We start from the raw sequence: 84,124 nt of genomic DNA, 5'->3' as shown, positions 1-84,124 counted from the left end.
GCGCTCAGGGCACGCAAGGGTTCCAGGGCACTCAGGGCACCGCCGGGGCTCAAGGCACACAAGGGTTCCAAGGCAACCAAGGCACCACGGGTGCTCAAGGCACGCAAGGGTTCCAAGGCACCACCGGCGCCCAAGGCACCCAGGGCGACACAGGCGCCCAGGGCACACAGGGGTTCCAGGGCAACCAAGGCAACCAAGGCACCACCGGCGCTCAGGGCACGCAAGGGTTCCAGGGCACTCAGGGCACCGCCGGGGCTCAAGGCACACAGGGGTTCCAGGGCAACCAAGGCACCACCGGCGCCCAAGGCACGCAAGGGTTCCAAGGCAACCAGGGCACACAAGGGTTCCAAGGCACCCAGGGCACACAGGGGTTCCAGGGGTTCCAAGGCAACCAGGGGTTCCAGGGCGCGAGCCCCGGGGCGCAGAGCACGGTCGTCACCAGCAGCGGCACAGGCCAAGCCACTGTCTTTTGTTCCGGCGGTACATTCGCCATCGGCGGCGGCTACCAGACCACGTCGGTACTCGGCCTCCAGATGCTCAACAGCCGTCCTGTCGGGGGTCCCCCGGCTACTGGCTGGCAGGCCGTCTCCAACGGCGTGGGCTCAGTCACCGTCTACGCCGTATGCGCGCCGTGAACCCCCGGGCCGTGACGCCTCATGCTCGGCCGGGCTGCGGTCACCGGCCGCACCGGGCGACGGCCACCGCGAGCATCGTCCGCACAGCCAACGGTGCTTGCCCCTGCCGCCTCAGTCGCGTTACCAGATCGGCGAGGTAGACCCCGGTGAAAACGCGGATCGTCCTGTGGACCGGGCTCGCCGCAACAGTCGTGGTCGCCAATGTGTTCACCGGTTGGGTCCAACTGCTCACAGGGGACCCCAAGATCACACCTTCGACCGGGTCCAGGCCCGCAGCACCTGCGGCCCAGCTCGTCTCGGAGGCGGAGGGACTGCTCCAAGCAGGTATCAAGCAGGGCGAGAACAAGGACTTCTCCGGGGCGACGCGTAGATTCCGACAGGTCCTGGACCTGAACCGCGCCAACAAATTCGCTTGGTACAACCTCGGCGTCATCGCCCAGCACGACAACAGGACGGCCGACGCGCGCGCGGCTTACGACAACGCCCTCAAGATCGATCGGAATTTCGAATCGGCCCTTTACAACAAGGCGATCCTGATCGAGTCGAGCGACACCGATCAGGCGATCGTGATCCTGCACCGGATCGTGGGCGCCAACCCCAAGGCCGCCACGGCCTATCTGCACCTCGGACAGGCCCTGGGGAAGGCGGGCCGTGACGGCGAGGCCGAGGACGCATTCGGCCTCGCCGTCCGCGCCGACCCGTCCCTCCAACAGCTCGTCCCGGAACAGTTCCGGGATTCCGCGAGCGCAGCACCGACAGCCACTCAGGCAGGAACCAAGAGATGACTTCTTCCCCCACCCCGAAGTTCTCTGTCTTCACCCCCAGCCACCGACCGCGTTTCCTGGACGAATGCCTCACCACCCTGCAAGCGCAGACCCGCTCCGATTGGGAGTGGATCGTCCTTCTCAACAACGGCGCGCGATGGCGACCGGAACACCCCGACGACCGTGTCCGGCTGGAGGTCGCGGACGGTGTCCGGGGGGTCGGAGCTGCCAAGCGCCGCGCCTGCGAGTTGGCACGCGGGGAGATCCTCGTCGAGCTCGACCACGACGACCTGCTGGCAACGGACTGCCTGGCGGAACTGGCGAAGGCCTTCGACGAGCATCCCGACATCGTCTTCGCCTACAGCCATACCGCTCAGATCACCGAGGACGGGAACCGGGACGACACGCGCTTCAACGAGGCACACGGCTGGCAGTACGAGGAGGTGGACGTCGACGGTCGCCGGCTGTTGCAGGCCATCGCCATGGCACCGACGCCGCACAACGTGTCGTACATCTGGTACGCCCCCAACCACGTGCGGGCGTTCCGCAAGAACATCTATGAGCAGGTCGGCGGGTACGACGCCACGCGAACGGTGCTGGACGACCAGGACTTGATGTGCCGTCTCTTCCAGGCCGGCGACTTCCACCGGATCCCTCGCTGCCTGTACCTCCAGCGGATGCATCCCGACAACACCCAGCGCGACACCGAGGTCAACGCACACATCCAGCGCGAGACCGTAGCCCTGTACGACAAATACATCGAGGCCAGCACGCTCGCCTGGACCAGGCGGCGCGGGCTGCTTGCGCTGGACCTCGGCGCCGCGCACCGCAAGCCGCTCGGCTACCTGGGAGTGGACCAACGCCCAAGGGACGGCGTCGACATCGTTGCGACGCTGCCCGAGCCCCTGGACCTCCCTGACAACTCGGTCGGCCTGCTCCGGGCGGTGGACTTCCTGGAGCATGTGCCCGCGAAGATTCCCCTGATCAACGAGCTGTACCGCCTACTGGCACCGGGAGGCATGCTCCTCAGCCAGACTCCCAGCTCCGACGGCCGGGGAGCGTACCAGGACCCGACGCACGTCGCCTACTACAACGAGAACTCGTTCTGGTACTACACCGACAACCAATACCGCGCCTTCGTACCGGAGATCCAGGCAAGGTTCCAGAGTTCACGGCTGGTCACCTACTACCCGACTGACTGGCACTCCAGAAACCACATCTCCTATGTGCAGGCCAACTTGATCGCGGTGAAGGACGGCGCCGAACGGTGCGGTGGCCCCCTGCTGGTGTGATGCCCTGAGCGAGGGTCACCGTGGACAAGGCGACCTCGCGATCCGCCCATACCTGCCGAGTGAACCAACCTGGGGCGGAACTGTGTCCCGCTGCCCCACCTTCAGGCCTCACCGCCACCGGCCGGGGCGCCGCCAGGCCCGCCCGGCCGCGGAGACTGCGTGGACGCCGTCGGCGCCGGCCGGCCGGAGCGTCGTGCCGCCCGGGCCGGTCTCTGCCACGCCGGTCAGGTCCGCGCCCTCGGTCGTGAGGATCCGGGTGACCGAGCCGTCCGGCGAGGCTCGGTTTTCGATGACCGCCTTGGCGTTGCGAGCCTGGGGGCCGAGCAACCAGCTCTGGCGGCAGTCGCCGCGGCGCTGGTTGCTCAGCTCGCCGGAGACGAGATCCCAAACCTTTCTCAAGAAGGACTCGAAGCACGCAGGAGAGCATCGGGGGGCGCGGCAGCGCCGACCGGGCCCGGGTGCGGGACGGGCGTCGGCGCTGCCGCGCACCGATCCCTTTTGCTCTAGGAGTATCCGTGAAGGCACTTGTCCTGTCTGGGGGCGCCGGGACCCGGTTGCGTCCCATCACGCACACGTCGGCCAAGCAGTTGGTACCCGTCGCCAACAAGCCCGTGCTGTTCTACGGGCTGGAGTCGATCGCGGCGGCGGGCATCACCGAGGTGGGCGTCATCACCGGGGACACGGACCCGGAGGTGCGGGCGGCCATCGGGGACGGGTCGGCGTTCGGGATCTCGGTGACGTATCTGCGGCAGGAGCGTCCGCTCGGGCTGGCGCACGCGGTGCTGACGGCCCGGGAGTGGCTCGGCGACGACGACTTCGTGATGTTCCTCGGGGACAACTTCCTCATCGACGGGATCACGCCGATCGTCGAGGAGTTCTCCATGACGCGGCCCGACGCCCAGATCCTGCTGACCAAGGTGACCGACCCGTCGTCGTTCGGCGTGGCGGAGGTGGACGGCGCGGGCAAGGTCGTGCGGCTGGAGGAGAAGCCCCTCGCGCCCAAGAGCGATCTGGCGCTGGTCGGCATCTATCTGTTCACGTCCGCGATCCACACCGCCGTGGCCGCCATCACCCCGTCGCGGCGCGGCGAGCTGGAGATCACCGATGCGATCCAGTGGCTGATCGAGCGGGACTTCGATGTACGTTCCATGCTCATCGACGGCTACTGGAAGGACACGGGCACGGTGGATGACCTGCTGGAGGTGAACCGGATCGTCCTGGAGCGGCTGCGCGCGCGACGCGAGGGCAGTGTGGACGCGGACAGCGAGATCGTCGGCCGGGTCTCGGTCGGGCCGAACACGGAGATCCGCAACTCGCGGATCATCGGCCCGGTCGTCATCGGCAGCGGCGCCCGCATCCACGGTTCGACGATCGGGCCGTTCACGTCGGTGGCGGACGACTGCCAGATCATCGACAGCGGCATCGAGTACTCGATCGTCCTGAATGACTCCCGTATCGAGGGGGTGCACGGCGTCGAGGCGTCGCTCATCGGCCGCAACGCGCAGGTGACCGCGGTGCCGAGGGCGCCCCAGGCGCACCGGCTGGTCCTCGGCGACCACAGCACGGCCCGGATCAGCGCATGAAGATCATGGTCACCGGTGCGGCCGGATTCATCGGGTCCCACTTCGTGCGCATGCTGCTCGATCCGCGGCGCACCGATGAGCAGCACCTCGTCACCGCGGTGGACAGCCTTTCGTACGCGGGCAACCTGGAGAACCTCGCCCCGGTCCGCGGCCTCGCGGGCCTGCGCTTCGCACGCGCGGACGTGACGGACGCGGCGGCGATGGAGCGGCTCGCCGCGGGGCAGGACGCGGTGGTGCATTTCGCGGCGGAGTCGCATGTGGACCGCTCCATCGACGGGGGGCGCGACTTCGTGCTCACCAACGTCCTGGGCACCCAGACCGTTCTGGACGCGGCGCTGCGCGGCGGGGTGGGACGGGTGCTGCATGTGTCGACGGACGAGGTGTACGGGTCGATTCCGTCGGGTTCCTGGCCGGAGGAGCATCCGCTGGCGCCCAACTCCCCGTACGCGGCGTCGAAGGCGGCCAGTGACCTGGTCGCGCTGGCGTTCCACCGCACGCACGGCCTGGACGTGCGGGTGACGCGCTGCTCGAACAACTACGGCCCGTACCAGTTCCCCGAGAAGATCGTTCCGCTGTTCGTGACCAACCTCCTGCGCGGGCGGAAGGTCCCGCTGTACGGGGACGGGCTGAGCGTGCGCGACTGGCTGCACGTCGACGACCACTGCCGGGGCGTCCTGCTCGCCCTGGAGCACGGGCGGGCGGGCGAGGTGTACAACATCGGCGGCGGCACGGAGCTGACGAACCGTGAGCTGACCGGGCTGCTGCTCGACGCGTGCGGAGCGGGGCCGGACCGGATCGAGTACGTCGCCGACCGCAAGGGCCACGACCGGCGCTATTCGGTCGACTGGGGCAAGGCCCGGCGCGAGCTGGGCTACGAGCCGCGCTTCGACTTCACGCGGGGCCTGGCCGAGACGGTGGCCTGGTACCGGGAGAACCGGTCCTGGTGGGAGCCGCTGCTGCGCCGCGCGGGCTGAGCCGGCGGCGCGCCCGGCGGGGCGGCTCCCGCCGGCGCCGGGCGCGCCCGCCTAGACCGCGTGCTGCAGGCACGCCAGGAGGCTGCGGGCCTCCACGTTGAGGTAGCCGCTGTGCCGGACGAGGGTGTGCAGCTGGCGCAGGGCGGTCCAGCGGAATCCCGGCGGCGGGGCGGCCGACCGCTGGTGCTCGTCCACCTCGACGGCGAGGTAGCGGTTCTCCGCCTGGTAGAACCGGCCCCCCTCCTCGGAGAGCAGTGTGTCGTAGAGGATGTCCTCGGGCGCCGCGTCGCGGACCAGGTCCAGGTAGCGGGGCTGCTGGTGGGCGGGGCGGCCCTGGAAGTTGGCCGGTACGCACTGGACGGTCGGTCCCAGCTCGACGACGTCCGCGGTGCCGCCCTCGGCGCGCGCCTGGACGAGGACCTCGACGGTGCCGCGCACGCGGGAGACGAGGAAGGCGACCACGCCCCGGTCCTGCGGTGCGATCAGCGGCTGGCCCCAGGAGCCGACCTCCCGGTTGGTGGCGCGCACGGCCGTTCCGATCACCCGGAAGTACCGGTTCTCCTCATGTCCGATGGCTGCCTCGGTACGCCGCCACCGGTCCACCGAGGCGAGCGGGATGAGCCGGGAGGTGAGCGAGGAGCGGCTCTTGGCGTTGTTGAGCCAGCTCTGGATCTCGGCGGTCTCGTACGGCGCCGTGTCGTCGCGGGCGGCCGCCGGCCCGGTCGGGGGCAGGCACGACAGCACGGTGCGGGCATCCATGTTGACCATGTTGTCCTCGCGCAGCAGCGCGTGGAGCTGGCCGACCGTCAGCCACCGGTAGTCGTCGTGGACCTCCACGTCCTCGTCGGTCTCGACGATGACGTTGCGGTTGCGCTTGCGGTAGAAGCTGCCGCCCTGCTCCGAGTGCAGGACGTCGGCGAGCACCCGGCCGCGGCCGGGCTCGGTGAAGAACTCCAGGTAGCGGGTGGAGGCGCCGCCGTGCAGGCGCAGGAAGTTGCTGCGGGTGGCCTGGACCGTGGGCGACAGCTGCAGCATGTTGATGTTGCCGGGCTCCATCTTGGCCTGCACCAGCAGGCACAGCACGCCGTCGATCCTCTTGGCGAGCATCCCGAGGACGCCGATCTCGGGCTGGTCGATGATCGGCTGGGACCACTGGGGCACCGCCCCTTCGGCACCGGACACCCGCAGGCCCCGGATGCGGAAGAAGCCGCCGCTGCGGTGCACCAGGTCACCGGTGTCCTCGGCGAAGCTCCAGCCGTCGAGCTGGGCGAAGGGCACCGGGGTGGTGGTGAATTCGTTGGCGCGGGCCCGGTCCCTGAGCCACTGGTGTATCTCCGGCAGGCCGCCGGTGCTCAAGGTGGCCAGGGTGCGGGCCGATTCCTGGCAGCGCTCTGCCGTCCCCTGACTGGTGTGCGGTTGGTGCACCGCGGGAGGGAGAACCACTGTTGCTGCACCTCTCATCATCGTGATGGGAGGCCCAGCCTGCGCGGTGCGGTTCGAAGTGCGGCGGGGAACCGATCCACTGCGACGCGGACACCCTCTAACCACGGGCCTCGAAGACGTCGGTGAGCAGGCGGCGCTGCATGGCGACGGTGACCGCCGCGGTCCGGTCGTCGACGTCCAGCTTGGCGAACACGCGCACCAGGTGGGTCTTGACGGTGGTCTCGCTGATGTTCAGCTGCCGGCCGATGGCGGCGTTGGTCAGGCCGCGCGCCACCAGGCGCAGGACGTCGAGTTCGCGGGCGGTCGGTGTCTCCTGGACGGGTGCCCGCATGTGGTGGACGAGCTTCGCGGCGATGAGCGGCGGCAGGACCGTCTCGCCCTCGGCGGTGGCGCGGATGGCCGCGGCCAGGGCGTCGGGCGTGGCGTCCTTGAGGAGGTAGCCGGCGGCTCCGGCCTCCACGGCGCGCACGATGTTGGAGTCCGTGTCGTACGTGGTCAGGATCAGCACCCGTACGTCGGGGCACTCGGCGGCGAGCCGCGCGGTGGCGGCGACGCCGTCGAGTTCGGGCATGCGCAGGTCCATCAGGACGACGTCGGGCCGCAGTTCGGCGGCGAGGCGCACGGCCGCGGTGCCGCTGTCCGCCTCACCGACGACCTCCAGGCCGCTCTCGCACGCCAGCAGTCCGACCAGTCCGGCCCGTACCACCGGGTGATCGTCGGCGATCAGCACTCGGATGTTCACGGCCCCGTGCCCCCCTCGATTCGTGTTCCCCGCCGCGCCGTCGGCGCGTCAGCGCTCCCACGCCACCTCGACGGTGACGCGGGTCCCTTCTCCCGGGCGGCTGTCCACGGTCACCGACCCGTTGACCTGCTCCGCGCGCGAGCGCATCCCCCGCAGACCGAAGCCCCGCGCCTGCACGGCGTCGAAGCCCCTGCCGTCGTCGGCTATCTCCAGCAGGACCGATTTCGGATGGTAGCTCAGCCGGACGCGCACACCGTCGGCCGCGGCGTGCTTGCGTACGTTGGCGAGGGCCTCCTGGGCGCACCGCAGCAGGACGACCTGGACGGAGGCGTCGAGTGGCAGCGGTGTTCCGGCGATGTGGGCTTCGGCACGGATGCCGAGCTCCTCGCCCAGGCGCGCGGTGATGTTCTCGATCGCGGTGTCCAGCGGGGCGCTGCGCAGGTGCAGCGGTCCGGTGGCGGTGACCACCGCGCGGACCTCGGCGAGGTTCTCGCTGACGGTCTGCTGGGCGAGACCGAGGCGCTCGCGCACCCGCCCGGGGTCGGTGAACGCGGCGGCGTCGGCGGCACGGATGAGCATGAGGGTGCTGGTGAGGCCCTGCCCGACGGTGTCGTGGATCTCCTGGGCGAGGCGGTGGCGTTCGGCCATCACCCCCGCCTCGTGGTACGCGGAGGTGAGCAGCGCCCGGCTCTCCTCCAGCTCTCTGATCAGTTCGCCGCGGCGGCGGTTCTCGGTCAGCAGCTGGGTGACGAAGAATCCCACGAGCAGGGCGAACAGCCAGGTGGTGGCGGACTGCAGGGCGGCCTCGCCGACCGCCTCGGCACGGAAGTCGTGGTGGCGCAGATAGAGCAGGTCGCTCAGGAGCGTCAGGGCCGCGCAGCAGGCGACGGCCAGGCCGATCGGCGGGAGCAGCGAGAAGGTGGTGGGCAGGACCAGGTAGAGGGCGATGGAGGTGCGGTCGTCGACGGCGGTGAGCAGCACGGTTCCCGCGTAGGCGCTCGCGAGGAAGAGCCGGCCGGCCCGCGGGGTCCTCGCGCCCGACAGCGCGGGGGCGCCCAGGACTATGTAGGAGGCGGCGAGCCCGTACAGCACGAGGTGGGCGTAGAGGGGCGCGCGGTCGGCCCACAGCAGCACCTCCAGGACGATGCCCATCAGGGCGAAGGAGGCGTGCCAGCCCAGCAGGATGCGCAGCAGCCACCCCTGGCCGCTGTCCTCCTCGGGAGCGCGGGCGACGGCGGGCGGGGGTGTGCCGGGCGGGGGCGCGGTGGGGGCGCCGGACCCGTCGCGCGCGGTGGGGGCGCCGGACCCGTCGGCCGCGCACTGCGCGGTGGCGGGAGCGCTCAGCCGTCGTTGCGGCCCTTCCAGCGGAACGTCTTCAGACATACGGCCAATCCCACTACGGCGAAGGCGGTCAGCGCCAACGCGGTCTGTCCGTGACCCCAGCTGTGACCGGGCTCGTACGGCTGGAAGGCATCCGGCAGGAACACCGACCGCATGCCCTGGCAGATCCATTTCATGGGGAAGAAGGAGGCGACGATCCGCAGCGGGTGCGGCAGGTCGTTGAAGGGGACGAACACGCCGGAGACGAACTGCAGCACTATCACGGGCAGGAAGACCATGGCACCGGCGCTCTGCGGCGGCACGTAGCTGCTGTAGGCGAGGCCGAGCAGGGTGCAGCTGACGATGCCCAGCAGGAAGACCCAGGCGAAGGTGGCCCAGCGGCCGGGGTCGGTGGGCAGTTCCAGGCCGAAGAACACGGTGCCCAGGCCCAGCAGGACGATGGCCTGCCCGATGCTGGAGACCAGTACGGCGGCGACCTTCCCGGTGAAGTAGGCGCTCTTGGGCATGGGCGTGGTGCGCAGGCGCTTGAGGGTGCCGTTGGCCCGCTCGCCGATGACCTGGAGGACCATGCTCTGGAAGCTGGTCGACATGATGCCGACGCCGAGCATGCCGGTGACGTAGATCTGCTGGGCGTCCACCCCGCTGTCGCCGATGCGCTGCTTGAAGATCGACGCGAGCAGCACCAGCATGAGGAGGGGCATCGCGAACGTGAAGATCACTTGCCCTTTCTCGCGGAAGAACTGCTTGATCTCCAGGGCGCTGCGCGCCGCCGCGACCTTCCACAGCGGCAGTGCCGGGCGCGGGGTGAGGGTGCGTTGGGGGGCCGTTCCCGCGCTCACGCGTTCTCTCCGATCATGTGCAGGTAGATGTCTTCCAGGGTGGGGCGCGCCACCGTGAGGTGGGGGACGCTGCCGCCGTAGCGGCCGGCGAGGTGGAGCACGGCGGCGGTGGGGTCCTCGGTCTCCATCCGGTGCGGACCCTCCTCGTCGCTCCAGCCGACGACGGCCTTGGCCAGGTGCCGCCCGCCCAGGCGCTGCGGGGTGTCCACGTCGACGATCCGTCCGGCGGAGACGACCGCCACCCGGTCGGCGAGGTGCTCGGCCTCCTCCAGGTAGTGGGTGGTGAGCACGACGGTGGTGCCCTCGCGGCGCAGGTCCGCGATCAACTCCCAGAACTGGCGGCGCACTTCGGGGTCGAAGCCGGTGGTGGGCTCGTCCAGGAACAGCAGCTCGGGACGGCCGACGAGGCCCAGTGCCACGTCCAGGCGGCGGCGCTGGCCGCCGGAGAGCCGGCGCGCGAGCCTGCTGTGCTGCTCGTGCAGGCCGACCGCGGCCATCAGCTCCTCCACGTCGCGGGCGTCCGCGTACAGGGAGGCGAAGTGCGTGAGTATCTCGCGGACGGTCAACTGCGCGTAGTCCTGCGAGTCCTGCAGCACCACACCCACCCGGGTGCGCCAGGCGGCGCCGGCGGTGCGCGGGTCCTCGCCGAGCACGGCGACCTCGCCGCTGTCGTGCTCGCGCAGCCCTTCGAGGATCTCCGTGAACGTGGTCTTGCCCGCGCCGTTGGGACCGAGCAGCGCGAAGACCTCGCCCTTGTCCACGCTGAGCTCGCCCACATCGAGGACCAGCCGCTCGTCATAGCTCTTGCGCACGTCGCGTGCGTGAATCACTCGGTCTGTCAACACGTCAATGGACCCTAGTTCTCGTTTCCTTGCGGCACAGCGTGCTGACGAAGGAGCGTCCGCGTCCTTCGATCGATGGACCCGGGGCGCGCCTCCCGGCAGGCGGACGGCCCGCCGCGCGGCCCCGCCGCCGCCGCGCGTCCCAACCGGCTTGGACACGGCTTCGAGCGCGGCCGACAAGCATGCGGCTCAGCGCATGCCGCGCGGCGACGCCATCCCCGGATGGGCCGCGCGGCGTCGCGGGCGGCCGCAGGGCCGCCTCGGTGCCCGGGGGCGACGTCCGCGCCCGCAGCACCCTGGCTCGTCGGGCTGAGACAGTAAGGAGCGGATCGTGGAGATCATCGGCCGGGGTTTCGTCGCCCAGAACTTTCGCGCCATCGCACACCGGCACCCGGACGCGGTGGTGTACGCCACCGGAGTCGCGTCCACGACCGCGACCTCGTCGGCCGACTTCGACCGCGACGCCGCGCAGCTGTACGACACCATCCGCGCGTGCCGGCGCGGCGGACGGCGGCTTGTGTACCTGTCCACCGCCTCGGCCGCCATGTACGGCCCGTCCGACGGCACGGCCATGGAGGAGGACGGCCCGGTCTTCCCCTCGCTGCCCTACGGCCGGCACAAGCTGGCGATGGAGGTGGCCGTGGCCCGCTCCGGCGTGGACTTCCTGATCTGCCGGATGACGAACCTGGTGGGCGGCTCGCAGCGGCCGCATCAGCTGCTGCCGTCCCTGGTCGCCCAGGTCCGCTCGGGCCGCGTGCGGGTGCACCGCGGGGCGCACCGCGACCTGCTCGACGTCGCCCACGCCCGTGCGGCCATGGACAGCCTGCTGGAGGCGGGGGTCGGCAACGAGGTCGTCAATCTCGCCTCCGGCTTCTCGGTTCCCGTGGAGCAGGTCATCGCGTGCATCGAGGAGCGGCTGGGGGTGCGGGCCGAGCGGGAGACGGTGGCACCGGCGGGCCGGGGTTCGGCCGCACCGGTGTCGATCGCCAAGCTGTCGCGCCTGGTGCCGGGCATCGAGCAGCGTTTCGGGCTGGGCCCGCGGTATTTCGAGAGCGTCGTCGGCCGGTACCTCGCCGCTCCCGTCGCCGCTCCCCTCGCCGTCTGACCGCCGCCCGGCCCCGCGCGGCGCGCCTCACCAGTGCGGCGCGCGCGGCATCCACCGCGGGATGCCGCCCTCGGCGTTGACGCCCTTCTCCAGGAACGCGATGTTGTGGTAGACGTGCATGCCGGTCAGGAACGCCTCGGTCTGCGTGGGGGCGCGGCCCGGTTCGCGCTCGCGCTCCTCGTGGTGCAGGTCGTCGATGAGGGACTTCAGCAGCCCGGTCATGGTGTGCGGCGCGTTCAGGTCCTGGTCGTCGCCGCCGTAGCCGGGCAGGTACGAGGTCCACAGGTCCTCGATGACGTAGAAGCCGCCCGGCCGCAGATGCGGGAACAGCGCCGTGAACGACGTGCGCACATGTTCGTTGATGTGACTGCCGTCGTCGATGATGATGTCGAAGGGGCCGTGCTCCCGGGCCAGGGCGTCCAGACCGGCGGGGTCGTTCTGGTCGCCGCGCAGGATCTGCAGGCGCGGCCCGTTCAGCGCGGACTTGTCGAAGTAGTCGAGGCCGAAAACGGTGCCGCGGTGGAAGTAGCGCCGCCACATCTTCAGCGAGCCGCCGCCGGACGCCGCGTCCGCGTAGCCGCCGACGCCGATCTCCAGCACGCGCACGGGGGCGTTGCGCAGCGGGGCGAAGTGCCGCTCGTAGTGCGGGGTGAACCAGTGCGTCTGGCCCCACTTGTCGGAGCCGTAGCGCAGCGCGAGCGCGCCCAGGTCCGGGGTGCGCGGCGACAGGGCCTCGATCACCAGGGAGGTGGCGGCGGCGATCGAGGGCTGGAGCTCGCGGGGCGGGAACCGCGTGTCGTGCGCGGTGGCGAGCTCGATGCGCCGGGTTCCGGCGGTACGGGCCAGATCGGGCCCCCACAGCTCGCGCACCAGGTCCTTGAGCCGGTAGACGATGCGTACCGCGCAGTCCGCGTGCAGGCCCTCCTCCACGCGGACGGCCCGGCCCGCCACGAGGACCAGGGTGCGGTCGGTGGCCGTGTCGTACCCGTCGTGGTCGATGCGCAGGCCGATGCGGATCTCGTGGGGGTTGGCCGGCGTGTCCATGCGCGTGCGGAGCTCTTCGACGGCGAGCTCGGCGGCGCGGGCCGGCCCCACGGCGTCGACGGCCCTGCGCAGCGACCGGGCGGTGTCCCCGGCGGCGGCGATGAGCTCCTGTATGTCGGCGGTCGGCGAAACCGTCACCGCTCCTCCTCTGATTGGGTGTTGCTGGTCAACTGGGGTTCGTGGAGCCGTAGTTCGCGGCAGATCCGCCGGACCTCCCCGGGCAGGCGCGCGGCCAGCGCGGCCGCGTCCGCCGCGGGGACCGCGTCCTCGCGGTAGCGGAGGATCCCGCCGTGCGCGGGGGGCTGCCACAGTTCGACGGTGAGTTCCGGCAGCGCCCGCGTCTGCGCCAGGTGCAGGTACTCGGCGCGCTCCTCGCCCAGGGCGAGCCGCGCGGGCGGCAGTTCGACCTGCAGGAGGTGTGCCTGGAGCAGGGGGTGCCGGTGGCAGCCCTCGGGCAGCTCGGGCATGATCGCCTCAAGCGGTACGAGCGGCGGACGCATCGCCTCGCGCAGCTGCGCGGCGGCGCTCAGGACGAGTTCGTGGGCGGTGGACGCCTCCGCAGGGGCGCGCAGCGGCAGCATGCTGGCGAAGCAGCCGACCACGGCGGCGGTCTCCTCGGTGAAGCGGCCCGTGGACGGCACCGCTACCACGGGGTCCACCGCGCCGGTGTACGAGCGCAGCAGCCGCACGTACGCGGCGTGGAAGACCGCCATGCCCGTGACGCCCGCGGCGGCCGCCGCCCGGTCGGCGCGCCGGCGCAGCTCCTCGGGGATCTCCAGCGGGATCTCGGCCGCGGGCCCGCTCCAGGGGCGCCGCTCGCCGAGCGGGAAGCGCAGCTCGCGCGCCCCGCGGGCGCGGTTCATCCAGGACCACACCGCCTCCCCGTAGCCCGCGCGGTAGCGGTCCCACTGGTCGGCGGAGGCGCGGTAGTACGACGGCGGGGTGTCGGTGAAGGCGGGCGCGCCCGCGGCGAGCGCGGCGTAGGCCCGCTCCAGGTCGCGCAGGAACAGCCCGCAGGACCAGCCGTCGAACGCGATGTGGTGGACCGCGACGCCGAGCAGGCGCGTGCCGTCCGCGACCGGGAGGAGGGCCGCGCGCACGGGGAGGTCCGCGGTGAGGTCGAAGGGCCGCAGCGCCCACGCGCGGACGGCCTCCCGCGCCTCCTGCGGGGTCGTCGCCGGGGCCTGCGTGGCCAGCACCGCGCCGACTTGGGCGGCGGGCAGGATGCTCACCTCGGGCAGGCGCGGCCCGTCGCGGAAGCGGGCGCGCAGCACCTCGTGGCGGGCGACGACCGCGTCGAGCGCGGCGGCGAGCAGGGCTGTGTCGACGCCGCCCGGCAGGCGGTACACCATCGCGATGACGTCCTCGTCAAGGTGGACCGCGTCACGGGACGCGGCCCAGAAACCCCCCTGCACCAGGGGGACGCGCGCCGGCCGGTGCGCCTGCTCATCGCCGCGGGGCGCTGCCGGGGCGCCGGCGGGCGGGGCCGCGTCGAGCAGGTCGGCGATGTCCTGCGGAGTACGGGCCGTGAGCACGTCGGACGCCTCGACACGGCGGGCCAGGCGCGAGCCGAGCCGGGTGGCCAGACGGATGGCGGTCAGGGACGTCGCGCCCTGGTGGAAGATGTCCTCATGCGGCGCGACGGGGCGCCCGAGCAGTTCGGCCAGGGTGTCCAGGACGAGGCGGGCAACGGCGCCCCGGCCGCCGAACTCAGTGCTCTGCGGGGAGGCCTGGCCGTTCTCGGCGAGCGCCGCCAGCGCCTTCTGGTCGACCTTGCCGTTCGTGGACAGCGGGAGCTCGGCCAGGGGGATGAGCAGGTCCGGCACGAACGCCGCGGGCAGGCGGGCGCCGAGCGAGCCGCGCACGGTGTCGGCGGGCACGGTCGCGGACGCACAGGAGTAGAACGCGGCGAGCTGCGTCTTGGCGGGTGCGTCCAGGGGGAGGGCGAGCGCGCACGCACGGGTGACGCCGGGCACGGACTCGATCAGCCGCTCGATCTCCTCGGCCTCGATGCGCAGGCCGCGGACCTTGAACTGGCGGTCGCGGCGGCCGAGGAACAGCAGCCGTCCGTGCTCGTCCATGCGGGCGATGTCACCGGTGAGGTAGACGCGGCGCGGCCCGTCCGGCAGGGCGATCACGGGGAAGCACCGCCGGGTCTCCGCGTCGTCGCCGAGGTATCCCAGACTCAGCCCGTCACCGGCGACCGCGAGCTGCCCCCTTTCGCCTCGGGGGACGACGCGGTGCTCCTCGTCGAGGAGGTAGACGGCGGTGTTCGCCACCGGGGTGCCGATGGGGACCTCGTCGGGTACCTCCGCGTCGGCGGTCCAGGCCGCGCTGCTGATGGTGTTCTCCACCGGCCCGTAGTCGTTGACCACCCGCAGCCCGGGGTGCGCCGTACGGCAGCTCCTGATGTGCCGCGCGGAGGCGCGTGCCCCGCCGGTGAGCAGCAGCTCCAGCCCGTCGAATGCGCCGGGGTCGTCCTCGACCAGCGCGTTGAACAAGGTGGCGGGCAGCGCGAGGGTGTTGACCCCGCCGCGCACATGGGCGCGTAGGGCGGCACCGGTGAGGTGGCCGCCGTCGTGGATGACGCAGGTGCCGCCTCTCAGCAGCGGCACCCACAGCTCCAGCGCGAAGACGTCCCAGGCGGGCGAGGCGACTTGGAGCGTCGTCATGGGCCCGGCCAGTACGTGGGCGGGGTCGAGTGCGGTGCGCACGATGCCGCGGTGCGGGGCGAGGGCGGCCTTGGGTTCGCCGGTGGTGCCGGAGGTGAAGAACACGCAGCACGCCTCGTCGAAGGGCCCGGTGGGTGCGGGGTCCGCCGCCCCGGGGGCGAGGAGGTCCGCGATGCGCGCCGTGGGCACGCCCCCTGGCGCCGCGTCCGGGTCGTCGGTCAGGCACAGCACCGCGCCGGTGCGGCGCAGCAGCGCGTGGCAGCGGTGCCGGGGCCAGTCCGCGGGGACACACGCGTAGGCCGCGCCCGTCATCAGGACGCCGAGCAGCACGCTCACCATCCCCGGCGAGGGGGCGGTCCGCACGGCCACCACGTCATGGGGCCCGGCGCCGAGCGCGCCGAGGCGGGCTGCGACGGTGCGTGCGGCGGCGACGAGTTCGCCGTAGGTGACGGTGGTGTCGTGCGTCCGCAGGGCCACCGCGTCGGGCCGCTCGGCGGCGCGGCGCTCGATGATCTGCTCGACACGGTCGCCGTCCGGATAGGCGACGCGCGGGCCGTGGGACGCCGAAAGGGGGCGGTTGCCCGTCAGCATCTGGCTCCTCTCGATGGGGGCGCGCCCTCGGGTGGGGGCCGTGGTGACCGCGTCGGCCTGGCCGGCCGCGCTGGAGCCGATGTTCGTGCGATCGCTTCAAGTTCCGTTCGAAACGCGGTCTCGCAGCCCGGGGCCGACACCGGCGGACCGGTCGACGGACACGGCGTCCTCCGGTCGAAGGACGCCGCAATTCGATCTTTGGAACCTCATGGAGCTCCTGGGCCGCGGGACAGACTCGTGCCGTACCCACCCACTCCCCCAGGACGAGGAGTCCTTCCCATGAAGCTCCAGCACACCGCCCGCAAGGGTCTCGCTCTGGCCGGCCTCGGGCTCGCCGCGACCCTGGCCCTGAGCACCTCGGCGTCCGCAGCGCCCTCCCTGTCCGTCAGCCCGAGCTCGGCGCTGTCCGACGGCCAGAAGGTCACGGTCTCGGGCAGCGGTTACACGCCCGGCTCGACGATCGTGCTGCTGCAGTGCGACGCGGACAAGCCGCAGGGCACGGCCTGTGACAAGCCCGGCCTGGTCGCGGCGACCGCTGACGCCCAGGGCGGCATCAAGGTCACCTTCACCGTGCACAAGAAGTTCACCGGCAGCGACCTGAGCGGTGGCGGCGCCACCTCCAAGGTCGACTGCTCCTCGGGCCACTGCACCATCGGCGCCACCGACGCCTCCAAGCCCGGCTCCCAGGGTGCCGGTGTGGTGCTCACCTTCGCCTGAGCCCGGCCGGCCCGTCCGAAAAGCCCGCTTCGCCGCCCCGGCCCCCGCGGGGCGGCGAAGCGTTTCTTGAGGGTGCCGACGGCCGCACTCATCGAATCCCAAAGGATTTTCGAGTCGGCGTCCTCAGGATGGACGCGATGACAGTTGGCGGTACGGCCGCGGCCCGCGCGGTTCTCCCCGGCGTGTCAAAGAGTCCACACCACTTCGCAGAACGAGGACCACCATGCTCGCCGAGATGCTCGCCAGGACCGGTAAGTCACTGCTCAAGGATGTTCCGCCGGACGGCCGCCGTTACTGGGCGGCCCGGTTCTGGGACCGGGCGGCCGCGGAACAGCACCCGCTGCTGCGCGACCACTTCCTGGAGCAGAAGGACACCATCGCCGGCTACCTCAAGCACCACGGGGCGCAGACCGAGAAGGTCCTGGAGTTCGCCTGCGGCACGGGCGAGTTCACCGCTCTGGCCGCCGAGCACACTCCCGCCGGGACCATCACCGCGCTGGACATCTCGGCGCAGGGCCTGGAGATCGTCCGCAAGCGCGTCACGCACGACGGCCTCAACCTCGTCTACGGCGACTTCTGGGCAGAGAACAAGGTCGGCACCGCGGACCTGGTGATGTGCATCGACGCCATCCACCACCTCGGCGACGTGCGCCAGGTACTGGAGCGCATGAAGACCTTCGTGGCCCCCGGCGGCGTCCTGGTCGGCAACCTGTGGACCGGCGACCACTTCCACGACTTCGAGCGCCAGCGGTACGGCACGCTGAACCACCTGGGCCGCACGGCCGGCTTCTTCGGCACCGCCGCCGCGATCCGCCTGTCCGGCGGCAAGCTGCGCACCGGCGCCTACCGCACGCAGCTCCTGCCGAGCTGGGAGAGCGCGGCGATCCTGCGCGAGGTGTTCGGCGAGGTGCTGGAGCTCGACGTGCACCGGTACTTCATGTCGTTCGTCGTCAAGCCGTAGCACGAACGCCGCATGCGCGGGCCGCCCCGGTCGGGGCGGCCCGCGCATGTGTGTACCCCGCGCGAGGGAGGGTCACGCCGAACGTACGGTGTGCGCCTCGCGGGCGACGGCGTCCAGGAGGACCGCCTGGCGTACGAGCTGCTCGTGCTCGCGGGCGTGCTCGGCGGGGTTCGCCGTCAGCTCGGCGAAGCGGCGGACGGTGTTGGTCCACTGGTCGTCGGCGGGCAGGACGCGCTCCTCGACGTGGTCCTGGCGCTCCATGCGCAGCACCGGGCGCGTCGTGGCGGGCGGGGTGAAGGCCCAGCTGAGCGAGATGCGCCCGGACTCGCCCCAGATCGCGTAGGTGTTGCGGTAGGCGTGCACGAAGCCGAAGGAGCACTGGGCCGCCACGCCGCGGGCGTCGCTCAGCAGCGCGGTGCCCGCGACGTCCACGCCGGCCTCGGCGTCGACGGTGAGCGTCGAGCCGAGGACCGAGGGCGTCTCGCCGAGGAAGAGCTGGGCGGCGCGCACCGGGTAGCAGCCGGCGTCGAGCAGGGAGCCGCCGCCGAGTTCGGGGTGGTGGCGGATTGTGGAGCGGTCGGCGAGGGGGAAGCCGAACTCTCCGGTGAACAGGCGTGGCCGGCCGATCGCGCCTTCCGCGACGAGCTGTTGGACCACGGTGTGCTGGGTGTGCTGGAGGAAGGTGAAGTTCTCCATGAGCAGCAGGCCCCGGTCGGCGGCGAGGCCGGTCAGGCGGCGCGCGGCCCGCGGGCACGCCGTCGCCGCCTTCTCCACCAGCACGTGCTTGCCGGCCTCCAGCGCCGCCGTCGCCCACCGCTCGTGCATGCTGATGGGCAGGGGGATGTAGACCGCGTCGATGTCGTCGCGCTCAAGCAGCCGCTCGTATCCGGTGAGGGCCACGCCGCCGAAGCGGTCGGTGAAGGTCCGGGCCTTCTCGCCGGTGCGGCTCGCCACGGCGGCCAGACGCATCCCGCCGGCCAGCAGGGCGGGGATCGTGCGGCGTGCCGCGATGTCGGCGCAGCCGAGCACGCCGAAGCTGATGCCGTCCCCGCTCACCAGCGGACAGCCAGGCGCTCGGGCCGCGGGAAGGCGGTGGCCAGGTGCCAGGTGAGGTCTGCGGCCGGGTGGGCCAGGCGCAGGGCGACGCCGCGGCGGACGAGCGCCTCCAGGAGGACGTGCAGCTCGATGCGCGCGAGCGGCGCGCCGAGGCAGAAGTGGATGCCCGCGCCGAAGGCGAGGTGCTGGTTGTGCTCCCGGTCCAGGTGCATGCGGTCGGGGTCGGGGAAGACGGAGGCGTCGCGGTTGGCGGCGTTCATCAGCGGGATCACGGCTTCCCCGGCGCGCACGGTCACCTCGCCCAGGGTCACGTCGCTGGTGGCGATGCGCAGCGAGCCGAAGCCGGACGCGACCTGGCTGTAGCGCAGGGCTTCTTCGACCGCCGCCGGGATCGCCTCGGGGTTCTCCAGCAGCGTCTCGTAGCGGCGCGGGTCGTCCAGCAGGTGCAGGAGCAGGTGGGAGATCGCGGCGGTGGTGGTGTGGTAGCCCGCCACCAGCAGCGTCATCGCGAAGGTCAGGAGCTCCTCGGTGCTGAGGGCGTCGTCCTCCTCCTGGGCGCGCAGCAGCCGGGTCAGCAGGTCGTCGCCGGGGGCTGCGCGCTTCGCCGCGATGAGCCTGCCCAGGTAGCCCATGAGGTTGCGGGCCGCCTCCTGCGTGGCGGCGGCATCGGCCCCCGCCGCGGGGCTGCCCGCGGCCACTGTCAGGATGCGGTCGCTCCACTGGCGGAACTGGTCCTGTTCGTGCGCGGGGATGCCGAGCAGCTCGCAGATGACCCGCACGGGCAGCGGCAGGGCGAGCGCGGTGAGGGCGTCGGCCTCACGGTCCTCGGCGCTCAGCATGGCGTCGACGAGCTCGTCGGCGATCTCCTTCACGCGCGGGCGCAGCGGGTTCATACGGCGCTGGGTGAACTCCCCCGACACCAGGCGGCGCAGCCGGGTGTGGTCCGGCGGGTCCATGGTGACCAGGGAGGTGGACCCGCGGTGGATGGGGAGCAGGCGGGGGGCGTCGGGCGCGGTGGCGGCCTGCTTGCTGAAGCGGGGGTCGGTCAGGGCGGTGCGCACGTCCTCGTAGCGGGTGAGCAGCCAGCCGCTGTGACCGCCGGGCAGCTGGACGCGGGCGACGGGCTCCTCGGCCCGCAGCCGTGCGTAGATCTCCAGTGCCTCGCCGGGCGAGGTCACGGCGAAGGGGAACGTGCGGGCGGGGTCGGCTGCGGCCATGGGGACTCCGTAGGTTGGGGGCGGGCGGCCCGGTCGAAGGGCCGGCGACGGCTCATCGTGGGGGCGGCCGATCCGGATCCGTTGGAGAGCGGCTGTGGCGGCCGCCCCGCCTCACCAGTCGGTGCGTCGGCGGGCGCGCAGGAAGGCGCCGTGGGGGCCGGCGTCGGGGAGGGTGGCCGCCCAGACGATGTCGGCGGCCGCCTCGTCGGGCTCGACGGTGGCGCCGGGCATCATGCGGGTGCGGACGCGCCCGGGGTTGACGGCGTTGACGAGGACGCCGCTGTCGCGGGTCGCGGTGGCCAGCAGCACGGTCACCGCGTTGAGCGCGGCCTTGGACACCGCGTAGGCGGGGGTGCCCGCGTGCAGGCCGTGGCTGAACGCGCCGGTGCCGCTGGAGAGCATGACGACGCGCCCCCAGCCGCGTTCGAGCATGCCCGGCAGGAATGCCTGCGACACCCGCAGCGCGCCGAGGGTGTTGACGGCGAGGGTGTCGGCGACGAGCTGCGGAGGCACCTGGTGGGGTGGCGTGCCGTCGTCGAGGAGGACGCCCGCGTTGTTGACGAGGATGTCGACGGGCCCGACGCGCTCGTGCGCGGCTCGTACGGAGGCGTCGTCGGTGACGTCGAGGACGACGGGGACGGCGCCGGGGCCGAGGCGGCGCGCGGTCTCCTCGGCGGCGGCGCGCGAGCGTGCCGCCGTGATGACGTGGTGGCCCTCGGCGAGCAGGCGGGCGCTGACGGCGAGGCCGAGGCCGCGGTTGGCGCCGGTGACCAGGGCGGTGCGCCGCGTCACGCTTGCGCCAGCCGTTCGCGCAGCGCGTCGGCGAGGAGGGTGAGCTGGCGCGGGTCGGCGTCGCAGGGCAGGAGGACGAGTTCGTCGCAGCCCGCTTCGGCGTACGCGGCCGCGGCGTCGGCCAGCGCCTGGGGGGTGGTGAGGGCTTCGCCGATGACGCGGCGTGTGTAGGGGCCCATGCCCTGGTAGCAGCCGCCGAGGTAGCGCTCCACGGAGGCGGCGGCGCCCTCGCCGAGGGCGAAGTAGGCCAGGGCCACCACCCGCGGGCGGTCGGTGCGCCCGGCCTCGCGCCAGGCGTGGCCGAGGCGGGCGAGGCGGTCGGGGAACGGCTCGGCCGATCCGCTTCCGGAGATCCAGCCCTGGGCGTGGCGGGCGGCGCGGCGCATGGCCGCGTCGGAGTGCCCGCCGATCAGCAGCGGCGGTGCGCCGTCGGGCAGCGGGGGGCCGACGGGCCCGGCTCCGTGGCTGGCGCCGCCCTCCCAGATGTCGCGCACGGACGTGAGGAGGGCGTCCAGGTCCCGGCCGCGGGTGCGGTACGGGGCGCCGGTCGCCGTGTAGTCGTCCTCGCGTCCGCCCACGGCGAGCCCCAGCGTGAGCCGTCCGCCGGCGATGCGGTGCAGCGAGGCGGTCTGCTTGGCCAGCACCGCGCTCCCGCCTCGGGCGGCGGCGAGCAGGACCGTGGTGGTGAGGCGGATACGGCCGGTCACGGCCGCGGCGGCGGCGAGCGTGATGAGCGGGTCGTAGTTCTCGTAGACGATCCGGTCGAGCACTCCCAGGCTCGCGAAGCCGTGTTCCTCGGCCCGCACGGCCCAGCCGGTGAGTTGCTCCGGGCCCGTCCCGGGGATCATCGCGGGCAGGCCGACACCGATTTGCATACCGAAGCTCCCGGCATTCGACGACAACGTCCCGGCATCGTGTCCCGCGCCCTTCGAGGGCGCGTCGGATGCGGATCGCGGTCGCGCCCGCTGTGCGGGCGGCCGGGGCGGCGGCGGCTTGAGCCAGCGTGGAAGCGTCCTCCAAGGCGGCCCGCGACGCTGGGCCGGGCGCTGTGCGCCCCTCAACGCCGCCGCACCCGTGCCGTCGTACGCGTGCGGCGGACCGCCTTGTTCTGACGTGTTCGGAAGGAAGAGCAGTCTTCTGATGAGGAACAGTACTGCGCCGTTCTTGAGGCGCGCCGTCGCCTCCGGTGCCGCCCTCGCCGCCCTGGCGGGCGGACTCGCCCTGGGGGCCGCTCCGGCCTCGGCCCAGCCCCGGGCCCCGTTCGCCGCCGCCGCGCCCGCCCGCGTGGCGCTCTCCGGCGTCCAGGCCGTCCGCGACGCGGACGGCACCTACCACCTGACGTGGACCACGAGCGCCCCCGCGCGGGCCACCCGGGTCTACGCCTCCACCAGCCCGGCGCTGCGGCCCGGCCACCGCAGCCTGGTCGCACGGGCGAACGGCACCACCGCCGCCGTGCACGGACTCGACCCGGTCGCCCGCTGGTACTTCGCCCTGGTACCCGACGGCGGCACGGCGACGACGACAGCCGTGCGCGCCGTGACGCTGGACGGGGTCACCAACTCCCGTGACCTGGGCGGCTATCCGGCACAGACCGGACTGCGCACCAGGTGGGGCTCCGTCTTCCGCTCCGCCCGGCTGACGCCCGCCACCGATGCGGGCAAGGCGCAGCTGGCCGCGCTCGGCCTCACCGAGGTCGTCGACTTCCGCAGTACGGCCGAGACGGCCCGCGAAGGCATGGACCCGCTGCCGCCCGAGGTCGTGCAGGTCCATGACCCGGTCGGCGACCCGGACCAGGCCGTGCCACCGGCCACGGAGCCCTCGGGCGACCCGATCGCCGACAACTACCGCCTGTTCGTCTCCAACCCCAACCTGCGCAAGCAGTTCGCCGACGGCCTCACCCGCGCCGCGGACGACGGCCAGCGGCCCCTGATGTTCCACTGCACCGGCGGCAACCACCGCACCGGCTGGATGTCGGTCGTCCTGCTCAAGGCCCTCGGTGTGCCCGACTCCGTGGTCCGCCAGGACTACCTGCTCTCCCTGGGCACCTCCGACGCCTACCTGAACGCCGCGTACGACCAGGTGAGCCGCGACTACGGCTCGTTCTCCGACTACCTGGCCAAGGGACTGGGCATCACGCCCCGGACGCTGTCCGCACTGCGTGCCGCGCTGCTTGAGCGCGGATGAGGCGGGCCTCATGAGCATCGTGACGACACCCGCGCCGAAGAGCGGGCACGACACCGAAGTCCTCGTGGTCGGCGGGGGGCTGACGGGATTGTCGGCCGCCGTGTTCCTCGCCTGGCACGGGGTCGCGGTCACCGTGTTGGAACGCCACCCCGGGGCGCTGGTGCACCCTCGCGCGCGCAGCATCAACCCGCGCACCGCGGAACTGCTGCGCCAGGTGGGCCTGGGCGAGGCGATAGCGCGCGAGCACGGGTACGAGAGCCAGCTCCCCTCGGTGCACATGCTGCGCGCCGAGACCCTCGCGGGGCGCGAGATCGGCCGGACGGAGCAGCGGCCGCCCGCCGCCGCCCGCGACGGGCAGCGGGTCAGTCCCGCCGCCTGGGGCGTGATCGACCAGGACAGGCTGGAGGGGGCGCTGCGCGCCCACGCCGAACGCCTGGGCGCGCAGGTCCGCTTCGGCCATGAGCTGACCGCCCTCGACCAGGACGCCGAGGGCGTCACCGCCCAAGTGCGGGGCCGCGACGGAGGCGCGTACACGCTGCGCGCCGCCTATCTGTGCGGCGCGGACGGGCATGCGAGCGTCGTCCGCGAGGCGGCGGCCATCGCGCTGCGCGGGCCGGGCGCGCTGAGCCACATCGTCAGCATGGTCTTCGACGCCGACCTGTCCGGGCCGCTGCGCGGGCGCCACGACCCCGGACGCGGCACCTTCATCGCCTCGTGCCATCTGCGCACCCCCGCGGACGGCACGGTCCTCTTCCCGCACGGCGCGCCGCACCGCTGGGTGTTCAACACCCCGGTGTTCCCCGAACGCGGGGAGCGGTTCGAGGACTTCGACGAGGCGCGGTGCACCGAGGCGATCCGCGCGGCGATCGGCGTTCCCGATCTGCCGGTGACGCTGGTGCCGCAGCTCGCGGACGGCACGAAGGTCCTGGGCTACCGGATCGGTGCGGCCGTGGCCGACTCGTTCCGCTCCGGCCGCGTCTTCCTGGCCGGTGACGCCGCGCATGTGATGCCTCCGACCGGCGCGTTCGGAGCCGGGACCGGCATCCAGGACGCCCACAACCTGGCCTGGAAGCTGGCCGCGGTGCTGCGGGGCCGGGCGGAGCCGGAGTTGCTGGCGACGTACGACGCCGAGCGCAGGCCGGTGGCCGACTTCACCCTCGGGCAGGCGCTGCTGCTGATGCGTCAGCGCGGCGCCCTGACGGTCCCGCTCGCGGACGAGCCGCAGCCGGCGGAGTACGACGCGGTGGTCTTCGGCTACCGCTACCGCTCCACCGCCGTGCTGGACGAGGCGGACGACGGCGGACCGGCGCTCCCGCCGGGCATGCTCACCGGTCAGCCCGGCACGCGCGCACCGCACGTGCCGTTGCCCGGCGGGGAGACGGCGTCCTCGCTGGACTGGTACGGGCGCGGTTTCGTGCTCCTGGTCGCGGACGCCGGCGGGGTGTGGGCGTCGGCGGCGCGGGCGCTCGGCGGCCGGGACCTCGTGGTGCGCGCGCTCGACGGCGAGGGCGCCGGCCTGCACGGGATCCCGCCGGCCGGGGCGGCGCTGGTGCGCCCCGACGGTTTCGTCGCCTGGCGCGGTGGCGACCCGGGCGGGCATCCCGCCCGGGTCCTGGCCGAGGTGCTGGACCGGGCGGGCTGCCGCGCGCTCGTCGCGTAGCCCGGGCAGGGGAAAAGGGGCGGGGGCCACGGGCCCCCGCCCCTTTTCCTGTCGCCCTGTTCAGGAGACCAGAGCGGTCAGCACCTCGTGGAGGACGGCCGTCGGGTCCGCCTCGTCGCCCGCCGGGGAGCGCCAGGCCACGAAGCCGTCGGGGCGCACCAGGACCGCGCCCGTACGGGAGACCCCGTAGGCGGCGGCCCAGTCGGCGCCGTCCTCGGCGAGGCCGCCCGCACCGATGCGGTGGCCACGCAGCGGGACGGACGTCCGCGCGGCGACGGCGCCGGCGGCGTCGTACCAGCGCTCGTCCGCGCTGAGGAGGGTGAACGCGTCGGCGAACAGGTCGAGCGTGGAGATGCGTTCGCCGTCGCGGCGCAGCCACACATGCGGGGCCCGGGTGCCGGGCGCGCCCGACAGGTCCAGGCCCGGCAGCAGGGGCGCGGCGTGCGCGGGGCCGGCCACGGCCGTCGAGGTGTAGCGGTAGCCGAGGGTCACGACGATGTCGTCGACCATCGCGTCCTCGGCGCCGTCGGCGGCCAGCCCGTGACGGATGCGGTTGCGCAGCAGCGCCTGCTCGGCCATGGCCGTGCCCAGGGGACGGCGTTCGGCGTCGTAGCTGTCGAGCAGCCCCTCATGTGCCCAGCCCTTGAGGACGGCGGCGAGCTTCCAGGCCAGGTTGTGCCCGTCGTGGATGCCGGTGTTGGCGCCGAAGCCCCCGGCGGGCGGGTGCACATGGCCCGCGTCGCCCGCGAGGAAGACCCGGCCGACGCGGAAGGTCGCGGCGACCCGCTGGGCGCCCTCCCAGGGCACCGTGTCGACGATCTCGACCTCCAGGTCGGGGACGCCGCTGGCGTCGCGGACGACCTGGACGCAGCGCTCCTCGGTGAAGTCCGCCGGGGACTCCCGTTCGGGGTCGTACAGGGCCGCACCCGCCCAGGGGTCGCAGCCGTGCAGCCGCGACAGCGTCATCACGGTCGGGCCGCCGGTGGCGTAGCACAGGATGAACTTCCGTCCCCCCATGACCTCTTCGAGGCGGGGGGCGCGGAAGTAGATGCTCAGCGCGTGGAAGACGGTGCCCCGGCCGTGCTGGGCGATGCCGAGCCGCCGGCGTACGGGGCTGCTCGCGCCGTCGGCTGCCACCAGGTAGTCGGCGCGCACCCGGCGCTCGGTGCCGTCCTCGCGCGAGCGCAGGGTGGCGGTGACGCCGTCGGCGTCCTGTTCCAGGTCGACGAGCTCGGTGCGGAACAGGGCGGTGGCCCCGCCGGCGCGGGCCTGTTCCAGGAGCACGCGCTCGTACCGGTCCTGGCCGCAGCCCATGATGGTGACCGGGCTGATGTCCGGGCCGTCGAGGGCGGGCGCCTCGACCACCTCGGCCCGGTCGATCTCCGCCAGGGTGCGGGTGCGCAGGATGCCGCCCTCGAAGTAGGGGCGGGTGTCGCCCATCTCCAGGGCGCGGATCTCGCGCTCCAGCCCGGCGGAGCGGAACAGCTCCAGGGTGCGGGCCTGGATGCCGGGCGCCCTGGGCAGGCGCGAGGTGGCGCCGCGGCGCTCGACCAGCAGGGGCTCGATGCCGTGCCGGGTGAGGAACAGGGCGGTGGACAGGCCGACCGGGCCGCCACCGACCACCAGCACCGGGACGTGCTCGATCGTTTCGTCGGCGCCCGCGGGTCCGGTTCCCGCGGCCGTGGTGTTCTCCGTCATTTCGCTCTCTTCGCTGGGACGCTCGGGCCGTGCGGCCTGGCGGGCCGGTGCCTCACGCGGACCGCCGCGGCTCGGCCGGCTTGCGCGCGATGACGAGCGTGTCGTGCTCGCCGAGCGGCACGGTCTCGACCGACTCCAGGCCCGCGTCGTGGAGCCACCGGGTGCACTCGGCGAGGGTGTACTCGGAGCCGCCGTTGGTGATCAGCTGCATGTTGAGGCTGATGAGCGTGTTCCACGGGTCGCTCGGGGCCTCCTCAAGCAGCTGGTCGTAGATGAGGAGCGCGCCGCCGGGCAGCACGGCGTCCGCCATCTTCTTGACGAGGAGCGCCCGCTCCTCGGGTGTCCAGTCGTGCAGCACATGGCCGGTGACGACGACGTCGGCGCTCGGCAGCTCGTCGGTGAAGAAGTCGCCGCCGGTGAAGGCCGCCCGGTCCCGCAGTCCGAAGCCGGCCATGTGCTCCGTGAACATCGGCGCGATCGCGGGGAGGTCGAAGACGCCGCCGGTGAGGTGGGGGTGCGCGGTGAGCACCTGGGCGACCAGGTTGCCGCGCGCGCCGCCGACATCGAGGACGGTGCGGTACGCGGGCCAGTCGAAGGCGGCCGCGAGGTGGGGGCCGAGGGGGCCGCTGACGGCGTCCATCATCCGCAGGAAGTTCCGCAGGTGGCCGGGGTCGGCCATCATGCGCTCGAAGGCGGCCGCCTGGTCCTCGCGGCCTTCCAGCTGCGGGTCGCCGGTGCGCAGCAGCCCGGTCAGGTTGGACCAGGCCGGGTACATCATGCGGTTGGCGCGCTCCAGGAACGCGCCGGAGTACTCGGGCTTGGCCTTGTCCAGGAAGCGGTCGGCGGCCGGGGTGTTGGCGTAGCTGTCGCCGTCCTTGCGCAGCAGGCCGAAGCAGACGAGCGCGGTGAGGAAGTCCCGCGTGCCGCGCGGGTGCAGGCCGAGCCGCTCGCACAGCTGCCGCTCGGTGGCGGGCCCGGCGGCCAGGGTGGTGAACAGTTCGAGCTCGATGGCGCTGAGCACCACCTTGGCCTGGGCGAAGGCGATGCCGATGCGGTTGATGTCGTCCAACGAGGACGGTTCTGCGGTCAGTGGAGTGCGCGTCACGTGGTCTGAGTCCCTTCCCGGCGTTTGCGCCGATATCGCGGGACACGCTGGCATCCGGCGTTCGAGCACGGATCCAGGACGCGTCGGCGCACCTCACGACCCGCTCCGCGGCCCCCAACCGGGCTCCAACCCGCTCCGAAGGCCGCCGGAGAGGCTGGCCCAGGTCCGACCGGAGCGGGTGGAGGAGAGTTCGATGGCTGGGGCAGACGGCGGCGCGCCGCACACGTCGCGGGCGGTGCTGGGGCAGCCGAGGTGGTTCGTCACGCTGTTCCTCACCGATATGTGGGAACGGTTCAGCTTCTTCGGCATGCATGCCATCCTCGTGCTGTTCGCCGTGGCCGCGCCGCAGGACGGCGGCCTGGGCCTGCCCAGGACGCAGGCGCTGGCCCTGTTCGGGGCGTATGTGGGCGTGGTGTTCCTCGCGGCGATGCCGGGCGGCTGGATCGGCGACCGGATCCTGGGCGAGCGGCGGTCCACGCTCATCGGCGGCGTCGTCATCGCGCTGGGGCACTACACCATGTTGCTGCCGGCCGCGGCCGCGGCCTATGTGGGCCTGGCGCTGATCGCGTGCGGCACGGGCCTGCTCAAGCCCAACATGCTGGCCCTGCTCGGCCGGTTCTACGGCCCCGGGCAGAGCGCCGAACGCGAGGCCACGCTGTCGGTCTTCTACGTCAGCATCCAGATCAGCGCACTGGCCTCTCCGCTGGTGACGGGCTTCCTCGGCGAGACGGTCGACTGGCACCTGGGCTTCGGGGCCGCGGGCGTCGGCATGACCTTCGGGGTGATCCAGTTCGCCTGGGGCAGCCGGTCCTTCGGCGACGTGGGACGCGCGCCGGGACACCCGGCGACACGGACGGAGGCGCGCCGGGCGGCACGGGCCGCGGCGCTCGCGGTCGCGGTCGTGGCCGCGCTGGCGGCCGTCGACGTGGCGGGCGGGGCGTTCCGGCTGATGCACGTGGTGGCCGCGATGGGCCTGCTGACGATGGTCACGCCGGCGCTCTGCTTCCTCGGGATGCGGCGCAACCCCGCGCTCGGGGCCGCGGACAGGGCCCGGGTGACGGCCTTCGGCTGGGTGCTGGCGGCGACCGCGCTGTTCTGGATGTACGTGATCCAGGCGAGCTCCCTGCTCAGCCTGTTCGCGAAGCGGTCCACCGACCGGCACCTGGCCGGGTTCGAGCTTCCGGCGAGCTGGTTCCAGTCGGCGACACCGCTGTTCATGCTGCTGGTCGCGCCGGTGGCGGCGTGGGGGTGGAAGCGGTCGGGAGGCCGGGTGCCGCTGGCGGTGAAGCTGGCCCTGGGGCTGGGGCTGGCGGCGGCAGGCATGGCGGTCATGAGCGGGGCGGCCGCAGCCGCCTCCGGCGGCAGCCCGGTGTCGCCGCTGTGGCTCCTCGCGGTCTTCTTCCTGCTGGCGTGCGGCGAGGTGGTGCTGGCCCCGGTGGGGCTGAGCGCCTCCGTGGACATCGCCCCGAGCTCCTTCGCCGGCCGGACGATGGGTCTGTACTGGATGTGCAGCGCGTTCGGCGCGGGCGTGGGAAGCCAGATCGTGCACCTGGTGGATGTGCTGCCGCAGCCCGTCTACTTCCTGGTGCTCTCGGCGATCGGCGCGGCCGCGGCCACCGCGCTGCTGATGAGCCGGCGCGCACTGGCCGCCCGCCTGGCGGTGCGGGGAAATCAGCACGGGAGCGCGAATAAGGCGCTCGCCAACGCGTTGTGACGCCGCCTCACTCACCGCCCGGTGATTTACGAGAGCAGCTGAAGGGATTTGCCGCGCACCTCTGCCGGGTCGTGCGGAAAGCCCACGAAATGGGCCTGGCCAGGCCGTTGTCGGGAGGGCGTCGCCGCACCCGACGCGACGGACGGGCGGAACGAATTCACGCCCTTAATTCCCGTGGAGGGGTTCTGGATCCGTTCTCTAAGACGCGCCGAGACGATGTCAGGGACTTCCGCTCGCCGGTCCTCACGGGATTTGGCGCCGGACAAACGGAATTGGGCAACGGAGGGATAGCACGGTGGAACGCAGGCTCATCGTGGCACGGATGGATCCACGGGACGCGCAGTCCGTGTCCGAGGTGTTCGCCGAATCGGACGCGGGGGAACTGCCGGGGCACATCGGCGTCACGGGGCGCTCCCTCTTCCACTACCGGGGCCTGTACTTCCACCTCATCGAGGCCGAGGCGCCCGTACGCGAACGCATCGACGCGGCGAAGACCGACCCGCTGTTCCGCGACGTCAGCAAGAAGCTGGAGCCGTACATCGCCCCGTACGACCCGCTGACCTGGCAGGGACCGGCCGACGCGATGGCCACCCGCTTCTACACCTGGCGGGCCAAGTGACCGCCGCGCACGCACCGACGCCCGAACCCGAGAGAGAGGCCCCCGACATGGCCGCAGCCCCGCGCGTGGTCGCCCTGGCGGACACCGAGCCCAACCGCCGCCGCGGCGGCGAGCTCCGTGTCGTCCTCGGCCCGAAGACGGCCGGGGCGACGACCGGCTTCATGGGTGTTCTCACGCTCCGGCCGGGCGAGTTCGTCAGCGAGCACTACCACCCGTACTCGGAGGAGTTCCTCTACGTCGTGCGGGGTGCGGTGACCGCGCGCCTGGACGGCGAGGCGGTGCGGGTGCAGGCGGGCGAAGGGGTGCTGGTGCCCCGCTCGGTGCGCCACCGCGTCGAGAACCACGGCACGGAGGTGGCGGAGGCCGTCTTCCACCTCGGCCCGCTGGCCCCGCGCCCGGAGCTCGGGCATGTGGACACCGAGCCGCTGCCCGCGCCGGCCGAGCCGCAGCCGCAGGTGGGGGGCGCGGCATGAGCGCGCGCCGGGTCGTGATCACCGGCCTCGGGGTCGTGGCGCCCGGCGGGATCGGAGCCAAGGCGTTCTGGTCGCTGCTGTCCGAGGGCAGGAGCGCCGTCCGGCCGATCTCCCTGTTCGACGCCGCGGGCTTCCGCTCCCGCATCGCCGCCGAGTGCGACTTCGACGCCGAGGCCGAGGGCCTGACCGCGCGGGAGGCCCGCGAGCTGGACCGCGCGGCCCAGTTCGCCGCGGTCTGCGCCGACCAGGCACTGGCCGACAGCGGCCTCGACGTCTCCTCCGTGCGCCCGCACCGCTTCGGCGTGTCCGTCGGCAGCGCGGTCGGCGCGTCCACCGGTCTGGAGGACGAGTACGTCGCCCTCTCGCGGCGCGGCCGCGACTGGGTGGTCCCCGCCGCGCCCGCCGTGCCGCAGCTGCGCGCGCACCTGGTGCCGAGCAGCTTCGCCGCGCAGGTCGCGCGGCGCGGCGGCGCGCAGGGGCCGGTCGCCACCATCTCGACGGGCTGCACCTCGGGGCTCGACGCCGTCGGCCACGCGGCCGCGCTGATCGAGGAGGGCAGCGCCGATGTGATGCTGGCCGGTGCCACCGACGCGCCGGTCACCCCGATCACCGTCGCCTGCTTCGACAGCATCAAGGCCACCACCCCCGAGAACGACGACCCCGAGCGCGCCTCGCGGCCGTTCGACCGCGACCGCAAGGGGTTCGTCCTGGGCGAGGGCGCCGCCGTCTTCGTGCTGGAGGAGTACGGCAGCGCGGTGCGGCGCGGTGCGCACATCTACGGCGAGATCTCGGGCTTCGCGACCCGCTGCAACGCGTACCACATGACCGGTCTGCGGGCGGACGGCCGCGAACTGGCCGAGGCGGCCCGGGTCGCCCTGCGGCGCGCCGGCCGGGACGCCACCGACGTCGACTACGTCAACGCGCACGGTTCCGGGACCAAGCAGAACGACCGGCACGAGACGGCCGCCCTGAAGGCGGCGCTGGGCCGGCACGCCTACGAGGTGCCGGTCAGCTCCATCAAGTCGATGATCGGGCACTCGCTGGGAGCCATCGGGTCGCTGGAGATCGCCGCCTGCGCGCTCGCGCTGGAGTACCAAGTGGTGCCGCCCACCGCGAATCTGCGCAACCCCGACCCCGAGTGCGATCTGGACTACGTACCGGTGACCGCGCGCGAGACGCGCCTGGACACCGTGCTGAGCGTCGGCAGCGGATTCGGCGGATTCCAGAGCGCCATGGTGCTGCAGAAGCCGGGGAGGGCCGCATGAGCACGACCACCACCACACTCGAAGCGTCCGTGCGGGCGGACCGCCCGGTGGCCGAGGCGGTGATCACCGGGATCGGGCTGCTCGCGCCGAACGGCGCGGACACCGAGGAGGTCTGGGCCAGTGTCCTGGCCGGACGGTCCGGGATCGAGCCCATCGGCCGTTTCGCGGCCACGGGTCCGGTGCGCGTGGCCGGTGAGGTCGCCGACGAGGCGTTCACCGGCGCGGTCCCCAGCCGGCTGCGGGCGCAGACCGACCGCTGGACGCAGATGGCGGTGGCGGCCGCCGACGAGGCCCTGCGCGACGCCGGTCTGGAGGACGCCGGCCGCAGGCCGTACGACCCGTACGACATGGCGGTCATCACGGCGAGTTCTTCGGGCGGCACCGAGTTCGGGCAGCGGGAACTGAGCCGGCTGTGGACCGAGGGCCCGGCACGGGTGTCGGTCTACCAGTCCATCGCCTGGTTCTACGCCGCGACCACCGGCCAGCTGTCGATCCGGCACGGCATGCAGGGCCCGTGCGGGGTCGTGGTCGCCGACCAGGCGGGCGGCCTGGACGCCCTGGGGCAGGCGCGCCGCGTGCTGCGCTCGGGGACCGGGCTCATCGTCACCGGCGGCATGGAGGCCCCGCTGTCGCCCTACGCGCTCACCTGCCTCGACGCCGAGGGCACCGTCAGCCACGCCGCCGACCCGGCCCGCGCCTACCTGCCGTTCCAGGACGGGGCCTGCGGCTATGTGCCGGGCGAGGGTGGCGCGATCCTGACCGTCGAGGACGCCGCGGCCGCGCACGCCCGCGGGGTGCCGCGCATCCACGGCCGGCTGGCCGGCCACGCGGCCACGTTCGACGCCCCGTCGGGCCCGGCGGGCAGCGGCCTGCTGGCAGCCGCGCGCGGCGCGCTGGAGGACGCGGGCCTGCGTCCGTCCGACGTCGATGTGGTGTTCGCCGACGCGGCGGGCGTCCCTGACCAGGACGAGGCCGAGACACAGGCGATCACCGCGCTGTTCGGGCCGCGCGGCGTGCCGGTGACCGCGCCCAAGACGCTGACCGGCCGTCTCAACGCGGGCGGCGGGCCGCTGGACGTCGCGCTGGCGCTGCTGGCCATGCGCGACGGCGTGATCCCGCCCACCGCGCTCCCCCAGAAGCCCTCCCTGGGCCACCCGCTCGACCTCGTCGCCGGCCGCCCCCGCGCCGCGGCGGTCCGCACCGCGCTGGTGCTCGCCCGCGGCGCGGGCGGATTCAACTCGGCGGTCGTGCTGACCCATGAGCACACCGCACCCACCTCACGTCACCACCGGAAAGGGAACCCCTCGTCATGACACTCGATATGACACTCGATGAGCTGAGGACGATCATGCGTCAGTGCGGTGTGGAGGACGACGTCGACCTGGACGGCGACATCCTCGACCGCACCTGGGAGCAGCTGGGCTACGACTCGCTGGCGGTCCTGGAGATCACCACGACGGTCCAGCACCACACGCAGATCGTCATCCCCGACGAGGACACCTCGGAGCTGACCACGCCCCGGCTGCTCCTGGCCCACGTCGCCCGACAGAGCCGGGCGGTCTGACCATGGCCATGCACACCGACAACAGCGTCTACATCGAAGCCCCGATGGAGCTGGTGTGGGAGCGCACCAACGACATCGCCTCCTGGACCGACCTGTTCGACGAATACGCCGAGGCCGCCGTCCTGCGGCGGGACGGCGACACCGTCACCTTCCGGCTCTCCCTGCACCCGGACGCCAACGGCCGCGTGTGGAGCTGGGTCTCCCAGCGCACGGCGGACGCGGACACGCGCACCGCGCGCTCGCACCGCGTGGAGACCGGCCCGTTCAAGTACATGAGCCTGTTCTGGGAGTACGTGCCCGACGGCGCGGGCGTGCGGATGCGCTGGGTGCAGGACTTCGAGATGAAGCCGAGCGCCCCGCTGGGCGACGCGGCGATGGCCGAGCGCATCAACCGCAACTCCCGCCGCCAGCAGGCGCGCATCAAGCGGCTCCTGGAGGAGGCCGCGCAGGACGCGCAGGTCCTCACCGGCAGCCAGGCGTGAGAACGGGCACGGAAGGCTGAGATGTTCCCGACCCTGATCACGTTGCTGCTGGTGTGCACCGGAGTGGCCGCGGGCGACATGTTCTGCACCGCTGTCGGCCTCGCCCCGCTCCTGCGCTCCCTGAGCTACTCCCAGTACGTGGCGACCGTGCGGTTCCTGCAGCCGCGCTACGACCCGGCCATGCCCGTCATCAACACCGTCGCGCTCCTGTCCGGGGGCCTGGCGGCCGCGTGGGCCCCCGGCGGCGCCGCGCGGGCCCTTCTGGTGGGCGCGGCCGTCCTCGTCGTCGGCGTGATCGCGATGTCGGTCGCCAAGGCCGTGCCGATCAACCGGTTCGTGCTCGGCCTGGACCCGGAGCACGAGCCCGGCGACTGGCAGCAGAGCGACCCCCGTGTCCGGTGGCAGCGGTGGCACCTGGCGCGCACGGCGGCGATGACCGGCGCACTGGTGCTGGACGCGCTCGCCGTGGCGAGCCTGCTGTAGCCGCCGCACCCCCCTACTTCTTCGAAGCAGAGAGTGAAAAGTGAGTATGCGACTCGACGGAAAGCGCGTGCTGGTCACCGGAGGCACCCGGGGCATCGGGCGCAGCCTGTCCCTGGCGTTCGCCGACGCGGGGGCGAACCTGGTCGCCTGCGGCCGGTCCGACCAAGCGGCGGCGCAGAGTCTGGCCGAGGAGCTGAAGACGCGCGGCGGTGACCACCACGTCGTCCACGCCGACGTCACCGCGCCGGAGCAGATCGACACCCTCCTGGACGAGTGCCGCACCCGCCTCGGCGGCCTCGACGTCCTGGTCAGCAACGCCGGCGCGATCAGCCATGTGCCCTTCGCCGAGCTGACGATCGACGAGTGGCAACGGGTGATCGACACCAATCTGACCGCGGCCTACCTGCTGGTGTCCCGCGCGCTGCCGCTGCTGTCGGAAGGCGCCTCGATCATCCTGGTCGGCTCCCGGTCCGCGCAGGTGGGCATTCCGCTGCGGGCCCACTACACGGCCTCCAAGGCGGGGCTGATCGGCCTGTCGCGCTCGCTGGCCAAGGAACTGGGCCCGCAGGGCATCCGCGTCAACGTCGTGGCCCCCGGCGTCATCGAGACGCCGGAGAAGCCGCTGACCGACGAGATCCGCGCGCGCTACGAGCGGCTCACCGCGCTGGGCCGCCTGGGCCGGGGCGAGGAGATCGCCGGTCCGGTGATGTTCCTGGCCAGCAGCCTCTCCGCGTACATGACCGGCGAGACCCTCCACGTCGACGGCGGCATCTGACCACCCCCGCCCGGATCCCGCGGGGTCCCGGTACCAAGGAGCGATACGACCATGTCCGAACAGCAGATCTTCCGTGTGACGCTGCGCATGCAGGTGCACCCCGGCCGGGGCGCGGACTTCGAGCGTGTCTGGCACGACAGCGCCGACACCATCACCGGCCAGCCGGCCAACCTGGGCCAGTGGCTCTCCAAGAGCCTGGACGAGGACGACGTCTACTACATCGTCAGCGACTGGACCGACGAGGAGCGCTTCCGGCAGTACGAGCAGAGCGCGGAGCACCTGGAGCACCGGGGCCGGCTGCACCCCTTCCGCAGCGCGGGAACCATGGCCACCATGCACGTGGTGCACCACTTCACCGGCGCGGCGGCGCGGGCATGACCCCGCCCCGCGTCCGGGTCCTCATCCACGCGCTGGCGCCCGAGGGGCAGGCGGAACCTGACCCGGTCACCCTGGCCTACCACAGCATCAGCGAGGCCCTGCGCGGCACTCCGGGGCTGCTGGCCAACGAGCTGCTGCACTCGCGCATCGACGAGCGCCGCTTCGTCGTGATGAGCGAGTGGGAGTCCCTGGACGCCTTCCAGCGCTGGGAGCAGGGCCCCGACCACCGCCGGACGACGGCTCCGCTGCGCGCCTACCAGGACGCCTCGCACGGGCGCCCGTTCGACATCCTGACCGTCAGCGCACGCTACTGACCCGGTGAGCGCACGCTCGTGAACCATGACGGAGACACACCATCACTGCCGTCCTGAACGTCCTCGCGCTGCTGGGCAGCGGCATCACGGCCGGTGTGCTGTTCTGTGTCGCGCTGAGCATCGTTCCCACCTTCCTGCGGCTGCCGGCGGACCGTTACGTCGAGGTGCACCGGCTCATCGGCCGCAACTACGACCCGACGATGCCCCTCACGGTGCTCTCCAGCACCGCGATCGACGTCGTTCTGGCCTTCGCCGGGCACCGGCCGGCCTCGCAGACGCTGTTCGCCGTCGCCGCAGGACTGCTCTTCGGCGTCTCGTGCGTCTCGCACCTGGCGAACGTACCCCTCAACCGGGCCGTCAGAGCACTGCCCGACGGCCCGGTGCCCGCCGACTGGGCCGACCCCCGCAGGCGCTGGCGCACCTGGAACCTGCTGCGCACCGGCCTCGCCGTGAGCGCGCTCGCCGCGAACGCGGCGGCCGTCGTACTCGGACGCTAGCGCCCCCACCCCAACGGAGAAGGACGAAGAAGAAGATGACACTGGGCCTGAAGGGCAAGCGCGTCCTGGTGACCGGCGGCAGCCGGGGCATCGGCCGGGCGACCGCCCTGGCACTGGCCGAGGCCGGCGCATCCGTCGTCGTCGCCCACCGCCACGACACCGGCGCGGCGGCGGACGTCGCCGACCGCCTGAAGCGCCTCGGCGCCCCGCACCGCGTGGTACGGGCGGACGTCACCGACGCGGAGGCGGTCGCGGGCCTGGCCCGCGCCTGCCAGGAGGAGTTCGGCGCGCTCGACGTCCTCGTCAACAACGCCGGTGTGCACGCCCACGCGCCGCTCGGCACGCTGGACCTGGCCGAGTGGCAGCGCCTCGTGAGCGCCGACCTGACGTCGATGTTCCTGGTGACCCAGGCGTGCCTGCCGCTGCTGACCGACGGCGCGTCGGTCATCAACATCGGCGCCTCGGTCGCCCTGCGCGGCCGCGCGGGCGCGGCGCACTACACCGCGGCGAAGGCCGGCGTCATCGGCCTGACCCGCTCGCTGTGCAAGGAGCTCGGCCCCGGCCGCGGCATCCGCGTCAACACGGTCGCGCCCGGCGTCATCGGCGCCGAGGGCGAGGAGGTACCGCCGCAGGTGGAGCAGCAGATCCGGGGCATGGCGGCGCTCGGCCGGCTCGGCTCCCCCGACGAGGTCGCCGGCGCCGTGCTCTATCTGGCCGGCGACCTCTCGCGCTACGTCAGCGGCATCACGCTGAACGTCGACGGCGGCATCTGACCCCGCCTCACCACCCCCACCCACCCGACCGACCGGAAGAAGGAAGCCACCATGCCGTACGCGGCCATCACCTACGACATCAAGCCCGGCCACGACGAGGAGATCGCGGAACTCTTCGCCCACTTCAAGCGGGCCGACACCCCCGTACTGCGCAACGAGGCGGGCGAGGAGGCCGGCCGGCTGCTGGGCACCGCCGTCTTCATCAAGGACGGGCTGCTCGTGCGCGTCATCCACTACGAGGGCGACATCAAGGACGTGGGCCGGCACATGTCCCAGCAGCGCGGCGTGCACATCCTGGAAGAGAAGCTCAAGCCCTACCTGGCCACGCCGCGGGACACCGCGACGCCCGAGCGCTTCCAGCAGCACTTCGCCGGCAGCCTCATGCGCAGCATCACCCAGCTGTCCGCCGCCCCCGCCCCCGACGCGGCGCGCTGATCCGGCGCGGCGTGGCGATTCAGGGATACGAGGGGAGAACAGGCATGGCCGACAGGGCGATCACCGTCATCGGGCTCGGGTCGATGGGCGCGGGCATGGCCTCGCGGCTGCTCGCCGCCGGCTTCCGGGTCACGGTCCACAACCGCACCGCGAGCAGGGCCGAAGCCCTGGCCGGGGCCGGTGCCACGGTCGCCGCCTCGGTGGCCGAGGCGGTGCGCGGCGCCGACCGGGTGCTGCTCAGCCTGAGTGACGAGGCCGCGGTCGACGCGGTCCTCGAAGCCGCCGGCGAGGCGTGGGGCGAGGGCGTGCACCTGCTGGACACCTCGACCGTGTCCGCGGACTACTCCCGCCGCGTCACCGAGAAGCTGGCCGCCCGCGGGGTGCGCCGGGTGGAGGCGTGTCTGCTGGGCAATCCGCAGCAGGCCGGCGCGGGTGAACTGCGCGTGGTCACCGCAGGAGCGCGGCCGGCCGTCGAGCAGGTGGCCGACGTACTCGACGTCCTCGGCCGGGACGTGTCCTACCTGGGGCCGACCGGCAACGCGGCCACCACGAAACTGGTCTTCAACCTGCTGCTCGGCGGCCAGCTCGCCGCGCTGGCCGAGGCGGTCAACTACGGCGTCGCAGCCGGCCTCGACCGCGACCGGCTGCTGAGCGCCATCGGTGCCAGCGGGTTCAGCTCCAAGGTGCTGTCCTTCCGGGCCGAGCGCATGCGCGAGCGCGACTACCACCCGGCGGCCTTCAAGGCGGCCCTGATGGCCAAGGACCTGGGCCTGGGCACGGACGCGGCGCACGCCGCGGGCGTCGCGACTCCCGTACTGACGGCGGCGGCGCGCAGCTTCGACGCCGTGGTCGAGGCCGGATCGGGCGACGCCGACGCGGCGATCGTCCTCGATGTGCTCGGTCCCTCGCCGGACCAGCGCTGACCGATATCGCACGGGTGCCCGGCCGGCTCCGGCCGGGCACCCGCCACGACAGGAAGTGAACGAGTTGGCCGTTCGATCCACCGCCCGGGACGATACCTCCGCGCCTGCGGGTCTGCTGCGGTCCCTGGACGCCGTGAGCGCCGATGACGCCGCCCTCGTGGGCCGCAAGGCCGCCCAGTTGGGGGCGCTGCGCCAGGACGGCTTCCCCGTGCCGCCCGGTGTGGTCCTCACCGTCGGCGCGTTCGAGGCGGTGCTGAGCGGGCTGCGCCGGGCCGGGCGGGCCGGCGGCGCGGTCACCGCGGCCCAGCTGCCGCTGCCCGCGGAGGTCCTGCGTGCCGTCGAGGAGATCGCCGCGGCGTTCGACGGCGTGGAACTCGCCGTGCGCTCCTCGGGAGTCGCCGAGGACGCGCCCGACCGCTCGTACGCCGGCCAGTACACGACAGTGCTCGGCGTCCACGGGCGCGAGGCGCTCACCGAGGCGGTGCGTACCTGTCTTGCCTCGGCGTTCGCACCGCATCTGCGGGCCTACCAGGATCCGGCCGATCCGTGGCCGGGCCTGGCCGTCCTGGTGCAGCCGATGGTGGCGGCCGAGGCCGCCGGGGTCGCCTTCAGCGTGAACCCCGTCGACGGCTCCCGGGACGAGACGCTGGTCAACGCGGTGCGCGGACTGGGCGAGCGGCTGGTGTCCGGGCAGGCAGCACCCGACGAGTGGTCCATACGCGCGGGCGCGGCGCCGCGACGCACCGCCGGCGCGGAGGACGCCTTGGACGCGGCGCGGATCGGCCGCGTCGGCGAACTCACCCGCCGGGTGGCCGACTGGGCCGGCTGCCCGCAGGACATCGAGTGGGCCTGGGCCGACGACGCGCCCGTGCTCCTGCAGGCCCGTCCCGTGACGGCCCTGCCGCAGCCGGCCCACCAGGTCCCCATCGACTTCACCGTGCCGCCGGGGCGCTGGCTGCGCGGCGGCTACACGCTCAAGCCGCTCACCCCCATGAACGTCAGCACGCTGATCCGCGCGGTGAACGAGGGCAGCGAGGGCCTGTTCCGCTTCGCCTTCGCCGAACGCATCGACGTGCGCAGCCTGGGCGGCTGGTCGTATCTGCGCATCGTGCCCCTGCCGGACGCCGCGGCCCTGCGCGAGCGCGCCGAACGCGTCGTGGCCGCGGTGCGCTCCGGTGAACCCTTCGACCTGGTCGAGCAGTGGTACGGGCAGTGGCAGCCGCAGCTCGCGCACCGGACCGCCGCGGCCACGGACACGGATCTGGTCCGGCTGTCCGACCGCGAGCTCCTCGGCGAGCTGGGCGAGCGGATCGCGCTGGCCGGCCGGGCCCAGCATCTGCACTTCCTCGTCGGCGGGGCCTCCAGCCTCGTGTGGGGCGAACTCGGCGTCCTCTGCCGCGACCTGCTGGGGTGGGGGCCCGCCGAGGTGCTTCCGCTGCTGACCGGACTGCCCGGCAAGTCCTCCGAACCCGCGCTGGCCCTGGCGGACCTGGCGGCCCTGGTACACGAACGGCCCCTCGCCCAGGCGGTGTTGGAGGACCCCGACGAGGGGACCGTGCAGCGGCTGGAGAGGAACGAGCCGGAGTTCGCCGCGGCGTTCGACCGGTATCTCAAGGACTACGGGCAGCGCTGTCTGGGCGCCGACGTGGCCGAGCCCTCCATGCGCGAGCAGCCGCTGACGGTGCTGCGTCTGCTCGCCGGTCAGCTGGCCGCGGGCAGCGATCCGCGCCGCGCGATGCGCCACACCGTGCGCGAGCGCGAGGCGGCGGCGCAGCGCGCGCGGGCAGCGCTGGATCCCGAGGGCCGGGCGCGGTTCACGCGCGCGCTGGCCCGCGCGGAGCGCGCCTTCCCACTGCGCGACGACACCGGTTTCTACGCGCACACCTGCTGGGGCCAGGTCCGCTACGCGCTGCTGGAGCTCGCCGCACGCCTGGTGTCCCGCGGTGGGATGGGCCGGGTGGAGGAGGTGTTCCTGCTGGACGTCGGCGAGGCGCGCCGCGCCCTGGAAGAGGGCGCAGACCTGCACGAGTTGGTGGCCCGCCGCACCGGTGAGCAGAACTGGGCGGCGGCTCGTCTCGGCCCCCTGACCTACGGCGAGCCGGAGGCGTCCGCCTCGCGCGACGAGGCGCTTGAGGCGCTGGCGCCGGCGGACCGGGCGGTCCTCGAACCCGTGCGCTGGATCGACTCCGCGTCCCACCTGGGGGCGCGGGAGTCGGCCGCGGCGGGCGACCGGCTGCTGCGGGGCACGGGCGTCTCCGCCGGCCGCTACACCGGGACGGTGCGGGTGATCGTCAGCGAGGGGGAGTTCGACCGGCTGCGCCCCGGCGACGTGCTGGTGTGCCCGGAGACGACCCCGCAGTGGTCGGTGCTGTTCGGCTCGATCGGCGCGCTGGTCACCGACACGGGGGGCCTGCTGTCGCATCCCTCGATCCTGGCCCGGGAGCACGGCATCCCCGCCGTGGTCGCCACGGGCAACGCCACCGAGGTCCTGCGCGACGGACAGGTCGTGGAGATCGACGGCCGGGCGGGCACGGTGCGGGTGCTGGACGCGGAGACGACCCCGTGAGCCGCGCCCGGCGGGTGCTCGTGACGGTCTTCCCGGCGGCCTCCCACCTCTACCCGATCGTGCCCACGGCGTGGGCGCTGCGGGCCGCCGGCCACGAGGTCCGGCTGGCGGTCCCGCCGTCGTTCGCGCCGGTGGCCGTACGCACCGGCCTGCCCGTGGTGCGGGTGGGGCGGGACGCGGACCCGGGAGCGGCCTGGCACGGATTCGCGCCTTCGGCGGATCCCGCAGAGGCCGCGGCGGACCGGACCGCACGGACCATGGCCATGTTCGCCGCGGCGGCCGATGCCGTGACCGAGGACGTGACGGCGCTCGCCCGCCGGTGGGCGGACGCGTTGGTCTTCGATCCGCGCGCGTACGCCGGGGCGCTGGCGGCCGGGCTGTCCGGCCGCCCCGCGGTCCGGTTCCTTTACGGCGTCGACCACACCTACGCGCGGCGCGGGCCCGAATGGCCGCTGCTGCGGCCCCTGTGGCACCGCTGGGGTCTGGGCGAGCCGGATCCACTCGGCTCGCTGACCCTGGACCCCTGCCCCTCCGCGCTGCAGACGGCCACCCCGGCGGGCAGCCGGCCGGTGCGGTACGTCCCGTTCAACGGCGCGTCGCGCGTGCCCGCCCTCACGCGGGGGCCCCGCCGGGTCTGCGTCACCTGGGGCACGTCGTCGGGGGCGGCCGCCGGGCATCTGGAGCCGCTGCACCGGGTCCTGGCAGGGCTCACGCCGCTGCCCTGCGAGACGTGGGTGCTCGTCGCCCGCGACCAGCGCGCGCTCCTGGGCGAGGTGCCCTTGGGGGTGCGGGTGCTGGAGTCGGTCCCCCTGCACACGGTGCTGCCCGCCTGCGATCTGGTGGTCCACCAGGGCGGAGCGGGCACGACGATGACCGCGGCCGCCTGCGGGGTGCCCCAGCTGGTCGTCCCCGCCAAGGGCGATCAGCTGGTGCATGCCGAACGCGTCGTCGCCGCGGGCATCGGGCGGCGGATCGCGGCGGCGGCGCTGTCCGCCGGGGAGCTGCGGGCAGCCGCCGGCGACATGCTGCGGGACGGCGGCCTGCGCACAGCGGCGGCGGAGGTGGCCCGGGAGAACCGGGCCCGTACGGCTCCCGCCGACGCTGTGCGGATACTGACCGGGCTGACGGCCTGAGCGGGGCTGTTTCGTCCCCGCCGCCTCCCGGCGCCGGTTCAGGCGACGTTCCCCATGTACGGTCTCTCGGTCCGGGCCGCCGCACTCGGCCGCCGGGCCGGGAGAATGTGGGGCGGGCGGCGGACCGGGCGGGGCCGGGCCGGGGCGAGGGCGGCCCGCAGCAGCGGGTGCAGGACGTAGTGCAGATCCTCCAGGGAGTTCTGCGGTGCGGCCCGCAGCAGGTGTGCGGCGGTGAGGCGGTCCAGGGTGTCCTCGGTGGCGCGCGGACCGGCGCCGAGGACCGAGGCGGCGAACGCGGTGTCGAAGCAGTCGGCCTGGGCGTGCCCGAGGGCGAACAGGGCCTTGCGGTCCTGGGGGTCGAGGTCGTCGAAGCCGCGCTGCAGATAGGCGCGCAGGTCCAGGCCGGCCGCCCGGAGTTCGCCGAGCAGTCCGGCGTGGTCGCCGATGCGCAGGGCGAGTTTGCGTACGGGCCAGTGGCGGTTGACGGTGAGGCGCTCGCCCAGGGCCCGCAGGGCTATGGGCAGACCGCCGCAGCGCTGGACCAGGTCGGCCACGACGGCCCGCTCGTGCAGGACGCCGCGGTCGCCGAGCATGCAGGCCAGCATGGTGATGCCGTCCGCGGTGGACAGGGGCTCGACGACGATGTCGTGGGAGCCGGGCAGCGACCCGGACAGGCGGCGGCCGGTGACGAGGACCGACCAGTGGGGGCCGCCGGGCAGCAGCGGGCGGACCTGGTCGGCGCTGTGGGCGTCGTCGATGACGAGGAGGCCCTTCATGTGGGCCACGCGGGTGCGGAACATGCGGGCCAGCTCCTCCTGCCCGGCCGGGAGTTCCTCGGGCGCCGCCCCCAGGTCGCGCAGGAAGCCGCGCAGGGCCTCGGTCGCGGTGACCGGCTCGTCCGTGCTGCTGGCGAGTTGCGCGTACAGCTGCGCGTCGGGGAACCGGGAGCGTGCGGCGTGGGCCGCGTGCAGGGCCAGGGCGGTCTTGCCGACGCCGGGCATGCCGGTGACGGTGAGCACCGGCGCGTCGCTCTCCAGGGTGAGCAGCCGGTCGAGTTCGGCGAGCTCGGTCTTCCGTCCGCGGAAGTCCGCGAGATCCGCGGGGAGTTGTGCGGGCGGCACCGCGGCGGCGCGGGTGACGACGGCCTTGGGCGCCGGGTCGAAGCGCAGCCACGCGGCGTCGCTGAGCACCGCCTGGTAGAGCTGCTGGAGGTTGGGCGAGGGGTCGATGCCGAGTTCGTCGTCGAGGCCGCGGCGGACCTCGTGGTAGACCTCCAGGGCCTGCGAGCGCCGCTCGCAGCGATAGAGGGCGACGATGAGTTTGGCGTAGAGACCTTCGTGCCACGGGTGTTTGGCGACCAGCCCGCGCAATTCACCGACGAGTTCATGATGGCGGCCGATTTGCAGATCGGCTTCGGCCTGCATGACCAGCGCCCGCAGGCCGGCCTCGTTCAGACGTGCGGCGTGTGCTTCGAGCAGCGGCCCGCGGTGCACGTCGCACAGCACTTTGCCGCTCCACAGCCCGGTCGCCTCGTGCAGCAGTTCCGACGCCTTTTGCGCGTTCCCGGTGCCGAGTTCCCGTTTTCCGGACTCGACGAGTTGGTCGAACCGGTAGACATCTATGTCTTCCGGCGCGATTTTCGCCACATAGCCGAGGGGCTTGGTGACGAGAATGTCCTTGCTCTCACTCACGGCTTCGGAAAACACCCGGCGCAGCTGATAGACGTAGGTCTGCAGCGTGGTGACGGCGCTGGCGGGCGGATCGGACGGCCAGATCTCCTCGATCAGTGAGCTGATGGGCACCAGCCCGCCGCGGTGCATGGCCAGGAGGGCCAGCACGCTGCGCTGCTTCGGAGCCGTCGGTGTGAGGATGCGCCCTTCGTGTGAAACCTCGAAAGTCCCCAGTGCGCGAAAATACATGCTCTACCCCGTGTTACGCCTGTGTGCCAGTCTCGCAAGGTCAACCGCGAGACCTAACTGTTCGCGAGTCTCCCGCTCCCGCGCTTTTCTCCTGGAACACTGCGCACCGGCCGGTCCGGGGCGAGCCATTCCCCTCGGCCTGTACGCGCGTTTCCGCATGGAAATGCTATGGAGGGCACCGATGCGCTGTCAATTAACAAAAGCACAGAAGGCGCCCCAAACGGACCCCTGTAAAGATCCTTTACTGTTCCATGGCATCCCGTCCGGCGATGCCTGAGTTTCCCTCGGCTCCCCCGCACCCGGCCCGTTCGGCAGCTCGCCGATTATGTGCGGATTATGTGCGCAAACAATGTTCAAGATGCTCGCGCCCGGTCAGGCGGCGGATGTGCCCGCCTCCGGCAGCGCCTCCCGGACGAAGGCGAGAATCCCCTCCTCGAAGGAGACCGCGGGACGCCAGCCGAGCTCGTCGCGCAGCCGGGCGGGAGAGGCGACGATGTGCCGTACGTCGTCGAAGCGGTAGCGCCCGGTGACCCGCGGCTCGGGCAGTCCGCCGGCGCGGGACATCAGCCGGGCCAGGTCCCCCACGCTGCGCGGTGTGCCGCTGGCCACGTTGTACGCGCGGAACCCGGGCTCTTCGCGGTGCAGCGCGGCGAGGTTGGCGGCGGCCACGTCGCGCACGTGCACGAAGTCGCGCATCATCGCGCCGTCCTCGTACAGGTCGATGGGGCGGCGGCCGCGCACCTGCGACTGGAAGGTGCACGTCACCCCGGAGTAGCCGGAGTCCTGACGCATGCCCGAGCCGTAGACGTGGTGGTAGCGCAGGGCGGTGGCCGTCGCGCCGGTCTCGGCCGCCCACGCCGCCGCCAGGTGTTCCTGGGCCAGCTTGGTCGCGCCGTAGACGTTGCGCGGGGCGAGGCGGCCCTCCTCGTCGACGGTTTCGGGGGTGAGCGAGGCCGCGCAGCGCGGGCAGCGGGGCTCGAAGCGGCCCGCGTCCAGGTCCTGGCGGGCGCGGGGGCCGGGCGAGACCGCGCCGTGCTCGGCACAGCGCCACTGGCCCTCCCCGTAGACGATCACCGAACTGGCCATCGTCAGCCGGCCGATGCGGTGGCGCTGCATCTCCCGCAGAAGGACGGCGGTGCCCAGGTCGTTGCAGCCGGCGTACAGCGGCGCGTCGGCGAAGTCGTTGCCGCGCCCCACCGCGGCGGCCTGGTGGCACACCGCGTCCACACCGCGCAACGCCGCCTCCACGTCGCCGCGTTCGCGCACGTCGCCGCGTACGTTCTCGGCGCCCTCGGGCCAGGGCACCGGCCGGTCCGCGTAGACGTGGGGCAGCGCGGCGTCGAGCACCCGCACCCGGTGCCCCCCGGCGAGCAACGCGGAGACCACTTGGCGGCCGATGAAGCCGGCGCCTCCGGTGACGAGCACGTGCATGACGATCCTCCGTAGCCATCTGCCCTCGATATGCGCACGAGTCTTCAACGCATCGTTCGAGCCCGGATCGACGGTGGTTCGAGCCGGAATCCACCCGCTCTCGTCTCACGCCTGCCACCTGCGGTTTCGAGTAGGACAGGGCTCGAACGCGAATCCAAGGGCCGCGGTCACAGTGGGGTTTGCCCGCCGTCGTCGCACCGACGGCCCGATCCCGCGAGGAGACCCATGCCCAGCCCCCCGTACGACGGCGTCCGCGAGTCCAAGCGCATCCTGTTCGTCAGCTGGGGCTGGCGCACCCACCTGTATCCGATGGCGCCGTGGGCGTGGGCGCTGCGCGCGGCCGGGCACGACGTCCAGGTGGCGTGCCAGCCCTGCCTCGTCCCGGACGCGGCGGCGCTGGGCCTGCCCGCCGTCGCGGTGGGGCCGGACGTCGACGCCCTGCCCGACTTCCGGCAGTTCGTCATCGGGGAGTCCTCCGGCGCCGGGCCGGGCGCGGGCCGCGGGCCGCGGGCGCTGGCCCTGTTCGCCCGCCTCGCCGACCTGATGGCCGACGACCTGGTCCACCACGCCCGCACCTGGCGGCCGGACCTCGTCGTCTTCGACCCGACGGCGTTCGCCGGCCCCCTCGCCGCGGCGGCGGCCGGCGTGCCCGCGGCGCGGTGCCTGTACGGGCCGGATCTGATGTTCCCCTTCCGGCATCTGCTGCCGGAGCTGCTGGAGCCCACGTGCCGGCGGCTCGGCCTCAGCCAGGTGAACGCGATGGGCGACGTGACCCTGGACCCCAACCCGTCCTGCCTCGCGCTGCCGACGGACAGCGCACGGCTGGTGTCGCGGTACGTGCCGTACAACGGGCCGGAGTCCACGCGGGCGGTGCCCGGCGGTTCGCCGCGCCGCCGGGTCTGTGTGACCTGGGGGCACACCATGGCGGCGCTGGACGAGCGCCACTTCCTGACCGGCGACGTGGCCAGGACCGCGGCCGAGCTCGACGTCGATGTCGTCGCCATGGTCTCCGGCCGGCAGTTCGCGCTGCTCGGCCGCACCCCGCGCAATGTCCAGGTGCTCGTCGACACCCCGCTGCACCATGTGCTGCCGCACTGCGACCTGCTGGTCTCGCAGGGCGGTGCGGGCTCGGTGCTGACCGGGCTCGCCGCGGGGCTGCCGCAGGTGGCCGTCGGCCAGCTGCCCGATCACCTGGCAATCGCCCGGCAGTTGGAGGCCGGCGGGGCCGGGAAGGCACTGGCCGGGCCCGACGCCTCCCCGGAGGCCGTACTGTCGGCCGTCTTCGACGTACTGGAGCGCCCCTCCTTCGCCGCGCGGGCACGCGAGGCCCGCCGGGAGAACACCGCCCGCCGGGCACCGACCGAGCTCGTCGCGGAGCTGCTGCGGACCGCGCGCACCGCCTGACCGGCTCCGGCCGCCCCGGCCGATCGATCCTCCAACCGCTCCCCAAGGGGCGGTGCGACGGTGTGGACCGCCGGGCGACGGCCTCGGCCGCGGCCCCCTTCCCGCCGAAGGCGTTGCCCGGCGCCCCCCCTTCCCCACGTTGCACTCCGCCCGCGCCGAGGCGGGTGAAAGGAAGAAGAACGCATGCGCGTGCTGTTCACCGCGTGGGCCTGGCCCCCGCACTACTACCCGCTGGTGCCGCTGGCCTGGGCGATGCGCAACGCGGGCCACGAGATCCGGGTGGCCGGTCCGCCCGCGCTCGCCGAGACCATCACGCACTCCGGCCAGCCGGCCGTGGAGGTCGGCGAGAACGTCGACTTCAGCGAGCTGACGCGCGGCACGATGAGCATCGACCGCGACGCGCCCGCCACCCCGGAGCTCTGGCGTGAGCTGCGCAAGCCCAAGGGCGAGCGCGCGCTGAAGATGTTCGCGTCCATCGCCGAGACGATGGTCGACGGCCTGGTGGACTTCGCCCGCGCCTGGCAGCCCGACCTGGTCGTGCACAGCCCCACCAGCTACGCCGGGGCGATCGCCGCGGCGGCCGTGGGCGTGCCCAACGTACGGGTGCTGATGGCGCCCGACATCGCCTACCGCGGCCGGCACGCGGAGCCCGCGCTGCTCGCCGACATGTGCGCGCGCTTCGGTGTCACCGACGTGAACCCGCTGGGCGCGCTCACCGTCGACCCGTGCCCGCCGCGCATCCAGATCCCCTCGGACTATCCGCGTCAGCTGATGCGCTACATCCCCTACAACGGCCCCGCCGAGATGCCGCACTGGCTGCTCGAACCCCCCAGGAAGCGGCGGGTCTGCATCACCTGGGGCACCACGCTGGCCGCCGTCAATCCGAACCTGGTGCTGGCCGGGCGGATGCTGGAGGCGGTCGCCGGCCTGGACGCCGAGATCATCGTCACGGTGGCGCCGAGCCACCGCGAGTTCCTCGGTCCCGTCCCGGAGAACATCCGCGTCGTCGAGGGCCTGCCGCTGCATCTCCTGCTGCCCACCTGCGACCTGATGATCCATCAGGGCGGCAACGGCACCACCATGACCGGCATGGCGTGCGGGGTGCCGCAGCTGATCGTGCCCCAGTTCCCCGACCAGGCGTTCGTCGCGGAGCGCATGGCGGCCTCGGGCGCGGCGAGCATCCTGCTGCCCGAGGAGGCCGAGCCCGCCGTGGTGCGCTCGCGCGTCACGGACATGCTGGACGACCCGCGCTGGGCGCGCGACGCCGCCCGGCTGCGGGACGAGGCAGAGGCCCAGCCCGCACCCACCGACATCGTCCCGGTACTCGAAAAGCTCGCCCGCGAGGGCCGCACCGCGCCCGCCGCGGCGACGGCCGGCTGACACAGCGAAAGAAGGCACAAGCATGCTGGCACGTAAGGACCTTCCGCCGGAGTTCACCGCGTGGAACAAGGAGTGGGGCGCGCCGTACGGGCACCGCTCGGTGCGGCTGGTGGAGGAGGGCAAGCGCCCCATGCAGCGCCCCGGCGAAGCGCTGCAGGACCCCGCGAACCCCGACTACGGCCCGTTCGCGTTCCAGTACGCGAGCGGCACCCGGGTGCACGAGTACCCGTGGATGTTCGCCGCCGCGCGCCTGGAGCCGGGAATGCGGGTCCTGGACGTCGGCAGCGGGCTCAGCGGCCTGCAGTTCGTCGCCGCGAAGGCCGGCTGCGAGGTGGTCAACGTCGACCCGTCCGCCCGTGACGACTACAACGTGTGGACCGACCCCGGCTACCTCCCGCTCAGCCCCGAGCTGCACCAGATGCTCAACACGACGTTCGGCACCGATGTGCGCCTGATCGCGGACAAGCTCCAGGACACCGAGCTGGAGCCGGAGAGCTTCGACCGCGTGCTGTGCCTGTCGGTCCTGGAGCACCTCGACGCGGCGGAGGCCAAGGAGGTCATCGAGGCCGGTGCGCGCCTGCTGCGCCCCGGCGGCCTGATGGTGCTGACCGTCGACCTCTTCCTGGACCTGAAGCCGTTCGGCGTGCTGGAGCAGAACATGTGGGGCGTCAACCAGGACATCGGCGCCGCGATCGCCGACAGCGGCCTGGTCCTGGAGTCGGGCGACCCGCGGGAGCTGCTCGGCCTCCCCGAGTTCGACTTCGACCACGTGGTCGCCTCGCTGCCCGAACTGCTGGTCTCCCCGCACTACCCCGTGATGAGCCAGTCCCTGACCCTGCGCAAGCCGCAGGCGTGAGGTGAGCGGGGCAGTGATCGCGGCCTCGGGGCTGCGCAAGACGTACCGGAGCAGGAGCGGTGAGCGGGAGGCGGTGCGCTCGGTCACCCTGGAGGTCGCCCCGGGCGAGTTCTTCGGGCTGCTCGGCCCCAACGGGGCCGGGAAGTCCACCACCATCGGCATGCTCACCACGCTGGTGCTGCCCACCGGGGGCAGCGCCCGCGTCAGCGGGTTCGACGTCGTGCGCGAGTCCCTGGAGGTGCGTCGGCGCATCAGCCTCGTCCACCAGACCAACGCCGTCGACCGCGAGCTCTCGGTGCGCGAGAACCTCGAATTCCGGGGCCGCTACTGGGGGGTGGGGGGCAGGGCGGCGCGGCGGCGCGCCGATGAGCTGCTGGAGCAGTTCGGCCTCGGCGACCGCCGTGACGCGCTGTTCTACCAGCTCTCCGGCGGCCAGCTGCGGCGGATGCTGATCGCCCGCGCCCTGGTCCACCGGCCCGAGGTCCTCTTCCTGGACGAGCCGACGGCCGGCATCGACCCGCACAGCCGCATCCACCTGTGGGACGTGCTGCGGGAACTGCACGGGCAGGGCCAGACGATCCTGATGACCACGCACAACCTGGACGAGGCCGAGCGCTTCTGCCGCCGAGCGGCGATCATCGACGACGGGCGGGTCCTGGCCTGCGACACCGTCGACGCGCTGGTCGCCCGCGCGGGCGGCGAGGTGTCGGTGACCGCCACCTTCGACGGGCCGGTCGCCCTGGACCCGGCGTCCGCCGGCGTCCGGGGCCCGCTGGGCCGGGCGCGGGCGGAGGGAGACACCGTCCATGTGGTCACCGAGGAGCCCGAGGGGCTGCTCGGCGAGCTCATCGCGGCGGGTTCCGCGGCCGGGCGGCGGCTGCTCGACATGAAGACCTCCCGGCCCAGTCTGGAGAGCGCGTTCCTCGCGCTGACGGGAAGGAAGTACCGCTCATGAGTGTCCTGTCGGCCCCGCGTACGCATGCGGCCCGGCCCGCCGCACCCGTACGCACCAGCCGGGTCTTCGCCGCCTTCCTGGCGCGCGACTTCCGGGTGGTCTTCCGCAAACAGCTGCCCGGCTTCCTGGCCCGGGTGCTGGTCGAACCGCTGATGCTGGTCTTCGTCTTCTCGTACGTGCTGCCCTCGGTCTCCGGCGCGCGGCAGGTGGGCGGGCCGTCCTTCAGCACGGTGATCACTCCGGGGCTGCTGGCCAACACCATGCTCTTCGCGGGTGTCCTGGGCGTCACCATGCCTCTGATCAGCGAGCTGTCCTATCCCAAGACGGTCCAGGACCGGCTGCTCACCCCCGTCCCGGTGTGGGCCGTGGGGGCGGCGCGCATCGTCAGCGGCGCGGCCCAGGCGCTGGTCTCGGTCCTGCTGGTGCTGCCGATCGTGGTGTTCCTGCATGCCCCGGGCCAGGCCCCCGACATCACGGTGGCGAACTGGCCGTTGCTGGCGGCCGTCGTGCTCTTCGGCTCGCTGCTGTCGGCCGCGTTCGGCCTGTGGCTGGGCTCGGTCGTCAAGCCCGCCCAGGTCAACATGTTGTTCAGCCTGGTGATGATGCCCGCGATGATGCTCGGCTGCGTCTACTACCCGTGGGCCTCGCTGGACGCCATCCCCTGGCTGCAGGTGGTGGTGCTGCTCAACCCGGTGGTGTATCTGAGCGAGGGGCTCCGCGCGGCCCTGACCCCGGGAATGCCGCATCTGCCGCTGTGGGCCGTCCTGCTGGCCGTGCTGGGGGGCTCCGCCCTCATCAGCGGAGTCGGTCTGCGGGCGTTCCGCCGCGCGGCACTGGACTGAGTACGCGGCACACGTGCGGATGGCGGGCCCGGTCGGATGACCGGGCCCGCCGTCGCATGTGCGGGCTATGCGGCGGCCAGTCCCGCGGCGCGCGTGATGGCGTGGACCACCTCGCCGGGGGCGGGCAGGCGGCGGCTCTCCTCGCGCAGGCGGCGGGCGGCCCCGGCGTAGGCGGGGGTGTCCAGGATGGCGCGCGCGGCCGCACGGATCGCCTCGGCGCTCGCGTCGGCCAGCTCCAGGCGTGTCCCCGCGCCCGCGCCCGCGACCAGCGAGGAGATCAGCTTCTGGTCGGGCAGCTGAGGGATCATCAACTGCGGGACGCCGCAGGAGGCCGCCGTCAGCGCGGTGCTCGGCCCGGCCTGTGACACGAGCAGATCGCAGCTGGGCAGCAGCGTGTGCAGCGGCATGCGCTCGACCACGCGCACATGGGTGCCCGCCTCGGACAACCGCCTCAGGTCGCTGCCCGCCACGGTGGCGACCACCTCGACGGGCAGGTCCGCGACGGCGCCGACGATGCGGTCCAGGACGAAGGCGTAGTGCGCCAGGCGCGAGCTGGTGGTCCCGTAGGTCACGCAGACGCGGGGGCGCCGGGGCGCGCCGGCCGACCAGGCGGGAAGTACGCCGGAGCCGTTGAAGGGCACGTAACGCATGGGGAGCCGGGGGAAGTCCCCGGGCACCTGGAGGCTGGGCGGGCAGTGGTCGACGGTCGCCAGGCCGGTGGTGTCCTGCTCGTCCAGGCCCAGCCGCTCGGCGAGCGGGGCCAGCGCCGCGGGCTCGAAGGACCGTACGTAGGAGAGGATGTCCACCCCCCACAGGTGGCGGACGGCCGGAATGCCCAGGCGGCGCGCGACCATCGGCGCCGCGTAGGTGCTCTCCTCGAACACCACCAGGTCGGGCCGCCAGCGTTCCATGACGGCGCGCAGTGGCCCGGCCATGGTGTCGGCGATCGCCGCGTAGCTGGAGACGGTCCGTGAGCTGCGCCCGTCGCCGCGGACCGCGGGGTCCACGGCAAGCAGCGCGTCGACGATCGGTGTCGTCTGCCGGTCCGAGCCGATGGGCACACCGGTGAGCCCGGAGGCGCGGACGGTGGGCATCAAGGAGGGCTGGCTGGCCACGCGCACCTCGTGCCCGGCCGCTCTGAACGCCCACGCCAGGGTCACCATCGGCTGGTAATGGGTGGGCCAGGCCCAGGTGGTGAACAGCACGCGCATACGGTCCCGCCTTCCTCGTCCCCACGGCTCGGGGCGTCGCGAGGACGGTGGCAGGCGCCGATCGAGGCGGCTACGAGGACGGGTGAGGCAGCGGCGCGCTCAACGGCCGCGCCGCAGGCGCCGCGTGGCGGACAGGCCGACCCACAGGGCGAGGACGACGAGGGCGACCGCGATGGCCGAGAGCGCCTCCATGGGCACCGCGTGGGTCAGATAGAGGACGACCCACACCATGGCGAGGGGAAGGGCGGAACCGATCCACGCGGATATCGGAAAACGCCTGGGCGCGTCTCCGCCACTCGTACGGGAGTCCGGCCGGGGTGCATCTGAGGACAAGAGTTCATTCCTTAACAACTATGTACGGGCCATGTACCAGGCCCCGATCTGCATCCTGCCCACAACCGGCGCGCGGCTACAACCGGGGGCGGCGCAGCCTCATCGATTCTGGACGTATTTTCCAGAGCCTTGTCCCAGCCTTGGGAAACCAGATGGAGTGAGCACACAAGGGCGGAGGCACTGGGAAACGTGCGTGTCTTGTTCGTGTCCTGGGCCTGGCCCTCGCATCTGATACCCCTGGTGCCGCTCGCCTGGGCGTTCCGCGCCGCGGGCCACGAGGTCGCCGTGGCCACCCAGCCGCCGCTCATCGACACGGTGACCGGCGCCGGACTGCCCGCCGCCGCGGTGGGCTCGGCCGTGGACCACACCGACCTGCTGGGCAGCGCCATGCGCCCGCTGCACGCGGTGGAGGAGACCGTGCGACCGCCCGGCAGGCGGCGCCGGCTGGGGCTCTCGGTGCGGATCGCCGAGGACATGGCGGACGACGTGAAGCGGCTGTGCGCCGTGTGGAAGCCGTCGCTGGTCCTGCACGAACCGACCACCTACGCCGCCCCGCTGGCCGCCGCCGCCCTGGACATCGCGCACGCCCCCGTGCTGTGGGGGGTGAACTTCCACGCCGCGGCGCACGCCCACGAACAGGAGGCGTTCGCCGAGCTGAGCGCGCGGCTGGGCGCCGACACCTTCGACTCCCGCGGCTTCGCCGCCGTCGACCCGTGCCCGCGGTCGCTCCAGATCCCCTCGCCGCACCCGCGGCTGGGGCTGCGCCACGTCCCGTACAACGGCAGCGGTGTGGTGCCGCGTTGGCTGCTCGCCCCTCCCGGACGGCCCCGGATCTGTCTGAGCTGGGGGGTCTCCCCGCACTGGGCCAACAAGGCCGAGCACGCACGGGCCGCCGGGTTGCAGCGGCGGCTGATCGAAGCACTGGCCGGGCTCGACGTCGAGGTCGTCGTCGCGGTGGCCTCCCGCGCGGGCCTCGACGAGAGCCGGCTGCCGGGCAACGTACGCGTCGTGGAGCGGCTGCCGCTGCACCTGCTGCTGCCGAGCTGCCGGTTGCTGATCGCGCGGGGCGGCGCGGGTTCGATGATGGCTGCCGTCACCGCCGGGGTGCCGCAGCTGTGCGTGCCGCAGTACGTCTCCGACCTGATGCCCGCCGAACGGCTCGCCGCGACCGGTGCGGCACTGTCCCTGGGCAACGCTCCCACCGACCCCGAGGCGGTGCGCGACGCGGCGCGGCGCATGCTGGGCACCCCGTCGTTCAGTGCCGCCGCCGTGCGCCTGCGGGACGAGGCCGAGAGCCAGCCGGCGGCCGCCGCGGTGGTACGGCAACTGGCCGGCATGGTGCGGGACTCCGCCCGGCCGGCGGGGCGGTGAAGGCGATGCGCATCCTGTTCACCGCGTGGGGCTGGAACACCTGCTACTACCCCCTGGTACCGCTGGCGTGGTCGGCGCGGGCCGCCGGGCACGAGGTGATGGTCGCCACCCAGCCGGGCCTGGTCCCCACGGTGCGGCGCTCGGGCCTTCCGGTGGCCGCCGTCGGCCACGATGTGGACGTCGCCGCGATGATGGGCGGCTTCCTCCAGCGCCTGACCGACCGCGACGGGCAGAACCCCTCCGACTGGGCGGTGATGCGCGAGTTCGGGGTGCGCAACTGCTGGCTGGGCGTGGCGGTGTGCGGTGCGATGGCGGAGGGCCTGTGGGAGTTCGCCTCGCGCTGGCGGCCCGACGTCATCGTCTTCGAGGCCACGACGTATGCGGGGCCGTTGGTCGCCGCGCGCCTGGGCATCCCCGCCGTCCGCCACACCTGGGGCATCGACTACGCCTATCTGCTGCGGGAGTTCGACGAGGAGGCGCTGGCTCCGCTGCGCCGGGCGTGGGACCTGGGGCCGGTGGAGTCGCTGGGCGCGGTGACCGTCGACCCGTGCCCGCCCAGCATCCAGCTGCCCCCGAGCCCCGCGGTCCCCGCCGAGGTCCGCCGCCTGCCGATGCAGTACGTGCCCTACAACGGCCCGGGGCGGCTGCCGGGCTGGCTGCTTGAGCCGCCGCGCAGGCCCCGCGTCTGCGTGACCTGGGGCATGTCCTCGGGGCGCTTCGATCCCGCCCAGGTCGTCCTCGACCGGGTCGTCCGGGCGGCAGGCGCCCTCGCCGTCGAGGTGGTCGCCGCGGTGGCCCCCGCCGACCGGCATCTGCTCTCCGCCATGCCGCCGAACGTGCGCGTCGCGGAGAACGTCCCCCTGCACGCGCTGCTGCCCACCTGCGACGCCCTGGTCTCCCAGGGCGGTCTTGGCACGGTGATGACCGCGGTCGCCGCCGGGGTGCCGCAGCTGCTGGTGCCGCAGACCACCGACCGCCTCGTCAACGCCCAGCAGCTCACCGCCACCGGCGGCGCGCTGCACCTCCTGCCCGACGACAACACTCCCGCCAACCTCCAGAGCCTCCTCACCCGTCTGCTCGACCGGCCCTCCCCCGCCGCCCGCGCCCGCGGTCTCAAGAACGAGCACGACGCGCTCGCCACACCGAGCCAGGTCGTCGGCACGCTCGACGCGCTGGTGCGCGGCGGCGGGCTCGGGCCGGTCCCGCCGGCCCCGGTCCGACTCCTCTGAAAGAGCCTTCATGCGCGCGCTGTTCGTCTGCTGGGCCTGGCCCTCCCACCTCTACCCCATGGTCCCGCTGGCCGGTGCGATGCGGGCGTCCGGGCACGAGGTGCTGGTCGGCTGCCCGCCGTCGTTGGTCCCGGTCGCCGTCCGCACCGGGCTGAGCACCGTCTCCGTGGGGCACGACGTCGACCTCGGCCCGACGGTCCAGAAACTGATGGACCGGGCACGGCCGGGCGGCGCCGAGCGGCGGCCGCGCGTACGGGCGGCGGGACAGCGGCCCCCGACACCGCTCGACATGTTCGCCAGGACGGCCGACGCCATGGCCGACGGGCTCCTGGAGCTCTGCCGGCGGTGGCGGCCCGACGTCATCGTCCACGATGCCACCACCTATGCCGCGCCGGCCGTGGGCCAAGCGCTGGGCATCCCCACGGTCCGGCATCTGTGGGGCGTCGACTTCACCTACCAGCTGCGGCAGTTCGAAGCGGAGGCGTTCGGGCCGCTCTACCGCCGACTGGACCTGGACGAGGTGGTCGTCAGCGGTGCGACGCCCACCCTCGACCCCTGTCCGCCCGGACTGCAACTGCCCGTCGACTACACCCCTCAACGGCTGCGGCACATCCCCTACAACGGCTCGGGCACCTACGACCCCGAGCTGCTGCCGCCGGCCCGGCGGCCCCGGCTGTGCGTCACCTGGGGCACCACCAGCAGCCGGTTCGGCGGCGACGACCCCGTACTCGCCCAGGTGCTGGAGGCCGCCGCCGACCTCGACGTGGACGTGGTGTTCGCGACCACCGGCCGCGACTCCGCGCCCGCGGCGCTGCGGCCGCACTGGCACACGGCCGTCATGCAGCCGCTGCACCTGCTGCTGCCCGGCTGCGACGCGGTCGTCAGCCCCGGGGGGTCCGGCACGGTGATGACCACGGTGCTGGCCGGGCTGCCGCAGGCGGTCGTGCCGCTCCTTCCGGACCAGGAGGTCACCGCCGACCGGCTGACGGCGACCGGTGCGGGCATCCGGATCCCCTCGCGCGAGGCGAGCCGGGCGTCCGTGGGCGACGCCCTGAACGCCCTGCTCGGCGCGGACCGGTACGCGGACGCCGCACGCCGCCTGCGCGACGAGGCGCACGAGCAGGCGTCGCCGGTCGAACTGGTCCGGTTCCTGGAACAACTGGCCTCCACCGCCGCCTGAGCGGACCCGGTGGTGGGAGAGGAAGGTGTGTGATGCGGGTACTGCTGACGTCCTGGTCGTGGCCGACGCACTACTACTGGCTGATGCCGGTGGCGTGGGCGTGCCGCGCCGCGGGCCATGAGGTGCTCGTCGCCGTGCCGCCGGCGGCCACCCGCGGCGTGGCCGCGGCGGGGCTCCCGGTGGTCGCCGTGGGGTCCGACTTCGACGTGATGCCGGTCATCTCCAAGTACTACTGGTCCTCGCCGATCGCCGAGATCGCCGCGCGCGGCGAGGACGTCGACTGGGAGCGGATGCGCACGGCGGGCGAACAGCCCCTGTCCGTCTACGCCCTGCTCGCCTCCGCCATGCAGGACGACCTGGTGGCGCTCACCCGCTCCTGGCAGCCCGACCTCATGGTGTTCGACGGGGTGAACTACGCCGCACCGCTCGCCGCGGCCGCCTGCGGCGTTCCGGCCGTCCGGCAGATCTGGGGGGTGGACTTCAGCGCGCAGCTGGCTCCGTTCGCCGGGCAGGCGCTTGCCCGCCACCGCGACCGGCTCGGCCTCGGCGAGGTCGACGTGCTGGGCGCCGCCACGCTCGACCCGTGCCCGCCGAGCATGCAGTCCGCGGCCGGGATCCGGCGCCTGAGCACGTACTACCCGCCTTACAACGGACCGGGCCCGGCCCCCCGCTGGGTGCTGGAGCGGCCGCGCAGGCCACGCGTCTGCGTCACCTGGGGGACGGTCTCCCACCTCTTCGGCAGCCGGGTCTTCCCGCTCGGCGGCGTGCTGGAGGCCCTGGCGGACCTCGACATCGAGGTGATCGCCGCGGTGTCCGGGCGGGACGGTGCGGAGCTCGGCCGTGTGCCGGCGAACGCGCGGGTGGTCCAGGACCTGCCGCTGCACCTGTTCCTGCCCAGCTGCGACCTGGTCATCTCGCACGGCGGCGGGGGTGTGACGGCGACCGCGATCGACGCCGGTGTGCCCCAGCTGACCGTGCCCCGCACCAGTGAGCAGGTGCTCATCTGCCGGGCCCTGGCCGGCACCGGCGCCGCGGAGATGATCGCGCTCGACGAGGTGTCGCCCGCGCTGCTGCGTGAGCGGACCGCGGCGCTGCTCGGCTCGACCGCGCGCACGGCCGCCGCCGACGCGCTCATGCGGGAGGCGAAGTCCATGCGCTCCCTCGCCGAGACGGTCGGCGACCTGGCGGCGCTGGCGGCCGGGTGTTGAGCGGGGTGGCAGACGTGGTGGAAGGCACGACGGGGGCGAAGGGGGGCGGCGCGGGATGCGTGTGATGTTCACCGTGTGGAACTGGACGACGCACTACTACCCGCTGGTGCCGCTGGCGTGGTCGGCGCGGGCCGCCGGGCACGAGGTCGTGGTGGCCACGCAGCCCGGTCTGGTCCCCACGGTGCGGCGCTCGGGCCTGCCCGTCGCCGCCGTCGGCGCGGACATCGACGTCCCGGCCATGATGGGCGGCTACATCCAGCGCGCCGAGCGCCATCGTGCCCGGCTGCCGCAGTGGTCGTCGATGCGGCGCTTCGGGGCGGGCAACTGCTGGCTGGGCGTGGCGGTGTGCGGTGCGATGGCGGAGGGCCTGTGGGAGTTCGCCTCGCGCTGGCGGCCCGACTTCATCGTCTTCGAGCCCACGACGTATGCCGGTCCGCTGGTGGCGGCCCGCCTGGGGGTGCCCGCGGTGCGCCACACCTGGGGCATCGACTTCGCCTATCTGCTGCGGGAGTTCGACGAGGAGGCGCTGGCTCCGCTGCGCCGGGCGTGGGACCTGGGGCCGGTGGAGTCGCTGGGCGCGGTGACCGTCGATCCGTGCCCGCCGAGCCTTCAGCTGCCCTCCGGCGGCAACGTGCCGGTGGCGGCGCACCGCCTGCCGATGCGGTACGTGCCCTACAACGGCCCGGGGCGGCTGCCGGGCTGGCTGCTTGAGCCGCCGCGCAGGCCCCGCGTCTGCGTGACCTGGGGCATGTCCTCGGGGCGCTTCGATCCCGCCCAGGTCGTCCTCGACCAGGCAGTACGCGCCGTGGCCGGCCTCGGCGTGGAGGTCGTGGCGGCGGTGGCCCCCGCCGACCGGCATCTGCTCTCGGCCATGCCGGCGAACGTCCGCGTGGTCGAGGGCGTACCGCTGCACGCGCTGCTGCCCACCTGCGACGCCCTGGTCTCCCAGGGCGGTCTTGGCACGGTGATGACCGCGGTCGCCGCCGGGGTGCCGCAGCTGCTGGTGCCGCAGACCACCGACCGCCTCGTCAACGCCCAGCAGCTCACCGCCACCGGCGCGGCCCGCTGCCTGCTGCCCGACGACAACACCGCCCAGGCCCTGCGCGACCACGTCAGCGCGCTGCTCACCGACCCCGCCCACCGCGCCGCGGCCCGCCGTCTGCGCGCCGAGCAGGACGCGCTGCCCGACAGCAACACGATGCTGCCGCGGCTGCTGGAGGCGGTACGTGACCTCCGCTGAGACGGCGCCGCCGCGCTCTCCCCGTAATCCCATAATCCCGTAACCCCTTTCCCCGCCCGTATCCGATGGGGCGGCATGCCGATGTCAGGAGTCTCTTCGCGTGTTCACCGAACCCGGCCGGAGCGCCGCGTCCGTCCCCGTGCCCGCCGCGGCCGCAGGGGGCACCGATGCGTAGGTCCTTGAGCGCGTTCCTGCAGACCGTCGTGACGGGGCTGGTGTTCCTCGGGGCCTTCTACGGGGCGCCGTTGGGTCTGATGACCCAGCAGGAGGACGCGGACGAGCCCCAGGGGCCGCCTCCGGGACACCCCGAGCGGCTGGTGCCGCAGCTGGAGCTCTCCCCGGTCGAGCGGGGGTTGTGGCAGCAGATCGGCGGGCTGGGCTGAGGGGGCACGGGGGGCGTTCTCCACTTGTGTCAGACCCCTGGCCCCCAGGGGTGAACGCGCCGAGACGGGCCGCCTCCACAGCACGGGCCCGCGCGTGGTCGGGCCGCCCGTCAGCCCGCCGGGGAAACGGGCGCCGCGCCGGCCAACAGTGCTTGTCCCGCCGGGAAGCCCGCAGCCACCGGCACTCCTCCCGCCACCACCGGTGCGCGGCGACCGCCGTCGCGGCGCCGGCCGCGCGCCGGGCACCCCGCCCGTGGCAGGAGGAGGCCCGTGCCGCCAGCGCCAGCAGACCGCGCCCCCGCGCCCGGGTCCACCGCCCGCGCGCGTCGCGCTCGATCAGCCCGTACGCCGCCATGCTCCGCAGATGCCTCCGTACGGTCGCCACCGCGTACCCGGTGCCCAGCACGAGCTGGCCGCTGGTGCGCGGCCCCGTCCGCAACTGGGCGTACGTGCGCAGGCAATGGTGTCCCAGCTCCGACCACAGGTCGCTGGCCGCCTCACGCCGGGCGCCCTCCATCGCGCGCCTCAGGCCCGTACCGGTGGCCCCGGCGGCCGCGTCACCGCCGGGCGGGACGGCGCAGACATGGTTCGGCCGCCCGGTGCAGACGTGGTCCACCGCCAGGGTCAGGGTGCGGGCGCGGTGCCGTTCGGGGGCGGCGGGTACCTCCTCGCGCAGCCAGCCGTCGTCGATGAGCCGACGGATGGCCGCGTTGGCGGTCTGGTGCGAGTACCCGGTCAGCTGTCCGGCCCGGCGGACGTCGAGGTCGATGTGCAGGCGTCCGGTGGTCAGGGCCAGCAGGGCCCAGGCCCGCAGGACGGCGTGGTCGGCGGGGCCCGAAGGGCGCGACCAGCGGCGCGTACCGGCCCGTTCGATCCGGCACAGCAACTCGGCGACGACGGCGGCGACCTCCGTGCGGCCCCGCGCTTCGTCGCCCGTGGGGACGGCCTGTGAGCGTGCCCCCGCGGGCAGGCGGGCGGCGCGGTGGACAGCGTGCCGCCACTGGCGTTCGAGCAGTTGGGCGGCCGCCTCCAAGAGGCGGGGCCGGCGCCCGCCCGTGGCGTCCGCGCGCTCGGTGCGCAGGGATTCGAGTCCCGGCGCGTTCCGGGCAGACGCGGCGAGTGCGGCCACGTCGCCGTGGCTGAAGCCCGCCAGGGCCAGTCCCAGCAGCACGCTGAAGCAGACGGCGGAGTGGTCGGCCTGCGGCGGCAGCGGTGAACAAAGCCGCCGCCGGGTCGCTTCCGAGGGTGCCCGGCGCCCCCCGCGCAGCTTCGGCATGCCGCGCGCGTCGACATCCACCCTACGCGGTGGCGGCGCGGCGCAGCCGCCGAGAACGCCGGACGGGAGCACGGGCGGGGAGGCGGCGGGACGGACCCGCGCGGCCCTGCCGCCGGCGGAGGCGGCGAGTGCCTCCAGGTGATCGGCGAACTCGTCGAAGGCCGCCACCGGGGAGCCGGTGGCGAGCACGGCGATCGCCTCGTCGACGCTGTGCTCCGCCAACTCGGCGTGTCCGCCGAGACGGTGGGCGGCTCCGGGCGGGCGCACACCGCCGGTCGCGGGGTTGGTCCACGGCCCGACGTCGACGGTGGGCAGGATGCCGCGGTTCTTCAGGGTCCGGGCGAGCGCGATGAAACGCTCCACCAGCCGCTGCGGCAACGGCTCTTCGCCGGCGAGCCACACATGGCGGCCACCGGTCGGCCCGGAACGGACGGGTACCGGCCAGATCCCCGAGAGCCGGGCGAGCTCCGACACGGCCAGCGCGTCGGCCCGCGCGGCTGCGGCTCCGTATCCCGCCGCGTCCAGATCCCACGGGAGCAGCCGCGGGCCGCCGCGCCGCGTGGCCGTCAGGTGCATCAAGGCGGGCCGCCCCGGGCGGAGTTGGGTGAGCGGAACCCTTCGTTCGTACTGGTTGCGCCAGGAGTCACCGTGCGGCGACGGGGCGGCCACCCGCGCATACGGGCGGGGTGACAGGGCGCGCAGGAAACGCGCCTGGATCTCGTGCGGCGCCACGCCCGTCGGCCCGGACACGTATGAGGGTGTGCCGGAAGCGGGCAGGAGCGGTCCGCCACCGTTGGATATTGCTACGATGACACTGTCTCCACAGCTGTGCGGGCATGCGTCACCGCTCGGCAGGACCTCAAACCCTGCCGCGTCGACGGCATGCCGGTTGGAAGGGGTGTGGGGATCCAGGACGCTCAGCGAACAGGTTGGTAGCCGCGGTGCTGAGATTCTGGAGGGCCAGAGGCGAAGATCCGGTCGGCGGGCAAACCGACGGTGCTTCGCCTCTAGCTGTTGGGGCTCATCGCACGGTCTCAGTCGGACACGAGCGGCTCCGGCGGACAGGGGCGAGAGAGCACGGCAACGCCGTTGTGGCGGTTGGCGATGCGGGACTTCACCCCTTGCACTGCCGGACGGGTGGCACACCCACCCACATGTCTCCACCGGGAAACAGACACCATTGACTTCCCCCCGAACAGGCACCCATGGTCAGTAGGCACACCTGATTGTAGGCACTGATCGTTTCTATATGGAAACGACATGTACGTAAACCACTTTCCAGAGCAAGATCATCCCAAGCCTGCGCAGGCCCGGCCCGCGGCGAGGCACCGGACGGACGAACGGAGGAGCAGTGATGGAACACGGCATGGGCGACGGGAAAGCCGGGCGTTCGTCACTGGCCGACAAGCTCGACCGCCTCATCAAGATCGTCACTCCTGAGGGCGGCGCGGCCCCGTCGTACAGCGAGATCGCCCGCGCGATCGACGAGTCCGCCGGGGAACGCGTCATCTCGCCCAGCTACATCTGGAAGCTCCACAGGGGCGAGGCCGTCAACCCGCGCCTCAACCACCTCCAGGCGCTCGCGGGCTACTTCGAGGTGCCCATCGAGTACTTCCTCAACGACGTCGTCGCCGGCCGCGTGGACGAGCAGCTGCGCCTCCTGCAGATCCTCAAGGGCGGCGCCATCCGCAACCTCGCCCTGCGCGCCAACGACCTGTCGCCCGAGGGCCTGCGGATGCTCGGCGAGATGATCGACCGCCTGCGCACCCTGGAGCAGTCGGACGGCATGCATTAACCAGGGCATCACTCTCCGCTTACACTCGTCTCGGCAGAACCGGGCTCGGGCAAGAGAGCCCAACCGCTTTGAGGCTTGGGGGAGACTCATGCGCATCTGGAGCGACGCAGGACAGCAGCGCAACCACCTGCGGCAGCTGCGGGGCACCTGCGAGAGCCTGCTCAACTCCCTGTGCCTGCCCCGTGCCTTCGACACACGCGCCTTCCTGGACAGCCTCGCCCAGCGCCGCGGACGGCCCATCATCGTCCAGCCCTTCCCCGGCACGGGCGGCCTCGGCACCCCGTGCGGCGTCTGGTTCGCCACCGAGGAGGCCGACTACATCTGCTACGAGCCCGACACGTCGCCCCTCCACCAGGGCCAGATCATCTTCCACGAGTGCGGGCACATCCTCTTCGACCACCGCGTCGGCATCGACCTCTCGGAGGCCGAAAGGCTCCTTCCGGACCTCGGCCCGTCCCTGATCAAGCGCGCCCTGGCCCGCACCGCCTACACCAACAGCCAGGAGAGGGAAGCCGAGATGCTGGCCTCCCTCCTGTCCTTGCGCACCGTCGCCCAACCCGGCGCCGACGAAGGCATGCTCGGCCGCCTCCATGAGAGCCTCGGTCGTGCCCACCGCGGAAACCACAAATGACTGCGCTGGAAGAACTGGTTGTCGCCTCGCTGTGGGCCATCGTCCTGTGGCGTGCGCCCTCCGTCAGGCAGGGCCGCAAACCCCAGGCCCTGTGGGCCACCCTGAGCGCACTGGCCACCGCCTTGACGGTGCGTCTACCGAGGGCGATCCGCATTCTGGAACAGGGCACCGGCATCCCGGACCTGACCGTCCTGCTCATGCACCTGTCGGGCATCGTGGCCATCGGCTTCCTGCTCACCTGGATCGCGGAAATGGTCTCGGACGACCGCACCCGCCTGCTGACACCCCGCACCAACCTCCTGCTCACCCTCACCGTCTCGACCACGCTCGCCACCCTTTTCTTCGCCATCGACCGCCAACTGGGCGAGGACCCCTTCCTCCCTCAGCAGTCCGACAGCCCACTGGTCACCGCATACCTGTCGATCTGGTTCGCCTACCTCGGCACCGCCATGGCCCTGGCCACCGGACTCTTCACACACGCCTTCCAGCACTCCGCGCGCGGCTTCCTGCGCGCCGGCCTCGGCACCATGGCGGCCGGCTGCAGCCTCGGCGTGCTCTACACCCTCTTCCGACTGCTCTGCCTTGCCGGATACCGCCGCACCGGCTGCTTCGCCCCGGACGTCCTCACCGAGGACATCGCCGAGATCATGCAGTTCACCGCCATCCTCACCATCCTGGTCGGCAGTTCCCTGCCCGCCAGCGAGACGCTGTGGCGGCGCATCGGCCAACGCCGCCGCCTGCGCCGGCTCCGCCCGCTCTGGCAAGCGCTCACCGACGCCGTCCCCCACGTCGTCCTCGGCACACCCCCCACCGCACGTGACGACCTGCTCGCCGGCAAGGACACCGACCTGCTCCTCCACCGGCGCGTCATCGAGATCCGCGACGCCACCCTCGTCCTGCGCGCTCACGTATCCCCCGCCCTGCACGAACGCACCCTCGCGGCCGCGGCCCGAACCGGCCTCACCGGCCCCCGGCAGCAGGCCCTGGCCGCGGCGCTGTGGCTGCACTGCGCCACCCGGGCCAAGCTGAGCGGCACTTCGCTGCCGGACGAGCCGGCCAAGGACCCGCTGCACACTCCCCCCGGCGAAAACGAGGACGTCTGGCTCACCCATGTCGGTGCCGCCTACCGCTCCCCCAGTGCCCGCCGTCTGGCACGGCTCCTCACCCCGACCGACATGCCGGATCCCGGTTCAGCCTTCGAAGCGCAAGGTGGAGCAGATCTGCCAGGTGCAGCACCCGTCCGTTGAGTCCTCGGAGGGGGACATGCTGCGGCCGGGTCCGGTGGGCGGGGGATTTCATCCAGCCCGCAGTACGCCCCGCGAGGCCTCCGGTCACCGCGGCGACGGTGTCCGCGTCACCGCCGAGGCCGTTTGCCGCGCGTATCGCGTCTTCGAAGCTGGTGGTGGTGCGCAGTACCCAGACGGCGGAGCCCAGGCAGGGCCGGACGGCACCGCCGTGAACCCGGTCGCCTGATCGGGGTGCCGGTCGGGGGCGAGGACTGTGGCGTAACGGCCGCGGTGGCCGCGGCGGACAAGAGTCAGGATGGCGGGGAGCACAGTGAGGGGGTCGGTGTCCTCGAACGTGACGCGGATGAGTTCGTGGAACGCCTACTGGGGTGCGGAATTGGATGGTGCACCAGCCTGCCGCCTCGGGCACTTCGGGCCACGGCTCGCGAAGGGATGCCACCGCCGACGACAAGGCACTCGGCCGAGGCCGTCTCCGCGGTCTCCCCCGGCCCAGAGCCTGCATCACCCCTCGGATGCTGGCAGCCCGCGGAGCCCGAGGGGCGTTCTGGAAGCCGCGCCGACGCCATCGTCCCGGGGGCGCAGAGGCGGCGGCCGGCGAGCCGCCGTCCGAGGTTTCAGTCGTTCAGTGGGTGGGTCGGCTGCCGGCGAGATGTTCTGCCCCAGGTCTGGTGTGCGGGGTGGCCAACACGGCTCATGGACGACTCGGAACGGCTCCGCACCCGGACGAGGGGAGACGCTGACGAGCTTCTCCCCCGGCCGTGCCGGCGCCGTGGCTGCCGGACGGGACAACCGGACGGCGTCCACATGAAGGGACATGACGTGCTTGAAGCGTTGGTGGCGCCTCAGTTCGAGGGTGTCCACGTGCCAGAGTCGGCCGGTCCCGGATGACGTCAGTGCGGTGCAAATTGTGCCTACTGCGGCAGAAATGAGCACGACCCACAGGAGGATTCCTCCCACAGCTGGCCCTTTCAAAGGCTGAGGTTCAAGGGGATGCGCAGGGCCGGGTCCCCGGCGACCCTCGGCATAACGCGAAGGCATATGCAGAGTTGCGCCCTCTCCCCCGATTGCAGCCATGCGCAGTAATCCGCCGACGTCGACTCATCTCGATCTATTTACCGATGATCAGTCGGTGGCTTGTGGTGTCCAAAGGAGGGTTGGCGGGTGACCCGGCGGACCGCAGGCCGAGGGTCGGCACCCTTCCGTGGGGCGACGGGGCCGTCCGCCGGGCGGGACGGCGAAGTCGACGGAGCCTGCGATGGGGCTCAACGCTGAGGGGCAGACAGAGTGACGGCCTGCGGCAGGAGCCGGCGATATGCGTTGACGATCCCGCCGTGCATGAGAGCCGCCGCCGCAGGTCCGCGGCAGGCAGCAGGGCCGTCGCTCGGAGCATGCGCGTGGCTGCCCTGCCGGTGCGGGACGGGGGGAAGGTCCGTCGCGCTGCTTGCGTCGGCCGCGGCTCATCGCCTTCCGAGTCGCGGCGTGGCGGCGCGAGAAAGGGGCGCGGCTACTGCCCTCCTGGCTGGTTTGGAAACCGATACGACGGCGTCAACGCTTATTCGTCGACCACCATCACCCGGATGGCACACACCCAGACCAACACCGAGAGCGTTTATGGAATATGACAGCAAAGCTACCCGTCTCCCTCCGCAGGACTGCGGAGGAAGGCGGACAGGGAGGCAGCTTTCACTCCGGGGCCACCCGGATCGGGAAGTGGATGTTCACTCCGCCCTCCACACGCTGGGGCAAGACGCGGAACGCAACGCTGGGTCACGAAGACCTGGAAATCGATCTTCGGTACTCTTCTACGATTTTCGAGGACTTCCTCCATACGATGAGCGTGATCCAGGTCGAGTTCGGCAAACGGTTGGGGAACACGGCAGCGTCCACAACGGCTGTCGACGGGTGCTCGGGTGGCAGCTCCCGTGTATGAGCCGTACGGGTACCCGGACATCCACGGTCTCCACCCCCAGCCGGAGGCCCCCGCGTTCTGGGACCAGCCCGAGCCCGTACAGCACCCCTCCACCGGGCAAGTGCGCGGCGGGCCCGGCGAGGAGCATCCGGCGTGGGATCCGGTGGAGGAACTCGCCATCCTGCTCCAGGAGAGCGCTCCACCCGGGCAGCCGGAGCCCTTCACCGGAGTCAGCTTCGACGGCCTCGGTGATACGGCAAGCACCAGCGGGTGGGTCGCAGGGCTGGACCACGCCGCTGCCGAACGTCCGCCCACACCGCCCTCCGGCGCGCACCGCCGGAGCAAGTCGAAGTCGCAGGTAGCGACCCTGCTGCAAACCAGCAGTGTGTTCACCGCCGTGCTGGTCGGTGCCATCGCCGCCATGGTGAGCGTCCTCAGTGGGCTGGCCATCTGCGACGCCCTGCGCCACAGCGCCGCGCCCCACACGGCCCGCGCAGTGGTCAGCTGGTGGCCCATGCTGATCTACGGCCCATGGCTGGTCGGCTCCCTGTCGATCCTCAGATCCGCTCTGCACCAGCGCCGCGCGCTCCATTCCTGGTGCATCGTTTTGTTGTTCTCCACCCTGGCCACGCTCCTGTGCGTAGCCCAGGCGCCCAGAACGATCGCCGCCGGGGCGGCGTCTGCTCTTCCTGCCGTCGCGGCGCTGGCCTGCTTCCAACAGCTGGTCCGCCAGATCACACTCACGCGACCGCCTCGCCAAGCCGCTCCGCGACACCGAAACCCGACGCCATCTGCGTCCGTTCCGCTCAGGCAGACGGCCGCACCCGGACGCAGCCGGGTCGGTGTCCCTCCCGGCTACCCCGCGGCAGACAACAGAGCTGTCCACTCTCCGTCCCGCGGTCACGGATTCGGGTAAGACGCATAACGGCCGTACGCCCGGGGCAGTGCCGCTCGTGCCAGTCCATGTCACGGTCCCTGGCTCGGGCAAGGTGTTCCGGTCACTAGGAAAGGTGGTGGAACGCGGCTGCATGGGAACGACGCGCGATGTCACGTCGGCGGGGCGGTGGCTTTCTCCGATCACCTGTTCGGCAAGGGCCAGTGCGCTCCCGCAGGAGGGCTGGGCGGGGGTGCGTACCGTCGGTGCGGTCCGGCCGGTTGACAGTCGTGCCATCAGCGAGAGCGGCCCGGCGTCCGAGCACGGGACGGAGAATGCCGGCCGAGGGTCCCAGCGGCGACGGCACTGCCGGACGACGGAAGAGGGTCGGACCTGCCATGGGCGGCTACCGCGAAGAGCAGAGTCGGTAGCAGCCGCTGACTCCCTGGCCAACCCGGTCCTTCCCACACGTCGAAGGGGTGCTCGCCTGCACCTTTGAAACGAAGATCGAAACCGATGGTCACGGGCGGTGCGCATACTCAGCCCGAAGGTCTACCCGCCCTTGTCCTTTCGCGAACCGGGCCTGGGCGCGCGCCCACCGCGATGCGGTCCGGACCGCATCCCCGCGCCCCCGCATCCCCGCATCCCCGCATCCCCGCACACCCTGCGTCCGGTCACTGCGGCACGCGCGGGCAACGTGCCGTCGGCCAAGGTCATACCTTGCCGGGTACCGGGGCCGTGGGCTTCTGGCTTCCGCGGCTGAGGTGATCAGCGTCGCGGCGGCCACGGACCTTGCAGGCAAAGGGCTGGCGCACCCGGCAAATGGGCACAACCCGCTGAACCGCGTTCACCACGCGCTCAGGCGCCTCACGCCCACGTCTACCACGAGAGGTCAGCAACATGGTGTACGAGATGACCCACGCCGAACGTATCCGGTACAAGCAGCGCCAGGACGCCGCCTACCAGGCCGGCGACGAGGCTGTCACCAACCTCCAGGCGGCGCTCGCGCTCGCCGGCCTGACCCTTCCCTCCCTGAGCAACGACGGGCCGGTGGCCGGCCACGGCTTCGTCCGGCTCGGAGGATGCAACGCGGCCTTCGCCAACCGGCTCGCCGAAGTCATCGCCGCAGGTGCCGATGTTCTGCAGCGCCAACGGTGATGCCCGGCAGGTGGAACAGCCTCAGGAAGCGTCGTAGCGCCGCTTGGCCAGTGCGGGGAACCTCACGAAGCCGAGTCTCTCCCCGGGGTCAGGTCACGGTGCCCGCGCAGTTCCAGGAGCAGGCAGTTCATGGGCTCGGTCAGGGCCTGCTCCAGCCCTCACCGGACCACGATCACCGGCCAGACCCGGTATGCGGGCCCGCGCCCTCATCGGACACGCGGACCCACCCGGCCCGGTCGGCGAGAACACGCCGCTACGGCGCGTTGTTCCCCATAGGCGCCTGCTGGCTGCAGCCACGCGGGGGTCCGCTGCTCCGCGCCCCTGCTCACGCCCTGCCCGCCGGTGGAGATCGGGCGGACAGTGTCGCTTCCGGATCCGAGCAGCGCGGAGAGGGGGAACTGTGTCGCCCTGCGGTGTCGTGAAGTGGTTCGACCCTGACCGGGGCATCGGTCTCATCAGCCAGGAGGGTGCCGGACCTGACGTTCAGGCGGAAGCCTCGGCCATTCAGGGAAAGGACGGCTGTCTGCGCCAGGGTGAGGAGGTCTTGTTCAACGTCACTCTGGACAGTGCGGGACTACGGGCCGACAACATCCACCGTTCGGTTCGCAGCGAGACCCAGCTCTTGAACCCGTCGGACACGGTGACGCTGCACAGGGGGGTCTTCTGTCCCTGATCAGCGGTGTCACGCGTCCCAGAGGTTCTCCCACGCGAGCGCGGTCTGAGCACCTGTCCGGGCCCGTGCCGTGATCTGCCGGCACAGGACGTCCGGGGCGGCCTGGCCGTCGGCGACCTCGGCCTCGACCACCGCCCAGCCGGGCAGCCCGCCCCGTCCACGCACGGGCGGTAACGGCAGTACCAGCGGGTGGAATTGTCACGTTTCCCGCGTGCCGATGGATGCAGTGACGATGCGCGTCCGCACCGCGGACAGCAGCGGGGGCCATGGTTGCAGCAACTGGCATTTGTGCTGCGTTGACCTCGATCGTTCATGAGTCCTCGTCGGTTCGCTGATGGGGGACTCCGTTCTTCTGCGGTGCCCCTTTTCCGGTCGTGTCCCGCCTCGTGGTGTAAGCGACCTTGCTCGACGCGTTCCGGTAAACCGCGCGTTCGGCCACCTCATGGGCAACGGCTCCCGCGTCGCGTACGGCTGACCTGCCGTCAGTGCTCTGTCGGCCCTGAACCGCGTCAATGCCGCGATGACGGCCCGGTTGTCGCCTCGGGCGGGCGCCGGGTTCCACTGGCCCGGTCACCTGCCTGCTCCTCCCTGCTCTTCGTCGGGACGGCTGTTGGTCTGTCAGTTCAGGGCCGGCAGGGCGGAGAGCCGTCGCCGGCATCTGTGGGAGTCGGCCGGGGAACACCACCGACAAGCCACAACGCGCGGTACCGGGCCCTCCAAGTCGGCGCGGGCCCCGGTCCAGTGGCCCAAGGCACAGGCTTTGGCCGCATACCCTTGCCGACGCTAAGGTGTGGCGCCGTACTCGGCGGATCACTCCCGTGAGGGGGGCGGGAATGGGGCTCATGGACGCGGACCACGCGGGGCTGGTTGTCGCGGCGCAGGCCGGTGACGATCGAGCGCGCGAGGAGCTGATCGCCGCGTACCTGCCGTTGCTCTACAACATCGTCGGGCGAGCGCTGAGAGGACATGCCGACGTCGACGACGTCGTCCAGGAAACCCTGCTGCGCGTGGTGCGCGACCTGCCTGCCCTGCGTGCCCCGGAGAGCTTCCGGTCCTGGCTGGTGTCGATCACGCTCCGCCAGATCAACACCCACTGGCACCGGCAACGCGCCTTCGCCGACCGGACCACGGTCATCGACGAGGCACGCCAGATACCGGACGCCGGCGCCGAACCTGAGGACGTGACGATCCTGCGTCTGCATGTGTCGGACGAGCGCCGTCAGGTTGTCGAAGCCGGCCGGTGGCTCGACCCGGACCATCGGGTGCTGCTGTCGCTGTGGTGGCAGGAATGCGCCGGCTCGCTGAGCCGTGACGACATCGCCGCCGCGATGGGGCTCACTGTCGCCCACGTCGGAGTACGCCTGCAACGCATGCGCGAGCAGCTGGAACTGAGCCGGACGATCGTCGCCGCGCTGGAGGCCGACCCGCGCTGTCCGCAGCTGGACGAGACCGTCGTCGGCTGGGACGGTGTCCGTGCATCGGTGTGGCGCAAGCGGATCGCGCGGCACACCCGCGGCTGCCCGGTCTGCATGGCGACGACGACAGAACGGGTTCCCGCCGAACGACTGCTCCTCAGCCTCTCGCCACTGGCCGTCCCGGCCGGACTCATCGCCGCGCTGGCCGCCAAGGGCCTGCTGTCGGGTACGGCCACGAGCGCCGCCGGGCTGGCCACGGCACATGTCGCCGTCGGCACGGCGACAGGGGCAGGCAGTCTGCACAGCTCGCTGATCGGCAAACTCTACGCGGTGACCGCTCATCCGCTGGTGGGCCTCACCACCGGCGCGGTGCTCATCGCCGGGACCGCCACCTACGCGACCTGGCCCGAACCGGCGCACCGGGTGCCCGGCGTCACCGCCGCTCCCACGGCCGGCCATCCCACGCCGATCCCGTCGCGCACCACCACGTCGGCCACGCCGTCCCCGGTGAGTCCGTCCGCCGTCCCAGGCACTGTTCCGCTGGGCGCCCAGTCGCTGGAGTCCGTGGACGCCCCCGCCCTGTACCTCACGTATGCCGGCGACTTCGCGACGCTCGGCCGAGTCTCCGCGTCCAGCAGCGCGCAGACACGGCAGCGGGTCACCTTCACGGTCACCGGGGGGCTGGCCGACACACGGTGCGTCACCTTCCGCGCCGCCGACGGCCGCTATCTGCGCCATCGTGACCTGCGGCTACGGCTGAGCACCAACGACGGCAGCGAACTGTTCCGTGAGGACGCCACCTTCTGTCCGCGCCCCGGGGCGGCCGCCGGGTCGGTGACCCTGCACGCGCACAACTATCCGGGATCGGTCCTCCGCCACCGCGACGGCGGCATCTGGCTCGACGGCTCCGACGGCACTCGGGCCTTCGCCGGCCAGGCTTCCTTCATCATGCGCAGGGCCTGGGCTTGAGAACCGCTCCTTGAGCATTTTGGACCGAGTCGCGCAGTGACAGGTGGTGATCCTGCACCACGATCCTGTACCACGCCGTTCTCAACCCGGCAGTGAGCCGGGTGCTGCGCGGAATCCGGCTTCGATCCGCATTCGTCGACGGCTGCCTCGCCGTGACCGGCCTGAAGGCCGATCACCGCAGCCGCCACCGGTACCGCTCCAAAAACCTCCACTGATGTTCAGGGCGGCGCGCCCTTTCCCCAGGGACGACCAGACGGCGGGGCTTGGCGTAACGCTTTTTTCCTGCGAGATGCATCACCGGGCAATCGTCCGGCCGGCGCGACTTTTCCGTTACGAGACCGCGAGTTCGGAAGCCTCCACTTCATGGGAGTGCCCTTCCCGCCGCTCGCCATGGCGTGCCGGCGTGGCAGGCTCCCCGACTTTCCCCGTTGACGTATCCCCTGAAGAAAGCCCCTCCAATGACGCGACACACCCACGAACCCCGGGCGACCGGTACGCAGGAACGGCCCCACGTCCTGCACCGCACCCAGCCCGCGACGCATCGGGCCGTACCGGCCGATGCGCGCACGATCACGGCGCCCAGGGTGACCCGCGACCACCGAGGAGAATCATGAAGGGCCTGCACCGGCTCAGCCGGCGTCGCCGGACATTGACGATAGGACTGTCGGCCGCGGCGGTGGTGGCCGGTGTCGTGACGCTCCTGCCCAGCTCCGCCGGAGCCGCATCCCTGGGTACGCAGGCGGCCCCCTCGGGCAGGTACTTCGGCACCGCCGTGGCCGCCGGCAGGCTCGGCGACTCGACGTACGCCGCGATCTCGGACCGGGAGTTCAACATGATCACCCCGGAGAACGAGATGAAGTGGGACGCCATCGAACCGTCCCGCGGCAATTTCAACTTCGGCCCCGCCGACCAGATCGTCAGCCATGCCATGGCACACGGCCAGCGCATGCGCGGCCACACCACGGTCTGGCACTCTCAGCTCCCGTCCTGGGTCAGCTCCATCCGCGACGCGAACACGCTGCGCAGCGTGATGAACAACCACATCACCACCGAGATGACCCACTACAAGGGCAAGATCTACGCCTGGGACGTGGTCAACGAGGCGTTCGCCGACGGCGGCAGCGGCCAGCACCGCAGCTCGGTGTTCCAGAACGTGCTGGGCAACGGCTTCATCGAGGAAGCGTTCCGCACCGCCCGGGCGGCCGACTCCTCGGCCAAGCTCTGCTACAACGACTACAACATCGAGAACTGGACCGACGCCAAGACCCAGGGCGTCTACAGCATGGTCAAGGACTTCAAGTCCCGCGGCGTGCCGATCGACTGCGTCGGGTTCCAGAGCCACTTCGGCACCGGCGGCCCGCCGTCCAGCTTCCAGACCACCCTGTCCAAATTCGCCGCCCTGGGCGTCGACGTCCAGATCACCGAGCTGGACATCGCCCAGGCGTCGTCCACCAACTACGCCAACGCGGTTGGCGCCTGCCTGTCCGTGGCCCGGTGCACCGGCATCACGGTATGGGGCATCCGTGACAGCGACTCCTGGCGCAGCGGCGAAAGCCCCCTGCTGTTCGACAAGAACGGCAACCCCAAGGCCGCCTACACCGCCGTCATGAACGCCCTCAAGGCCGCTCCCGGTACCGGCCCGGGCGGGACGACCGGCGGTACCGGTACCGGTACCGGGGAGATCAAGGGCGCCACCTCCGGTCGTTGTATCGACATCAACGGCTTCACCACCGCCAACGGCACCCAGGCGCAGCTGTGGGACTGCAACGGACAGACCAACCAGCGCTGGACCTACACCTCCGGCAAGCAACTGATGGTCTACGGCAACAAGTGCCTGGACGCCAAGGGCACCAGCAACGGCACCGCGGTGGTCATCGGGGACTGCAACGGCGGCGCCGGCCAGCAGTGGAACATCAACACCAACGGCACGATCGCCGGCGTCCAGTCCGGGCTGTGCCTCGACGCCGTCGGCGCGGCCACCGCCAACGGCACCAAGATCCAGCTGTACTCGTGCTGGTCCGGCGGCAACCAGAAGTGGACCGGCCCGTCCGGGACGTCGACCCCGACCACGCCCGCGCCGACGGGCGGCACCTGTGCCCTTCCGTCGACGTACCGGTGGAAGTCGACGGGTGCGCTGGCGCAGCCGGCCAACGGGTGGGTCTCGCTGAAGGACTTCACCAGCGTGGTGTACAACGGCAAGCACCTGGTCTACGCGTCGAACGTGTCGGGATCGTCGTACGGCTCGATGGCGTTCAAGCCCTTCACCAACTGGTCGGACATGGCGTCGGCCGGCCAGACCGGGATGAGCCAGTCCACGGTGGCGCCCACGCTGTTCTACTTCGCGCCCAAGAAGATCTGGGTGCTGGCGTACCAGTGGGGTGCGTGGCCCTTCATCTACCGCACGTCGAGCGACCCCACCAACCCCAACGGCTGGTCCGCGCCGCAGCCGCTGTTCACCGGCGGCATCCCGGGCGCCGCCCCGATCGACCAGACGCTGATCGCCGACGACCAGAACATGTACCTGTTCTTCGCCGGTGACAACGGCAAGATCTACCGGGCGAGCATGCCGATCGGGAACTTCCCCGGCAACTTCGGCTCGTCGTACACGACGGTCATGAGCGACACGGTGAAGAACCTGTTCGAGGCGCCGCAGGTGTACAAGGTCAAGGACCAGAACCAGTACCTCATGATCGTCGAGGCGCGGGGTGCCAATGAGCAGCGCTACTTCCGCTCGTTCACGGCCTCCAGCCTGAACGGCACGTGGACCCCGCAGGCCGCCAGCGAGGCCAACCCCTTCGCGGGCAAGGCCAACAGCGGTGCCACCTGGACCAACGACATCAGCCACGGTGACCTGGTCCGCACCAACCCCGACCAGACCATGACCATCGACCCCTGCAACCTGCAGTTCCTCTACCAGGGCAAGTCCCCCACCGCGAGCGGCCCCTACGACAAACTGCCGTACCGGCCGGGTGTCCTCACCCTGCAGCGCTGACCTGCCCGATCCACGGTGAACGCGATTCCGGGCGGCCTGCCGCCACGGAGACGAGCGGTCTACGGCACGGGTAACTCCACCTGCTGACCGATACTCACCGCCTTGAGGAACCCCAGCCGTGCGCCGGCTGGGGTTCCTCTCTTCTGTGGACTCTCATCGCGGGTACGGACCGAAGCACTACGACGCCGCAGCACTGCGACGCCACCGCGGACACCGGGCCTTGGCGATCCGGTCCAACTGCGGCTCGTCCAGCCCGGCCAGGGCACGGCGTGCGGTGGAGTCCGGGTCCGCAGTGCCGAGCAGGGCGGGTGGTGGACCTGCACCTGCTCGGCCTCGGACAGGTTCTTCGCGCCGAGCACGATCGCGCCCGCCGGGCCCAGCAGCACATGCGCGCGGTCGCGCCGGGCCGCGCTCCCAGCGCCCGGCCACAGCCGGCCCAGCGCGGCGGTCAGCCCCACACGGTCGGCGACCTGATGCCGCAGCACCACCTTGGCGTGCCCGACCAGCCCTCTCCCGGCAGCGGCCAGGGGGCACACCGGGCGGGCCCCCGGTCGACCGGCGGGCACCGGCCGCGGGGATCCGGACACGGTCCCGCCGCCGACGAGAGCCCGGGCCTGGCGGCCGGTCCTGATGATCAGGGGGTGCGGTGTGCGTTTCGGGGAAGCGGCGTTCTACGTCGTCACCCCAGCACCGGAAGCCCACCGGAGCCCGAAGGTGGGAAGTGCTGAAGGCGCTCGGGGTATTCCAGCGCGCCACCGGCGAACAGCTGTGGCGGATGCCGCGCCCTGGCGACCGGTACGACCGCGGTGACCGCCATCCGACGGCGCGGGTTCATCGAGCGCCTGGTCACCGCTGGGCACTGGCACACAGATGGCCCGGACATCCTCACCGTCAATGGGGGAGGAGAAAGAGCTCGCGCCCGCGCGACATCCTGTCGTCTCACGTAGTCATGAGGGGTATGCACGGGGATCACGAAGCAAGCGAACAGGCGGGGACCGAGTGAAATCAGCACAGGAGGATGCGTACCTGGAGTTCGTGGCCGCGAGGGCGAAGGCGCTCTACCGCTCGGCGTACGCACTCGCGGCGGGCGACACGCATCTTGCCGAGGACCTGGTCCAGGAGACCCTCAGCCGGGTGTACGTGCACTGGCGCCGGGTGGCCGGTGCGGACAGCCCGGCGGCCTACGCCCAGACAGTCCTGGTCCGCACCTTCCTCACCCTGCGGCGTCGGCGCAGCACCGGCGAGCGCCCCGTCGGGAACATGCCCGACAGCGCGGCGTCCGGCCCCGATGCCGCACTGCGGCTCACCCTGCTGGACGCGCTCGGCCAACTGCCGCCCCGCGACCGGGCGGTGCTGCTGCTCCGCTACTGGGAGGGCCACAGCATCGAGGAGACAGCCCAGATGCTCAGGCTGAGCAGCAGCGCGGTCCGCTCGCAGGGCACCCGGGCACTCGGCAGGCTGCGTGCGCTGCTCGGCGACAGCCTGTCCGATCTGGTTCCGCAGTGAGCACCGGTGCACGCAGGTCCATGCCGCCGCAACGACCCCCTCAGCGAAAGAGAAGTGATGCCACCATGCCGTTCGAAGCAGACCTCGCACATGCCCTGGACCGTACGACGGACTCCGTCGAACCCGACCTCACCGCGCTGTTGAGCGGAGCCGTCCAGCGCGGGCGGAGCCGCCGGCGTCGGCGCAGCGCCGGTGTCCTGGCCGGGGTCGGCGCCTGCGCGGTGATCGCGGCAGGCGCCCTGGTGATGCCCGGCGTGCTCGCCGGGACCCACTCCGCCGGGTCCGACATGGAGCCGGTGGCGCTGGCCGTGCCCCGTTCCGCGGTCACCGGTGACCAGATGGTCCAGGCCCTGAAGAGGACGCTCCCCGGGGGCCGGTTCAGCCAGGTGACCGGACAGAGCAACAACCCCTCGGACCCGTCCAACGGGAAGGTCGCCAACGGTGAACTGGTCGTCGACGACGGCCATGGCGCCGCCTTCGTGGGCGTCTCGGCCGTGCGGCTCAAGCTGCCGCTCGGGGACGGCGACGGGCTGAGCTGCGAACAGACGCCCGCGCGTGCCGCAGGCGACACCTGCACGCTGAGCGAGCTGCCGAGCAGTGCCGCGGTCCCCGGCGGGGCCGTGGTGATGTCGGAGCGGAACGCGGCCGAACACCCGGCCCGTACCGACACCGCCCGCCGCTGGACGGTGACGGTGACCCTGAAGTCGACCGGCGCGCAGCTTCAGATGGTGCAGTGGAACAGCACCGGCGGCGGCAGCGGCGCCGACACACCGAAGCCGACCCGTGCCGCTCCCCCGCTCTCCGAGCAGCAGGCGGTGGCCGCACTCACCGGTGTCGCCTGGGCGCCGGTCCTCGGCGCCGTCGGCTGAGCCACCGCGACGCCGAAGGAGGTTGTGCCTGCCGCCGGCCCCTGGTCCCAGTACCAGGGGCCGGCGGCGGGGACGCCCCACGAGACCGGCTTGTGGAGATCCGCGGCACCTGATGGACCGGATCTCCGAAGCACAACGAGAAGGGTGGCGCCCACAACTTCACGCCTCTCCCATGCCGGGCGTCACACGCCCGACGTCCCCGACCCACCTGCCTGAACCGCGAACAAAATCCCATTGCCGAAGCAGGGCACCCGACTTGAGACTGGGGTCATGCTCGGATTCGTCAGGACCGACAACCCTGCACTCGTCTCCTGCCTGGGCGATCCTCAGCGGACCGTCGCGGCATACCGCGAACTGTTGCGACGCGGCGGGAGTGCACTGAGCTCCATCCGCTCCGGCCTCCGCGACGAGCACCCGGCCGTCCGCGAGGGCTGCTGCCGCCTGCTTGATCACCTGGTCGACACCGAGTCGATGGGCGAGCTCGTGGCCATGGCCGACGACCCGGACGCCCGCGTCAGGATCGCCGCGTTCCACGCGCTGGCTTGTGACCGGTGCAAGGGGGACACCTGCGCGCCAGGCGCCGACCGCGTCCTCGAACCCGCGCTGCGCCATCTGGCCTCGGACCCCGAGCCCCACGTCCGGGCCAGGGCTGCCGAACTCGTCGGCAGGTTCGTCCACACCCATACGTGTGCCGGCGCCGCCTTGAAGGCGTCCCACACCGACGACCCGAGCCCCGCAGTGCGGAAGAAGGCGGGCTGGTTCACGCCCGGCGGAAGCATCTACGAGCGGACGCTTCCCCGCAGCATCAAGTGACCACCACACAAGCCGAACAGACACGGGCCCCTTCGCCGCGACGCGGCAAGCGGGCCGCTGTCCACGGTTGATCAGTCGTGTGAGGCCGCCAGCAGGATCTTCAGCAGGTCGTCGGGGGCGTCCCGCATCACGTTGTGGCCGGAGGCCAGGGCGTGTGTGCGCCAGGCCGGGTCGTCGCGCAGCCGCTGGTAGAGCGGGGTGAAGGGGGACTGCCCGTCCCAGCCGGTGGCGTACACGTAGTCCCTGCTCCGGTAACGGTCGAGGCCGTTCTCAAGGCGGACCGACTGGAGCAGGGAGGCCAGCGGGTGGGGGGTGGCCCGGGGGTCGAAGAACGGGAGCGGTGCGCTGGAGTAGCCGGTCTCGCCCGCGCCGTCGAGGTACCAGGCGCGCTCCTGCTCGGTGACCAGGGACCAGCAGGAGTCCCCGTCCTGGGGGACCATGGCGTCCACGTAGACCAGGCCGGCCACCCGCTCCGGCACGCGGTCGGCGGCGCCGGTGATCACCATGCCGCCGTAGCTGTGTCCGACCAGTACGGCGTCGGAGATCTCCTGGTCCGTCAGGACGTTGACCACGTCGTCTATGTGGGTGTCGAGGTTGACCGTGGCGGTGAGGAGGTGTTTGCGGTCGCCGACTCCGGTGAGGGTCAGCGGGTAGGCGTGGTGGCCGTGTTCACGCAGTTGCCGGGCCAGCGGTTCGAAGGTCCAGGCGCCGTGCCAGGCGCCGGGGATGAGGACGAAGGTGGTCATGCTGGGTCTCCTGGGGGGCGCGGACGGCAACGGTCGGGCGGGCGGCGGGGGCGGTCAGTCGGCGACCGAGAGGACGATCTTTCCCGTAGTGCGCCGGCTGTCGCCGAGCTCGTGGGCCTTGGCCGCCTGCTCCAGCGGGAGCACCGAGTCGATCCGGGGGCGCAGCAGGCCGGCTTCGGCCAGGGCGGCGATCTCCCGCATTCCCGTCTGGTCGGCTTCCACGATCATGAAGGCGGCGCGCAGTCCGAGCGGACGGGCCTGTTCGGCCAGGTAGGCCTCGGCGGGGGAGGCCAGGGAGACCAGGACGCCGCCGGGGCGCAGGGTGCGCAGCGAACGCGGCCCGTACTCGCCGCCGATCGCGTCGAGCACGACATCGACCGGTTCGAGGGCCGTCTCGAAGTCGGCCTCGGTGTAGTCGAGGAGCTCGTCCGCGCCGAGGCCGCGCAGGAAGTCGTGCTTGGCGGAGCGGGCGGTGCCGATCACGTGGGCGCCGCGTGCCTTGGCGATCTGCACGGCGAGATGGCCGACGCCGCCCGCCGCCGCGTGGATGAGCACCCGCTGCCCGGGGCGTATGCCGGCGACCTCCACCAGAGCCTGCCACGCGGTGAGCGCGGCCAGCGGCAGCGCGGCGGCCTGGACGTGGGTCAGCGCGGCGGGCTTGCGGACCAGGTGCCGGGCCGGGGAGGTCACGTACTCCGCGTACGTGCCCGCCGGGAGCGGGTGGCGGGGCAGCCCGAACACCTCGTCGCCCGGGGCGAATACGGTCACTCCGGGGCCCACCGCCTCGACCACGCCGGAGAGGTCCCAGCCGAGCCGGACCACGGCGCCGGCGAGCCCGCCGGAGGCGCGGTGCCAGGAGTCGGTCGGGTTGACCCCTGCCGCGTGGACCCGCACCAGCACCTCGGCCGGTCCGGGCTGCGGGCGGTCCACCTCGATGACCTTCAGTACGTCGGGGCCGCCGAAACCGTCCTGGCCGATCGCGCGCATCGTCATCTCCTCGTTCCCCCGGGCCCCTGCGGCCCGTTGAGATCAAGGTTTCCGCATTCCACCTGCACGATCGAGTGGCAAGATTGACAGCTTCTGAAAGAATCTTGCCATGCATCGCGTCGTCGTTCTGGCCCTCGAAGGCGTCTATCCCTTCGAGTTGAGCATCCCGGTGAGGATCTTCGGTACCGCCGCCGGGCCCGACGGCGAGCCGTTGTACGAGGTCGTCACGTGCAGCCTGGACGGCGGCCCGGTCACCACCAGCGCCGACTTCGCCGTCACCGTGGCCCACGGGAGCGAGGCGCTCCGCGCGGCGGACACCCTGGTCATCCCGCCCTTCACCTGCGGCCCCGAGGCGACGCGGGACTGGCTGCCCGACGCGCTGGCCCAGGCCCTCGCCCTCCTGCCGGCCGCTTCCCGCATCGTGTCGATCTGCACGGCCTCGTACGTTCTCGCCGCGGCCGGTCTGCTCGACGGCCGTCCCGCCACCACGCACTGGAACGAAGCCGACCACTTCCAGCGGACCTTCCCGCAGGTCCAGGTCGACGCGAACGTGCTGTTCGTCGACGGCGGCCAGGTGCTCACGGCGGCGGGGGTCGCCGCCGGGATCGACCTCTGCCTGCACCTGGTACGCCGTGACCACGGCAGCGAGATCGCCAACCGGGTGGCGCGGCTGTGTGTGGTACCCCCCTGGCGGGAAGGCGGCCAGGCCCAGTACATCGAGCGCCCGATGCCGCAGCCCACGACCGCCACCACGGCCGCGACCCGCACCTGGGCGCTTGAGCAGCTCCACCAGCCGCTCTCCCTGGCCGACTTGGCGGAACACGCCCGGATGAGCGTACGGACGTTCTGCCGGCGTTTCCGCGACGAGGTGGGTATGCCGCCCGGCCGGTGGCTCGTCCAACAACGGGTCGAACACGCGCGGCGCCTGCTGGAGACCACCGACCTCCAGATCGACCAGATCGCCGCCCACGCGGGATTCGGCACCGCCGTCTCCCTCCGCCAGCACCTGTCCACCGCGATCGGCGTCTCACCGACGGCCTACCGCCAGGCCTTCCGCACCGGCTGAACTCACTCACGGACCTGAGCGTTCACGGCGGGATGCGCGGCACCGCTGTCCGCGCCCAGGCTTGCGAGCAGGCGCAGCCCGTCCTCGGCGGGGCTGCCGGGCGCCGCGGACAGCACCACCAGCTCCATGCCTGACTCCTCCGGCAGTGCGAAGTTCTCCTGGTGCAGTTCAAGGAGGCCGACCAGCGGGTGCCGGTACGCCTTGCGCCCATGGGTGCGGGCGCGCACGTCCGCGCGGGCCCAGAGGCGGCGGAAGCGCTCGCTGCCCATCGCCAACTCGCCGATGAGCGAGGCCAGGCGGGGGTCCTCGGGGTATTTGCCGGCGGCCAGGCGCAGGTGCCCGACCACGTCGAGGGTGCACGTCTCCCAGTCCGCGTAAAGGCCGCGCTCGGCCTCCTCCAGGAAGAGGTGGCGGGCGGTGTTCAGGCCGGGCATCGGCCGGCCGAAGAGGAGCCCGGCGAGGCGGTTCCCGGCGAGCACGTCCAGGCGGTGGTCCATGATCAGCGCGGGTGCGCCGTCGACCAGGTCGAGGACGCGCAGCAGCTCCGGCCGGACCCGCCCGCCCGGCGCCTTCGCGGGACGGCGGCGCTGCCGGGCGAGCCGGTGGAGGTGCCCGCGTTCGGTCTCGTCGAGGCCGAGGACGCGGGCGAGCGCGTCGAGGACCTGTCCGGAGGGCTGGGTCGCGCGGCCCTGCTCCAGGCGTACGTAGTAGTCGACGCTGACTCCGGACAGGTGCGCGACCTCTTCGCGGCGCAGCCCTTCGACCCGGCGGCGGCCGCCGGCGGGTATGCCGACGGCCGCCGGGTCAACCCGGGAACGCCGGGTCCGCAGGAAACCCGCAAGATCGTCCATGCCCCCAGTATGGCGTCGGCAATGCCCGTGAAGGGTGGCCCTGTCATTACCAGGAAGTCCCGTCCGATGGAAGAGGTGCCCCTGAACGCCGGGCGCCGCAGCGCCCAGGATCGAAAGCAATCGAAGGCAGTCGAAGGCATCCGATCCCAAGGAGTTCCCATGAAGACGCTGATCGTCTACGCCCACCCGGAGCCGAAGTCGCTCAACAGCTCGCTGAAGGACCTCGCGGTGTCCACATTGGAGGGTGCCGGGCACGAGGTGCGGGTGAGCGATCTGTACGCGATGAACTGGAAGGCGGTCGTGGACGCCGCGGACTACGGCCCCCACGCCTCAAGTCCGCTGAAGGTCGCCCGGGACTCGGGCCGGGCCTTCGACGCCGGGGCGCTCACCCCGGACGTCCGCGCCGAGCAGGAGAAGCTCCTGTGGGCCGACACGATCATCTTCCAGTTCCCGCTGTGGTGGTACACGATGCCCGCGATCCTCAAGGGCTGGGTCGACCGGGTGTTCACCTACCACTTCGCGTACGGCGTCGGCGAGCACAGCGACACCAAGTACGGCGAGCGCTTCGGCGAAGGCACCCTCGCGGGCAGGAAGGCCCTGCTGTCGGTGACCGCCGGCGGCCCGGAGTCGCATTACACCGCTCGCGGGATCAACGGCCCCATCGAGGATCTGCTGTTCCCGATCCACCACGGCATCCTCTACTACCCGGGCATCGAGGCGCTGCCGCCGTTCGTGCAGTACAGCACCGACCGGATGACCGACGAGGACTACCCGGACGTCGCCAAGGCCTGGGAACAGCGCCTGCTCACCCTGGAGTCGACCCAGCCGATCGCGTTCCGGCGGCAGAACTTCGGCGACTACGAGATCCCCTCGCTGCACCTGAAGGAGGGACTGGAACCCGCGGGCCGCAGCGGTTTCGGGCTGCACGTGCGCGGCTGACCGCCGGACGGCGAAGTTCATCGGCGATGCCATGGCCGACGTCCCCGACGAGGTGCCGCCCGGCGTCGCCCGACGTCGCCCGACTCGGCCGATCGCTCCTCTGTGACGTCGTCCTCGTCGAGGCGGACGGCCGCCGGGTCGCGCAGGGGCCGCCCGCAGGCCCTCGCGCGGCGGGCGGGCGGCAAAGCCGTAGCGGGCCCGGGCAGTTGAGGTCGGCGTGCTCGGGCGGGGAGACACGGGCCACGTCCTCGTCCAGGACGTCGTGCTCCCGCTGTCGCGGGCGTGCTTGTGCCGCGACTCCTGGACGGTCAACTGCCGGTTCGTCTGCCGCCGGCAGGTGTCGTCGACCGGGTCGACGACCCGCAGCAGGTGCGGCGTCCTGGCGATCCGCCCGTACGCGGCGAACGCCTGGCCCACCGGGATCGGCCGCCCTTCGCGGCCGATTGTCCGCAGCAGGTCGCTCCTCGGCGAGTGTCAGGAACGCCTCCGGCTCGTGTCGCTCCAGCATCCCCCACCCTTCCATCGTTAATCGAGGCTTCACGATCGTTGCACAGGGGCGCATTGATGCCCCCTCCGGCCTGCAGCATGATCAAAGGCGTTGGAACAACACCTGACCTGCACAGGAGGACATCATGTACGTCACCCACGACCGCGCCCTCAATGCCCCGGCCCATGACGACGACGCAGTGGTCGCGGAGCTCCGGGACCGTACGGAGATCACCGACGCGCTCTACCGCTTCGGTCTCGGCCAGGACCTCAAGGACAAGGAGCTGTTCGCCTCGGCCTTCGCCGCCGACGCCGAGCTGGACTTCCGTCCGGCCGCCGCCAAGTGGGGTGCCAAGCCGCCGCTGATGTCGGGGCGCGACACCATCGTCACCACCATCCTGGCCATGTTCACCGGCCGGGTGGACACCACCCACCAGGTCACCAACATGCGGATCACCGTCGACGGTGACACCGCCCGGCTCACCGCCCTGGTGGAAGCCCAGCACCTGCTCACCGCCGACCCCACCACGTACGCACTGCTCAAGAACCCCTACGACGTCGACCTGGTCCGCGACGGGGAGCGCTGGGTCATCCGCCGGCTCCGCATCGACAACAGCTGGTTCACCGGCGAACCCACCGCGATCTTCGGCTGACACACCGTCGTTGGCTGCCCCTGCGCCCTGCTTGCGTCTCTGTTCGAGGTCGATTACCTCGTTCTCGAGCGCCAATCGCGGACCCTACAGGCTGGCTGCGTTGGTTCGGAGAACGTGCCGTTCTTGCAGTTCGACGCCGAGATCCGCCGGATCGTCTGCACGACGAACGCGATCGAGCCCCTCAACGCCCGCATCCGCCGGGCTGTCACGGCCCGGGGGCACTTCCCCACCGAGGCCGCCGCACTCAAATGCGTCTACCTCGCGGCGATGAGCCTCGACCCGACCGGCAAGGGCCGCAAACGATGGACCAGCCGCTGGAAGCAGGCCCTGCAAGCGTTCGACACCGCCTTCAACGGGCGCCTCTCAGCAGCCCGCTTCTGACCAACCAACCACCCTGGCTACACCGCTAAATTGACAGGCCGCGCTTACACGCCCGACGTGGGGTGGGGGGTGTGCGTGGGTGGTTTGGGGTGTGGGTGTGGGTGCGGGGCATGGGTGTGGCCTCACGCGCTGGGCCATCCGGGTGATGTCGCGTCAGAGGGCTTGTCGCCTATTTGGCGGTCATTCATTGTATGTAGCGGGAGCCGGGCGGGTTGGGCACCATTTCGGCCGAGGGAGTGTCCTTGCGGGACCGGTGCCGGGTGGGCCGGTACCGGTGTCGGGTGTTGTGGGGAGTTGCCTGTGACTGTGCTCACCGGCAGCGGTGGCCCCAGGAGGTCCTTTCCGTTCCGTGCGGGCAGGCCATGGCGTGGGGGCGATGCTCGGTGGGGGTGCTGCTCGCGATTGTCCCTGCGGCTTTGACCGCCTGCCGGGGGCCGTCTCGCGGTAGGCGGCAGACCTGACGGGGAAGGGCGGGGTATTCCACATGCCTGGTTCGATCGCCGGTGTCCACTCACACCGCTTTCATCATGCCAGCTTGGAGAGCCGTCATGCCTATTTCCCCGAATCAGGGACCCACCAGCGGTGGCACGGTGGTCACCATCACGGGTTCGAACATTGCCGGAACCACCAGAGTGATGTTCGGCTCCAAGCCGGCCACCAGCTTCACCCAGGTTTCACCGACCCAGGTCACCGCGATATCCCCCTCCGGTACCGGCGCGGTCGGAGTGACGCTGACCACCCCCGGCGGCCCCAGCAACCCCATCCCCTTCTATTACGTGAACGCACCGTTGCTGACTTCGCTGAGCGTGTCCTCGGGACCTGTGGCAGGCGGTAACACCATCACCGTCAACGGCACCGGCCTGTCCACCGCCACCCGCGTGGCCTTCGGCACCAACACCGCCGTCCCCACCGTCCTCTCCGACAGCCAGCTCACCGTCACCGTCCCGGCCGGGGCCGCGGCAGGCGCGGTTGCCGTACGGGTCACCACAACAGGCGGCACGAGCAACAGCCTGGCCTACACCTACGTGTCCGCACCCACCGCCACCACCCTCGCCCCCACCAACGGCCCCCTCACCGCCGGCACCCCTTTCACCATCACCGGCACCAACCTCACCGGCGCCAGCAGTGTCACCTTCGGCAGCAACCCAGCGACCGTAACCGGCGTCAACAATGCCGGAACCACCCTGACCGGAACCGCACCCGCAGGCACCGCCGGCAACGTTGCAGTCACCATCACCACCCCCGGCGGCACCACCACCGTCCCCGGCGGCTACACCTACGTGTCCGTACCCACC

Annotated in this window: 78 protein-coding genes and 3 pseudogenes; 56 read left to right on the top strand and 25 right to left on the bottom strand. The window is 72.3% G+C overall.

The features are described from left to right. The 3 genes from ACZ499_RS14380 to ACZ499_RS14370 form a co-directional block, all read left to right on the top strand. Positions 1–635: hypothetical protein (locus ACZ499_RS14380; RefSeq protein WP_468674947.1), on the top strand; the 635-nt coding region annotated here is incomplete at its 5' end. Positions 636–781: 146 nt separating this feature from the next. After that, positions 782–1,420 (top strand): tetratricopeptide repeat protein, encoded by a 639-nt coding sequence (locus tag ACZ499_RS14375; protein WP_468674946.1) that lies wholly within the window; start codon positions 782–784, stop codon positions 1,418–1,420. Further along, positions 1,417–2,691: a glycosyltransferase gene (locus ACZ499_RS14370; RefSeq protein WP_468674944.1), complete on the top strand. Its 1,275-nt coding sequence runs from the start codon at positions 1,417–1,419 to the stop codon at positions 2,689–2,691. The genes ACZ499_RS14375 and ACZ499_RS14370 overlap by 4 nt, the downstream gene beginning before the upstream one ends. A gap of 108 nt (positions 2,692–2,799) precedes the next feature. On the opposite strand, the gene ACZ499_RS14365 is transcribed toward ACZ499_RS14370, so the two are convergent. Further along, on the bottom strand, positions 2,800–3,090 hold the full coding sequence (locus tag ACZ499_RS14365) for a hypothetical protein (RefSeq protein ID WP_468674942.1): 291 nt from the start codon (positions 3,088–3,090) through the stop codon (positions 2,800–2,802). 116 nt (positions 3,091–3,206) lie between these two features. Here ACZ499_RS14365 and ACZ499_RS14360 point away from each other — a divergent pair, with 116 nt between their 5' ends. Together ACZ499_RS14360 and rfbB are read left to right on the top strand one after the other, a co-directional pair. Then, positions 3,207–4,274 (top strand): glucose-1-phosphate thymidylyltransferase, encoded by a 1,068-nt coding sequence (locus tag ACZ499_RS14360; protein WP_468674940.1) that lies wholly within the window; start codon positions 3,207–3,209, stop codon positions 4,272–4,274. Next, on the top strand, positions 4,271–5,248 hold the full coding sequence (rfbB, locus tag ACZ499_RS14355; RefSeq protein ID WP_468674938.1) for a dTDP-glucose 4,6-dehydratase: 978 nt from the start codon (positions 4,271–4,273) through the stop codon (positions 5,246–5,248). The genes ACZ499_RS14360 and rfbB overlap by 4 nt, the downstream gene beginning before the upstream one ends. Positions 5,249–5,299: 51 nt before the next feature. On the opposite strand, the gene ACZ499_RS14350 is transcribed toward rfbB, so the two are convergent. The 5 genes from ACZ499_RS14350 to ACZ499_RS14330 all read right to left on the bottom strand — a co-directional run bounded on the left by ACZ499_RS14350 (position 5,300) and on the right by ACZ499_RS14330 (position 10,425). After that, the gene (locus tag ACZ499_RS14350) at positions 5,300–6,604 is read right to left on the bottom strand and encodes an NDP-hexose 2,3-dehydratase family protein (protein ID WP_468674937.1); all 1,305 of its coding nucleotides are present in this window, start codon (positions 6,602–6,604) and stop codon (positions 5,300–5,302) included. Positions 6,605–6,788: 184 nt separating this feature from the next. Then, complete coding sequence (locus ACZ499_RS14345) at positions 6,789–7,433, bottom strand: response regulator (RefSeq protein ID WP_468674935.1); 645 nt, start codon at positions 7,431–7,433, stop codon at positions 6,789–6,791. 48 nt (positions 7,434–7,481) lie between these two features. Beyond that, on the bottom strand, positions 7,482–8,816 hold the full coding sequence (locus tag ACZ499_RS14340) for a sensor histidine kinase (protein ID WP_468674933.1): 1,335 nt from the start codon (positions 8,814–8,816) through the stop codon (positions 7,482–7,484). Continuing rightward, a complete protein-coding gene (locus ACZ499_RS14335) occupies positions 8,774–9,613 on the bottom strand; it encodes an ABC transporter permease (RefSeq protein ID WP_468674931.1) in 840 nt (279 codons plus the stop codon). Before ACZ499_RS14335 ends, ACZ499_RS14340 begins: the two co-directional genes overlap by 43 nt. Next, entirely contained in the window at positions 9,610–10,425 is an 816-nt protein-coding gene (locus tag ACZ499_RS14330) for an ABC transporter ATP-binding protein (protein WP_468674929.1), read from the bottom strand. The genes ACZ499_RS14335 and ACZ499_RS14330 overlap by 4 nt, the downstream gene beginning before the upstream one ends. A gap of 361 nt (positions 10,426–10,786) precedes the next feature. On the opposite strand from ACZ499_RS14330, the gene ACZ499_RS14325 reads away from it, so the two are divergent. Next, a complete protein-coding gene (locus tag ACZ499_RS14325) occupies positions 10,787–11,560 on the top strand; it encodes an NAD-dependent epimerase/dehydratase family protein (protein WP_468674927.1) in 774 nt (257 codons plus the stop codon). A 27-nt stretch (positions 11,561–11,587) separates the two neighbouring features. Here the strand turns inward: ACZ499_RS14325 and ACZ499_RS14320 are convergent, their stop codons facing one another. Next, positions 11,588–12,742: a hypothetical protein gene (locus ACZ499_RS14320; protein WP_468674925.1), complete on the bottom strand. Its 1,155-nt coding sequence runs from the start codon at positions 12,740–12,742 to the stop codon at positions 11,588–11,590. Continuing rightward, on the bottom strand, positions 12,739–15,867 hold the full coding sequence (locus ACZ499_RS14315) for an AMP-binding protein (RefSeq protein WP_468674923.1): 3,129 nt from the start codon (positions 15,865–15,867) through the stop codon (positions 12,739–12,741). Before ACZ499_RS14315 ends, ACZ499_RS14320 begins: the two co-directional genes overlap by 4 nt. A gap of 279 nt (positions 15,868–16,146) precedes the next feature. On the opposite strand from ACZ499_RS14315, the gene ACZ499_RS14310 reads away from it, so the two are divergent. After that, on the top strand, positions 16,147–16,584 hold the full coding sequence (locus ACZ499_RS14310; protein ID WP_468674920.1) for an enediyne antibiotic chromoprotein: 438 nt from the start codon (positions 16,147–16,149) through the stop codon (positions 16,582–16,584). A 223-nt stretch (positions 16,585–16,807) separates the two neighbouring features. After that, on the top strand, positions 16,808–17,545 hold the full coding sequence (locus ACZ499_RS14305) for a class I SAM-dependent methyltransferase (protein WP_468674918.1): 738 nt from the start codon (positions 16,808–16,810) through the stop codon (positions 17,543–17,545). Between the two features lie 72 nt (positions 17,546–17,617). Here ACZ499_RS14305 and ACZ499_RS14300 read toward each other — a convergent pair whose 3' ends face one another. The 4 genes from ACZ499_RS14300 to ACZ499_RS14285 all read right to left on the bottom strand — a co-directional run bounded on the left by ACZ499_RS14300 (position 17,618) and on the right by ACZ499_RS14285 (position 21,485). Next, entirely contained in the window at positions 17,618–18,601 is a 984-nt protein-coding gene (locus ACZ499_RS14300) for a Gfo/Idh/MocA family protein (protein ID WP_468674916.1), read from the bottom strand. After that, entirely contained in the window at positions 18,598–19,818 is a 1,221-nt protein-coding gene (locus tag ACZ499_RS14295; RefSeq protein WP_468674913.1) for a cytochrome P450, read from the bottom strand. Before ACZ499_RS14295 ends, ACZ499_RS14300 begins: the two co-directional genes overlap by 4 nt. A gap of 111 nt (positions 19,819–19,929) precedes the next feature. Then, positions 19,930–20,610, bottom strand: coding sequence for an SDR family NAD(P)-dependent oxidoreductase (locus ACZ499_RS14290; protein WP_468674911.1), 681 nt, complete (start codon positions 20,608–20,610; stop codon positions 19,930–19,932). Next, the gene (locus ACZ499_RS14285) at positions 20,607–21,485 is read right to left on the bottom strand and encodes an LLM class flavin-dependent oxidoreductase (protein WP_468674908.1); all 879 of its coding nucleotides are present in this window, start codon (positions 21,483–21,485) and stop codon (positions 20,607–20,609) included. The genes ACZ499_RS14290 and ACZ499_RS14285 overlap by 4 nt, the downstream gene beginning before the upstream one ends. 265 nt (positions 21,486–21,750) lie before the next feature. On the opposite strand from ACZ499_RS14285, the gene ACZ499_RS14280 reads away from it, so the two are divergent. Next, positions 21,751–22,794, top strand: a complete 1,044-nt coding sequence (locus tag ACZ499_RS14280) for a tyrosine-protein phosphatase (protein WP_468674905.1) — start codon at positions 21,751–21,753, stop codon at positions 22,792–22,794. 10 nt (positions 22,795–22,804) lie between these two features. Further along, the gene (locus ACZ499_RS14275) at positions 22,805–24,454 is read left to right on the top strand and encodes an FAD-dependent oxidoreductase (RefSeq protein WP_468674903.1); all 1,650 of its coding nucleotides are present in this window, start codon (positions 22,805–22,807) and stop codon (positions 24,452–24,454) included. 60 nt (positions 24,455–24,514) lie between these two features. On the opposite strand, the gene ACZ499_RS14270 is transcribed toward ACZ499_RS14275, so the two are convergent. Next, on the bottom strand, positions 24,515–26,152 hold the full coding sequence (locus ACZ499_RS14270; RefSeq protein ID WP_468674900.1) for an FAD-dependent oxidoreductase: 1,638 nt from the start codon (positions 26,150–26,152) through the stop codon (positions 24,515–24,517). Positions 26,153–26,204: 52 nt separating this feature from the next. Next, the gene (locus ACZ499_RS14265) at positions 26,205–27,257 is read right to left on the bottom strand and encodes a methyltransferase (RefSeq protein ID WP_468674898.1); all 1,053 of its coding nucleotides are present in this window, start codon (positions 27,255–27,257) and stop codon (positions 26,205–26,207) included. A 193-nt stretch (positions 27,258–27,450) separates the two neighbouring features. Here ACZ499_RS14265 and ACZ499_RS14260 point away from each other — a divergent pair, with 193 nt between their 5' ends. The 17 genes from ACZ499_RS14260 to ACZ499_RS14180 all read left to right on the top strand — a co-directional run bounded on the left by ACZ499_RS14260 (position 27,451) and on the right by ACZ499_RS14180 (position 41,651). Then, positions 27,451–28,971, top strand: coding sequence for a peptide MFS transporter (locus ACZ499_RS14260; RefSeq protein ID WP_468674896.1), 1,521 nt, complete (start codon positions 27,451–27,453; stop codon positions 28,969–28,971). A 295-nt stretch (positions 28,972–29,266) separates the two neighbouring features. Continuing rightward, on the top strand, positions 29,267–29,590 hold the full coding sequence (locus tag ACZ499_RS14255; RefSeq protein ID WP_468674894.1) for a TcmI family type II polyketide cyclase: 324 nt from the start codon (positions 29,267–29,269) through the stop codon (positions 29,588–29,590). 47 nt (positions 29,591–29,637) lie between these two features. Continuing rightward, on the top strand, positions 29,638–30,063 hold the full coding sequence (locus tag ACZ499_RS14250) for a cupin domain-containing protein (protein WP_468674892.1): 426 nt from the start codon (positions 29,638–29,640) through the stop codon (positions 30,061–30,063). Next, a complete protein-coding gene (locus ACZ499_RS14245) occupies positions 30,060–31,328 on the top strand; it encodes a beta-ketoacyl-[acyl-carrier-protein] synthase family protein (protein ID WP_468674891.1) in 1,269 nt (422 codons plus the stop codon). The genes ACZ499_RS14250 and ACZ499_RS14245 overlap by 4 nt, the downstream gene beginning before the upstream one ends. Beyond that, entirely contained in the window at positions 31,325–32,641 is a 1,317-nt protein-coding gene (locus tag ACZ499_RS14240) for a ketosynthase chain-length factor (protein WP_468674888.1), read from the top strand. Before ACZ499_RS14245 ends, ACZ499_RS14240 begins: the two co-directional genes overlap by 4 nt. Beyond that, entirely contained in the window at positions 32,638–32,892 is a 255-nt protein-coding gene (locus ACZ499_RS14235; protein WP_468674887.1) for an acyl carrier protein, read from the top strand. The genes ACZ499_RS14240 and ACZ499_RS14235 overlap by 4 nt, the downstream gene beginning before the upstream one ends. A gap of 2 nt (positions 32,893–32,894) precedes the next feature. After that, entirely contained in the window at positions 32,895–33,374 is a 480-nt protein-coding gene (locus ACZ499_RS14230) for an SRPBCC family protein (protein WP_468674885.1), read from the top strand. Between the two features lie 21 nt (positions 33,375–33,395). Beyond that, the gene (locus ACZ499_RS14225) at positions 33,396–33,857 is read left to right on the top strand and encodes an anthrone oxygenase family protein (protein ID WP_468674884.1); all 462 of its coding nucleotides are present in this window, start codon (positions 33,396–33,398) and stop codon (positions 33,855–33,857) included. 40 nt (positions 33,858–33,897) lie between these two features. Then, the gene (locus ACZ499_RS14220) at positions 33,898–34,632 is read left to right on the top strand and encodes an SDR family NAD(P)-dependent oxidoreductase (RefSeq protein ID WP_468674882.1); all 735 of its coding nucleotides are present in this window, start codon (positions 33,898–33,900) and stop codon (positions 34,630–34,632) included. Between the two features lie 51 nt (positions 34,633–34,683). Then, positions 34,684–35,010, top strand: a complete 327-nt coding sequence (locus tag ACZ499_RS14215; RefSeq protein ID WP_468674880.1) for an antibiotic biosynthesis monooxygenase family protein — start codon at positions 34,684–34,686, stop codon at positions 35,008–35,010. Next, the gene (locus ACZ499_RS14210; RefSeq protein ID WP_468674879.1) at positions 35,007–35,324 is read left to right on the top strand and encodes an antibiotic biosynthesis monooxygenase family protein; all 318 of its coding nucleotides are present in this window, start codon (positions 35,007–35,009) and stop codon (positions 35,322–35,324) included. Before ACZ499_RS14215 ends, ACZ499_RS14210 begins: the two co-directional genes overlap by 4 nt. A gap of 95 nt (positions 35,325–35,419) precedes the next feature. Further along, a complete protein-coding gene (locus tag ACZ499_RS14205) occupies positions 35,420–35,821 on the top strand; it encodes an anthrone oxygenase family protein (protein ID WP_468674877.1) in 402 nt (133 codons plus the stop codon). Between the two features lie 35 nt (positions 35,822–35,856). Further along, positions 35,857–36,594: an SDR family NAD(P)-dependent oxidoreductase gene (locus ACZ499_RS14200; protein WP_468674874.1), complete on the top strand. Its 738-nt coding sequence runs from the start codon at positions 35,857–35,859 to the stop codon at positions 36,592–36,594. Between the two features lie 51 nt (positions 36,595–36,645). Further along, positions 36,646–37,029, top strand: a complete 384-nt coding sequence (locus ACZ499_RS14195; RefSeq protein WP_468674873.1) for a SchA/CurD-like domain-containing protein — start codon at positions 36,646–36,648, stop codon at positions 37,027–37,029. A gap of 44 nt (positions 37,030–37,073) precedes the next feature. Continuing rightward, positions 37,074–37,952: an NAD(P)-dependent oxidoreductase gene (locus ACZ499_RS14190; protein WP_468674871.1), complete on the top strand. Its 879-nt coding sequence runs from the start codon at positions 37,074–37,076 to the stop codon at positions 37,950–37,952. Positions 37,953–38,085: 133 nt separating this feature from the next. Further along, complete coding sequence (locus tag ACZ499_RS14185) at positions 38,086–40,518, top strand: PEP/pyruvate-binding domain-containing protein (protein ID WP_468674869.1); 2,433 nt, start codon at positions 38,086–38,088, stop codon at positions 40,516–40,518. Continuing rightward, a complete protein-coding gene (locus tag ACZ499_RS14180; protein ID WP_468674867.1) occupies positions 40,515–41,651 on the top strand; it encodes a nucleotide disphospho-sugar-binding domain-containing protein in 1,137 nt (378 codons plus the stop codon). Before ACZ499_RS14185 ends, ACZ499_RS14180 begins: the two co-directional genes overlap by 4 nt. 38 nt (positions 41,652–41,689) lie before the next feature. Here the strand turns inward: ACZ499_RS14180 and ACZ499_RS14175 are convergent, their stop codons facing one another. Together ACZ499_RS14175 and ACZ499_RS14170 are read right to left on the bottom strand one after the other, a co-directional pair. Next, positions 41,690–43,570 (bottom strand): AfsR/SARP family transcriptional regulator, encoded by a 1,881-nt coding sequence (locus tag ACZ499_RS14175; RefSeq protein WP_468674866.1) that lies wholly within the window; start codon positions 43,568–43,570, stop codon positions 41,690–41,692. A gap of 372 nt (positions 43,571–43,942) precedes the next feature. Continuing rightward, positions 43,943–45,001, bottom strand: coding sequence for an NAD-dependent epimerase/dehydratase family protein (locus ACZ499_RS14170; RefSeq protein WP_468674864.1), 1,059 nt, complete (start codon positions 44,999–45,001; stop codon positions 43,943–43,945). A gap of 225 nt (positions 45,002–45,226) precedes the next feature. Here ACZ499_RS14170 and ACZ499_RS14165 point away from each other — a divergent pair, with 225 nt between their 5' ends. The 5 genes from ACZ499_RS14165 (at position 45,227) to ACZ499_RS14145 (ending at position 50,438) form a co-directional block, all read left to right on the top strand. Then, a complete protein-coding gene (locus ACZ499_RS14165) occupies positions 45,227–46,405 on the top strand; it encodes a nucleotide disphospho-sugar-binding domain-containing protein (protein ID WP_468674862.1) in 1,179 nt (392 codons plus the stop codon). 183 nt (positions 46,406–46,588) lie between these two features. Then, complete coding sequence (locus ACZ499_RS14160; RefSeq protein ID WP_468674860.1) at positions 46,589–47,785, top strand: nucleotide disphospho-sugar-binding domain-containing protein; 1,197 nt, start codon at positions 46,589–46,591, stop codon at positions 47,783–47,785. Positions 47,786–47,807: 22 nt separating this feature from the next. Next, on the top strand, positions 47,808–48,641 hold the full coding sequence (locus ACZ499_RS14155; RefSeq protein ID WP_468674859.1) for a class I SAM-dependent methyltransferase: 834 nt from the start codon (positions 47,808–47,810) through the stop codon (positions 48,639–48,641). A 1-nt stretch (position 48,642) separates the two neighbouring features. Continuing rightward, entirely contained in the window at positions 48,643–49,596 is a 954-nt protein-coding gene (locus ACZ499_RS14150) for an ABC transporter ATP-binding protein (RefSeq protein ID WP_468674857.1), read from the top strand. Next, entirely contained in the window at positions 49,593–50,438 is an 846-nt protein-coding gene (locus ACZ499_RS14145; protein WP_468674855.1) for an ABC transporter permease, read from the top strand. The genes ACZ499_RS14150 and ACZ499_RS14145 overlap by 4 nt, the downstream gene beginning before the upstream one ends. Positions 50,439–50,503: 65 nt before the next feature. On the opposite strand, the gene ACZ499_RS14140 is transcribed toward ACZ499_RS14145, so the two are convergent. Together ACZ499_RS14140 and ACZ499_RS14135 are read right to left on the bottom strand one after the other, a co-directional pair. Beyond that, a complete protein-coding gene (locus ACZ499_RS14140) occupies positions 50,504–51,649 on the bottom strand; it encodes a nucleotide disphospho-sugar-binding domain-containing protein (RefSeq protein WP_468674852.1) in 1,146 nt (381 codons plus the stop codon). 99 nt (positions 51,650–51,748) lie between these two features. Then, positions 51,749–51,982 (bottom strand): hypothetical protein, encoded by a 234-nt coding sequence (locus tag ACZ499_RS14135; RefSeq protein WP_468674850.1) that lies wholly within the window; start codon positions 51,980–51,982, stop codon positions 51,749–51,751. Positions 51,983–52,171: 189 nt separating this feature from the next. Here ACZ499_RS14135 and ACZ499_RS14130 point away from each other — a divergent pair, with 189 nt between their 5' ends. The 11 genes from ACZ499_RS14130 (at position 52,172) to ACZ499_RS14080 (ending at position 63,542) form a co-directional block, all read left to right on the top strand. Next, the gene (locus ACZ499_RS14130; protein WP_468674848.1) at positions 52,172–53,353 is read left to right on the top strand and encodes a nucleotide disphospho-sugar-binding domain-containing protein; all 1,182 of its coding nucleotides are present in this window, start codon (positions 52,172–52,174) and stop codon (positions 53,351–53,353) included. 5 nt (positions 53,354–53,358) lie between these two features. After that, entirely contained in the window at positions 53,359–54,582 is a 1,224-nt protein-coding gene (locus ACZ499_RS14125; RefSeq protein ID WP_468674847.1) for a nucleotide disphospho-sugar-binding domain-containing protein, read from the top strand. A gap of 10 nt (positions 54,583–54,592) precedes the next feature. Then, positions 54,593–55,762, top strand: coding sequence for a nucleotide disphospho-sugar-binding domain-containing protein (locus ACZ499_RS14120; protein ID WP_468674845.1), 1,170 nt, complete (start codon positions 54,593–54,595; stop codon positions 55,760–55,762). A gap of 32 nt (positions 55,763–55,794) precedes the next feature. Further along, a complete protein-coding gene (locus ACZ499_RS14115) occupies positions 55,795–56,970 on the top strand; it encodes a nucleotide disphospho-sugar-binding domain-containing protein (RefSeq protein WP_468674843.1) in 1,176 nt (391 codons plus the stop codon). Positions 56,971–57,025: 55 nt separating this feature from the next. Beyond that, the gene (locus ACZ499_RS14110; RefSeq protein WP_468674841.1) at positions 57,026–58,210 is read left to right on the top strand and encodes a nucleotide disphospho-sugar-binding domain-containing protein; all 1,185 of its coding nucleotides are present in this window, start codon (positions 57,026–57,028) and stop codon (positions 58,208–58,210) included. Between the two features lie 167 nt (positions 58,211–58,377). Further along, positions 58,378–58,593 carry a DUF6059 family protein gene (locus ACZ499_RS14105; RefSeq protein ID WP_468674839.1) on the top strand — a complete coding sequence of 72 codons (216 nt, stop codon included), beginning with the start codon at positions 58,378–58,380 and terminating at the stop codon, positions 58,591–58,593. Between the two features lie 607 nt (positions 58,594–59,200). Then, positions 59,201–59,545 (top strand): hypothetical protein, encoded by a 345-nt coding sequence (locus ACZ499_RS14100; RefSeq protein ID WP_468674838.1) that lies wholly within the window; start codon positions 59,201–59,203, stop codon positions 59,543–59,545. Positions 59,546–59,575: 30 nt separating this feature from the next. Continuing rightward, entirely contained in the window at positions 59,576–59,809 is a 234-nt protein-coding gene (locus ACZ499_RS14095) for a hypothetical protein (protein ID WP_468674836.1), read from the top strand. A gap of 1,414 nt (positions 59,810–61,223) precedes the next feature. Further along, positions 61,224–61,664, top strand: coding sequence for a helix-turn-helix domain-containing protein (locus ACZ499_RS14090; protein WP_468674834.1), 441 nt, complete (start codon positions 61,224–61,226; stop codon positions 61,662–61,664). A gap of 88 nt (positions 61,665–61,752) precedes the next feature. Continuing rightward, positions 61,753–62,295 (top strand): hypothetical protein, encoded by a 543-nt coding sequence (locus ACZ499_RS14085; protein WP_468674832.1) that lies wholly within the window; start codon positions 61,753–61,755, stop codon positions 62,293–62,295. After that, positions 62,292–63,542 carry an MAB_1171c family putative transporter gene (locus ACZ499_RS14080; protein WP_468674830.1) on the top strand — a complete coding sequence of 417 codons (1,251 nt, stop codon included), beginning with the start codon at positions 62,292–62,294 and terminating at the stop codon, positions 63,540–63,542. The genes ACZ499_RS14085 and ACZ499_RS14080 overlap by 4 nt, the downstream gene beginning before the upstream one ends. Here ACZ499_RS14080 and ACZ499_RS14075 read toward each other — a convergent pair. Further along, positions 63,457–63,899 (bottom strand): annotated as a pseudogene (locus ACZ499_RS14075) (ADP-ribosylglycohydrolase family protein); the annotation flags it as partial. The gene ACZ499_RS14080 and the pseudogene ACZ499_RS14075 sit on opposite strands and share 86 nt — an antisense overlap. Positions 63,900–65,452: 1,553 nt before the next feature. Here ACZ499_RS14075 and ACZ499_RS14070 point away from each other — a divergent pair. The 3 genes from ACZ499_RS14070 (at position 65,453) to ACZ499_RS14060 (ending at position 68,156) form a co-directional block, all read left to right on the top strand. Next, positions 65,453–66,367 carry a hypothetical protein gene (locus ACZ499_RS14070; protein ID WP_468674828.1) on the top strand — a complete coding sequence of 305 codons (915 nt, stop codon included), beginning with the start codon at positions 65,453–65,455 and terminating at the stop codon, positions 66,365–66,367. Between the two features lie 870 nt (positions 66,368–67,237). Continuing rightward, the gene (locus tag ACZ499_RS14065) at positions 67,238–67,483 is read left to right on the top strand and encodes a hypothetical protein (protein WP_468674826.1); all 246 of its coding nucleotides are present in this window, start codon (positions 67,238–67,240) and stop codon (positions 67,481–67,483) included. A 418-nt stretch (positions 67,484–67,901) separates the two neighbouring features. Further along, a complete protein-coding gene (locus tag ACZ499_RS14060; RefSeq protein WP_468674824.1) occupies positions 67,902–68,156 on the top strand; it encodes a cold-shock protein in 255 nt (84 codons plus the stop codon). Between the two features lie 9 nt (positions 68,157–68,165). Here ACZ499_RS14060 and ACZ499_RS14055 read toward each other — a convergent pair whose 3' ends face one another. Continuing rightward, positions 68,166–68,321 carry a hypothetical protein gene (locus ACZ499_RS14055; RefSeq protein WP_468674821.1) on the bottom strand — a complete coding sequence of 52 codons (156 nt, stop codon included), beginning with the start codon at positions 68,319–68,321 and terminating at the stop codon, positions 68,166–68,168. A 677-nt stretch (positions 68,322–68,998) separates the two neighbouring features. On the opposite strand from ACZ499_RS14055, the gene ACZ499_RS14050 reads away from it, so the two are divergent. Continuing rightward, a complete protein-coding gene (locus tag ACZ499_RS14050) occupies positions 68,999–70,540 on the top strand; it encodes a sigma-70 family RNA polymerase sigma factor (protein ID WP_468674819.1) in 1,542 nt (513 codons plus the stop codon). Positions 70,541–71,150: 610 nt separating this feature from the next. Next, on the top strand, positions 71,151–73,532 hold the full coding sequence (locus tag ACZ499_RS14045; RefSeq protein WP_468674817.1) for a non-reducing end alpha-L-arabinofuranosidase family hydrolase: 2,382 nt from the start codon (positions 71,151–71,153) through the stop codon (positions 73,530–73,532). 59 nt (positions 73,533–73,591) lie between these two features. On the opposite strand, the gene ACZ499_RS14040 is transcribed toward ACZ499_RS14045, so the two are convergent. Beyond that, positions 73,592–74,119: a hypothetical protein gene (locus tag ACZ499_RS14040; RefSeq protein WP_468674815.1), complete on the bottom strand. Its 528-nt coding sequence runs from the start codon at positions 74,117–74,119 to the stop codon at positions 73,592–73,594. Positions 74,120–74,531: 412 nt separating this feature from the next. Between ACZ499_RS14040 and ACZ499_RS14035 the strand changes: the two genes are divergently transcribed. The 3 genes from ACZ499_RS14035 (at position 74,532) to ACZ499_RS14025 (ending at position 76,720) form a co-directional block, all read left to right on the top strand. After that, complete coding sequence (locus tag ACZ499_RS14035; RefSeq protein ID WP_468674811.1) at positions 74,532–75,038, top strand: SigE family RNA polymerase sigma factor; 507 nt, start codon at positions 74,532–74,534, stop codon at positions 75,036–75,038. A gap of 65 nt (positions 75,039–75,103) precedes the next feature. Beyond that, entirely contained in the window at positions 75,104–75,907 is an 804-nt protein-coding gene (locus ACZ499_RS14030) for a hypothetical protein (protein WP_468674809.1), read from the top strand. Between the two features lie 270 nt (positions 75,908–76,177). After that, positions 76,178–76,720, top strand: a complete 543-nt coding sequence (locus tag ACZ499_RS14025; protein WP_468674808.1) for a HEAT repeat domain-containing protein — start codon at positions 76,178–76,180, stop codon at positions 76,718–76,720. A gap of 71 nt (positions 76,721–76,791) precedes the next feature. On the opposite strand, the gene ACZ499_RS14020 is transcribed toward ACZ499_RS14025, so the two are convergent. Beyond that, positions 76,792–77,466, bottom strand: a complete 675-nt coding sequence (locus ACZ499_RS14020) for an alpha/beta fold hydrolase (RefSeq protein ID WP_468674806.1) — start codon at positions 77,464–77,466, stop codon at positions 76,792–76,794. 54 nt (positions 77,467–77,520) lie between these two features. Next, on the bottom strand, positions 77,521–78,453 hold the full coding sequence (locus ACZ499_RS14015) for an NADP-dependent oxidoreductase (protein WP_468674804.1): 933 nt from the start codon (positions 78,451–78,453) through the stop codon (positions 77,521–77,523). 109 nt (positions 78,454–78,562) lie between these two features. Here ACZ499_RS14015 and ACZ499_RS14010 point away from each other — a divergent pair, with 109 nt between their 5' ends. Next, on the top strand, positions 78,563–79,519 hold the full coding sequence (locus ACZ499_RS14010; protein WP_468674803.1) for a GlxA family transcriptional regulator: 957 nt from the start codon (positions 78,563–78,565) through the stop codon (positions 79,517–79,519). A 2-nt stretch (positions 79,520–79,521) separates the two neighbouring features. On the opposite strand, the gene ACZ499_RS14005 is transcribed toward ACZ499_RS14010, so the two are convergent. Next, positions 79,522–80,370, bottom strand: coding sequence for a helix-turn-helix transcriptional regulator (locus ACZ499_RS14005; protein ID WP_468674801.1), 849 nt, complete (start codon positions 80,368–80,370; stop codon positions 79,522–79,524). A 159-nt stretch (positions 80,371–80,529) separates the two neighbouring features. Between ACZ499_RS14005 and ACZ499_RS14000 the strand changes: the two genes are divergently transcribed. Then, positions 80,530–81,309 carry an NAD(P)H-dependent oxidoreductase gene (locus ACZ499_RS14000; RefSeq protein WP_468674799.1) on the top strand — a complete coding sequence of 260 codons (780 nt, stop codon included), beginning with the start codon at positions 80,530–80,532 and terminating at the stop codon, positions 81,307–81,309. A 17-nt stretch (positions 81,310–81,326) separates the two neighbouring features. Here the strand turns inward: ACZ499_RS14000 and ACZ499_RS13995 are convergent. Continuing rightward, a pseudogene (locus ACZ499_RS13995) lies at positions 81,327–81,768 on the bottom strand (Tn3 family transposase); the annotation flags it as partial. Positions 81,769–81,941: 173 nt separating this feature from the next. Between ACZ499_RS13995 and ACZ499_RS13990 the strand changes: the two are divergent. The 3 genes and pseudogenes from ACZ499_RS13990 to ACZ499_RS13980 all read left to right on the top strand — a co-directional run. Then, positions 81,942–82,448 carry a nuclear transport factor 2 family protein gene (locus ACZ499_RS13990; RefSeq protein ID WP_468674797.1) on the top strand — a complete coding sequence of 169 codons (507 nt, stop codon included), beginning with the start codon at positions 81,942–81,944 and terminating at the stop codon, positions 82,446–82,448. 108 nt (positions 82,449–82,556) lie between these two features. Continuing rightward, positions 82,557–82,829, top strand: a pseudogene (locus ACZ499_RS13985) (transposase); the annotation flags it as partial. A gap of 548 nt (positions 82,830–83,377) precedes the next feature. Then, a partial coding sequence (locus ACZ499_RS13980; protein WP_468674796.1) for an IPT/TIG domain-containing protein occupies positions 83,378–84,124 on the top strand: 747 nt, incomplete at its 3' end.

Source organism: Streptomyces sp. NPDC031265 (assembly GCF_055570295.1).
Note: the sequence above shows the minus strand (reverse complement) of the source record. Positions and strands in the feature narration are given on the sequence as shown.

Bases quoted from the DNA above. Each gene is read 5' to 3' on its own strand.
- ACZ499_RS14370 (WP_468674944.1), top strand. From the start codon at position 1,417: ATGACTTCTTCCCCCACCCCGAAGTTCTCTGTCTTCACCCCCAGCCAC.
- rfbB (WP_468674938.1), top strand. From the start codon at position 4,271: ATGAAGATCATGGTCACCGGTGCGGCCGGATTCATCGGGTCCCACTTC.
- ACZ499_RS14340 (WP_468674933.1), bottom strand. From the start codon at position 8,816: ATGTCTGAAGACGTTCCGCTGGAAGGGCCGCAACGACGGCTGAGCGCT.
- ACZ499_RS14315 (WP_468674923.1), bottom strand. From the start codon at position 15,867: ATGCTGACGGGCAACCGCCCCCTTTCGGCGTCCCACGGCCCGCGCGTC.
- ACZ499_RS14310 (WP_468674920.1), top strand. From the start codon at position 16,147: ATGAAGCTCCAGCACACCGCCCGCAAGGGTCTCGCTCTGGCCGGCCTC.
- ACZ499_RS14305 (WP_468674918.1), top strand. From the start codon at position 16,808: ATGCTCGCCGAGATGCTCGCCAGGACCGGTAAGTCACTGCTCAAGGAT.
- ACZ499_RS14295 (WP_468674913.1), bottom strand. From the start codon at position 19,818: ATGGCCGCAGCCGACCCCGCCCGCACGTTCCCCTTCGCCGTGACCTCG.
- ACZ499_RS14285 (WP_468674908.1), bottom strand. From the start codon at position 21,485: ATGCAAATCGGTGTCGGCCTGCCCGCGATGATCCCCGGGACGGGCCCG.
- ACZ499_RS14280 (WP_468674905.1), top strand. From the start codon at position 21,751: ATGAGGAACAGTACTGCGCCGTTCTTGAGGCGCGCCGTCGCCTCCGGT.
- ACZ499_RS14275 (WP_468674903.1), top strand. From the start codon at position 22,805: ATGAGCATCGTGACGACACCCGCGCCGAAGAGCGGGCACGACACCGAA.
- ACZ499_RS14270 (WP_468674900.1), bottom strand. From the start codon at position 26,152: ATGACGGAGAACACCACGGCCGCGGGAACCGGACCCGCGGGCGCCGAC.
- ACZ499_RS14260 (WP_468674896.1), top strand. From the start codon at position 27,451: ATGGCTGGGGCAGACGGCGGCGCGCCGCACACGTCGCGGGCGGTGCTG.
- ACZ499_RS14250 (WP_468674892.1), top strand. From the start codon at position 29,638: ATGGCCGCAGCCCCGCGCGTGGTCGCCCTGGCGGACACCGAGCCCAAC.
- ACZ499_RS14245 (WP_468674891.1), top strand. From the start codon at position 30,060: ATGAGCGCGCGCCGGGTCGTGATCACCGGCCTCGGGGTCGTGGCGCCC.
- ACZ499_RS14240 (WP_468674888.1), top strand. From the start codon at position 31,325: ATGAGCACGACCACCACCACACTCGAAGCGTCCGTGCGGGCGGACCGC.
- ACZ499_RS14235 (WP_468674887.1), top strand. From the start codon at position 32,638: ATGACACTCGATATGACACTCGATGAGCTGAGGACGATCATGCGTCAG.
- ACZ499_RS14230 (WP_468674885.1), top strand. From the start codon at position 32,895: ATGGCCATGCACACCGACAACAGCGTCTACATCGAAGCCCCGATGGAG.
- ACZ499_RS14225 (WP_468674884.1), top strand. From the start codon at position 33,396: ATGTTCCCGACCCTGATCACGTTGCTGCTGGTGTGCACCGGAGTGGCC.
- ACZ499_RS14215 (WP_468674880.1), top strand. From the start codon at position 34,684: ATGTCCGAACAGCAGATCTTCCGTGTGACGCTGCGCATGCAGGTGCAC.
- ACZ499_RS14210 (WP_468674879.1), top strand. From the start codon at position 35,007: ATGACCCCGCCCCGCGTCCGGGTCCTCATCCACGCGCTGGCGCCCGAG.
- ACZ499_RS14200 (WP_468674874.1), top strand. From the start codon at position 35,857: ATGACACTGGGCCTGAAGGGCAAGCGCGTCCTGGTGACCGGCGGCAGC.
- ACZ499_RS14195 (WP_468674873.1), top strand. From the start codon at position 36,646: ATGCCGTACGCGGCCATCACCTACGACATCAAGCCCGGCCACGACGAG.
- ACZ499_RS14190 (WP_468674871.1), top strand. From the start codon at position 37,074: ATGGCCGACAGGGCGATCACCGTCATCGGGCTCGGGTCGATGGGCGCG.
- ACZ499_RS14175 (WP_468674866.1), bottom strand. From the start codon at position 43,570: ATGTATTTTCGCGCACTGGGGACTTTCGAGGTTTCACACGAAGGGCGC.
- ACZ499_RS14170 (WP_468674864.1), bottom strand. From the start codon at position 45,001: ATGCACGTGCTCGTCACCGGAGGCGCCGGCTTCATCGGCCGCCAAGTG.
- ACZ499_RS14165 (WP_468674862.1), top strand. From the start codon at position 45,227: ATGCCCAGCCCCCCGTACGACGGCGTCCGCGAGTCCAAGCGCATCCTG.
- ACZ499_RS14160 (WP_468674860.1), top strand. From the start codon at position 46,589: ATGCGCGTGCTGTTCACCGCGTGGGCCTGGCCCCCGCACTACTACCCG.
- ACZ499_RS14155 (WP_468674859.1), top strand. From the start codon at position 47,808: ATGCTGGCACGTAAGGACCTTCCGCCGGAGTTCACCGCGTGGAACAAG.
- ACZ499_RS14145 (WP_468674855.1), top strand. From the start codon at position 49,593: ATGAGTGTCCTGTCGGCCCCGCGTACGCATGCGGCCCGGCCCGCCGCA.
- ACZ499_RS14140 (WP_468674852.1), bottom strand. From the start codon at position 51,649: ATGCGCGTGCTGTTCACCACCTGGGCCTGGCCCACCCATTACCAGCCG.
- ACZ499_RS14125 (WP_468674847.1), top strand. From the start codon at position 53,359: ATGCGCATCCTGTTCACCGCGTGGGGCTGGAACACCTGCTACTACCCC.
- ACZ499_RS14120 (WP_468674845.1), top strand. From the start codon at position 54,593: ATGCGCGCGCTGTTCGTCTGCTGGGCCTGGCCCTCCCACCTCTACCCC.
- ACZ499_RS14115 (WP_468674843.1), top strand. From the start codon at position 55,795: ATGCGGGTACTGCTGACGTCCTGGTCGTGGCCGACGCACTACTACTGG.
- ACZ499_RS14110 (WP_468674841.1), top strand. From the start codon at position 57,026: ATGCGTGTGATGTTCACCGTGTGGAACTGGACGACGCACTACTACCCG.
- ACZ499_RS14105 (WP_468674839.1), top strand. From the start codon at position 58,378: ATGCGTAGGTCCTTGAGCGCGTTCCTGCAGACCGTCGTGACGGGGCTG.
- ACZ499_RS14090 (WP_468674834.1), top strand. From the start codon at position 61,224: ATGGAACACGGCATGGGCGACGGGAAAGCCGGGCGTTCGTCACTGGCC.
- ACZ499_RS14085 (WP_468674832.1), top strand. From the start codon at position 61,753: ATGCGCATCTGGAGCGACGCAGGACAGCAGCGCAACCACCTGCGGCAG.
- ACZ499_RS14080 (WP_468674830.1), top strand. From the start codon at position 62,292: ATGACTGCGCTGGAAGAACTGGTTGTCGCCTCGCTGTGGGCCATCGTC.
- ACZ499_RS14065 (WP_468674826.1), top strand. From the start codon at position 67,238: ATGACCCACGCCGAACGTATCCGGTACAAGCAGCGCCAGGACGCCGCC.
- ACZ499_RS14050 (WP_468674819.1), top strand. From the start codon at position 68,999: ATGGACGCGGACCACGCGGGGCTGGTTGTCGCGGCGCAGGCCGGTGAC.
- ACZ499_RS14045 (WP_468674817.1), top strand. From the start codon at position 71,151: ATGAAGGGCCTGCACCGGCTCAGCCGGCGTCGCCGGACATTGACGATA.
- ACZ499_RS14030 (WP_468674809.1), top strand. From the start codon at position 75,104: ATGCCGTTCGAAGCAGACCTCGCACATGCCCTGGACCGTACGACGGAC.
- ACZ499_RS14025 (WP_468674808.1), top strand. From the start codon at position 76,178: ATGCTCGGATTCGTCAGGACCGACAACCCTGCACTCGTCTCCTGCCTG.
- ACZ499_RS14020 (WP_468674806.1), bottom strand. From the start codon at position 77,466: ATGACCACCTTCGTCCTCATCCCCGGCGCCTGGCACGGCGCCTGGACC.
- ACZ499_RS14015 (WP_468674804.1), bottom strand. From the start codon at position 78,453: ATGCGCGCGATCGGCCAGGACGGTTTCGGCGGCCCCGACGTACTGAAG.
- ACZ499_RS14010 (WP_468674803.1), top strand. From the start codon at position 78,563: ATGCATCGCGTCGTCGTTCTGGCCCTCGAAGGCGTCTATCCCTTCGAG.
- ACZ499_RS14005 (WP_468674801.1), bottom strand. From the start codon at position 80,370: ATGGACGATCTTGCGGGTTTCCTGCGGACCCGGCGTTCCCGGGTTGAC.
- ACZ499_RS14000 (WP_468674799.1), top strand. From the start codon at position 80,530: ATGAAGACGCTGATCGTCTACGCCCACCCGGAGCCGAAGTCGCTCAAC.
- ACZ499_RS13990 (WP_468674797.1), top strand. From the start codon at position 81,942: ATGTACGTCACCCACGACCGCGCCCTCAATGCCCCGGCCCATGACGAC.